Annotated in this window: 106 protein-coding genes (1 of these 106 running past the window's edge); 69 read left to right on the forward strand and 37 right to left on the reverse strand. The window is 68.2% G+C overall.

The genetic code is table 11. From position 1 onward, the window contains the following. Positions 1–263 precede the first annotated feature (263 nt). Entirely contained in the window at positions 264–1,562 is a 1,299-nt protein-coding gene (locus AC1DF3_RS09070) for a toll/interleukin-1 receptor domain-containing protein (protein WP_301816010.1), read from the forward strand. Here the strand turns inward: AC1DF3_RS09070 and AC1DF3_RS09075 are convergent, their stop codons facing one another. The 3 genes from AC1DF3_RS09075 to AC1DF3_RS09085 are packed head-to-tail and all read right to left on the reverse strand — an operon-like array spanning position 1,563 to position 4,375. Further along, a complete protein-coding gene (locus AC1DF3_RS09075) occupies positions 1,563–2,396 on the reverse strand; it encodes an alpha/beta hydrolase (protein ID WP_478139414.1) in 834 nt (277 codons plus the stop codon). A gap of 12 nt (positions 2,397–2,408) precedes the next feature. Beyond that, complete coding sequence (locus tag AC1DF3_RS09080) at positions 2,409–3,200, reverse strand: SDR family NAD(P)-dependent oxidoreductase (protein WP_478139415.1); 792 nt, start codon at positions 3,198–3,200, stop codon at positions 2,409–2,411. Further along, entirely contained in the window at positions 3,197–4,375 is a 1,179-nt protein-coding gene (locus AC1DF3_RS09085) for an ornithine cyclodeaminase (protein WP_478139416.1), read from the reverse strand. Before AC1DF3_RS09085 ends, AC1DF3_RS09080 begins: the two co-directional genes overlap by 4 nt. A gap of 239 nt (positions 4,376–4,614) precedes the next feature. On the opposite strand from AC1DF3_RS09085, the gene AC1DF3_RS09090 reads away from it, so the two are divergent. After that, positions 4,615–5,703 (forward strand): lactonase family protein, encoded by a 1,089-nt coding sequence (locus AC1DF3_RS09090; RefSeq protein WP_478139417.1) that lies wholly within the window; start codon positions 4,615–4,617, stop codon positions 5,701–5,703. A gap of 30 nt (positions 5,704–5,733) precedes the next feature. Here AC1DF3_RS09090 and AC1DF3_RS09095 read toward each other — a convergent pair whose 3' ends face one another. The 3 genes from AC1DF3_RS09095 to AC1DF3_RS09105 are packed head-to-tail and all read right to left on the reverse strand — an operon-like array spanning position 5,734 to position 9,153. Then, positions 5,734–6,339 (reverse strand): DUF4337 domain-containing protein, encoded by a 606-nt coding sequence (locus AC1DF3_RS09095; RefSeq protein WP_478139418.1) that lies wholly within the window; start codon positions 6,337–6,339, stop codon positions 5,734–5,736. 58 nt (positions 6,340–6,397) lie between these two features. Then, positions 6,398–8,167, reverse strand: coding sequence for a SulP family inorganic anion transporter (locus AC1DF3_RS09100; protein ID WP_478139419.1), 1,770 nt, complete (start codon positions 8,165–8,167; stop codon positions 6,398–6,400). Continuing rightward, positions 8,164–9,153, reverse strand: coding sequence for a LysR family transcriptional regulator (locus AC1DF3_RS09105; protein ID WP_286530926.1), 990 nt, complete (start codon positions 9,151–9,153; stop codon positions 8,164–8,166). Before AC1DF3_RS09105 ends, AC1DF3_RS09100 begins: the two co-directional genes overlap by 4 nt. Before the next feature lie 97 nt (positions 9,154–9,250). Here AC1DF3_RS09105 and AC1DF3_RS09110 point away from each other — a divergent pair, with 97 nt between their 5' ends. Further along, positions 9,251–10,504, forward strand: a complete 1,254-nt coding sequence (locus AC1DF3_RS09110; RefSeq protein WP_478139420.1) for an MFS transporter — start codon at positions 9,251–9,253, stop codon at positions 10,502–10,504. Here the strand turns inward: AC1DF3_RS09110 and AC1DF3_RS09115 are convergent. Beyond that, positions 10,458–11,756, reverse strand: a complete 1,299-nt coding sequence (locus AC1DF3_RS09115; protein WP_478139421.1) for a flavin-dependent oxidoreductase — start codon at positions 11,754–11,756, stop codon at positions 10,458–10,460. The genes AC1DF3_RS09110 and AC1DF3_RS09115 overlap by 47 nt on opposite strands. Positions 11,757–11,927: 171 nt before the next feature. Here AC1DF3_RS09115 and AC1DF3_RS09120 point away from each other — a divergent pair, with 171 nt between their 5' ends. Together AC1DF3_RS09120 and ydiK are read left to right on the forward strand one after the other, a co-directional pair. After that, entirely contained in the window at positions 11,928–12,155 is a 228-nt protein-coding gene (locus AC1DF3_RS09120) for a hypothetical protein (protein ID WP_286520507.1), read from the forward strand. 61 nt (positions 12,156–12,216) lie between these two features. Further along, on the forward strand, positions 12,217–13,302 hold the full coding sequence (gene ydiK / locus AC1DF3_RS09125) for an AI-2E family transporter YdiK (RefSeq protein WP_286530930.1): 1,086 nt from the start codon (positions 12,217–12,219) through the stop codon (positions 13,300–13,302). A gap of 3 nt (positions 13,303–13,305) precedes the next feature. Here ydiK and AC1DF3_RS09130 read toward each other — a convergent pair whose 3' ends face one another. Then, positions 13,306–16,077 carry an MGH1-like glycoside hydrolase domain-containing protein gene (locus AC1DF3_RS09130; protein ID WP_478139422.1) on the reverse strand — a complete coding sequence of 924 codons (2,772 nt, stop codon included), beginning with the start codon at positions 16,075–16,077 and terminating at the stop codon, positions 13,306–13,308. A 109-nt stretch (positions 16,078–16,186) separates the two neighbouring features. Here AC1DF3_RS09130 and AC1DF3_RS09135 point away from each other — a divergent pair, with 109 nt between their 5' ends. The 14 genes from AC1DF3_RS09135 (at position 16,187) to AC1DF3_RS09200 (ending at position 29,780) form a co-directional block, all read left to right on the forward strand. After that, positions 16,187–16,333 (forward strand): hypothetical protein, encoded by a 147-nt coding sequence (locus tag AC1DF3_RS09135; protein ID WP_478139423.1) that lies wholly within the window; start codon positions 16,187–16,189, stop codon positions 16,331–16,333. A gap of 8 nt (positions 16,334–16,341) precedes the next feature. Then, complete coding sequence (locus AC1DF3_RS09140; protein WP_478139424.1) at positions 16,342–17,166, forward strand: IclR family transcriptional regulator; 825 nt, start codon at positions 16,342–16,344, stop codon at positions 17,164–17,166. A gap of 166 nt (positions 17,167–17,332) precedes the next feature. Next, a complete protein-coding gene (locus tag AC1DF3_RS09145) occupies positions 17,333–18,391 on the forward strand; it encodes a TRAP transporter substrate-binding protein (RefSeq protein ID WP_478139425.1) in 1,059 nt (352 codons plus the stop codon). Between the two features lie 11 nt (positions 18,392–18,402). Next, positions 18,403–19,050: a TRAP transporter small permease subunit gene (locus AC1DF3_RS09150; RefSeq protein WP_478139426.1), complete on the forward strand. Its 648-nt coding sequence runs from the start codon at positions 18,403–18,405 to the stop codon at positions 19,048–19,050. After that, the gene (locus tag AC1DF3_RS09155; RefSeq protein WP_478139427.1) at positions 19,047–20,339 is read left to right on the forward strand and encodes a TRAP transporter large permease; all 1,293 of its coding nucleotides are present in this window, start codon (positions 19,047–19,049) and stop codon (positions 20,337–20,339) included. The genes AC1DF3_RS09150 and AC1DF3_RS09155 overlap by 4 nt, the downstream gene beginning before the upstream one ends. Before the next feature lie 7 nt (positions 20,340–20,346). After that, the gene (locus tag AC1DF3_RS09160) at positions 20,347–21,723 is read left to right on the forward strand and encodes an amidase (protein WP_478139428.1); all 1,377 of its coding nucleotides are present in this window, start codon (positions 20,347–20,349) and stop codon (positions 21,721–21,723) included. Further along, positions 21,699–22,493 carry a 2-keto-4-pentenoate hydratase gene (locus tag AC1DF3_RS09165; protein WP_478139429.1) on the forward strand — a complete coding sequence of 265 codons (795 nt, stop codon included), beginning with the start codon at positions 21,699–21,701 and terminating at the stop codon, positions 22,491–22,493. The genes AC1DF3_RS09160 and AC1DF3_RS09165 overlap by 25 nt, the downstream gene beginning before the upstream one ends. A gap of 31 nt (positions 22,494–22,524) precedes the next feature. Continuing rightward, positions 22,525–23,295 carry a fumarylacetoacetate hydrolase family protein gene (locus AC1DF3_RS09170; protein WP_478139430.1) on the forward strand — a complete coding sequence of 257 codons (771 nt, stop codon included), beginning with the start codon at positions 22,525–22,527 and terminating at the stop codon, positions 23,293–23,295. A gap of 31 nt (positions 23,296–23,326) precedes the next feature. Beyond that, positions 23,327–24,568, forward strand: a complete 1,242-nt coding sequence (locus tag AC1DF3_RS09175; protein ID WP_478139431.1) for a pyridoxal-phosphate-dependent aminotransferase family protein — start codon at positions 23,327–23,329, stop codon at positions 24,566–24,568. Between the two features lie 202 nt (positions 24,569–24,770). Beyond that, positions 24,771–26,084: an MFS transporter gene (locus AC1DF3_RS09180; protein WP_286531322.1), complete on the forward strand. Its 1,314-nt coding sequence runs from the start codon at positions 24,771–24,773 to the stop codon at positions 26,082–26,084. Between the two features lie 22 nt (positions 26,085–26,106). Next, positions 26,107–26,826, forward strand: a complete 720-nt coding sequence (locus tag AC1DF3_RS09185) for a maleate cis-trans isomerase family protein (protein ID WP_478139432.1) — start codon at positions 26,107–26,109, stop codon at positions 26,824–26,826. Continuing rightward, positions 26,823–28,259, forward strand: coding sequence for a dihydropyrimidinase (gene hydA / locus AC1DF3_RS09190; protein ID WP_478139433.1), 1,437 nt, complete (start codon positions 26,823–26,825; stop codon positions 28,257–28,259). Before AC1DF3_RS09185 ends, hydA begins: the two co-directional genes overlap by 4 nt. Next, on the forward strand, positions 28,256–29,011 hold the full coding sequence (locus AC1DF3_RS09195; RefSeq protein ID WP_478139434.1) for an aspartate/glutamate racemase family protein: 756 nt from the start codon (positions 28,256–28,258) through the stop codon (positions 29,009–29,011). Before hydA ends, AC1DF3_RS09195 begins: the two co-directional genes overlap by 4 nt. Positions 29,012–29,069: 58 nt before the next feature. Beyond that, positions 29,070–29,780 carry a GntR family transcriptional regulator gene (locus AC1DF3_RS09200; protein ID WP_286530944.1) on the forward strand — a complete coding sequence of 237 codons (711 nt, stop codon included), beginning with the start codon at positions 29,070–29,072 and terminating at the stop codon, positions 29,778–29,780. Between the two features lie 18 nt (positions 29,781–29,798). Here the strand turns inward: AC1DF3_RS09200 and AC1DF3_RS09205 are convergent, their stop codons facing one another. Both AC1DF3_RS09205 and AC1DF3_RS09210 read right to left on the reverse strand, forming a co-directional pair. Continuing rightward, positions 29,799–30,620 (reverse strand): MipA/OmpV family protein, encoded by an 822-nt coding sequence (locus AC1DF3_RS09205; protein WP_478139435.1) that lies wholly within the window; start codon positions 30,618–30,620, stop codon positions 29,799–29,801. 127 nt (positions 30,621–30,747) lie between these two features. Then, positions 30,748–31,659 carry a LysR family transcriptional regulator gene (locus tag AC1DF3_RS09210; protein ID WP_478139436.1) on the reverse strand — a complete coding sequence of 304 codons (912 nt, stop codon included), beginning with the start codon at positions 31,657–31,659 and terminating at the stop codon, positions 30,748–30,750. Positions 31,660–31,743: 84 nt separating this feature from the next. On the opposite strand from AC1DF3_RS09210, the gene AC1DF3_RS09215 reads away from it, so the two are divergent. Beyond that, positions 31,744–32,727 (forward strand): tripartite tricarboxylate transporter substrate binding protein, encoded by a 984-nt coding sequence (locus tag AC1DF3_RS09215; RefSeq protein WP_478139437.1) that lies wholly within the window; start codon positions 31,744–31,746, stop codon positions 32,725–32,727. 2 nt (positions 32,728–32,729) lie between these two features. After that, positions 32,730–34,388, forward strand: a complete 1,659-nt coding sequence (locus AC1DF3_RS09220; protein WP_478139438.1) for an FAD-dependent oxidoreductase — start codon at positions 32,730–32,732, stop codon at positions 34,386–34,388. Positions 34,389–34,440: 52 nt separating this feature from the next. On the opposite strand, the gene AC1DF3_RS09225 is transcribed toward AC1DF3_RS09220, so the two are convergent. Then, positions 34,441–35,832 carry an ROK family protein gene (locus AC1DF3_RS09225; protein ID WP_478139439.1) on the reverse strand — a complete coding sequence of 464 codons (1,392 nt, stop codon included), beginning with the start codon at positions 35,830–35,832 and terminating at the stop codon, positions 34,441–34,443. A gap of 73 nt (positions 35,833–35,905) precedes the next feature. Between AC1DF3_RS09225 and AC1DF3_RS09230 the strand changes: the two genes are divergently transcribed. The 11 genes from AC1DF3_RS09230 to AC1DF3_RS09280 all read left to right on the forward strand — a co-directional run bounded on the left by AC1DF3_RS09230 (position 35,906) and on the right by AC1DF3_RS09280 (position 49,570). Then, positions 35,906–37,186, forward strand: a complete 1,281-nt coding sequence (locus tag AC1DF3_RS09230) for an ABC transporter substrate-binding protein (protein WP_301810030.1) — start codon at positions 35,906–35,908, stop codon at positions 37,184–37,186. Positions 37,187–37,250: 64 nt separating this feature from the next. After that, positions 37,251–38,198, forward strand: a complete 948-nt coding sequence (locus AC1DF3_RS09235) for a carbohydrate ABC transporter permease (RefSeq protein WP_478139440.1) — start codon at positions 37,251–37,253, stop codon at positions 38,196–38,198. Between the two features lie 31 nt (positions 38,199–38,229). Beyond that, a complete protein-coding gene (locus AC1DF3_RS09240; protein WP_286520478.1) occupies positions 38,230–39,042 on the forward strand; it encodes a carbohydrate ABC transporter permease in 813 nt (270 codons plus the stop codon). 13 nt (positions 39,043–39,055) lie between these two features. Beyond that, on the forward strand, positions 39,056–40,117 hold the full coding sequence (locus AC1DF3_RS09245) for an ABC transporter ATP-binding protein (protein ID WP_478139441.1): 1,062 nt from the start codon (positions 39,056–39,058) through the stop codon (positions 40,115–40,117). 19 nt (positions 40,118–40,136) lie between these two features. Then, positions 40,137–41,615 (forward strand): glycoside hydrolase family 5 protein, encoded by a 1,479-nt coding sequence (locus tag AC1DF3_RS09250; protein ID WP_478139442.1) that lies wholly within the window; start codon positions 40,137–40,139, stop codon positions 41,613–41,615. After that, positions 41,615–42,712: a Gfo/Idh/MocA family protein gene (locus AC1DF3_RS09255; protein ID WP_286530957.1), complete on the forward strand. Its 1,098-nt coding sequence runs from the start codon at positions 41,615–41,617 to the stop codon at positions 42,710–42,712. The genes AC1DF3_RS09250 and AC1DF3_RS09255 overlap by 1 nt, the downstream gene beginning before the upstream one ends. Before the next feature lie 33 nt (positions 42,713–42,745). Then, complete coding sequence (locus AC1DF3_RS09260) at positions 42,746–43,387, forward strand: ThuA domain-containing protein (RefSeq protein ID WP_478139443.1); 642 nt, start codon at positions 42,746–42,748, stop codon at positions 43,385–43,387. Beyond that, positions 43,384–45,798: a glycoside hydrolase family 3 N-terminal domain-containing protein gene (locus AC1DF3_RS09265; RefSeq protein WP_478139444.1), complete on the forward strand. Its 2,415-nt coding sequence runs from the start codon at positions 43,384–43,386 to the stop codon at positions 45,796–45,798. The genes AC1DF3_RS09260 and AC1DF3_RS09265 overlap by 4 nt, the downstream gene beginning before the upstream one ends. Positions 45,799–45,808: 10 nt before the next feature. Next, positions 45,809–46,993, forward strand: coding sequence for a fumarylacetoacetate hydrolase family protein (locus AC1DF3_RS09270; protein ID WP_478139445.1), 1,185 nt, complete (start codon positions 45,809–45,811; stop codon positions 46,991–46,993). 31 nt (positions 46,994–47,024) lie between these two features. Then, entirely contained in the window at positions 47,025–47,789 is a 765-nt protein-coding gene (xylB, locus tag AC1DF3_RS09275; RefSeq protein ID WP_478139446.1) for a D-xylose 1-dehydrogenase, read from the forward strand. After that, positions 47,774–49,570, forward strand: coding sequence for an IlvD/Edd family dehydratase (locus tag AC1DF3_RS09280; RefSeq protein ID WP_478139447.1), 1,797 nt, complete (start codon positions 47,774–47,776; stop codon positions 49,568–49,570). Before xylB ends, AC1DF3_RS09280 begins: the two co-directional genes overlap by 16 nt. Here AC1DF3_RS09280 and AC1DF3_RS09285 read toward each other — a convergent pair. Continuing rightward, positions 49,564–50,145: a hypothetical protein gene (locus AC1DF3_RS09285; RefSeq protein ID WP_286530962.1), complete on the reverse strand. Its 582-nt coding sequence runs from the start codon at positions 50,143–50,145 to the stop codon at positions 49,564–49,566. The genes AC1DF3_RS09280 and AC1DF3_RS09285 overlap by 7 nt on opposite strands. A 302-nt stretch (positions 50,146–50,447) precedes the next feature. Between AC1DF3_RS09285 and AC1DF3_RS09290 the strand changes: the two genes are divergently transcribed. The 6 genes from AC1DF3_RS09290 to AC1DF3_RS09315 all read left to right on the forward strand — a co-directional run bounded on the left by AC1DF3_RS09290 (position 50,448) and on the right by AC1DF3_RS09315 (position 54,307). Further along, a complete protein-coding gene (locus AC1DF3_RS09290; protein WP_286530963.1) occupies positions 50,448–50,786 on the forward strand; it encodes a hypothetical protein in 339 nt (112 codons plus the stop codon). 63 nt (positions 50,787–50,849) lie between these two features. Beyond that, on the forward strand, positions 50,850–51,164 hold the full coding sequence (locus tag AC1DF3_RS09295; protein ID WP_478139448.1) for an ArsR/SmtB family transcription factor: 315 nt from the start codon (positions 50,850–50,852) through the stop codon (positions 51,162–51,164). Positions 51,165–51,166: 2 nt separating this feature from the next. Beyond that, positions 51,167–51,631, forward strand: coding sequence for an SRPBCC family protein (locus AC1DF3_RS09300; RefSeq protein WP_478139449.1), 465 nt, complete (start codon positions 51,167–51,169; stop codon positions 51,629–51,631). Between the two features lie 14 nt (positions 51,632–51,645). Continuing rightward, positions 51,646–52,062 carry a GFA family protein gene (locus tag AC1DF3_RS09305; RefSeq protein ID WP_286530966.1) on the forward strand — a complete coding sequence of 139 codons (417 nt, stop codon included), beginning with the start codon at positions 51,646–51,648 and terminating at the stop codon, positions 52,060–52,062. 57 nt (positions 52,063–52,119) lie between these two features. Then, the gene (locus AC1DF3_RS09310; RefSeq protein WP_286530967.1) at positions 52,120–52,755 is read left to right on the forward strand and encodes an FABP family protein; all 636 of its coding nucleotides are present in this window, start codon (positions 52,120–52,122) and stop codon (positions 52,753–52,755) included. A gap of 91 nt (positions 52,756–52,846) precedes the next feature. Continuing rightward, positions 52,847–54,307 carry a flavin-containing monooxygenase gene (locus tag AC1DF3_RS09315; protein ID WP_478139450.1) on the forward strand — a complete coding sequence of 487 codons (1,461 nt, stop codon included), beginning with the start codon at positions 52,847–52,849 and terminating at the stop codon, positions 54,305–54,307. A gap of 13 nt (positions 54,308–54,320) precedes the next feature. Here the strand turns inward: AC1DF3_RS09315 and AC1DF3_RS09320 are convergent, their stop codons facing one another. Further along, complete coding sequence (locus AC1DF3_RS09320) at positions 54,321–54,584, reverse strand: hypothetical protein (protein ID WP_478139451.1); 264 nt, start codon at positions 54,582–54,584, stop codon at positions 54,321–54,323. A 149-nt stretch (positions 54,585–54,733) separates the two neighbouring features. Between AC1DF3_RS09320 and AC1DF3_RS09325 the strand changes: the two genes are divergently transcribed. Then, on the forward strand, positions 54,734–56,053 hold the full coding sequence (locus AC1DF3_RS09325) for a lytic murein transglycosylase (protein ID WP_478139452.1): 1,320 nt from the start codon (positions 54,734–54,736) through the stop codon (positions 56,051–56,053). A 7-nt stretch (positions 56,054–56,060) separates the two neighbouring features. Here the strand turns inward: AC1DF3_RS09325 and AC1DF3_RS09330 are convergent, their stop codons facing one another. Further along, positions 56,061–57,530, reverse strand: a complete 1,470-nt coding sequence (locus AC1DF3_RS09330; protein WP_478139453.1) for a trypsin-like peptidase domain-containing protein — start codon at positions 57,528–57,530, stop codon at positions 56,061–56,063. A 470-nt stretch (positions 57,531–58,000) separates the two neighbouring features. Between AC1DF3_RS09330 and AC1DF3_RS09335 the strand changes: the two genes are divergently transcribed. Both AC1DF3_RS09335 and AC1DF3_RS09340 read left to right on the forward strand, forming a co-directional pair. After that, entirely contained in the window at positions 58,001–58,768 is a 768-nt protein-coding gene (locus AC1DF3_RS09335; protein WP_478139454.1) for an IclR family transcriptional regulator, read from the forward strand. A 98-nt stretch (positions 58,769–58,866) separates the two neighbouring features. After that, entirely contained in the window at positions 58,867–59,067 is a 201-nt protein-coding gene (locus tag AC1DF3_RS09340) for a hypothetical protein (RefSeq protein WP_478139455.1), read from the forward strand. 228 nt (positions 59,068–59,295) lie between these two features. Here the strand turns inward: AC1DF3_RS09340 and AC1DF3_RS09345 are convergent, their stop codons facing one another. Further along, positions 59,296–59,940: a hypothetical protein gene (locus AC1DF3_RS09345; protein WP_478139456.1), complete on the reverse strand. Its 645-nt coding sequence runs from the start codon at positions 59,938–59,940 to the stop codon at positions 59,296–59,298. 133 nt (positions 59,941–60,073) lie between these two features. On the opposite strand from AC1DF3_RS09345, the gene AC1DF3_RS09350 reads away from it, so the two are divergent. Both AC1DF3_RS09350 and AC1DF3_RS09355 read left to right on the forward strand, forming a co-directional pair. After that, positions 60,074–60,826 (forward strand): tRNA-uridine aminocarboxypropyltransferase, encoded by a 753-nt coding sequence (locus tag AC1DF3_RS09350; RefSeq protein WP_286530977.1) that lies wholly within the window; start codon positions 60,074–60,076, stop codon positions 60,824–60,826. After that, on the forward strand, positions 60,823–61,302 hold the full coding sequence (locus AC1DF3_RS09355) for an ASCH domain-containing protein (RefSeq protein WP_286530978.1): 480 nt from the start codon (positions 60,823–60,825) through the stop codon (positions 61,300–61,302). The genes AC1DF3_RS09350 and AC1DF3_RS09355 overlap by 4 nt, the downstream gene beginning before the upstream one ends. Here AC1DF3_RS09355 and AC1DF3_RS09360 read toward each other — a convergent pair. Next, positions 61,284–62,951 carry a phosphoethanolamine transferase gene (locus tag AC1DF3_RS09360; protein ID WP_478139457.1) on the reverse strand — a complete coding sequence of 556 codons (1,668 nt, stop codon included), beginning with the start codon at positions 62,949–62,951 and terminating at the stop codon, positions 61,284–61,286. The two genes, AC1DF3_RS09355 and AC1DF3_RS09360, sit on opposite strands and share 19 nt — an antisense overlap. Before the next feature lie 59 nt (positions 62,952–63,010). Here AC1DF3_RS09360 and otnK point away from each other — a divergent pair, with 59 nt between their 5' ends. Both otnK and AC1DF3_RS09370 read left to right on the forward strand, forming a co-directional pair. Beyond that, positions 63,011–64,294 carry a 3-oxo-tetronate kinase gene (gene otnK / locus AC1DF3_RS09365; RefSeq protein WP_286530980.1) on the forward strand — a complete coding sequence of 428 codons (1,284 nt, stop codon included), beginning with the start codon at positions 63,011–63,013 and terminating at the stop codon, positions 64,292–64,294. Beyond that, positions 64,291–64,962 (forward strand): class II aldolase/adducin family protein, encoded by a 672-nt coding sequence (locus AC1DF3_RS09370; RefSeq protein ID WP_478139458.1) that lies wholly within the window; start codon positions 64,291–64,293, stop codon positions 64,960–64,962. Before otnK ends, AC1DF3_RS09370 begins: the two co-directional genes overlap by 4 nt. 17 nt (positions 64,963–64,979) lie before the next feature. Here AC1DF3_RS09370 and AC1DF3_RS09375 read toward each other — a convergent pair whose 3' ends face one another. Beyond that, entirely contained in the window at positions 64,980–66,272 is a 1,293-nt protein-coding gene (locus tag AC1DF3_RS09375; RefSeq protein ID WP_286530982.1) for a DUF3422 family protein, read from the reverse strand. An 88-nt stretch (positions 66,273–66,360) separates the two neighbouring features. Further along, positions 66,361–66,735, reverse strand: a complete 375-nt coding sequence (locus tag AC1DF3_RS09380; RefSeq protein ID WP_478139459.1) for a response regulator transcription factor — start codon at positions 66,733–66,735, stop codon at positions 66,361–66,363. 198 nt (positions 66,736–66,933) lie between these two features. Here AC1DF3_RS09380 and AC1DF3_RS09385 point away from each other — a divergent pair, with 198 nt between their 5' ends. The 5 genes from AC1DF3_RS09385 (at position 66,934) to AC1DF3_RS09405 (ending at position 74,808) form a co-directional block, all read left to right on the forward strand. Continuing rightward, the gene (locus tag AC1DF3_RS09385; RefSeq protein WP_478139460.1) at positions 66,934–67,482 is read left to right on the forward strand and encodes a 2'-5' RNA ligase family protein; all 549 of its coding nucleotides are present in this window, start codon (positions 66,934–66,936) and stop codon (positions 67,480–67,482) included. Positions 67,483–67,622: 140 nt separating this feature from the next. Next, the gene (locus AC1DF3_RS09390; RefSeq protein WP_286530985.1) at positions 67,623–68,363 is read left to right on the forward strand and encodes a sterol desaturase family protein; all 741 of its coding nucleotides are present in this window, start codon (positions 67,623–67,625) and stop codon (positions 68,361–68,363) included. Between the two features lie 71 nt (positions 68,364–68,434). Further along, positions 68,435–69,040, forward strand: coding sequence for a class I SAM-dependent methyltransferase (locus AC1DF3_RS09395; RefSeq protein ID WP_286530986.1), 606 nt, complete (start codon positions 68,435–68,437; stop codon positions 69,038–69,040). A 120-nt stretch (positions 69,041–69,160) separates the two neighbouring features. After that, a complete protein-coding gene (locus AC1DF3_RS09400) occupies positions 69,161–74,419 on the forward strand; it encodes an amino acid adenylation domain-containing protein (protein ID WP_478139461.1) in 5,259 nt (1,752 codons plus the stop codon). A 35-nt stretch (positions 74,420–74,454) separates the two neighbouring features. Beyond that, entirely contained in the window at positions 74,455–74,808 is a 354-nt protein-coding gene (locus tag AC1DF3_RS09405) for a nuclear transport factor 2 family protein (protein ID WP_478139462.1), read from the forward strand. 37 nt (positions 74,809–74,845) lie between these two features. Here AC1DF3_RS09405 and AC1DF3_RS09410 read toward each other — a convergent pair whose 3' ends face one another. Genes AC1DF3_RS09410 through AC1DF3_RS09435 form a run of 6 tightly spaced genes read right to left on the reverse strand, consistent with a single transcriptional unit; the run spans position 74,846 to position 82,472 of the window. After that, positions 74,846–75,760 (reverse strand): 1-acyl-sn-glycerol-3-phosphate acyltransferase, encoded by a 915-nt coding sequence (locus tag AC1DF3_RS09410; RefSeq protein WP_478139463.1) that lies wholly within the window; start codon positions 75,758–75,760, stop codon positions 74,846–74,848. Positions 75,761–75,812: 52 nt separating this feature from the next. Then, complete coding sequence (locus AC1DF3_RS09415; RefSeq protein ID WP_478139464.1) at positions 75,813–77,309, reverse strand: efflux transporter outer membrane subunit; 1,497 nt, start codon at positions 77,307–77,309, stop codon at positions 75,813–75,815. A gap of 19 nt (positions 77,310–77,328) precedes the next feature. After that, the gene (locus AC1DF3_RS09420) at positions 77,329–78,459 is read right to left on the reverse strand and encodes an ABC transporter permease (protein WP_478139465.1); all 1,131 of its coding nucleotides are present in this window, start codon (positions 78,457–78,459) and stop codon (positions 77,329–77,331) included. A gap of 13 nt (positions 78,460–78,472) precedes the next feature. Beyond that, entirely contained in the window at positions 78,473–79,636 is a 1,164-nt protein-coding gene (locus tag AC1DF3_RS09425; protein ID WP_478139466.1) for an ABC transporter permease, read from the reverse strand. Then, entirely contained in the window at positions 79,633–81,447 is a 1,815-nt protein-coding gene (locus tag AC1DF3_RS09430; protein WP_478139467.1) for an ATP-binding cassette domain-containing protein, read from the reverse strand. Before AC1DF3_RS09430 ends, AC1DF3_RS09425 begins: the two co-directional genes overlap by 4 nt. Next, positions 81,447–82,472 carry an HlyD family secretion protein gene (locus AC1DF3_RS09435; protein ID WP_478139468.1) on the reverse strand — a complete coding sequence of 342 codons (1,026 nt, stop codon included), beginning with the start codon at positions 82,470–82,472 and terminating at the stop codon, positions 81,447–81,449. Before AC1DF3_RS09435 ends, AC1DF3_RS09430 begins: the two co-directional genes overlap by 1 nt. 262 nt (positions 82,473–82,734) lie before the next feature. On the opposite strand from AC1DF3_RS09435, the gene AC1DF3_RS09440 reads away from it, so the two are divergent. After that, entirely contained in the window at positions 82,735–83,298 is a 564-nt protein-coding gene (locus AC1DF3_RS09440) for a hypothetical protein (protein ID WP_478139469.1), read from the forward strand. A 118-nt stretch (positions 83,299–83,416) separates the two neighbouring features. Continuing rightward, positions 83,417–84,112: a carboxypeptidase regulatory-like domain-containing protein gene (locus AC1DF3_RS09445; RefSeq protein ID WP_286530996.1), complete on the forward strand. Its 696-nt coding sequence runs from the start codon at positions 83,417–83,419 to the stop codon at positions 84,110–84,112. Between the two features lie 18 nt (positions 84,113–84,130). Here AC1DF3_RS09445 and AC1DF3_RS09450 read toward each other — a convergent pair whose 3' ends face one another. From AC1DF3_RS09450 to AC1DF3_RS09460, 3 genes are read right to left on the reverse strand one after another with little or no spacing between them, the layout of a single operon-like run. Then, positions 84,131–84,577 carry a desulfoferrodoxin family protein gene (locus AC1DF3_RS09450; RefSeq protein ID WP_286530997.1) on the reverse strand — a complete coding sequence of 149 codons (447 nt, stop codon included), beginning with the start codon at positions 84,575–84,577 and terminating at the stop codon, positions 84,131–84,133. Between the two features lie 21 nt (positions 84,578–84,598). Then, positions 84,599–84,973, reverse strand: coding sequence for a response regulator (locus AC1DF3_RS09455; protein ID WP_286520415.1), 375 nt, complete (start codon positions 84,971–84,973; stop codon positions 84,599–84,601). Continuing rightward, positions 84,970–86,541: a sensor histidine kinase gene (locus tag AC1DF3_RS09460; RefSeq protein ID WP_286530998.1), complete on the reverse strand. Its 1,572-nt coding sequence runs from the start codon at positions 86,539–86,541 to the stop codon at positions 84,970–84,972. The genes AC1DF3_RS09455 and AC1DF3_RS09460 overlap by 4 nt, the downstream gene beginning before the upstream one ends. Positions 86,542–86,651: 110 nt before the next feature. Between AC1DF3_RS09460 and AC1DF3_RS09465 the strand changes: the two genes are divergently transcribed. Beyond that, positions 86,652–87,767 (forward strand): adenylate/guanylate cyclase domain-containing protein, encoded by a 1,116-nt coding sequence (locus tag AC1DF3_RS09465; protein ID WP_478139470.1) that lies wholly within the window; start codon positions 86,652–86,654, stop codon positions 87,765–87,767. Here AC1DF3_RS09465 and AC1DF3_RS09470 read toward each other — a convergent pair. Then, complete coding sequence (locus tag AC1DF3_RS09470) at positions 87,764–89,374, reverse strand: phospholipase D-like domain-containing protein (protein ID WP_478139471.1); 1,611 nt, start codon at positions 89,372–89,374, stop codon at positions 87,764–87,766. The genes AC1DF3_RS09465 and AC1DF3_RS09470 overlap by 4 nt on opposite strands. A 119-nt stretch (positions 89,375–89,493) precedes the next feature. Between AC1DF3_RS09470 and AC1DF3_RS09475 the strand changes: the two genes are divergently transcribed. The 4 genes from AC1DF3_RS09475 to arsC all read left to right on the forward strand — a co-directional run bounded on the left by AC1DF3_RS09475 (position 89,494) and on the right by arsC (position 91,589). Continuing rightward, positions 89,494–90,138, forward strand: coding sequence for a Crp/Fnr family transcriptional regulator (locus AC1DF3_RS09475; protein ID WP_286531001.1), 645 nt, complete (start codon positions 89,494–89,496; stop codon positions 90,136–90,138). A gap of 64 nt (positions 90,139–90,202) precedes the next feature. Then, a complete protein-coding gene (locus AC1DF3_RS09480; RefSeq protein WP_478139472.1) occupies positions 90,203–90,703 on the forward strand; it encodes an arsenate-mycothiol transferase ArsC in 501 nt (166 codons plus the stop codon). Between the two features lie 125 nt (positions 90,704–90,828). Then, the gene (locus tag AC1DF3_RS09485) at positions 90,829–91,143 is read left to right on the forward strand and encodes a hypothetical protein (RefSeq protein WP_286531003.1); all 315 of its coding nucleotides are present in this window, start codon (positions 90,829–90,831) and stop codon (positions 91,141–91,143) included. Between the two features lie 86 nt (positions 91,144–91,229). After that, positions 91,230–91,589 carry an arsenate reductase (glutaredoxin) gene (gene arsC, locus AC1DF3_RS09490; RefSeq protein WP_478139473.1) on the forward strand — a complete coding sequence of 120 codons (360 nt, stop codon included), beginning with the start codon at positions 91,230–91,232 and terminating at the stop codon, positions 91,587–91,589. Here arsC and AC1DF3_RS09495 read toward each other — a convergent pair. After that, positions 91,504–92,559 carry a DMT family transporter gene (locus tag AC1DF3_RS09495; RefSeq protein WP_478139474.1) on the reverse strand — a complete coding sequence of 352 codons (1,056 nt, stop codon included), beginning with the start codon at positions 92,557–92,559 and terminating at the stop codon, positions 91,504–91,506. The two genes, arsC and AC1DF3_RS09495, sit on opposite strands and share 86 nt — an antisense overlap. A 224-nt stretch (positions 92,560–92,783) precedes the next feature. On the opposite strand from AC1DF3_RS09495, the gene AC1DF3_RS09500 reads away from it, so the two are divergent. Both AC1DF3_RS09500 and AC1DF3_RS09505 read left to right on the forward strand, forming a co-directional pair. Beyond that, a complete protein-coding gene (locus AC1DF3_RS09500) occupies positions 92,784–93,425 on the forward strand; it encodes a response regulator (protein WP_478139475.1) in 642 nt (213 codons plus the stop codon). A 110-nt stretch (positions 93,426–93,535) separates the two neighbouring features. Next, the gene (locus AC1DF3_RS09505) at positions 93,536–93,865 is read left to right on the forward strand and encodes a hypothetical protein (RefSeq protein ID WP_286531006.1); all 330 of its coding nucleotides are present in this window, start codon (positions 93,536–93,538) and stop codon (positions 93,863–93,865) included. Here the strand turns inward: AC1DF3_RS09505 and AC1DF3_RS09510 are convergent. The 4 genes from AC1DF3_RS09510 to AC1DF3_RS09525 form a co-directional block, all read right to left on the reverse strand. Beyond that, entirely contained in the window at positions 93,835–94,518 is a 684-nt protein-coding gene (locus AC1DF3_RS09510; RefSeq protein WP_286531007.1) for a response regulator, read from the reverse strand. The two genes, AC1DF3_RS09505 and AC1DF3_RS09510, sit on opposite strands and share 31 nt — an antisense overlap. A gap of 70 nt (positions 94,519–94,588) precedes the next feature. Further along, a complete protein-coding gene (locus tag AC1DF3_RS09515) occupies positions 94,589–95,761 on the reverse strand; it encodes an L-rhamnonate dehydratase (RefSeq protein WP_478139476.1) in 1,173 nt (390 codons plus the stop codon). 22 nt (positions 95,762–95,783) lie between these two features. After that, on the reverse strand, positions 95,784–96,830 hold the full coding sequence (locus tag AC1DF3_RS09520) for a 4-hydroxythreonine-4-phosphate dehydrogenase PdxA (protein WP_478139477.1): 1,047 nt from the start codon (positions 96,828–96,830) through the stop codon (positions 95,784–95,786). Between the two features lie 2 nt (positions 96,831–96,832). Beyond that, entirely contained in the window at positions 96,833–97,798 is a 966-nt protein-coding gene (locus tag AC1DF3_RS09525; RefSeq protein WP_478139478.1) for a Bug family tripartite tricarboxylate transporter substrate binding protein, read from the reverse strand. A 108-nt stretch (positions 97,799–97,906) separates the two neighbouring features. Here AC1DF3_RS09525 and AC1DF3_RS09530 point away from each other — a divergent pair, with 108 nt between their 5' ends. Together AC1DF3_RS09530 and AC1DF3_RS09535 are read left to right on the forward strand one after the other, a co-directional pair. Next, positions 97,907–98,872 (forward strand): LysR family transcriptional regulator, encoded by a 966-nt coding sequence (locus AC1DF3_RS09530; protein ID WP_478139479.1) that lies wholly within the window; start codon positions 97,907–97,909, stop codon positions 98,870–98,872. A gap of 87 nt (positions 98,873–98,959) precedes the next feature. Beyond that, positions 98,960–99,982: a class I fructose-bisphosphate aldolase gene (locus AC1DF3_RS09535; protein ID WP_286531011.1), complete on the forward strand. Its 1,023-nt coding sequence runs from the start codon at positions 98,960–98,962 to the stop codon at positions 99,980–99,982. A 30-nt stretch (positions 99,983–100,012) separates the two neighbouring features. Here AC1DF3_RS09535 and AC1DF3_RS09540 read toward each other — a convergent pair whose 3' ends face one another. Beyond that, positions 100,013–100,684, reverse strand: a complete 672-nt coding sequence (locus AC1DF3_RS09540) for an alpha/beta hydrolase family protein (RefSeq protein WP_478139480.1) — start codon at positions 100,682–100,684, stop codon at positions 100,013–100,015. A gap of 156 nt (positions 100,685–100,840) precedes the next feature. Between AC1DF3_RS09540 and AC1DF3_RS09545 the strand changes: the two genes are divergently transcribed. Further along, positions 100,841–101,590: a metallophosphoesterase family protein gene (locus AC1DF3_RS09545; RefSeq protein ID WP_478139481.1), complete on the forward strand. Its 750-nt coding sequence runs from the start codon at positions 100,841–100,843 to the stop codon at positions 101,588–101,590. A 23-nt stretch (positions 101,591–101,613) separates the two neighbouring features. Here the strand turns inward: AC1DF3_RS09545 and AC1DF3_RS09550 are convergent, their stop codons facing one another. From AC1DF3_RS09550 to AC1DF3_RS09560, 3 genes are read right to left on the reverse strand one after another with little or no spacing between them, the layout of a single operon-like run. Further along, a complete protein-coding gene (locus tag AC1DF3_RS09550; RefSeq protein ID WP_286531017.1) occupies positions 101,614–102,096 on the reverse strand; it encodes a cyclic nucleotide-binding domain-containing protein in 483 nt (160 codons plus the stop codon). Between the two features lie 54 nt (positions 102,097–102,150). Beyond that, on the reverse strand, positions 102,151–104,073 hold the full coding sequence (locus AC1DF3_RS09555; protein WP_478139482.1) for an AsmA family protein: 1,923 nt from the start codon (positions 104,071–104,073) through the stop codon (positions 102,151–102,153). Between the two features lie 25 nt (positions 104,074–104,098). Further along, positions 104,099–104,257, reverse strand: coding sequence for a hypothetical protein (locus tag AC1DF3_RS09560; RefSeq protein ID WP_286520391.1), 159 nt, complete (start codon positions 104,255–104,257; stop codon positions 104,099–104,101). Positions 104,258–104,525: 268 nt separating this feature from the next. Between AC1DF3_RS09560 and AC1DF3_RS09565 the strand changes: the two genes are divergently transcribed. The 7 genes from AC1DF3_RS09565 to AC1DF3_RS09595 form a co-directional block, all read left to right on the forward strand. Then, on the forward strand, positions 104,526–104,759 hold the full coding sequence (locus tag AC1DF3_RS09565; RefSeq protein WP_286531019.1) for a hypothetical protein: 234 nt from the start codon (positions 104,526–104,528) through the stop codon (positions 104,757–104,759). A gap of 231 nt (positions 104,760–104,990) precedes the next feature. Next, positions 104,991–105,224: a hypothetical protein gene (locus AC1DF3_RS09570; protein WP_478139483.1), complete on the forward strand. Its 234-nt coding sequence runs from the start codon at positions 104,991–104,993 to the stop codon at positions 105,222–105,224. Positions 105,225–105,243: 19 nt separating this feature from the next. Beyond that, positions 105,244–107,454 (forward strand): phosphocholine-specific phospholipase C, encoded by a 2,211-nt coding sequence (locus AC1DF3_RS09575; RefSeq protein ID WP_478139484.1) that lies wholly within the window; start codon positions 105,244–105,246, stop codon positions 107,452–107,454. Between the two features lie 64 nt (positions 107,455–107,518). Beyond that, positions 107,519–108,295 carry a DeoR/GlpR family DNA-binding transcription regulator gene (locus AC1DF3_RS09580; RefSeq protein WP_478139485.1) on the forward strand — a complete coding sequence of 259 codons (777 nt, stop codon included), beginning with the start codon at positions 107,519–107,521 and terminating at the stop codon, positions 108,293–108,295. A gap of 146 nt (positions 108,296–108,441) precedes the next feature. Further along, positions 108,442–109,566, forward strand: a complete 1,125-nt coding sequence (locus tag AC1DF3_RS09585) for a sugar ABC transporter substrate-binding protein (protein ID WP_286531024.1) — start codon at positions 108,442–108,444, stop codon at positions 109,564–109,566. Between the two features lie 18 nt (positions 109,567–109,584). Beyond that, positions 109,585–111,108: a sugar ABC transporter ATP-binding protein gene (locus AC1DF3_RS09590; protein ID WP_478139486.1), complete on the forward strand. Its 1,524-nt coding sequence runs from the start codon at positions 109,585–109,587 to the stop codon at positions 111,106–111,108. Beyond that, positions 111,108–111,458, forward strand: the 5' end (the start) of a protein-coding gene (locus AC1DF3_RS09595) for an ABC transporter permease (RefSeq protein ID WP_286531027.1). 633 nt of this gene lie beyond the right edge of the window; the window shows 351 of its 984 coding nt (coding positions 1–351); it begins with the start codon at positions 111,108–111,110; the stop codon falls past the right edge of the window. The genes AC1DF3_RS09590 and AC1DF3_RS09595 overlap by 1 nt, the downstream gene beginning before the upstream one ends.

Here is a 111,458-nt window from a genome sequence, read left to right on the forward strand (position 1 = left end):
GGCTTACCAGGAGGGCTCGACCTTTGGGCGTCAATCTCGCATGCTTATGGCTGTTCATCCGTCTCTCCTGAGTTGAGTAGCCGTGTCTTGGTAACCACAGCTTCCCAAATCTGGGACGGATGAACAACCTACTGAAACTTCACAGCTAGCGCCGATGTGAGGACCCGCTCTTCCGGCGTACGCCATACGGGGGACGATAAATAACGCCAGACAGGCTATACCTGCCATCAGTGCAATCGGCATGTGATGGTGCGAGGTGGTCCATGGTCCAGCTGTTCGTCAGCCACATCTCCGAAGAAAAAGACGTCGCGATCCTCCTGAAGGACATGATGGAGGAAGACTTCCTCGGCATGGTCGAGTTCTTCGCGTCCTCGGACGTGGGCACCATCGAACTCGGCGTGCAATGGCTCGAGGCCGTCGAGCGCGCGATCGCGAAGGCGGACGCCGTGATCGTGCTGTGCAGCAAGGCATCGGTCCAGCGGCCCTGGGTCCAGTTCGAGATCGGTGCGGCATGGATGAAAGGCCTGCCGATCATCCCGGTCTGCCATTCGGGCATGAATCCCACCGACCTCGCGACGCCATTGAAGGACTACGAGGGCGCGGACCTCGGCTCCGGCGATGGCCTGCTGGCGCTCTACCAGATGATCGGCCGCCGCTTGAAGCTGCAGCGGACGCCGGTCCCGGGGGCTGCCTGGCTGGCCCGGCTGGCCGAACTCCTGAGCCTGCCGCAGGACGACTGCGTCCAGTTCGAGTACTACATGGACATCGTCCTGCCGGCCCCCGGGCGCCTTGGCGGGCCTTCCCTTCCGGACAACGCCGTGGTCGAGATGGGCGCCGACACCAAGCGGCTCTTCGGCCTCATTTCCCGGGGCAGCCTGACCTGGAAGAGCGTCGTGGAGGCCGTGGCGCCCTCGCTCGACAAGCGATGGCTGACCGAGTTGCAGAAGAGCATCCATCTGGCGAGCAACGACCGCGAGTTCGTGCCGATCCAGGCTGTCTTCCACGCGGGCGGCACCAAGGGGTCGTTCCAGCCGCAGCTGGCCAAGCTCGAAGTGTTCAGGCGGGGCGCGCGTCGCTTTCACGTCCATCTCGTGCCCACCGTCGTCGCGCCCCTGTTCGACGTGCCGGGCGACCTCGGCCTGCTCGTGACCTTGCTGCGCCTCGGTCTTCGCTTCCGCTACGAAGCGATCGAAAACTACTGGAAGATGTCGAGGGGGTTCAAGCCGGACAAGGGAAGGCTCGACGCGCTGCGTTGCGCCATCGAGGTCATCGAGACCGACGCCCGGTCGCGCGGCGCCCAGAACTTCGAGCCGGGGGAGGTCGTCGCGCTGTTCGAACCCGGCGCCGACCAGGACGAGATGAGGGCGATCCAGGCGACCTGGGAAACCGTCCGGGCCACGCTGTTCCAGGAGCCGCCTCCGACCGCAGCCGACATGGACGATGCGATCGAGGCGCTGGCGACGATGAACCTGCGCTTCATGCATCTCGGCACGAAGCGCTTCCATGAAATGGTGAACGTGCTGTGGGCGCGGCCGGCCCGGCCGGTCCGGCTCGCTGCCTAACTAGGCTGCTTCCGGCGCAGGCAGCACGGCGGTCAACGCGAAATCGACCAGATGGAGCCAGGTCGTCTCGAAGCTCATGATGTCGTGGTGGTTGGAGCCGGCGATGGTCTGCACGCTGACGGGCGTCGGCCAGGCCGCGATCAGCTTCTGCGAGCGCTCATGCAGCACGACCTCGTCGCTTTCGGCCAGCAGGACCTGGGTCTTCGCAGCGACCTCCCTGGAGTGCGCCAGGGAGTTGAACTGGTGGCGCAGCAGCAGGGACAGCGGCACCAGTGGATAGCGCCGCTTGGCCACTTCCAGCATCGAGTCGTAGGGCGTGACCAGCTGCAGGCTCGAGAAATCCTGCCGCGCCACGAGTTGGATCGCCACGCCCGTCCCCAGGCTGCGCCCGACCACGTGCAGGCGGGTCTGCGGGAAGGCCTGGCGCAAGTGATCGGCGAACTGGCGCGCGTCTTGAACGGACGCCACCTCGGAGGGGTCGCCCTGCGAATCCGCCACGCCCCGGTAGTTGAGCGCCGCGAACCCGAAGCCCGCCGGCAGCCAGTGCAGCGCCTGCGCCGTGGCGCGGACGTCTTCGCCGCGGCCGGCGAAATAGATGAACAGGTCCTGCATCGCAGGCTCGCCCTCGGGGTGGTAGACATAGCCGCGAACCATCCCGCCCGGCACCGCGTGGGAGTAGGCGGAGAAATCGTCGGACAGGTGGACCACCGGATGCTTGCGGGCGTCGAACAGGATGTGTCCCTGGCGTGTCGCCAGCAGGCCCCAGTAGGCGGCGATGCTCCCCAGGGCGGCGGCCGAGACCGACAGTGCGATGCGGGCGGCTCTGGATGACAAGTGTCGACCTGGCTAGAAGGCGCTCTTGGTGCAGCCGCCGTCGACGCGCAGCGCCGCGCCCGTGGTCCCGGAAGACAGCGGGCTGGCGATGTAGGCCACCAGCGAGGCGATCTCCTGCGGCGTTTCGAAGCGCCGGATGAGGGAGGTGGGCCGCACCTTCTCGAAGAACTCCCGCTCGTAGGCCTCGAAGGACTTGCCGTCGGCCTTGGCCAGCGCCTCGACGAACTCGCCCACGCCGCGCGACCGGGTCGGCCCCGGCAGGACGCTGTTGACGGTGATGCCGGTGCCCGCGACCGCCTCGGCCAATCCGCGCGAGACGGCCAGCTGCGCCGTCTTCGTCATGCCGTAGTGAATCATCTCGGCCGGAATCTGGACCGCGCTCTCGCTGGAGATGAAGATGATGCGGCCCCAGTCCGCGCGCCGCATCGCGGGCAGCACCAGGCGCGCCAGGCGGACGCCGCTCAGCACGTTGACGTCGAAGAAGCGCGTCCAGTCCTCGTCCGGGATCTCCTCGAAGGGCTTGGGCTCGAAGATGCCGAGGTTGTTGACCAGGATCTCGATGCCCGGGTGCCGAGCCACCAGGGCCTCCGCGACCGCGGCCGTGCTCAGGTCGCCGGCGAAGCCGATGGCCTCGCCGCCGTCCGCCGCCTCGATCTGGGCGACCGCCGCATCCACCGAGGTCTGCGAACGCCCGTTGACGATCACCCGGGCGCCCTCGGCCGCCAGTGCCTGCGCGATGGCGTGTCCGATGCCGGCCGTGCTGCCGGAGACCAGGGCCAGCCGGCCCCTGAGTTGGAGATTCATGCCTTGTGCCTTTCAGGAATTCGACGAGCCCCGCCGGCGGGTGCGGCGGCGCCGGCCCTGGGCGCAGAGCGTAGGCGAATCGGAGGCCGGCGTCGAGCGGCCTGCAGGCCCGCCACCGCATCGGCGCCGGCAGCGAGCGGCTTCGATGTCAGCAGGCCGAACAGATCCTTGGGGTCGGCGGCATTCGCCACCAGCTCGATCGCCTCGCCGAAGCCGAGTTCCGCGGCCCGCTCGCCCATGAACGCCAGGGCGGCGAAATCCTCGAGCGCGAAGCCGACCGAGTCGAACACCGTGACCTCCGAGGGGCCGCGCCGGCCGGGTCGGTGCCCGGCCAGCACCTGCCAGAACTCGGTCACGGCGAAGTCGGCCGGCAGCTGCTGGATCTCGCCTTCGATCCGCGACTGCGGCTCGAACTCCACGAACACCGAGCCCATCTCGAGCACGCCGCGGTGCAGCTCGGTCTTGCCGGGGCAGTCGCCGCCGACGGCGTTGATGTGCATGCCGGGCTCGATCATGGCGGGCCTGAGGATGGCCGCGCGGGTCTTGTCGGCGGTGGCCGTGGTCACGATGTCGGCACCGCGCACCGCTTCGGCGGCGCTTGCGCAGACCTCGAGCCGCAGGCCCTGGCCGGCCAGGTTGGCGACCAGCTTGGCGGTGGCGGCGGGGTCGGTGTCGTAGAGGCTCAGCACCTCGATCCCGACCAGGTCGCGGAACGCCAGCGCCTGGAATTCGGCTTGCGCGCCGTTGCCGATCAAGGCCATCCTGCGGCTGCCGGGCCGCGCCAGGCTGCGCGCGGCGAGCGCGGACATCGCCGCGGTCCGGATCGCCGTGCTCAGCGTCAGCTCGGACAGCAGCCGGGGCATGCCGGTGCGGACGTCGGCGAGCACGCCGAAGGCCATCACCGTGGGCAGCCCGTGGCGGTGGTTGCCCGGATGCCCGTTCACGTACTTGAAGGCGAACTGCGACGCGTCGGCGATCGGCATCAACTCGATGACGCCGAGTTCGGAATGGCAGGCGAGCCGCGCGCTCTTGTCGAATTCGTTCCAGCGCAGGAACTCGCGGCGGATGCGCTCGGCGACGCCGGCGATGCACGCCGGCAGGCCCAGGCGCCGGACCAGCCGGATCATCTCCGGGGCGCTGAGGTAGAGGGTGGCGGGATGGGATGGGCGGGTCATGGCGAGAGTCCCTGTGAATGAGCATCAGTGTCCCCGGCCCGGATGCCAACCGATAGCCTCGAGGATGCCGCATTCGCCCTCGCTGGTTGCCGAAGTGGCACTGTGGATTGACGTTTTGCCGGGTGCCGGCGCCTCACGCGGCTGCAAGGCGCGCATGTCATCTGATGACTTGGCGAAATCTTGATAAGTTGTACGACAACAGATAACCTCTGCAAACAAACAATCCAAGGAGACCTTCCATGCCCTCGCGCACCACGCGGCCCCGCGCCATCACCCTGCTGGCGGGCGCCGCCCTGTGGCTGGCGGCCGCTGCCCAGGCCGCCACCTTCGTCTATGTGGCGAACGCCGACAGCCAGGACATCTCGGTGCTCGAACTCGATCGGGCCCAGGGGCTGCTCAAGCCGGTGGACACCGTCGCGGTGGCCGGGACCGTGATGCCGATGGCGGTCAGCCCGGACAAGCGCTTCCTGTATGCGGCCCTGCGTTCTCAACCGTTCAGGGTCGCGAGCTTTGCCATCGACGGTGCCAGTGGCCGGCTGCGCAAGCTGGGCGAGGCGCCCCTGGCCGACAGCATGGCCAACATCGACGTCGACGCCAGCGGCCGCTGGCTGTTCGCCGCGTCCTACCCGGGGCACAAGATCACGGTCAATTCGATCGGCCAGGACGGCGCGGTCGGCGCCGTGCAGCAGCTGATCCCGACGGCGCCCAATGCCCATGCGATCCATGCCGACGCCACCAACCGCTTTGTGCTGGCGACCAGCCTGGGTGGCGACAACCTCTCGGTCTGGCGCCTCGATGCCGAGAAGGGGGTGCTTACATCAAGCGATCCGGCGCTGGTCGCGGCGGGGCCGAAGTCGGGGCCGCGGCATTTTGTCTGGGACCAGGGACAGCGCTTCCTCTACCTGGTGAACGAAGTCGACGCCTCGTTGTACGTCTATGCCTGGGACGGCGCGCGCGGGACGCTGCGCGAGCTGCAGCGGACCACGACCCTGCCGGCCGGCTTCACCGGCAAGCCCTGGGCGGCGGACCTGCACCTGACGCCCGACGGCAAGCTCCTCTATGCGTCCGAGCGCACCAGCAGCACGCTGTCGGCGTTCCGGGTCGACCCCGCCAGCGGCCTGCTGCAGCCGCTCGGCCAGACGCCGACCGAAAAGACGCCGCGCGGGTTCGCCATCGATTCGACCGGCCGCTGGCTGGTGGTCGCCGGGCAGGACTCCCACAGCGTGTCGGTGCACGCGATCGATGCGGCGACCGGCGCGCTGGCCGCCCCGAAGCGCCTTGCCGTCGGCAAGAACCCGAACTGGATCCAGATCGTCGACCTGCCCTGAATCGCAGCGGCGGGCCCGCTGCGCCCGCCCTCAGATGTGAAGCGCAGCCAGGGCCCCGACGATCACACCGACGCCTGCGACCGCCAGCATGCCCCACTCCAGCCACTTCTTGCGCGTCAGCAGTGCCATCGCAGCGAGCGCGATCGACACCTGGAGCGCAGTGGTGGCCTGGGCCCAGCGGTGGTGCTGGTGCATCTGCTGCTCGGACTGCCGGTCCCAGTCGAGGGCGTCTTTCTCGAGCTGCTGGGCGACCAGCAGGATTTCCGCCTTCTCCTGCTCGTAGCGGCCGACCTTGGTCTGCAGCGCCGGCTTGCGCTCGTCCGGCGCCAGGTCGCGCGCGAACTCGGCCAGCGCCTGCTTGGTGCTCTTGGCCTGGTAGAAATTCCACTGGTTCGACGCCTCGGTCTTCTTGATGCCGGCGTTGTTCTTGTAGAGCCCCGCGTTGGCCTGGGTGTGGCCGCCCATGTAGGCGAAGATCGCGCCCACCGTGGCGATGACCGCGGTGCACACCGCGATCTGGCTGGTCATGCTCTTGCCGCCGCCGTGCGCCGGGTCCGGGGCATGCGCGCCTTGCGAGCTCGCGTGTTCCAACTCGTGGTCGTGCGGGCCGTGCACGTGAAAGCCGTTGCCTGACATAGGGTCTCCAGATGGGAAAAGGAAATTGGCGCGCCGCGAGTATGCCGAAGTGGCGGGCTCACTTGGGGCCGGGCCGCTCCGGCGCCTTCGCATCGTCCTCCCAGTCTTCCCACGCCACCGGATGGCTGCGCAGGTAGGTCCGCACCGCCTCGCCGAGCGTCGGGTAGAAAGTCTCGGCGCCCAGTCGCGCGAAGAGGCCGAAGCGCTTGAGCTTGTCCTTGACCGGGTCCTTCATTTCCGCAAAGCAGAGCTCGATGTTCTCGGCCAGCAGGCTGTCGTCGAGTTCCGCCACGATGTCGGCGGCCGTGACGTCGACGCTCGTGACCGGCTCGGCCGCGACCACGACCCAGCGCACCGGTGTCGGCGAGCTCGCCACCGCGTCGAGGACCCGGTCGCGAAACAGCTCGGCGTTGGCGAAGAACAGCGGTGCGTCCCAGCGGAACAGCACCAGGCCCGGGATGCGGGCCGCCTGCGGATAGCGGGTGATGTCGTGGTAGCCCTTGATGCGGTCGACCCGCCCGAGCACCGCCGAATGAGGCCGCCAGCCATCCCAGAGGAATTCGATCACTGCGATGGCCACCGCGATGCCGATGCCGGGAATCGCGCCGAACAGCGCGACACCGGCGAAGCAGACCATCGACAGCCAGAACTCCCACTGCTGGATCCGGTAGATGCGCCGCAGGTCGGTGACCTCGAAGAGGCCGATGGCCGCCGCGATGACCACGGCGGCGAGCGCCGCGCTCGGCAGGTGGTGCAGCAGGTTGGGCGCCCACATCAGCAGCGCCGCGATGGCGAGGGCGCCGACCACGCCGGTGAGCTGCGTGCGCGCCCCGGCGGCCTCGGCCACCGGCGTGCGCGAGGCACTGCTGCTGATCGGCATGCCCTGGAAGAAGCCGGTCGCGAGGTTGGCGATGCCGAGGCCGATCATTTCCTGGTTCGGGGCCGGCGGCATGTGGATCCGGGCCGCATACACGCGCGAGAGCACGCTGGTGTCGGCGAAGGACACCAGCGCCACGGCCAGGCCGCCGAGCAGCACCGGGCCGACGTCGGCCATGCCGATGAGCGGCAGCGCCGGCCGGGGCAGGCCCTGCGGCAGGTCGCCGAGCACCGAGATGCCGGCCCGTGCCGCCAGGTCGAATACCGCCGCCGCCACCGTGGCGGCCACCACCGCCAGCAGCACGGAGGGAAAGCGGGGCTGGCGCTGCAGCAACAGGATGCCCCCGAGCGTGCCCGCGCCGATGGCCAGGGCGGTGCCGTTCCACTGCCCGGACAGCAGGCCCTGCGCAAAGGCCCACAGCTGGCGATGCGGTCCTTCGGCCTCGACCGAGAAGCCGAACAGCTTCGGCAGCTGGCTCACGATCACCGTGAGCGCGATCCCGTTCATGTAGCCGTAGCGGATCGGCTTCGAAAGCAGCTCGGTGACGAAGCCGAGTCTGGCGATGCCGGCACCGATGCAGACCACGCCGGAGACGACCGCCATCGCGCTGGCCAGCGCGACCGCGCGCATCGGGTCGCCTGCGGCGAGCGGCGCCACGACCGCGAGGATCAGGGCCGCGAGGGCCGAATCCGGGCCCAGCACGAGGATCCGGCTGGGTCCGAACAGGGCGTAGGCGAGCAGCGGGACGATGGTCGCGTAGAGCCCGTAGATGCCGCCGATGCCCGAGGCCTCGGCATAGGCGATGCCGACCGGCACCAGCATGGTCGTGAGTACCAGGCCGGCCGTGAGGTCGTGGCGCAGCCAGGCGAACTCGTAGGCGCGCAACGTGCGCCAGCCTGGAAGCCAGCGCAGCGGCGCTGCGGCGTCGGTGGGCTTGGGAACGGGCGTCACGACGGTTCTCCCGGTCGGGCGGCGGTCCGATTGTCGGGCACGGCGCCATGGTTCCACTGGAAACGCATCGCCTCGATGAAGCGCTTGAGCTTCGGCGGCTGCAGCCGCGACTGCGGATACACCAGGTGCACCGGCAGCGTGGCAGCCTGCCATTGCGGCACCAGCTGGACCAGCCGGCCCTCGGCCAGGTCCTCGGCCAGCAGCCAGGTCGACCCCACGCACACGCCCAGGCCCATCACGGCGGCGCTGCGCAAGGCGTAGAGGCTGTCGGTGCTCAGGCGCGGACGCATGGCGACCCGGCAGGCCTCGCCGGTTCCGACGTGCGACAGCTGGATCTCGGTGCGGTAGAAGGTGCGCAGCGCGAGCCATGGCAGCGCCGCGAGTTCACGCGCGTGGATGGGTGCGGGCGCGCCTTGGAGCACCGAGGGGGCGGCCACGACGATGCGTGGCACCTCGGTGAGCTTGATGGCGACGACGCCCAGGTCACTCACTTCGCCGACCTGGATCGCGCAGTCGACGCCCTCGGCGATGAAGTCCGGCCGCCGGTCGTGCAGCAGCCATTCGACGCTGACGCGGGGATGCTTGCGCAGGTAGTCGGCCAGGGGCCCGACCAGCAGCTGCTGGCCGAAGGCGTGCGGTGCCACCACGCGCAGCATGCCCTCGGGCTCGTCGTCGTCGCCGCGCAGGTCCGACTCGAAGGCCTGCCAGCTGTCGATCAGCTCCCGGGCGCGCTCGACGCAGCGCTCGCCGTCTTCGGTCAGCTTCATGGCATGGGTCGAGCGGCGCAGCAGGCGCACGCCCAGCAGGCGCTCCAGCGCCTGCAGCCGGCGGCTGACCGTCGGCTGCGTGGTCCGCATCTGGGCCGCGGCGGCCGACAGGCTGCCCGCCTCGACGATCTGCACGAAGGTCTTCATCAGCTCGATACGGTCGGACGGGGCGGCCGCGGGCGCTGGCAGCGGGGAGGGCGGCACGGCGAAGGCTTGCATACGCGGATCGTATAACTATTGTGCGTCCGCCCCGGCTACCAAAGCGAGCCTGATGCCTTCAAACTTCGATGCATTCAAGAAATCAAGGGTTTTCACCATGTCTTCCATTCAAACAGCGCATGCCACCGGGGCGCCCCGCCCGGTGGCCCCGGCCGAACGGCTGCCCGCGTCGCTGGTGCTGCTGCTGGCCACCGGCGCCGGGCTGGCGGTGGCGTCGATCTACTACAGCCAGCCGATGCTCGGCGTGCTGGGTGCCGACATCGGCGCCTCGACCCGCGCCGTCGGCTTCATGCCGACCTTGACGCAGCTGGGCTATGCGCTGGGCATCCTGCTGCTGGCGCCGCTCGGCGACCGCTTCGATCGCCGCCGCATCATCCTCGCCAAGGCGGCCGTGCTGTGCGCGGCCCTGCTGCTGGCCGGCGCCGCGCCCGGCATCGGCTGGCTGCTGGTCGCCAGCCTCGCGATCGGCCTGTCGGCCTCGATGGCGCAGGACATCGTCCCGGCCGCGGCCACGCTGGCCCCCGAATCGCACCGCGGGAAGGTGGTCGGCATGGTGATGACCGGGCTGCTGCTGGGCATCCTCCTGTCGCGGGTGGTGAGCGGCTTCGTGGCCGAGCATTTCGGCTGGCGCTCGATGTTCGTGTTGGCCGCCGCCAGCATCGCCCTGGTCGGCGTCGCCGCCTGGCGCGGGCTGCCGCGCTTCCGGCCGACCACCCAGCTGGCCTATGGCGCGCTGCTGGGTTCGCTGGCCGCGCTGTGGCGGCGCCACGGCGCCCTGCGCCGCGCGACCCTGGCACAGGGCCTGCTGGCGATCGGCTTCAGTGCCTTCTGGTCGACCCTGGCCGTGATGCTGCATGGCGCGCCCTTCCACCTCGGCAGCGCCGCCGCCGGCGCCTTCGGCCTGGCCGGTGCCGCCGGCGCGCTGGCGGCACCGCTCGCCGGCCGGCTGGCCGACCGCCGCGGGCCCGAACTGGTGACGCGCCTCGGCGCCGGCCTGGTGGTGCTGTCGTTCGCGGCCATGGCGCTGATGCCGCTGCTGTCGACACCGGCGCGGCTCTGGCTGCTGGCGGCCAGCGCGGTCGGCTTCGACCTGGGCGTGCAGGCCGCGCTGATCGCGCACCAGACCATCGTCTACGGCATCGACCCGGCGGCGCGCAGCCGGCTCAACGCGGTGCTGTTCACCGGCATGTTCATCGGCATGGCGATCGGCTCGGCGCTGGCGGCGCTGGTGCTGCCGACCTGGGGCTGGCTGGGCGTGACCGTGCTGGCGACCGTCTCCGCCCTGGCGGCGCTCGGCGTCCGGCTCAGCGGACCCGGGCGCCCGGCGCGATCGTCGGCGGCGCCGCGTTGAGGGTCTCGATCGCAAAGCCGGCGGCCGCCTTGTAGCGGGCCATGAAGGCCTCCCGCTCGGCCGCCGGAATGACCTGGTCGATGTCGTCGAAGACCCCGCCGCAGCGCTCGTCGACCAGGCCCAGGATGCCGAAGGGACCGGCGCCGCGGTTGCGCAGCACCAGGGCCGAGATGTCGGCGCAGAGCTTGTCGTCGTAGGCCTGCAGCGCGGCGGGGGTCACGCCATGGGCCAGCATCGCCGCACCGAGCACCCGCGCATCGACGATCGCCTGGCTGGCGCCGTTGGAGCCCACCGGGTACATCACGTGGGCGGCATCGCCGAGCAGCGCCACGCCGCCGTCGACCCAGCTGGACACCGGGTCGCGGTCGATCATCGGGTACTCGAAGACCTCCGAGGCGCCGCGCAGCATGGCGGGCACGTCGAGCCAGTCGTAGTTCCAACCCTCGAAGTGATGGATGAAATCATCGACCGCAACGCGTCGGTTCCAGTCGCCCTGGGTCCAGCCCTTGGCGTTGTCGACCGTGATCTCGGCGATCCAGTTGATGGTGGCCAGGCCGGTGGCCGGGTCGGGCGGAGAGATCGGGTAGAGCACGACCCGGTGCCGCAGCGAGCCGACGCCGACGAAGGACGCACCGCTGCGGATCGGCGCGCCTTGCGCGGTGCCGCGCCAGAGGATCGCGCCGCCCCACTGGATGGGCGGCTGCGCGGGGTGCATCTGCGCCCGCACCGCCGAGTGCAGGCCGTCGGCGGCCACCAGCAGGCGGCCTTCGACTTCGAGCCGGCGGCCATCGCGGGTGTCGACGAAGGCGGTGACGCCGGCGGCGTCGTTGCGGTATCCGCTGACCTTGTGGCCCAGGCGGATCGCATCGCCGCCGAGCCGTTCGAGCGCCGCCCGGTACAGCAGCATCTGCAGCTGGCCGCGGTGCACCGAGTACTGCGGCCAGCGATAGCCCGCCAGCAGGCCGCGCGGCTCGGCATAGATGTCATTGCCGTTGCGGCCGACCAGGGCCCACTCGCGGGCCTGGATGCCGATGGTGTCGAGCAGCTTGTCGTCGAAGCCGAGGTCGTACAGCTCGCGCACGGCATTGGGCTGCAGGTTGATGCCGACGCCCAGCGGCTGCAGCTCGGGCACGGCCTCGAAGACGATGCAAGGCACGCCGATCTGGTGCAGCGTGAGGGCGAGCGCGATGCCGCCGATGCCGCCGCCGGCGATCAGCACGGGGCGGGTGTCCATGTCCGGTGAATCAGTCATGGCGCGGATTGTCAGGGAGGCCGGGTGCATTGCCTTGTCCGCGCTCGGGTCGGTTGACGATGTCGTGGGCGAATTCCCTCGCGCGGTTGTTGGCCGTCGACTGACCGGCGCCGCGCGTGCCGGCGCCGAAGCCGGTGTAGAGTCGCCCTCCGATCCGACACAGGGGAACTCATGGCAAGAACAAGCGACTGGGCGGCCAAGGTGCTGACGCTCCTCAAGGGCGGCAACACCGACGCTGCGATCGCGCAGATCAGGGTCGCGCCGAGCGTCAAGGACATCCAGGCGCTCCAGGCGGCGCTGGTCCTGGCCCGGCTGACCGGGCGCTGGCGCGACGTCGACGAGACCATCCGCCAGAGCGTCGACGCCTTGTCGGCGCCGCGCCTGCACCGCTCGCCCTGAGCATCGCGTGCCGAGCCGGGGCTCGGCTACGATGGCGCCTTCCGTACAGAGGTGACGCCCCATGACAGACACGCGCCCGGACCTTGCCAAGATCACGTTCAGCGTGTTGACCATCGTCCTGCTGATCGCCTCTTCCCTCTGGATCTTGCGGCCCTTCCTCGGTGCCACCATCTGGGCCGTGATGGTGGTGGTGGCGAGCTGGCCCGCGCTGCTGTGGTTCGAGGCCCGGCTGTGGGGACGCCGCAGCCTGGCGGTGCTGGTGATGGTGCTGATCCTGCTGCTGCTGTTCGTGCTGCCGCTGACGATGGCGATCTCCACCATCGCGGCCAACGCCGACGAAGTCCTCGCCTGGTTCAAGCTCCAGATCAGCAAGGGCCCGCCGCAGCTGCCCGACTGGGTCGGCGGCGTGCCTTTCGTCGGGCCCAGGGTGGTGCTGGCCTGGGACGAGCTGGTGGCTTCGGGCGTGGCGGGCATCGAGGCCAAGGTCACGCCCTATGCCTCGCGCGTCACCGGCTGGCTGTTCTCGCAGGCCGGGGTGGTGGGGGCGCTCAGCTTGCAGTTCCTGCTGACCGTGGTGATCGCGGGCCTGATGTATGCCCAGGGCGAATCGGCGGCCAACGAGGTCCGGCGCTTCGGCCGCCGGCTCGGCGGCGCGCGCGGCGAGGATGCCGTGGTGCTGGCCGGCAAGGCGATCCGGGGCGTGGCCCTCGGCGTCGGCGTGACGGCGATCGTCCAGGCCGTGGTGGGCGGCATCGGCCTGGCGATCGCCGGCGTGCCCTTCGCGGCCCTGCTCACTGCCGTGATGTTCATGCTGTGCATCGTGCAGCTCGGGCCGACGCTGGTGCTGGCGCCGGCGACGATCTGGGTCTTCTGGAACGGCTCGACCGGCTGGGGCGTCTTCCTGCTGGTGTGGACCGTGATCGTCGGCACCATGGACAACTTCCTGCGCCCGTGGCTCATCAAGCGCGGCGCCGACCTGCCGCTGCTGCTGATCTTCGCCGGCGTGATCGGCGGCCTGCTCGGCTTCGGGCTGGTCGGGATCTTCGTCGGTCCGGTGCTGCTGGCGGTTTCCTATACCCTGATCAACGCCTGGCTCGACAGCGCCGACCCCTCGACCGGCGAGGCCGGGCCGGATTCGCACGCCTAGCGGTCAGGGCGCGGTGGTGCCGGCGCTGGTCGCCCCGTGCAGTGCCCGCGCGGCCTGCGCCTCGGCGTCCGGCATGAGCAGCAGGTCCCGGGTCAGCAGCGCGTTGATCTGGATGATGCGCGCGACGCAGCCGGTCCAGCCAGTCTGGTGGCTGGCGCCGATGCCGGCACCGGAATCGCCGTGGAAGTATTCGTAGAACAGCACCAGGTCGCGCCAGTGGGGGTCGTCGCGGAACTTCGGCGCCGGGCCGTGCGCCGGCCGCTGGCCGTCCTGGCCGCGCAGGAAGAGGCGGCACAGGCGCTCGCCCAGTTCCTTCGCCACTTCAAGCAGGGTCATCATCTGCCCCGATCCCGTCGGGCATTCGACCTTGAAGTCGTCGCCGAAGTAGGCGTACAGGCGCAGCAGCGAGGTGTAGAGCAGGAAGTTGATCGGCATCCAGACCGGCCCGCGCCAGTTGGAGTTGCCGCCGAACATGCCGGAATCGGAATCGCCCGGCACATAGGCCACCCGATACGACTGCCCGGCGTGCTCGAAGACGTAGGGGTGTTCGAGGTGGACCCGCGACAGCGCGCGAATGCCGTGCGGTCCGAAGAACTCGTTCTCGTCCAGCATGCGCGCGAGGATGCGGCGCAGCTTGTCCTTGCCGACGATCGCCAGCATGCGTCGCTCGGCGACGCCGGGCTCGTTCGGCAGATGCGCGTGCGCCACGAGTTCCGGGTGCCGCGCCATGAACTGTCGCGCACGATCGCGAAACCGCGGCAGCCTGTTGATGGTGTCCTGCTCGAACACGGCCGCCGCGGCCAGCGGCAGCAGCCCGACGATCGAGCGGACCTTCAGGCGCGTGGCGCTGCCGTCCGGCAGGCGCAGCACGTCGTAGAAGAAGCCGTCTTCCTCGTCCCACATCTCGTCCTGGCGCTCGCCGACCCGGTCCATCGCGCCGGCGATGAACATCGTGTGGTTGAAGAACTTCTCGACGAATTCCTCGTACAGCGGCTCATTCACGGCCAGCTCGACCGCGATCCGGAGCATCTGCTGGCTGAAGAACACCATCCATGCCGTGCCGTCGGCCTGGTCCAGGTAGCCGCCCGTGGGCAGCGGCGCGGAACGGTCGAACACGCCGATGTTGTCGAGCCCGAGGAAGCCGCCCTCGAATACGTTGGCGCCGGTGCGGTCCTTCCGGTTGACCCACCAGGTGAAGTTGATCAGCAGCTTGGAGAACGCGTACTTGAGGAACTCGATGTCGCCGTTGTCGCCGCGGCGCTCCTTGTCGATCAGGAAAAGCTGCATCGTGGCCCAGGCGTGCACCGGGGGATTGACGTCGCCGAAGTTCCACTCGTAGGCGGGCAGCTGGCCGTTCGGATGCAGGTAGTCGTTGCGCAGCATCAGGTCGAGCTGCTGCTTGGCGAAATCCGGGTCGACCATGCCCAGCGGGATCATGTGGAACGCCAGGTCCCAGGCCGCGTACCACGGGTACTCCCACTTGTCGGGCATCGAGATGATGTCGTCGTTGAACATGTGGCCCCACTCGATGTTGCGGACCCGGCGCCGCTCCGAAGGCGGCAGCTGGCCGCCCGCGCCGTGCTCGTCGAGCCAGAGATCGAGGTCGTAGTAGAAGTACTGCTTGGTCCACAGCATGCCGGCCAGCGCCTGGCGCAGGACGCGCGCACGGTCCGGGTCGTCGCGCACCGCGGGCGGCGTCACCGCCGCGTAGAACGCGTCGGCCTCCGCGAGCCGGCTGGCGAAGACGGCGTCGAAGTCGTCGAACGGCGCGGGCGACGCAGCGGGCTCGCGGGTGGTCAGCCGCAGCCGCACGACCTGCGACTGCCCCGGGTCGACGACGACCCTGTGGTGCGCCGCCACCTTGGTGCCCTGGCCCGCGGGATTGACCGCGCCCGCATCGCCCTGCACGACGAAGGCGTGGATGCCGTCCTTCACGAACGGGGAGGCGTTGGTGCCGCCGAACAGGCGCGCGTTGTTGGTCTCGTTCTCGGTGAAGAGCAGCGGTACGTCGGCATCGCAGAAGAGGTGGTAGTCCTGCAGCGATTCGAGGAACAGCGGATCGGTATGGCGTGCCCGCACCGCCGCACCCGCGGTGGTGGCCAGGCGCTCGATGACCGGCTTGGAGCCGCCGCCCGGCTGCGACCAGGTGTTGCGGAACCACAGCGTCGGCAGCAGGTGCAGGGGCGCCGCGTCGGCGCCGCGATTGAAGGCGGTGATCCGCACGAGCAGGTCGTCGGGCGCCGCCTTGGCGTATTCGACGAAGACGTCGAAATAGCGGTCGTCGTCGAACACGCCGGTGTCGAGCAGTTCGTATTCGGGCTGGTCCCTGCCGCGGCCGCGGTTGGTGGCGACGAGGTCGTTGTACGGGTAGGCCGCCTGCGGGTACTTGTACAGGTACTTCATGTACGAGTGGGTCGGCGTCGAATCGAGATAGAAGTAGCACTCCTTGACGTCCTCGCCGTGATTGCCCTCGCTGTTGGCCAGGCCGAAGGCGCGCTCCTTCAGGATCGGGTCGCGGCCGTTCCAGAGCGCCAGGGCGAAACACAGGACCTGGTGGTCGTCGCTGATGCCGGCCAGTCCGTCTTCGCCCCAGCGGTAGGCGCGCGACCGGGCCTGGTCGTGGGTGAAGTAGTTCCAGGCATCGCCGTTGTCGCTGTAGTCCTCGCGCACCGTCCCCCATTGCCGCTCGCTGAGATACGGCCCCCACTTCTTCCAGGCCGCGAGGCCCGCATGGGTGTCGTCGAGCCGGCGCCGTTCTGCTGTTTCGCTGCTCATGGGAGGCCCTCCTTGAGAAGACAGGATCGGGAGGCACCGATCGCGATCCCGAGTGTAGGGTCTCGATGCAGCCCCTGCCAGACCGTCGACCGGATGGCACCCATCTTGCATGCGGGACCCGGTGATCGGGCGCGACGGCTTTGAAAATGATGTCGACATCGGTGTAAACACTCTAATCGACATCCTGCTCTTCAAGGACCATCGACGACCGCAGCGCGTGCCGCACGATCGAGCCGATGGCGCGCAATTTGCATAAGGCACGCCATGACCGCCAGTTCCACGCGCACGCCCGGCAAGACCGCCAAAGTCACCCGCATCGATCGTGACGGCGACAGCACGGTGCAATCGCTCACGCGCGCCATGCAGCTGCTCGAACTCCTTGCCGAGGACGACGAAGGCTACCGGCTGGTCGATATCGCGGCGCGCAGCGGGCTGTCGTCCTCCACGGCGCACCGGCTGCTCACGACGCTGGAGCAACGCCAGTTCGTGCAGTCCGATCGCGAGACCAACCTCTGGTATGTGGGCGTGCGCTGCTTCTCGGTCGGTGCCGCGTTCGGACGTCGGCGCCGGATCGCGCACCTGGCTCTCCCCGTGATGCGCCGGCTGCGCGACAGCACGGGCGAGAGCATCAACCTCGGGATTGCCGATCTCGGCGACATCGTCTTCGTGACGCAGGTGGAAAGCCGCGAAACGATGCGCGCCATCGGCAAGCCCGGCTTTCGTGCACCGCTGCATGGCACCGCCATGGGGCAGTCGATCCTGGCCGCCATGGCGGAGGAAGACGTGCTGCAGTACCTGCGCACCTATGGCCTGCCGAAGCTCACCAACAACACGATCGCCCGCGCATCGCGCCTGCACGAGACGCTCGGCGAGGTGCGCCGCGCGGGCCACGCGATCGATGACGAGCAGAACGCGGTGGGCCTGCGGTGCATTGCCGCCGCCATTCGCGACGAGCATGGCCGGCCCTTCGGCGCGATCTCGCTGGTCGGACCGACCCAGCGCATCAAGAGCGCCGATTTCGCGGAACTCGGCGCCGTGGTGCGCGCCGCAGCGGACGAGATCACGGCGGCCTACGGCGGCCGCTTCTAGCCTCCGCCTTCCATCGGCGCGCAGCGCCAAGTCCTTGATCCGCAAGGAATTTCGCCGGCGTTCCCACGCAGCGGAATAGTCCGCAGCCACAGGCTTCGGCGCGATTCAATGGCGCATCTCTTCTGAAATGCCGCCTTCCCACCCCCTCACCCCTGCAGGAGCCTTCATGCTGTCTCGTCCTCGCCTCCAGTCCTTCGCCGCGGCCGCCGCCATGGCCGTGATGCTCGCGTTGCCCGCAGCGCATGCGCAAGAGAGGATCAAGCTCAAGGCCATCGGCCAGCCGCTGGCCACCGGGCTGATCCAGAAGAACAAGGAGCAGCCCTTCTTCGAGAACTTCGCCGCCAGGACCGGGCTGCCGATCGATGTCGACTACAAGCCGATCGACACGCTGGGCATCAAGGACACCGAACAGCTGCGCGTGATGAAGGCGGGCTTGTTCGACATCGTGTCCCTGCGCGTCTCGCAGAACTCACGCGACGAACCCACCATCCTGGGCCTGGACCTGGTCGGCGCGGCGCCGGACTACGCCACCGGCCGCAAGGTGGCCAAGGCCTACTTCGACACGGCGGACGCGCGGCTGCAGGCGCAGTTCGGCGTCAAGCTGCTGGGCGTCTGGCCCTTCGGCCCGCAGATCCTGTTCTGCAAGAAGCCGGTCGCCAAGCTGGCCGACATCAAGGGCATGAAGGTGCGCGTGTACGACCAGAACCTGGCCAAGTTCATCGAGATGGTGGGCGGCACGCCGGTGCCGGTGTCGTTCGCCGATACGCACCAGTCGCTGTCGCTGGGCGTGGTCGACTGCGCGATCACCGGGCCGAGCTCGGCCAACTCCGCGGGCTGGCCGGAAGTGACGACGCACCAGATGGCGATCGGCTTCCAGATGGCGCTCAATGGCTACGGCATGACCATGAAGTCCTGGAACGCGCTCGCGCCCGACCAGCAGGCCAAGCTGAAGAAGGCCTTCGATGCACTGAGCGACGATGTGTGGAAGTACTCCGAGGAACTCTTCCAGGACGCCCTGAACTGCAATGCCGGCAAGGACCCTTGCACGACCGGCAAGAAGTTCAGCCTCGTCAACGTGCCGGTCACGTCGGCGGACATCGACCTGGTGCGCAGCGCGGTGACCAAGGTGTCGCTGCCGGTGTGGGCCGAGGTCTGCGACAAGTCCAATGCCGCCTGCTCGAAGACCTGGCAGGCGACGGTGGCACCGGTGCTGGGGCTGAAATGAACGGCGGCGCCATGACCACCGACCGGCCGTCCGTTGCCGCGTCCGCCGACCGGGTGGCGCCGGCCGGGCGCGTCGACTTCAAGACCCGCCTGGAAACGGTGCTGGCCACCGTCTTCGGCGTGATCTTCCTCGGCCTGGCCGTCATCGTCACCATCGAGACGCTGTCGCGCAAGCTGTTCAACATCTCGCTGCAGGGCGCCGACGAACTGGGCGGCTACGCCTTGGCGGTGGGCTCGACCATCGCCTTCAGCCTGGCCCTCATCGGACGCAATCACATCCGGGTCGACGTCTTCCACGAGAAGTTCTCGCCGCGGGTGCAGGCGCTGCTGAACTGGATCTCGATGGTCTCGCTGGCCGTGTTCGCGCTGTTCATCGCCTGGGTGGCGTTCAAGGTGATCCAGGACACGACGGCCTACCGCAGCACCGCGCAGACGCCCTGGGCGACGCCGCTGATCATTCCGCAGAGCGTCTGGTATGCCGGCCTGGTGATCTTCGCGCTGGTGGGTTGCGGCCTGGCATGGCGGGCGACGCAGCTGTTCCTGCGCGGCGACATCGCCAGGCTCAACCGAGATTTCAATCCCAAGAGCGCGAAGGAAGAACTGAAGGAGGAGCTGGACGACCTGAAGCTGCGCCAGGCCTCCGAAGGAGCGACACCATGAACATCGCACTGATCGGATTCGCGTTCCTCGCCATGCTCGGCCTCATGCTGGTCGGCATGCCGATCGCCGTCTCGATGGCGGCGGTGGGGATCATCGGCGGCATCGCGGCCTACGGCGTGCCGTTCATGGACTCCATCGCTCCGGTGGTGTGGGGCGTGCAGAACGAGAGCCTGCTGACCTCCGTGCCGCTGTTCGTGCTGCTCGGCGAGTTGCTGCTGCGGTCCGGGATCGCGGACCGCATGTACATCGCGCTGTCGGCCTGGCTCGGCCGCCTGCCGGGCGGGTTGCTGCACACCAACATCGGAAGCTGCGCGCTGTTCGCCGCGACCTCCGGGTCGTCGGTCGCCACCGCGGCCACGGTGGGGACGGTGGCGCTGCCTTCGCTGCAGAAGCGAGGCTATCCGATGCGGGCATCGCTGGGCAGCCTGGCGGCCGGCGGAACCCTGGGCATCCTGATTCCGCCGAGCGTGAACATGATCGTCTACGGGTCGCTCACCAACAACTCGATCGGCAAGCTGTTCATCGCCGGCATCATCCCCGGCCTCCTTCTGACGCTGTGCTTCATGCTCTGGATCGCGGTCTCGAGCCTGGCCAGCGGCAAGGTGATGCGCGAGCCGAAGGTGCCGCTGGCCGACAGGCTGCGCTCGCTGGTGCACCTGATCCCGCCGGCGGTGGTGTTCGGCATCGTGATGGGCAGCCTCTATTTCGGGATCGCCACCGCGGCCGAGAGCGCTGCGCTCGGCGTGATCGCTGCGCTCGGATTCGTCTGGCAGTCGGGCAAGCTGAACCGCGAGCTGCTGCGCAACTGCTTCGTCTCGACGGCCCGCGTGAGCGGCATGATCCTGCTGATCGTCGCAGCGGCCTTCATCCTGAACCTGACGGTGAGCCTGACCGGCGTGGCCGAGGCGATGACCAAGTGGGTGGCGGGCCTGGGCCTGTCGGCCACCGGCCTGATCCTGGCGCTGATCGTGTTCTACCTGATCCTGGGCATGTTCATGGACGTGCTGTCGATGCAGGTCGCGACCATCCCGATCACCTATCCGATCGCCACCGCGATCGGGGTCGATCCGATCTGGTTCGGCATCTTCATCGTGCTGATGTGCGAACTGGGCCTGATCACGCCGCCCGTGGGAATGAACCTGTTCGTCGTCCACGGCATCCGCCCGGACAAGGGCGGCATCGAGGACGCGATCTACGGCGCATTGCCGTATGCCGTGATCATGATCCTGTTCACGCTGCTGCTGATGGCCGTCCCGCAGCTGGTGACCTGGTTGCCGGCGCACATGTGAGCCACCGATGAACAAACCGCTCTGGCAACTCACGGCGATGCAGCTCGCGGCCGGGTTCCGCGACGCATCGTTCACGCCGACCGAGGCACTGCAGGCATGCATGGCGCGCAGCGAAGAGGTCAATCCGCGGCTCAACGCGATGGTCGCGCTCGACCTCGAAGGCGCGACGCACGCGGCCGGGCAAAGCACCGCGCGCTGGCGCGCGGGCCGCGCGCTCGGCGCGCTGGACGGGGTGCCCGTGACCATCAAGGACAACCTGCAGGTGCGCGGCCTGCCGACCCATTGGGGCAGCCGCGCGCTGGCCGGCTTCGTGGCGGAGCGCGACGAGATTCCGGTGGCACGCTTGCGCGACGCCGGCGCAGTGATCTTCGGCAAGACCAACGTGCCCGAGTTCACGATGCAGGGCTATACCGACAACCCGGTGTTCGGCCCCACGGGAAACCCGTGGAACCCGTCGCTCACACCGGGCGGCTCGTCGGGCGGCGCGGTGGCGCTGGTGGCCGCGGGCGGCTGCCCGATCGCGCTGGGCACCGACGGCGGCGGCTCGATCCGCAGGCCGGCATCGCATACCAACCTGGTCGGCTTCAAGCCTTCGCGCGGGCGCGTGCCGCGCGGGGACGGGCTGCCGCCGATCTTCCTCGACTTCGAGGTGGCGGGTCCGATCGCGCGCAGCGTGGCCGATGCGGCCGCGGTCATGCGGGTGATCGGGCGCGGCTCGGTCGAGGAGGGGAGCGCGCCCCGTGCCCGCATCCTCTTCATTCCGCGCTTCGGGCTGCACCCGGTCGATCCGCGGATCGCTGCCCTGACCGAAGCGGCCGCGCGCCAGCTGGCGGCGATGGGGCACGACGTCACGACGACCCGGGACTTCGACATGGCCGAGGCGGTCAACGAGCGCTGGCCGCTGCTCGCGCAGGTGGGCCTGGCGTGGCTCGTTGCGCATCCACGGGAGCTGTCGGAGCGGCCCTTCGATGCGTCGTCGTTCGGCCCGGCGATGCAGGCCAATGCCGAAGCCGGCCGCAGGGCGTCCGCGGCGGACCTGTTCGACCTGCTGTTCGAAGCCGAGCGGCTGCGTTGCGGGCTGTCGCGCCTGTTCGAACGGCACGACTTCCTGCTGACGCCGGCGGCGGCGGCACTGCCATGGCCGGCCAACCAGTCGCACCCGCCGCGCATCGACGGACACGATGTCGGACCGCGAGGCCATGCGGTGTTCGCGGGCTTCGCCAACGCCGTCGGCCTGCCTGCCATCGCGCTGCCCTGCGGCTTCGCCGGCGGGATGCCGGTCGGCATGCAGCTGGTCGCGCCCGAGGGCGCGGACGACGCGCTGCTGGCGCTGGCCCACTCGATCGAGCAAGCCCATCCATGGCAGCGCTTCCCCGACCTGTGACGGCTGCCGCGGCCGCGGTCGGGCAGGTCACGCCGGAGGCGGCCGCGCAGGCCTTGGGTCGAGCGCGACGCGACGGGCGGCGTGTGCCGTCGACCTTGCTGCAGGCGCGCGGCCGCGAGCAGGCCTACGCGATCCAGGACGCGACCCTGGCGGCGATCGGCCCGATCGGCGGCTGGAAGGTCGGCGCGACCGGCCCTGGCCAGGCGCCGGTCTGCGCGCCGCTGCCGGCCGCGGGGCTGGTGCCCGGCGGATCGACGCTCGACGGCGGCGCATGGCACTTGCGCGGCGCCGAAGTCGAGGTCGCATTCCGGCTCGGGTCCGACCTGCCGCTGCGCGCCTGGCCCTACACGCGCGACGAGGTGGCGCTGGCGGTCGAGTCCGTGCTGCCGGTGATCGAGGTGGCCGAGACCCGGCTGGCCGACTGGCTCGATGCCGAGCCCGCGGCGCTCCTGGCCGACCTGCTGAGCCATGGCGGACTGGCCCTGGGCGAGCCGGCGCCGTTCGAGATCGCCTGGTTCGACCTGAAGCGGACCGAGGCCGTGATGCGCTTCGACGAGCAGGTCGTCGCCCACACCCTCGGCGAGCATGCGCACCCCGATGTCGGCGCGCTGCTGGCCTGGCTCGCCAACCATTGCATGGCGCGGGGCGCGGGCCTCCAGGCCGGCCAGATCGTCACCACCGGCTCGTGCACCGGCATGCTGTTCGCCTCCCAAGGGACGGCGGTGCGCGCGGAGGTGCCGGGCCTCGCGCCCCTGAGCATCTTCTTTTGAGCTTTGTTCGAAGCCGTCACAGGAAATCCACATGTCCCCATCGAAGATCGAGGTCGTCGTCCAGGCACTGACCCGTGCCCGCCGCGACAGCACCCTGGCGCTCGCCGCGTCGCTGGCCGACGCGCTGGGCGACGCTGGCGATGCCTATGCGGTGCAGCAGCGGGTGGCCGAAGAACTCGGCTGGTTCGCGACCTCGCCGCCGCGCCACTGGAAGGCCGGCGGCGCGTCTCGCGACGCTGAATTGACCTGCGCGCCACTGCCGCCCGAGGGCGTGTGGCCGAGTCCGGCCCGCGCCGGCGGGCGGCCGTTCCACCTTCGCGGGATCGAGGCCGAAATCGCCCTGCGGCTCGGGCGCGAGGTCGACCAGGCACTGGCATCGACGCTGGATGCGCGCAGCGCGCCGGCCCTGGTCGACGCGATGGCCGTCTCGATAGAAATCGTCGATTCGCGTTGGCGGGAGGCCCTCGATGCGCCGGCGCTTTTCAAGCTGGCCGACCTGCAGTCGCACGGTGCGCTGGTGCTCGGCGACTGGGTCCCGTTCGTCGCCCGCGACTGGGCTGCCCAGCCTTGCACGGTCCGCATCGGCTCGCAAGCGACGGTCGAGCGCCGCGGCACCCACTCGCTCGGCGACCCCGCGTACCTGCTGCCCGCGTGGCTGCGCCACGCCACCCGCAACGGTGGCCGCGTGGCGGCCGGCACGGTGGTCACCACCGGCACCTGGGTCGGCATCCTGGAGGCGGCCGAGGGCGACCTCGTCAGCGCTGAATTCCCGGGCATCGGCCGTGCGTCGGTGCAGTTGTAGAACCCTGAAGAAGTCAAAGGACAGAGACTCCATGATCGCTCTAGACAACCATCCCAGCGGCCGCCATTTCCTGCAGATCCCCGGGCCCAGCCCGGTGCCCGATCGCATCCTGCGCGCCATCAGCCTGCCGACCATCGACCATCGGGGGCCCGAGTTCGCGACCCTCGGCAAGAAGGTGATCGCCGGCCTGCAGCAGGTCTTCCAGACCGAGCATCCGGTGGTGATCTATCCGGCGTCGGGCACCGGCGCCTGGGAGGCGGCGCTGGTCAACGTGGCCAGTCCCGGCGACAGCCTGCTGATGTACGAGACCGGCCACTTCGCCAGCCTGTGGCAGAAGATGGCGCAGCGGCTGGGCCTGGAGCCCGAGTTCCTCGCGCTGCCGGGCATCGACGAGACCGGGCTGCCGCGCAGCTGGCGCCATGGCGTGCAGGCCGACCTGATCGAGGAGCGCCTGCGCAAGGACGGCGCGCACCGCATCAAGGCCGTGTGCGTGGTGCACAACGAGACGTCCACCGGCGTCACTTCCGACATCGCCGCGGTTCGCCGTGCGATCGACGCGGCGGGCCATCCGGCCCTGCTGATGGTCGACACCATCTCCGGTCTCGCGAGTGCCGACTACCGCCATGACGCCTGGGGCGTCGATGTCACCGTCAGCGGCTCGCAGAAGGGGCTGATGCTGCCGCCGGGCATCAGCTTCAATGCGTTGTCGCCCAAGGCCATCGAGGCCGCCAGGACCGCGCGGCTGCCCAAGGCCTTCTGGGCCTGGGACGAGATCGTCGAGATGAACAAGGGCGGCTACTGGCCTTATACGCCTAGCACGAATCTTCTCTACGGACTCAGCGAGGCGCTCGACATGGTGCTCGCGCAGGGCCTGCCCGCGGTGTTCGCGCGCCACCAGCGCTGGGGCGAGGGCGTTCGCACCGCCGTGCGCGCCTGGGGCCTGCCGACGCAATGCGCGGACGAGCGCGTGCATTCGCCGGTGCTGACCGGCGTCATCACGCCGCAGGGCGTCGACGCCGATGCGCTGCGCAGGCTCATCCACGAGCGCTTCGATCTGTCGCTCGGCGCCGGGCTGGGCAAGCTCAAGGGCCGCATGTTCCGCATCGGCCACCTGGGCGACTGCAACGACCTGACCTTGATGGCGGCGCTGACCGGCGTCGAGATGGGGCTCAAGCTGGCCGGCGTTCCGCTGGCCGGCAGCGGCGTGCTGGCGGCCATGGCGTTCTTTGCTGAAACACCGCTCGCCGATGTCGCGAGTCGGCCGATCGAGTAGGTGTTTTCACTAGAGTCGACATTCATTGTCGACAACAATGTTGACATCATTTTCGGCCGGTTCTAAAGTCCGCCCCACAGCCTCGGTGGTGCATGGGCCCGACCCGCCCCGACTCGCGGCTGCAAGCTCGCCAGCTTGCCGGGTGCTTCCCTGCAGGCTGGCATCCGTGCCACGCAAGGAGACAAGACCGATGCCACCCACCATGACGGCCGGCGCCACGGCGACCGCCGCAGCACCCGACACCGCCCTCCAGCCCTCCAAGGTCCGCTGGAAGATCTTCCTGATGATGTTGTTCCTCATCTCGATCAACTACATCGACCGGGCTTCGCTGTCCGTGGCGATGCCGCTGATCGCGAAGGAGTTCGACATCGGGCCGGCCGTGCAGGGCCTGCTGCTCAGTTCCTTCTTCTGGACCTATGCGCTGATGCAGATTCCGGGCGGCATGCTGGCCGACCGCTTCGGTCCGCGCGTCGTCATTGCCGGCGCGACGCTGGGCTGGGGCTTCTTCCAGGCCATCGCCGCTTTCTGCACCGGCTGGGTTCCGCTGCTGCTGACGCGCCTGGGCCTGGGTGCGGCGGAAGCGCCGATCTACCCGGCGGGCGGCAAGCTCAACGGCATCTGGATGACGCAGAACGAGCGCGGCCGCGGCGCGACCCTGCTCGATGGCGGCGCGCCGCTCGGTGCCGCGCTTGGCGCGATCCTGATCTCGGGCCTGATCGCGGTGCTCGGCTCGTGGCGGCTGGCCTTCGTGATCGCCGGTGTCGGCACTGTCGTCGCCGGCCTGTTCGCCTGGAGCTACATCCGCAACCACCCGCGCGAACATCCCGGCGTCAACGAGGCCGAGGCGAAGTACATCGAGGCCAGCCACGCCCAGGACGCCGCCAGCGAGCCGCCAGGCGCCAGTGGCCGCCTGCTCGACTTCCTGCGTTTCCGTTCGGTCTGGGGCATGTTCTTCGGCTGGATGTGCTTCAACGCGCTCTTCTACGGCCTGCTCACCTGGATGCCGAACTACCTCTCCAAGGTCCACGGCTTCGACATCAAGCAGATGGGCGGGGCGGTGTTCATCATGTTCTTCTCGGGCTTCGTCGGCGAGATGTTCGGCGGCTGGCTGGCCGACAAATGGAAGGCGGCCGGCGCCTCGAACACGAAGGTCCTGCGCACGCTGTTCGGCATCTCCTCGGTCATCGCGACCCTCGCGATCTACATGGTCTCGCAGATCACGGACCCGGTGGTGGTCGTCATCCTGCTGTCGGTCACCTTGTTCTTCCTGCGCTGGTGCGGCCTGTTCTGGTGCGTGCCGTCGATCCTCGGGCGCCGGGCGCATGTCGGCTTCCTCGGCGGCACGATGAACCTGGGCGGCAACGTCGCGGGCATCGGCGTGCCGATCGTGGTCGGCCTGATCGTGCAGGCGACCGGCTCGTACTTCATGGCGCTGATGCTGTTCGCCGCGGCCGGCGCAGGTCTCTTCGTCTGCTCCACGCTGCTGATCGACTACAGCAAGAAGTTGCCCGTCTAGTTCACTTTTCGAGATCCGCGAGATGTCCCAGCAAAAACGAATCGGCGTGTTGACGCCTTCTTCCAACACGGCGCTCGAGCCGCTGACCAGCGCGATGGTCGCCGGCGTGCCGGGCGTCTCGGCCCACTTCTCGCGCTTCCGCGTGACCGAGATCTCGATGGGCGACAAGTCGCAGAACCAGTTCGACGAACGCACCATCCTCGACGCCGCGCAGCTGCTGGCCGATGCCAAGGTCGACGTGATCTGCTGGAGCGGCACCTCCGCCAGCTGGCTCGGCTTCGACCGCGACCGTGCGCTGTGCGAGCGCATCACCGAGCTGACCGGCATCCCGGCGACGACGTCGGTGCTGGCGCTCAACGAGCTGCTCGCGGCGCAGGGGGCGCGCACGCTCGGCCTGGTTTCGCCCTACGTCGAGGACGTGCAGCGGCGCATCGTTGCCAACTACGCGGCGCTCGACATCGAATGCGTCGCCGAACGCCACCTGGACCTGACGGTGAACTTCTCGTTCGCCGAGGTCGCGCCCGATACCTTGCGCACGATGATCCGCGAGGTCGCGCAGCGCAAGCCCGACGCCATCACGGTGATGTGCACCAACCTCCACGGCGCGCCCCTGGCCGCCGAGATGGAGCGCGAGCTCGGCATCCCCGTCTACGACTCGGTGGCGACCGTGGTCTGGAAGGCACTGAAGCTCGCCGGCGTCGATCCGCGCGCGGTCAAGAGCTGGGGAGGGCTGTTCGCATGAGCACCAACGCCTTCGACCTGGTCGTGCGCAACGCGCGTGTGGCCACCGCCAGCGACACTTTCGATGCCGACATCGGCATCGTGGGCGGCCGCATCGTGCAACTGGGACTGGGCTTGCCGCCGGGGCGCCGCGAGATCGACGCCGCCGGGGCCTTCGTCACGCCCGGCGGCGTCGATGCCCACTGCCATCTGGACCAGCCCATGGAAGCGCCCGTGCGCATGGCGGACGACTTCGACACCGGCACCCGCGCGGCCGCCTGCGGCGGCACGACCACGGTGATTCCCTTCGCGGCGCAGCAAAAAGGCCAGTCGCTGCGCGCCGCGGTGCGCGACTATCACGAGCGGGCCGAAGGGCGGGCGCACGTCGACCATGCCTTTCACCTGATCGTCAGCGACCCCACCGAGGAGGTGCTGAAGAACGAGCTGCCGCAGCTGATCGCCGAAGGCTACACCTCGTTCAAGATCTACATGACCTACGACGACCTCAAGCTGAACGACGGCCAGATCCTGGACGTGCTGGACGTCGCGCGCAGCCACGATGCGATGGCGATGATCCACGCCGAGAACGCCGACTGCATCGAGTGGCTGACCCGGCGGCTGGAGGCCAGCGGCCGGACCGCGCCGCGCTTCCATGCGCATTCGCGGCCGATGCTGGTCGAACGCGAGGCGACCCATCGCGCGATCGCGCTGTCGGAACTCGTCGACGTGCCGATCATGATCGTCCACGTCTCGGGCAAGGAGGCCGTCGAGCAGATCCGCTGGGCGCGCTCGCATGGCCTGCACGTGTTCGCCGAGACCTGCCCGCAGTACCTCTTCCTCACGGCGGAGGACCTCGGCATCGACGACAGCTACGGTGGCGCGCGCTGCGTCTGCAGCCCGCCGCCGCGCAACAAGGACAACCAGCAGGTCATCTGGAACGGCCTGGCCGACGGCTTGTTCACGATCTTCTCGTCCGACCACGCGCCGTTCCGCTACGACGCGCCCGAAGGCAAGAAGCCGGGCGGCAAGGAGGTCGAGTTCCGCCACATCCCCAACGGCATTCCGGGCATCGAGACGCGCCTGCCGCTCTTGTTCTCGCACGGCGTGCTCGATGGGCGGATCACGATCAACCGCTTCGTCGAGCTCACGTCGACGAATCCCGCCAAGGCCTACGGCCTGCACCCGCGCAAGGGCACCATCGCGATCGGCGCCGATGCCGACCTGGTGGTGTGGGGCGCGACGCCCCGGCAGGTCCGCAACGCCGACCTGCACCATGCCGTGGACTACACGCCCTACGAAGGCATCGACGTGAAGGCCTGGCCCGCCCTCACGCTGGCGCGCGGCGAGGTCGTGTGGGACGGACAGACATTCCATCCGCGCGCCGGCCGCGGAGAGTTCCTGCGCCGCGGCCGGCCCACGCTGCTGCCGAAGGCGCCACAGCGAGGCACGCCATGAAGATCCTGCTGATCAATCCCAACACCTCCCAGAGCGTCTCCGACCTGATCGAGGCCGAGGCCCGCCGCGCCGCCGCGCCGCGCACGCAGGTGAGCGTGCTCACCGCGCCCTTCGGCGTCGCCTACATCGAGACCCGCTTCGAGTCGCTGATCGGCGCCTACGCGGCCGCCACGCTGGCGGCCGAGCATTGCGACCGGCACGATGCGATCGTGGTCGCGGCCTTCGGCGATCCGGGCATCGACGGCCTGCGCGAAGTGCTGGACATCCCGGTGGTCGGCCTCACCGAGGCGGCGCTGATGAGCGCCTGCCTGCTCGGCAAGCGCTTCTCGATCGTGGCGATCTCGCACCGCATCACCGCGTGGTACCGCGAATGCGTCGCCGCCAACGGCCTGAGCGACCGGTTGGCCAGCATCCGGAACCTGGACGACCCGCTGAAGGACATCGGCCGCGTGCAGGAAGACCACACCGCGCGCCTGGAGGCCCTGTGCCTGTCGGCCGTGCAGGACGACGGCGCCGACGTGATCATCATCGCCGGTGCGCCGCTGGCGGGCCTGGCGCGATCCATCCGGGAGCGCATTCCCGTGCCCGTGGTCGATGGCGTGTCGAGCGCCGTGTGCCATGCGCAGACCCTGGTTTCGCTGGGCACGCTGCCGGCGCGGCAGGGCAGCTTCGCGCCGCCGCCGATCAAGCCGAACCACGGCCTGCCGGAGGGCATCGCGCGCCTGCTCGCCCGCGACCGCACGCAGCGATGAGGCCTCGCCGATGCGGCGCGGGCACGCGGTCCGTGCGTCGTCGCTAAGATCGAAAGCCATGCCAAAGAAACTGAGTCCACCCAAGGAAGCCAGCGGCGCCGCCCGCGAGCAGAGCGTCGACGCCATTGCCGAGAAGATCTCCACGGCGATCCTCGAACACCGGCTCGCGCCGGGCACCAAGCTCGGCGAAGACCGCCTGGCCAACATCTTCGGCACCAGCCGCGCCAAGGTGCGCGAGGTGCTGGCCCGCCTGGCGCACGAACAGATCGTCGAGCTGGTGCCGCAGCGCGGCGCGCATGTCGCCAAGCCCACCATCGAGCAGGCGCGCGATGTCTTCGAGGCGCGCCGCCTGATCGAGCCCGGCGTGCTGCGCCGGCTGGTCGGCACCATCGACGACTTCAAGATGCAGCGCCTGCGCCGGCACCTCGAGCTGGAAGCCGACGCGCGCCAGCGCAACGACGCGCGCGCGGTGGTCCGGTTGTCGGGCGAGTTCCATTTGCTGCTGGCCGAGCTCGCCGGCAATTCGGCGCTGGCACGCACGATGCGCGAGCTGTCGACGCTGACCTGCCTGATCATCTCGCTGTACGACGCGCCCACCGCGACCAGCTGCCGCGCCGACGAGCACGAGGAGATCGTGGAAGCGATCAAGCGCAACGATGCGAAGCGGGCCGAAACACTGATGCTTCATCACCTGGATCACATCCAGGAAAGCCTCAAGCTCGATGCGGGCAGCGACGAGGCCGATCTGGAGAGCATTCTCGGCGCGTAGCGCCCACTCGGCCTGCCGTCAAAACCTGTAGGAAGCGAAGACGCCGTAGGTCGTTTGCGTTCTGTCTTCGGTGATCGGGCTGTTTTCGGCGTCGCCTTGCAGCCAGGCGACGGAGACGCTCGCGCCAAGGCCCCACTGGGCGGTCAATTGGTACTGGGCGCCGACCGAGAAGCGCACCGTATTGAGGCCGCCTCCCGCCCGGTACGGCGCCACGCCGGCGATCAGGCTCTGCGGGGCGCTGATGCCGTAGAAGGTCTGGGTGTACTTGCCGTTGGCCCAGGTGACACCGGGCCCGGCCGTCAGGACCAGCCTGTCGTTGACCAGGTACCTGCCTTCGAGGTCGAGGGCGATCCGGGTGCCTTGGTCGTTGCCCCCGATGTCGGAAAGCAGGAAGCCCCGGACCGTCAGCCAGTCGTAGGTATAGGAGGCGAACACGCTGCCGAGTGCGGTCTCGGGGATGTCGCCCCAGCCGCGGAGGATCGGCGCGTCGGACTCCTTGCGCGGCTTGGTGAGTTCGCCGCCCAAGGCGATCCCGAAGCGCCAGGCGTCATCCTGGATGATGTTGAAGCCGACACCGAATGGAAAGCCGGCCCCCGGCGTGCCGCCGATGAAGTAGCGTCCATAGTTGGCGGTGACCAGCGGCACAGCCACCGTCTGCGTGTCGCCGCTGCCAGGATACCTGGGGCGGTTGAAGACGCCGAGCCCGGCCGAAAACCGCCAGCTGTCATCGGCCGCCTGTTCCAGCCGGGCCTGGGCCATCGCGTCGTGCGTCGTGAGCAGGGCGGCGAGCATTGCACCGGCAAGAATGAAGTGAGCGCCGATTTTGCGGCTGAGGAACATGGAGCGTTTCTGGAGCATGACGAAGAAGTGTGGAGGAGCTGGCTTGGCAAAGCGTAGGGGGCAATTCGTTTTTTGTCACGCAGCTCGCGAAACGATTGCGGTCGGGCCCGGGAGGCTCCCGGTCCGTTCAGGTCCCGCCCAACTCGGACCGAATCACGACGGCGAGCGCTTCCGCCGCGGGCGACAACGACCGGCCGCGCTTGGTGACCAGGGAGAGGTCTCGGGAAACCAGGGGCTCGTGGAGGCGCTTCACGACGAGGCCCTTGTGACGTGAGGCGCGGGCGTACGCTGTCGGCATGATCGAGGGCCCGGCGCCTGCCTCGGTCATCCACAAGGCAGTCGAGAAGAACGTGACTTCGTTCGCGACATCGAGCATGACACCCGCGTGCGCCGCCGCGCCATCGATCATCTGACGAATTCCATACCCTGGCCTGACGGTGATGACAGGCACGCCGTCGAGGTTCGACCATCGCAGACGGGTCCGGGCCGCGAGAGGATCGTCCTTGCGGCAGACGAGGGCCAAGGTGTCGCCCATGATTCGCTCGGTGTCGACATCGGCTGCCGCGCGTTCCGGAGCCCCGAGCCCGAGGTCCACGTGCTCGCCCACGATGCGAGAGACGAACTGGTCAGGAGCGCAGTCGTCCACCACGACGCGCATCTCGGGATGCAATTTGCCGAAGCGCCGCACCACGGCCGGAAGCAGGATCTCTCCGAGGGTCGGCGTGATGGCGAGCGACACCCGGCCGCGCCGAAGCTGCCCCAGGTCTCGAAGACCAGCCCCCAGCGAGTCGACATCACGGAGAACCCGTTCGGCCACCGAAATCGCTTCCATCGCCGCCTGTGTCGAGCGGAGCGATCGGGTCGTTCGATCGAACAGTCGCGTGCCCAGGCCCTCCTCGAGCTGGCGGATCAGCACGCTCACGGCGGACTGGGTGAGCGAAAGCTGTTCGGCCGCGGCACTGAGCTTTCCCAGATGGAACACGGCGCGAAAGGCCCGCAGCTGCCGGATGCTCGGGCTGAACTTGCTCGGTTGATTCATACGATTTCATCATATCTGATTCGTTTAATTTCGATTTACTTAAGAATGCCGGCGGTGTGCAATCCGGTCCGAAGGAGACACCTGATGAGAACGAAGATTCGAATGCTTGTGGCGGCGGCATTGGCCGCCGGGATCGCGGTGGCCGCCCTGGCCCAGCCAGCCGCCGAGAAGTACCCGCGGCAACCCATCCGGATGGTGGTGACCTTTCCGCCCGGTGGCAGTTCCGACGCTGTCGTGCGCATGCTGCTGCCGCGCCTGAACGAGTCGCTCGGCCAGCCCGTGATCGTCGACAACCGGCCGGGCGCGGGCGGAAACATCGGGACGAGCGTGATCGCGAAGGCGCCGCCCGATGGCTACACGATGGGCGTCGTGGCGGCCGGGGCGTTGTCCGCCAACAGCAGCCTGTATGCCCAGATGCCCTTCGACGTCCAGAAGGACCTTCGGCCGGTCAGCATGCTGGCTTCCATTCCGTTCGTGTTGGTCGGCAACCCCGCGGTGCCCGCGAAGACGTTGAAGGACCTCATTGCCAGGGCCAAGGCACATCCCGGACAACTCTCGGTCGCGCACGGCGGCAACGGTACCGCGATGCATCTGTCGATCGCGCTCTTCAGCCAGATGGCCGGCGTCAAGCTGGTGGAGGTGCCCTACAAGGGATCGGGCCCGGCCGCCCTCGACGCCATCGGCGGGCAGGTCGATCTGGCGATGGTCGACCTGCCTTCGGCGCTGCAGCAGATCAGGGCCGGCAAGCTCACCGCCTACGCCGTGACCACTCCGAAGCGCCTGTCGCAGCTGCCCGAGGTACCCACGATCTCGGAGGCCGGCGTGCCCGGATACGACTCGACGGGCTGGTTCGGTGTCGTCGCTCCCGCCGCCACGCCGACCGGCGCCGTGGCCCGCATGAACGTTGCGCTCACCGAGGCCCTGTCCGATCCGGTGGTCCAGGCCAACATCCGCAACCTGGGCGTCGAGCCCACGCCGGGCTCGCCAGAGGAACTGGCCTCTTTCATCTCTTCGGAAACCGCGAAGTGGGCGAAGGTGATCAAGCAAAGCAACATCAAGATCGATTGAAGATGAAGAACATCGACACGGACGTACTGATCGTCGGCGCCGGGCCGGTGGGCCTCACCCTGGCCATGGACCTGGTTTCCCGAGGGGTGAAAGTCGCCATCGTGGAGATTCGCGACTACGCGGAGCCGCCCAACGTCAAGTGCAACCACGTCGCCGCACGGACGATGGAGCGCTTTCGCCGACTCGGGGTCGCACACAAGTTGAGAGCCACGGGTTTGCCGGAGGACTATCCCAACGACGTCGTCTTCCGGACCCGCATGACCGGCACCGAGCTCTCCCGCATCCCCATTCCGGGGCGCGGCGAGCGCTATGCATCGACGGACGGGCCGGACACCTGGTGGCCGACGCCCGAGCCCCCGCACCGGATCAACCAGATCTACCTCGAGCCCGTCCTGCTCGAGCACACGGCCGCCTTGGAAGGCGTCACGTTGCTCAATCGAACGCGACTCACCTCCTTCACGCAAGGGCCCGAGGCCATCGAGGCCACGGCGCTCGATCTCGACAGCGAGACCTTCAGGAAGATTCGCTGCCGCTACCTTGTCGGCTGCGACGGCGGCAGTTCGTCGGTTCGCAAGGCGATCGGGGCCAAGCTCGAAGGAACGGCGGTCGTGCAGCGGGTCCAGTCGACCTACATCCGGGCGCCCCGTCTTCGCAGCCTGCTGCCCGGCAAGCCTTCATGGTGCTACTACTCGGTCAATCCGCGCCGTTGCGGAACGGTCTTCGCGATCGATGGCAGCCAGACCTGGCTGGTGCACAACCATCTGAATCCCGATGAACCGGACTTCGAGTCCGTCGATCGCGACTGGTCGATCCGGCAGATCCTGGGGGTCGATGCGGATTTCGAGTACGAGGTCATCAGCAAGGAGGATTGGGTCGGCCGGCGCCTTGTCGCTGATCGGTTCCGAGATCGAAACGTCTTCATCGCCGGAGACGCGTCGCACCTCTGGGTGCCCTACGCAGGGTACGGAATGAACGCGGGGATAGCCGACGCGCTCAACCTCTCGTGGCTCTTGGCCGCCAGACTCCAGGGTTGGGGCGAAGAGTCGATCCTCGACGCCTACGAGGCAGAGCGCCAGCCGATCACCGCGCAGGTCTCGCACTTCGCGATGAACCATGCCGCGAAGATGATCAAGGCGAGAAGCGCGGTGCCGGCGAACATCGAGGAGCAGACCCCCGAGGGTGCGGCCGCACGCGACCGGATCGGCCGGGAGGCCTACGAGCTGAACGTCGAACAGTACTGCTGCGCGGGACTGAACTTCGGCTACTACTACACGGGTTCACCGATCATCGTCGGAGACGGGGAGAGCCCTCCGGAATACAGCATGGGCGGCTTCACGCCTTCGACGGTGCCAGGCTGCCGTGCGCCTCACTTCTGGCTGTCCGACGGCAGATCGCTCTATGACGCATTCGGCGCGGGCTATACGCTCCTGCGCTTCGACGCCAGACTCGACATCGAAGGCTTGCAAGCTGCAGCAGCCTCACGACGGGTTCCGCTCCGGGTCCTGGACCTTGGCGGAGAGAAGGTGCCGGAGGCCTACAAGCACAAGCTGGTACTGTGCCGCGACGACCAGCATGTGGCCTGGCGATCGAACGTCGTGCCTGCAGACCCGATCGCGCTGGTGGACGTGCTGCGCGGAGCGAGGGCTGAATTGAAGCCGTGATTCGCAATTAATTCGGCTGTCAAACAAATCACGACAATCCCGGCCGAGCCCTTCAAGCAGACGCCGGTGTCGCGACGTACTGCGACTGAAGGGCTTGCTGGTGAGGATTGAGAATCGCGTGCAGGACGTACGCTGCGCCACCGACGGCGGTCGCCAGGTCGGAGTACCGCGCTGCCTTCACCACGGGCGGGGTCAGGCCGGCCCGCTGCGCGTACTGGGCCAGTACTTCGGTTGCCGCGTCGAGGAGGGTGTCGCCGCCGAGGGTCACCGTCTCTCCGCCCAGCACGATCACCTGCGGGTTGAAGGTCGTCCAGGCATTCTGGAGCAGCACGCCAAGCACCGCGCCGGCCCGCGCGAAGGCGCTCCGGGTCGCCGGATCGCGAGCGCTCATGCGCGCACGCAGCGCGCGCCGGTCGATGGCGTCGTCCTGGAAGCAGCCGGCCGCGGCGGCGATGGCCTTGAGCCCGATGTAGGCCTCGGCGCAACCGAGGCGCCCGCACGAGCAGGGCTGCCCGTCGATCACGAGGGTCGTATGGCCGATTTCGCCCGCTGAGCCGGTGGCGCCGGTGAACAGCGCGTGGTTGAGGATGATCCCTGCGCCGACACCGACGCCGCAACTGACATAGACCAGGGGATCGTCGACCGGTCGCTCGCAGAACTCGGTCTCGCCGACCGCGGCCAGGTCGGCTTCGTTGTGATAGTAGACGGGGACGTCCGCCAGACCCGCCCGCGCGAGTTCCGCGCCGAATCGACGGCCGATCTCGACATGGCGCCAGCCGATGTTCGGCGCAAATTCCAGCATGCCCGAACGCTTGTCGACCGGACCATGCAGTCCGACGCCGATGCCCAGGAGGCGCGAGCCGCCGCGTGTCATCTTCGCGGAGAGCGCGGTGGCCATCTCGACGAGTTGGTGGCACGCTTCATCCGGATCCTTCGAGCGCAGGGCGGCCTGGCTCGACTCCAGGATCTCTCCGTCGATCGAGGTCGCCACGACCTGGATCACATCGGGCCCGAGGTCGACGCCGAGCAGGACCATGTTCTTGCCGACCAGCCTCAGCGGGGTCGGCCGGCGTCCGACCGTACCGGTCACGAACGCATCCGACTCGACCAGCCACCCTTCGTCGATGAGTTCCTTGATGAGCAGGCTGACCGTCGATCGCGTCAGGCCGCTGCGCTCGGACAGGCCGGCGCGCGAGATGCCGGCGTGTTCGCGCAGCAGCCGAAGCATGGCGATGCGATTGATGTTCTTGACGAGAGCCTGATCTCCCGTGACTGGCGCTGGCGTTTGCATGGGCTCCTTCGGCGCGTTCGATCGCTTTATGGCTGCTGGTCGAACTAATGGTCTCACATTTCGATTTTTCAGATGTGTCATGGCGATCTTCGAGCCGTCGGAGGGGCGAAACACGGTGGAAAGCGTAGCGTCAAGTTCGAAATTTAGCATCATCAGCGTATTCCCTAGTGACCGCATCACCGCTCGGTGGCACATTTGTTTGGCCATCAAACAAATTGGAGACAGTATGAGAAGCATCAAGTTGGTTTCTTCTGCGGCGCTCGCCGCGGGGATGTGGCTGTCCGCTGCCGGCGCCCTCGCTGCCGACACGACCGTCCGTCTGATGCACGTGGATCAGAACCCCGACACCGGCGCCTTCTACAACGACGTCGCCCGCCGGTTCGAATCGACGCACCCCGGCGTCAAGGTCGAGATCCAGTACCTCGAGAACGAGTCGTACAAGAAGAAGCTGACGACGCTGCTGCAATCACCCGATCGGCCGAACATCCTGTACAGCTGGGGTGGCGGAACCATGCGCGACCAGATCAAGGCCGGCGTCCTCGAGGACATCTCCGCGCCGATGGACGCGAAGTGGCGCGAGAGCTTCATGCCGGCTGCGCTGCAGGCCTTTACCGTCAACGGCAAGGTCTACGGCGTGCCGCTGCAGCTGGGCCAGGTCGGGTTCTTCTACAACAAGGAATTGTTCGCAAAGGCCGGCGTCGACGCCGGGTCGATCAAGACCTGGGACGACCTGCTCGGCGCAGTGAAGAAGATCAAGGACTCGGGAACCACGCCGATCATCGTCGGCGGCGGGGACAAGTGGCCGCTGCACTTCTACTGGTCGCACCTGGCGTTGCGCCTCGGTGGCAAGGCTGCCTTCGACGCCGCCATGCAAGGCGAGGGCAAGGGCTTCGCGAGCGACACCTTCGTCCAGGCTGGCACCTTGTTCCAGCAGCTCACCGACCTGAAGCCGTTCCAGCCGGGCTACCTCGGCGCCACCTTTCCCCAGTCGTCGGGCCAGTTCGGCGACGGCAAGGGCGCCATGGTCCTCCAGCTGAACGGGATGCTCGGCTCGATGAAGGCGAACTCCGCGAACAAGCTCGGCCTTCCCGAGGACAAGCTGGGATGGTTCCCCTTCCCGGTCGTCGCGGGCGGCAAGGGCGACCCGACCGACACCCTGGGCGGCATGAACGGCTGGCTGGTCACCAAGGGCTCGCCGAAGGAGGCCGCCGAATTCCTGCGCTTCTTCTCGGAAGCGAAGAACCAGCGCGTTCCGGCTGAACGCGGGTCCTACATCCCCGTGGTCAACGGCACGCTGGACGCCATCGCCAATCCGATCCTTCGCCAGATGGCCGAGAACGTCTCGAAGTCCCACTACCACCAGATCTACTACGACCAGATGCTTGGCCCGTCGGTCGGTGCGGTCGTCAACGACGTGTCGGTCGAGCTCGCCACGGGGAAGATGAAGCCCGCAGATGCCGCCGCCGCCGTGCAGGCAGCCTGGCAGCGCGTCAACAGTACCAACTGAGCGACTCGCACGATCTCGCATCAGACGCCGGCACTAGAAGCGCGCAGACAGGGAAGGGACCATCGTGACGACGATCGAACACAGCGCAGGTGCCGTGGCGCCTGCCCCGACGGGCAAGGCGCGGGCCTGGCGACGCAAGCCATCCAGGCGAGTCGGCGGAACGACGGCAGTGGTGCTGTTCTTTCTTCCGCCGGCGATCCTGCTGTTCACGTTGTTCGTCGCCTTGCCGATGGGCGCGGCCGGCTGGTACAGCTTCTTCAACTGGAACGGCTATGGCGTTCCCACGAATTTCGTCGGCTTCCGGAACTTCGTGGACCTGTTCCAGAACCCTGCATTCCACACGGCCCTCGGCAACAACCTGCTGATCATCGTCGGGTCCCTGGCGGTGCAGCTGCCCTTGGCGCTGGCCATGGCGGTATTGCTCGCCGACCGGGTGATCGGCACGACCACCTTCAGGCTGATCTTCTTCCTGCCCTACATCCTGGCGGAGATCGCGGCCGGCCTGATCTGGCGTTTCGTCTACGACGGCGACTACGGCCTCTTGGCCAAGATCTGGGAGTCGTTCGGAGCGACCGCACCCTACGTGCTGTCCGAACCCGAGCTCGCGATGTACGCCATCCTGATCGTCGTGATCTGGAAGTACTTCGGCTTCCACATGATCCTGTACATCGCCGGATTGCAGCAGATCGATCGCAGCCTTTACGAGGCCGCCCGCATCGACGGCGCATCGCGCTGGCAGATCTTCAGCCGCATCACGGTGCCGTTGCTGGGCTCGACGATCAGGCTGTCGGTGTTCTTCGCGATCCTCGGCTCGATCCAGCTCTTCGATCTCATCATGCCGCTGACCAAGGGCGGTCCGTCCGACAGCACGCAGACCATGGTGACCTTCCTCTACAACTACGGTGTCACGCGCATGGAGATCGGATTCGGCAGTGCCGTCGGCGTTGTCCTGTTCCTCATCTGCGTGGTCTTCGCCTTTGGCTACAAGCGGGTCCTGATGCGCCATGACTAGTCACGATTCATCCGCGCCGAAGTCCGCGTCCATGTCGCCGGTCGTCCGCTACGCGGCGCTGTTCCTCGTCGCCGGGCTGGTGCTGATCCCGCTCGTCGCCACCGTGCTGGGCGGCTTCAAGACCCTCGGCGACCTGCGCGTCAATCCCTTCGGATTTCCGGCCCAATGGGAATGGCGAAACTACTGGGACATCCTGGGCGGCAGCCGCTACTGGCAACTGATGGGGAACTCCGCCGTGATCGCGGTGCTGACGGTCATCCTGACGGTGATGGTCTCGGCGATGGCGGCGTTCGTGTTCGTGCACATCCAGTTCTTCGGCTCGGCCTTCCTCGTCAACTACCTGCTTCTCGGATTGATGTTCCCGGCGGCGACCGCGATTCTGCCGCTCTTCATCCAGATCCGGGACCTGGGCCTGCTCGACAACTACTGGGGCGTCGTCCTGCCGCAGGTCGCCTTCGGCCTGGCGTCGAGCATCCTGCTGTTCCGCAACTACTTCAAGCAACTGCCGGCGGAGCTGTTCGAGGCGGCACTGATCGACGGCTGCGGCTACTTCAGGTTCTTCTGGCACATCGTGCTGCCGCTGTCGAGGCCCATCCTGGCGACGGTGGCGGTGATCGTCTTCGTGCACAGCTGGAATTCGTACCTGCTGCCCCTGGTGGTCTTCAACCGCGAGACGCTCTACACCTGGCCGCTCGGAATCATGGCGTACCAGGGCGAGTTCTCGACCGACTGGAATCTCGTGCTGGCATTCATCACGCTCACGATCCTTCCGGCCGTGATCATGTTCTTTGCGGCGCAAAAACATATCGTCGCCGGCCTGACCTCCGGCTCTGTCAAAGGCTGAGAAGGATCAACCCATGTCTTCGGTGAGTATCAGAAGAGTCCAGAAGGACTATGGCCCGGTGCCCGTCATCCGCGGCGTCGATGTCGAGATCGACGACGGCGAGTTCGTGATCCTCGTCGGCCCTTCCGGCTGCGGCAAGTCGACCTTGCTGCGGATGATCGCCGGGCTCGAGGACATTTCGGGCGGCGAGATCCGCATCGGCGAGCGGCTGGTCAATGACCTCGCGCCGAAGGAGCGCGACATCGCGATGGTGTTCCAGAGCTACGCGCTCTATCCGCACATGACGGTCGAGCAGAACATGGCCTTCTCGCTCAAGATGGGCGGCGCCAAGAAGAGCGAGATCGACCCGAAGGTCGCGCGGGCGGCGAAGATCCTCAGCCTCGAGCCGCTGCTGGGCCGCCTGCCGAAGGAACTCTCGGGCGGCCAGCGCCAGCGCGTCGCGATGGGCCGGGCGATCGTTCGCGACCCCAAGGTGTTTCTCTTCGACGAGCCGCTGTCCAACCTCGACGCCAAGCTCCGGGTGCAGATGCGCACCGAGATCAAGGCGCTGCACCAGCGCCTCGGAACAACCATCGTCTACGTCACCCACGACCAGGTCGAGGCCATGACGATGGCCGACAAGATCGTGGTCCTGCATGACGGCGTCGTCGAGCAGGTGGGTGCCCCACTCGACCTCTACGACCGTCCGGCCAACCTCTTCGTCGCCGGCTTCATTGGCAGCCCCGCGATGAACCTGCTCAAAGGCAAGGTCGAGCGCGAAGGCTTCGTGGTCGATGGCTCGGGTGGCCTCACGCTGCCCTTTGCCAATGCACCGACCGCGACGCCGGGACTGCCGGCGGTCTATGGCGTCCGGCCCGAGCACTTCAAGCTCGACGACGCCGGCTTCCCGATCATGGTGGAGGTGGTCGAGCCGACCGGCTCCGAGACGCAGGTGATGGCGCAGATCGGCGGACAGGCCATCTGCGCGGTGTTCCGCGAGCGCATCACCGCCGGGCCCGGCGAAGTCATCCACATTGCCGCGCAGCGCGAACACGCGCATCTGTTCGATGCGGCGACCGAGCAACGAATCAACTGATGCAACAGGAGCAGAACCAATGGATTTTCTGAGCGTAAAGGCCAACCAGATCGTCGACGCCCGAGGCAAGAGCGTGCGGCTGCGCGGCACCTGTGTCGGCGGCTGGATGAACATGGAGGACTTCATCAACGGGTTCTCCGGCGCGGAGCACACGCTGCGCTTCGAGATGGCCGAGGTCCTGGGCAAGTCGAAGGCCGAATTCTTCTTCGAGCGGTTCCACGATCACTTCTTCAACGAATCCGACATCGAATACCTCAAGAGCCTCGGCACCACGGTGGTCAGGCTGCCGCTGAACTACCGGCACTTCGAGGACGACAGCAAGCCCTTCGTCTACAAGGAAACCGGCTTCCAGCGGCTGACGCAGGTGCTCCGCTGGTGCGAAAAGCACGGCCTCTACGCCATCCTCGACCTGCACGCCGTCCAGGGCTGGCAGAACGTGCATTGGCATTCGGACAATGCCAACAGGCACAGCCTGTTCTGGAACCACGCGCACTACCAGGACCGGTTCATCGCCCTGTGGAAGGAGATTGCCCGGCGCTACAAGGACGAGGCCGTCGTCGCGGGATTCAACCTGATGAACGAGCCCTGCGTGAACAACCAGTTCGGCGACCTGCCGTGGAACATCCACAAGAACTACCGGCCGGACTGGGACTTGATGAACACCGTCTATCGGCGGGCCGTCGACGCGGTGCGGGAGATCGATCCCCGCCACATCATCTTTCTGGAGGGCGATCGCTACTCCTACCTCTTCGATGGCCTGGAAGCCCCTTTCGCGGACAACCTCGTCTACAGCAGCCACAACTACACCATCGCCGGCTTCGGCCCCGGTCAGTATCCCGGGACGATCGATGCGGGACAGCCCCGAAGCGATGGCCCCGAGCACTGGGACCTGGCACGGCAAGAGCTCGAGTTCACGAACCACGAAGGCACCGTGTTCACGAAGAAGCACGGCGCTCCCTTGTGGGTCGGCGAGTTCGGGTCGGTCTACAACGGCGGCGATGCAGAGGTGCCCGACCGCCTGCGCGCGATGGACGACCAGATCGGCATCTTCGAGCGCCATGGCGCGCACTGGACCACCTGGACCTACAAGGACGTCGGCGTGATGGGGCTGGTGACCCTCGACCCCGAGTCGGAGTACCAGCAGCGGGTCGGTGACTTCATCCGGAAGAAAGTTCAGCTGGGCGCCGATGACTGGATGGTGTGGATGCCTCCGACGGCGGTCAAGCAGGAAACCGGAAAGCTGGCGCAGCAGATCTACGACGTCATCGGCGACGACAGCATCACCCAGGTCTACAACCGCAAGTGCTTCAGCTCGGCGGTGCTCTGCTTCTACACCAGCGCCCTGATGCAGCAGACCTACGCCCGCCTGTTCAAGGACTTGTCCGAATCGCAGATCGATCGGGTTCTCTCGTCGTTCTCGCTGAAGCAGTGCAAGGTGAACAACGAGCTCGCCGGCATCGTGAAGAAGTACTCCGCCTTCCCGGTGCAGGAGCACTGATGGACAAGGTCGGAATCGGCTTCATCGGCTGCGGGAACATCAGCGAGGCCTACCTGAAGGCCGCGGCGAAGTTCCCCATCCTCGACATTCGCGGCGTCGCCGACCTGAAGCCGGAGGCGGCGCAGGCGCGTGCCTCGCAGTTCGGGCTCGAGGCCGTTTCGGTCGATGCGCTGCTGCGCGACCCGGCGATCGAGATCATCGTGAACCTGACGATCCCGGCGGCGCACGTCGAGGTCGGGCTGATGGCGATCGCCGCCGGCAAGCACGTGCATTCCGAGAAGCCGTTGGGCCTCACGACAGCCCACGCAAGAACGCTGCTAGAAGCCGCCGACAAGCGTGGTCTTCGCGTCGGCTGTGCGCCCGACACCTTCCTCGGTGGCGCGCACCAGACCTGTCGCAAGCTCGTCGACGAAGGCGCCATCGGCAAGCCGGTGGCGGGCACGGCGACCTTCATGTGTCCGGGTCACGAGCGCTGGCATCCGAATCCTGCCTTCTACTATGCCGAGGGCGGCGGGCCGATGCTCGACATGGGGCCGTACTACATCACGGCGCTGGTCAACCTCATCGGACCCGTCGCACGGGTTTCGGGGTCGACCTCGCGTGTGCGCAGCGAGCGCCTCATCACCAGCGAGCCCCTCAAGGGCACGAAGATCGACGTGGAAGTGGCCACCCATGTCGCCGGCACGATGGAGTTCGCGTCGGGCGCCATCGTGTCGATCGCCACCAGCTTCGACGTTCCGAAGCACCGGCATGTGCCGATCGAGCTCTACGGCACCGAGGCCAGCATGATCGTGCCCGATCCGAACCACTTCGGCGGCACGATCCAGCTCGCGCAGGCCGGGCAGGAGTGGGTCGACCAGCCCATCGGGCATGCCTACGGAGACGGCAACTACCGAAGCATTGGCGTGGCCGACATGGCGCATGCGATCCGCGCCGATCGGCCGCACCGCGCGTCCGGCGAACTGGCCCTTCATGTCCTCGAAGTGATGGAGGCATTCGAGACTTCATCGCGACTCGGGCGCCACGTGAGCATCGAGACCCGGCCGGAGCGGCCGCAGATCTTGCCGACCGCCTTCTCGGCAGGCGGCCTCGGCTGAACCCGTCAACGAATTGAACAGAGAGGCAACTCAATGCGCGAAGCCATGATCGTGTGGGGCGGCTGGATGGGGCACGAGCCCGACCAGGCGGCGAAGATCGTCTCGGACATGTTGACCGAGCAAGGCTTCAAGGTCCGTGTCGAAACCTCGACAAAGGCGTTCGCGGACCCGGCCATCGCGGATCTGAGCCTGATCGTCCCGATCATCACGATGTCGAAGATCGAGAAGGACGAACTGGCCAACCTGACCAGTGCAGTGCGCGAAGGCGTCGGCCTTGCAGGCTTCCATGGCGGGATGTGCGATGCCTTTCGCGACGCTGTCGACTACCAGTTCATGACGGGCGGCCAGTGGGTCGCCCATCCCGGCAACGTCATCGACTTCCGCGTCAACATCGCCAGGCCGGACGATCCCGTGACGGCCGGCATCGGCGACTTCGACTATCGCTCGGAGCAGTACTACATGCACGTCGACCCTTCGAACGAAGTGCTTGCGACGACGACGTTCACTGGCGAACACGCGCCGTGGATCGATGGCGTGGTGATGCCGGTGGCATGGAAGCGCCGGCACGGAAAGGGGCGGGTGTTCTACAGCGCGCTCGGCCATGTCGCCAGCGAGTTCCAGGTACCCCAGATGCGCACGATCCTCGAGCGCGGAATGCTCTGGGCGGCGCGATGACCTCTTCCACGCCCCTCTACAAGGACCCGGCGCAGCCGCTGGCGGCGCGTGTGGACGACCTGCTCGGACGCATGACGCTCGAGGAAAAGATCGCCCAGATGCACGCCTTCTGGCTGATCCTGTCCGAGAGCGGCGACCACCGGGTGCGCCCCGGAGAAGCTTTCGTCGTCGCCAGCGACGCCGATTCGGTGCTGCGGCGCCTGGCCAACGGCATCGGACAGATCACCCGGCCCTTGGGCACGCGCAGCGTCGAGGCAGGCAGCGGATTGCGCGCGCTCAACAAGTTGCAGCGCTATCTGCGCAACGAGACGCGGCTGGGCATTCCCGCGATTTCGCATGAAGAGTGCCTCGCCGGCATGATGACCCGCGACGGCACGCTGTTCCCGTCTCCGCTCGCCCTCGGCGCGACCTGGAATCCCGTGCTCGTCGAGCAAGTGGCAGAGAGGATCGGCTTTGAATGCCGCGAGCTGGGGTGCCAGCAAGGACTGGCGCCCGTCCTCGACGTTTCGCGCGATGTACGTTGGGGGCGCACCGAGGAAACCTTCGGCGAGGACCCGTATCTCGTCGGCGTCATGGCGACGCGCTACGTTCGCGGCGTCCAGGGCCCCCGGCGGGATGTGCTCGCGACGCTGAAGCACTACGCGGGTCATTCGTTCAGCGAGGGCGCACGCAACCATGCGCCGGTGCATGTCGGCTGGCGCGAGCTGAACGACACCTTCCTGCTTCCCTTCGAGATGGCCGTGAAGCAGGCCAACGCCGGCTCGGTGATGCCGGCCTACCACGACATCGACGGCGAGCCGGCGCATTGCTCGCACCACCTGCTGACCGAGGTGCTGCGCGAGCAATGGGGCTTCGACGGCCTGGTGGTGGCCGACTACGTGGGCGTCAGCCTGCTCTACCAGCACCACGCGGTGGCCGCGGATGCGACCGAAGCCGCGGCCCTGGCCTTCAATGCGGGGCTGGATGTCGAGCTGCCCGCGGACGATTGCGCGCAGCACCTCGCCGCGGCGATCGAGCGCGGCCTGATCACGTTGGCGACCGTCGATCGCATCGTCTCCCGGGTCCTCACGGAGAAGTTCCGGCTGGGACTGTTCGAGAAGACCTTCGAGGACGCCGCAGCGGCGCCCGCGCTGCGCACGCCCGAAGTCGTTGCGACGGCCCTCGAAGCCGCCCGCCAGGCGATCGTGGTGCTGGACAACCGGGGTGGCGTGCTGCCGCTCGATCCGGCCGCCGCTCCCCGCGTCGCCGTCATCGGCCCCACTGCCGACGATCCATTGGCCATGCTCAGCGGCTACAGCTATCCCGCGCATGTCGTGCTGCACAACCAGGTCGAAGACACCGGTCACATCGTGACGCCGCTGCAGGGCCTGCAGGCGATCTACGGTGCGGGCAATGTGCGCTACGCAAAGGGCTGTTCGATCATCGAGGTCCGCCAGAAGGGGACGCCGGTGTTCCCGGGCGACGTGCGCGCAGAAGGCATCAAGCCCACCTCGCCGGTTTCGCTTCGCACCGATCAGATCCCCGAAGCGGTCGATGCCGCCCGCGATGCCGACGTCGCCTTCGTCTGCGTCGGCGACCTCGCGGGCCTTTTCCAGACGGGCACGATCGGGGAGGGCTCCGATGCCGATTCGCTCGACCTGCCCGGCGTGCAGCAGCAGTTGCTCCAAGCCGTCGTCGATACCGGCACGCCGACCGTTGTCGTGCTGACCAGCGGGCGCCCCTACAACCTCGGCGGTTTGGAAGATCGCGTCGCAGCCTTCGTGATGGCCTTTGCCGGCGGCCAGCAGGGCGGCACCGCGATCGCCGAGGTCCTGTCGGGCCGCGCCGAGGCCACCGGCAGGCTGACCGTCTCGGTGCCGCACAACGTCGGCGCCATGCCCTACTACTACAACCACAAGTTCAAGAGCGGAGGCACGCCGATTGCCCTGCACTTCGGCAGCCGGTATCCCTTCGGCCATGGCCTGAGCTATACGCGCTTCGAGTACCGCAACCTGGACGTGCCCCTTTCGGCGGTCTCCATCGAAGACGGAGAGATCGTTCTGAGCTTCGACGTCGCCAACACCGGATCCCGAAAGGGCGTGGAGATCCCGCAGCTGTACGTGCGCGATCGCCTGGCCAGCGTCGTGCGGCCCGTGCGCGAATTGAAGGCCTTCGGCCGGGTGGAACTGGGCGCGGGCGACGTGGCCCGGGTGACCTTCCGCGTCCCGGTGGACATGCTGGCCTTCACCGGCATGGCCGGTGCGCGAATCATCGAGCCGGGCGCGTTCGAGCTGGGGATCGGCGCATCGAGCGCCGACATCCGGCTGCGTGCGGAGATCGATGTAGGCGGCAGCACGCGCACGCTCGAACGGAACTGGCGCATGGAAAGCAGCTGCGAGATCCATCCGCTCTCCCTGGCAACCCCCCTCTAGTCCCCTCCCAATGCAACCGAACCTCCATTCATCCTTTCTTCCCACCGACGCTTCCGGCGCCTTGCTCGTTGGCCGGGTCTGGCGTGCAGGCCCAATCAATGGACCTTGCGTCGTGGTGGTTCGAGCGGGCCAGGTGGTGGACATCACTGCCTCGGCGCCCACCGTGTCCGACCTTCTCGAGCGGGATGACCTCCTGGAATTCATCCGCAACTGCCCAGGGGAGCCCCTGGGCGAGGCCGCCGGGTGGCTCGACAAGACCATGACGGCGTCGGGAAAGCCTGGCGCCGAGAAGCTCCTGGCACCGTGCGACCTGCAAGCCATCAAGGCATGCGGCGTCACCTTCGCCGTCAGCCTGCTGGAGCGCGTCATCGAGGAGCAGGCCGGCGGCGACGCCACCAAGGCCGTGCAGATCCGGCACGAGCTTCAACGCACCATCGGGTCGGACTTGTCGGCCATTCGCCCCGGTTCGCCCGAGGCGGAAACGCTCAAGCACGAACTCATCCGTCAGGGCACGTGGTCCCAGTACATGGAAGTCGGGATCGGTCCCGATGCCGAAGTGTTCTCCAAGGCGCAGCCCATGTCCGCGGTCGGGTTCGGCGATGACGTCGGGTTGCATCCGAGTTCGTCATGGAACAACCCCGAGCCCGAGATCGTGCTGGCGGTCAACAGCCGCGCGCAGATCGTCGGCGCCACGCTGGGCAACGACGTGAATCTCCGCGACGTCGAAGGCCGCAGTGCCCTGCTGCTGGGCAAGGCCAAGGACAACAACGGCTCCTGCGCGATCGGACCGTTCCTGCGCCTGTTCGACGACGAGTTCACGCTGGACACCATCCGCGCAGCCACCGTGGGCCTGGTCATCGAAGGGCAGGACGATGGCTTCCGGCTCGAAGGAACCAGCCGCATGGCCGAGATCAGCCGCGACCCCGCCGACCTGGTGCGCCAGACCTGCGGCGCGCACCACCAGTATCCGGACGGCTTCTTCCTGTTCCTCGGCACCATGTTCTCTCCCATCCAGGACCGGGGTGACGAAGGCAAGGGGTTCACGCACCGCCTCGGCGACCGCGTGACGATCTCGACGCCTTCGCTGGGCGCCCTGGTCAATCGAGTGCAGCGCTCCGACGCCATCGCGCCCTGGACCTTCGGCGTCCGGGCGCTCTACCGGAACCTGTCCTCCCGCGGCATCGCCGCTTCCTGAGGCACGACCCGATCAACAAAAGGACCCATCCATGTCTGCCATCTATCCGAGCCTCGCCGGCAAGCGAGTCGTCATCACCGGCGGGGGCTCCGGCATCGGCGCGGCCATGGTCGAGGCATTCGCTCGACAAGGTGCCCAGGTGTTCTTTCTCGACATTGCCGACGCCGATGGCCGTGCACTTCAAGCGAAGCTGGCAGATGCGGCGCAGCCGCCTGTCTTTCACCGCTGCGATCTGACCGAGTTGGACGGGGTCCGGGCGACCTTCGCGGCGATCGAGGCATCGGGCGGGCCCATCGACGTCCTCGTCAACAACGCGGCAAACGACGACCGGCATGAGATCGGTGCGGTGACGACGGACTACTGGGACCAGCGGATCGCGGTCAACCTGAGGCATCAGTTCTTCTGCGCACAAGCTGTTTCGGGCGGCATGCGCGCGGCCGGGGGCGGCGTGATCCTGAATCTCGGGTCCATCTCCTGGCATCTTGCGCTGCCCAGCTTGTCGATCTACATGACCGCCAAGGCCGGCATCGAGGGCCTGACGAAAGGGTTGGCACGCGACCTGGGCGGATTCAACATCCGCGTCAACTGCATCGTTCCGGGCGCGGTGCGGACGCCCCGCCAGATGAAGCTCTGGCAATCGCCTGAAAGCGAGGCGCAGGTCGTGGCGGCGCAGTGCCTGCAGCAACGGATCGATCCGGCGCATGTCGCGGCGATGGCGCTTTTTCTGGCATCGGACGATGCCGCGCGATGCTCCGGTCGCGAGTACTACGTCGACGCAGGATGGCACGGCGCATGACCGAAGGCACCCGCACCGCTCGCCGGTTCCGATCGCAGGACTGGTTCGCCAACCCCGATCACATCGACATGACGGCGCTCTATCTCGAACGCTTCATGAACTACGGCATCACGCCGGCGGAACTGCGCTCCGGCAGACCCATCATCGGGATCGCGCAATCCGGAAGCGACCTGAATCCGTGCAATCGCGTTCATCTCGAATTGGCCAGGCGCGTGCGCGATGGCATCCGCGACGCCGGGGGCATCCCGATGGAATTCCCGGTCCACCCGACCTTCGAGAACTGCCGGCGGCCGACGGCGGCCATCGACCGCAACCTGGCCTACATGGCGCTGGTCGAGATCCTGCACGGCTACCCGATCGACGCCGTCGTGCTGACCACGGGCTGCGACAAGTCGACGCCGTCCCAGGTCATGGCCGCGGCGACCGTGGACATTCCCACCATCGTGCTGTCGGGCGGCCCGATGCTGGACGGCTGGTTCGAAGGTGAACTCGTGGGCTCCGGGGCGGCGATCTGGAAGAGCCGGAAGCTGCTGGCGGCCGGCCAGATCGACGAAGCGAAGTTCATGGACATCGCCACGGCGTCGGCGCCTTCGGTGGGGCACTGCAACACCATGGGAACCGCGTCGACCATGAATGCGCTGGCGGAGGCGCTGGGGCTGTCATTGACCGGCTGTGCCGCGATTCCGGCGCCCTACCGCGAACGAGGGCAGATCGCCTACGAGACCGGTCGCCGCATCGTCGAACTGGCCTTCGAGGACAGGCGGCCCTCTTCGATCCTCACGCGGGATGCGTTTCTCGACGCGATCGTCGTCAACGCCGCGATCGGCGGGTCCACCAATGCGCAACCGCACCTCATGGCCATGGCGCGCCATGCCGGCGTGGACCTGCGTCCGAGCGACTGGACCGAGTTCGGCTTCGACGTGCCGCTGCTGCTGAACATGCAGCCGGCGGGCAAGTACCTGGGCGAGGCCTTTCATCGCGCGGGCGGCGTGCCGGCCGTGATGTGGGAGCTGCAGCAGGCGGGCATGCTGCGCAGCGCGCGCCCCACTGTCACCGGCATGACGATGCAACAGAATCTCGAAGGCCGGCAAAGCGTGAACCGGGAGGTGATCCGCGAGTTCGCACATCCTCTCAAGAGCCAGGCCGGTTTTCTCGTTCTCAGCGGCAATCTGTTCGACTTCGCGATCATGAAGACGAGCGTGATCTCCGCGGAATTCAGAGCGCGCTACCTGAGCCATCCGGGCGCCGAGGGGCGGTTCGAATGCCGGGCCATCGTCTTCGAGGACTCGGACGACTATCACGCACGAATCAACGACCCGGCGCTCGCCGTCGACGAGAACTGCATCCTCGTGATACGCGGCGCGGGGCCTGTGGGCTGGCCCGGCTCGGCCGAGGTCGTGAACATGCAGCCGCCGGATGCGCTGCTCAAGCGTGGCATCACGAGCCTTCCCACGTTGGGAGACGGGCGGCAGTCGGGGACGTCGGACAGTCCGTCGATTCTCAACGCGTCACCCGAGAGTGCCATCGGCGGCGGGCTGGCGTACCTGCGCACGGGTGACGTCGTCCGCATCGACCTCTCCGCCGGTCAATGCAACATGCTGGTGTCCGACGAGGAGATCGCGCGCCGCAAGGACGAAGGGACGCCGTCGATCCGGCCGAGCCAGACGCCCTGGCAGGAGATCTATCGCGCGACGGTCGGACAACTCGAGTCGGGCGCCTGCATGGAGTTGGCGATCAAGTACCGCGGCGTGGCCGACACCCCGCCTCGCCACAATCATTGAGGCGGCTTGGGGCTGTCGTCGGTGGCGCCCGCGTTCTTCGCGGCTTCGCCTTCGAAGCGGCCGATGATGTCGGTCACGAAGTGCTCCGAGAACCCGGCGACGAAGGACCAGAAGACGAGCTTGGCGTATTCCGTGAAATCCGCGCCGTGGTGGCACAGGAGAATCCGGAAGTGCGGCGCGTCGCAGCCTTCGCGGGTCGACGGGTCGGCCGCGAAATGCGGGAACAGCGGGCTCGAGACCAGTCCGGACAGGAAGATCACGTAGAGCAGCATCGCGAGCACGCCGCCGATCAGCGGCGGCAGGCAGATCTGGACCCACGAATTCGCGAGCACCCGCAGGTCCTCCACCGTCAACTCCTTCAGCCTGCGTTGAAGGCCGATGAAGCCGCCGATCGTGCCCGAGAGGATGACGGCCGCCGAGGTGGCCCAGTTGGTACTGATCAGGACGACCACCGCGACGACCACGATGGCCGCCAGCGCCATCACCGCAAAGAAGAGGCGTCGCGATACGGCGACGATCAGCGCACCTGTCTCGGAGAGGAGGGTGGCCGTCGGGGTGGGTACTTCGGCAGGCATGGCGTCTCTCTCCTTGCGTTGCGACCGCGGAACCAATATAGCGCGAGGGAGGCGCCGCCGGAGTCTGGCAATTTTTACGTAGACAGCCGTTGGTGCGCTGCCTAGACTTCCTTTCGATCTCTGCCAATGAACACTCTCATCATGTCCCCGCATCTGTCGATTCCCAGTCTTCGCACCTTCGTTGCCTTCGAGCAGCGCGGTCGAATCAAGCGGGGCGGATAGCCCTCTTTCAGTTCGACAGGCGCCCCCCTCAAAGGCAACGAGTTCAGCTCGTTGCCTTTTTTCATTTCCGGACCTGGATCATGTTCAAACTCGATTCCTTGAAATGGTGGTTGGACCCCGTCTTCGCAGCAGTGCTATGCGGCACCTGCCTGGCCGGCTGCGACCTCGCGCCCAGCGTCTTGTTCGTGGCCGATGGAAGCCCGGTTCGCCTGCTGCAATTGACCGACGCCCACGACGGTTGCCCGGCACCGCGCCGGGTCTGCTTCCTGTCCACCTGGGACGGCGAGACGACCCGTGGCTGCTGGGTGCGGGAGGCGGGCAGCGTCCGGGTCTCCCTGCCTCATGAAGAGCAGAGCGTGCCGGTGGCCAACTTCCGGCCGACCGCGTACGCCGAGTTCCGCCGCGTGTCGTTGGACTAGGCGCCAGGGCTTGACATGCAGGTATTTACCTGCATATCATCGCCCCACGCACTCACACGACGAATGGACGCTGACAAGGTTTTCAAGGCACTGGGCGACCCGACTCGCAGAAAGCTGCTCGACCTGCTCTACGAGAAGAACGGCCAGACGCTGGGCGAGCTCTGCGAGCACCTGGACATGGCGCGGCAATCCGCCGCGCAGCACATCGGGCTGCTCGAGGAAGCCAATCTGGTCAGTACCGTGCGGCGTGGCCGGGAGAAGCTGCATTTCATCAACCCGGTGCCGCTGCACGAGGTCTACGAGCGGTGGGTGCGCAAATTCGAACGCCGGCGGCTCGGCCTGCTGCACGACCTGAAGAAGGAACTCGAAGGAGATTGACCATGAGCAAAGAAAAGACCAGCTTCGTCTATGTGACCTACATCCGTTCGACGCCCGAAAAGGTGTTCGAGGCCATCACCCGGCCGGAGATCGCGCGGCGCTACTGGGGCCACGAGAACGTGTCCGACTGGAAGCCCGGTTCGACCTGGGAGCACGTGCGCGCCAACGAGCAGCGCACAGTCAACGTGCTGGGCAAGGTGGTCGAGATCGCGCCGCCGACGCGGCTGGTCATCACCTGGGCGAGCCCCGCGCAAGCCGACGACCCGGCCAGCTACAGCCGGGTGCGCTTCGACGTCGAGGCATACCAGGACATGGTGCGGCTGACCGTCACCCACGACGAACTCGAAGCCGGCAGCGGGATGGCCAAGGGCATCCAGCAGGGCTGGCCGATCGTTCTTTCCAGCCTCAAGTCCCTGTTGGAGACGGGGCAGGGCATCGATGTCTTCGCCAAGCCGCTGGCGGCCTGAACAAGGAGTCGACCATGACCCAGCCCTACACCGGCGGCTGCGCGTGCGGCGCGATCCGCTACGCCACCGCGCACGCGCCGATCTTCCAGAACCACTGCCAATGCCGCGACTGCCAGCGGCGCAGCGGCACCGGGCACGGCTCCTACCTGACCTTTCCCGCGCGGGCCGAGATGTCGATCACCGGCGAGGCGACGCTGTGGGAGGTCGCGGGCGACAGCGGCAACATGAAGCTCCACGCCTTCTGCCCGGTCTGCGGCACGCCGGTCTATTTGCGCTTCGCCGCCATGCCGGACCTGATTGCGGTCCCCGCGGCCAGCCTGGACGAACCGGCCCGCTTCGCGCCGCAGGTGCTCACCTACGGCGTGCGCGGGCTGGCCTGGGATGCCATCGACCCTGCGCTCCAGGCTTTCGAGCGGATGCCTCCAGGCTAGGCGGACGACGGTGCTGCCTTGCTACATTTGGCGGGCTTCACTCTTCCAACTGCCCCCATGTCCGAATTCCCCTCCGATATCTACACCGAGCCTTCCGACCTCGACGGCCACACGCTTGCCAACCTCGGGCCCCTGCGCCGGATGGCGGGGCTGTGGCGCGGCGAGAAGGGCGTCGACGTCAAGCCCAAGGCCCAGGGCCCGAAGACCCAGGTCTATGTCGAGCACTACGAACTGCAGCCGATCGACCCCCAGACCAACGGCCCGCAGGTGCTCTACGGACTGCGCTACCACACCTACATCCACAAGCCCGGCCTGACCAAGATGTACCACGACCAGGTCGGCTACTGGCTGTGGGAGCCCGCCACCAGCACCGTGATGCTCACCTTGGCGATTCCGCGCGGGCAGATCGCCATGGCCAGCGGCAAGGTGGCCGCCGACGCGGACCGCTTCGAACTCGTGGCCACGCACGGCAGCCTGGTGAACGGCATCGTGTCGAATCCGTTCATCGAGCATGCATTCACCACGCTCGAGTGGCGCATCGAGGTCGCCTTCCATGCCGACGGCACCTGGTCGTACGACCAGGACACCGTGATGCAGATCCAGGGGCTGTCCGAACCCTTCCACCACACGGACCGCAACACGCTCACGAAGACCGGCGAGCCCTCGCCGAATCCCCTGGCCGTGCAGGCATGAAGAGAGCGGTGGGCGACCCCGGGTAAGCGAGGCTGCCCCGGCCCGGGTGTCGACGCACAATCATCGGCCAAGTCACAAGGAGGCCCTTGTCATGACCGACGAGTTCGTCGACGTGCTGGTGGTCGGCGCCGGCATCTCGGGCATCGGCGCCGGCTGCCACCTCCAGAAGCTCTGCCCGGAGCGCAGCTTCGCCATCGTCGAGGCCCGCCCTTCGCTGGGCGGCACCTGGGACCTGTTCCGCTACCCCGGCGTGCGTTCGGATTCCGACATGCACACGCTCGGCTATTCGTTCCGGCCCTGGACCGACCCCAAGGCCATCGCCGATGGGCCGACGATCCTGAACTACCTGCGCGAGACGGCGCGCGAACACGGGCTCGAGCCGAAGATCCGCTTCGGCCAGCAGGTCGTGCGCGCCGACTGGTCTTCGCCGGATGCGCAGTGGACGGTCGAGCTCCGGCCCGCAGACGGTGGCGGCAGCGCGCGCATCCGTTGCGGCTTCCTGTTCATGTGCAGCGGCTACTACGACTACGCGGCCGGCCACCAGCCCGACTTCCCGGGACGCGAGCGCTTCGGCGGGCGGCTGGTCCATCCGCAGCACTGGCCCGCCGACCTCGACTACGCGGGCAAGAAGATCGTCGTCATCGGCAGCGGCGCCACCGCCGTGACGCTGGTGCCGGCGCTGGCCGACAAGGCGGCGCACGTGACGATGCTGCAGCGCTCGCCGACCTGGATGGTGGCCCGTCCGTCGGTCGATCCGGTCGGCATGCGGTTGCGGCGGCGCCTGCCGCTGCGGCTGGCGCTGCAGCTCACGCGCTGGAAAAACGTGCTGCTGGGCATGTACGTGTTCCGGCTCAGCCGGCGCAACCCGCAGCGCATGCGCCAGCTGCTGCTGGGCGGCGTCCGCCATGCACTCGGTCCGGAGGCCGACATCGCGACCCATTTCACGCCGCGCTACAACCCCTGGGAACAGCGCCTGTGCCTGGTGCCGGACGGCGATTTCTTCCGGGCCATCAACGCCGGTCGCGCCTCGGTCGTGACCGACCACATCGCGTCGTTGACCGAGACCGGGATCGCGCTGCGCTCGGGCGCCACCCTCGACGCCGACATCATCGTCAGCGCCACCGGCCTCCAGCTCGCCATGCTCGGCCACGCGGCGCTGTACGTCGACGGCGAGCGGGTGGAGCCTTCGCGCACGGTCAACTACAAGGGCCTGATGTACAGCGGCGTGCCGAATATGGCCAATACCTTCGGCTACACCAATGCCTCATGGACGCTCAAGGCCGACCTGACCGCGCAGTATGTGTGCCGGCTGCTCAACCACATGCGCAAGACCGGCGCGCGCATCTGCCGGCCCCCGGCCGACCCGGACACGGCGCTGCTGCCGTGGGTGGATTTCTCATCGGGCTACTTCGAGCGGGCCGCCGGCCAGCTGCCCAAGCAAGGCTCGGCCAAGCCCTGGAAGCTCAACCAGAACTACCTGAGCGACCTGGTCGCCATGCGCTTCGGCGCGGTCGACGACGGGGTGCTGCAGTTCACGTACGGGGCGCGCTGAGCGCAACCACGCTTCAGGCGCTCGAGCGCTCGGCCGCGCGGCGCAACTGGTCGAGCCGCGCCGCTTCCTCGGCGTCGCGCAGGCTCTTCGCCGCCCTGGCCGCCGCGTACTGCACGTACAGCACCTCGATGGCTTCGGTCCAGCGCTGCAGGCTCGCCTTGTCTTCGGCTTCGGCGTCGTGGTCTTTCGGATGCGTGTCCGGATGCCGCTCGGGGAACGCGGGAACGGTCACGCCTGCCTTGCGAAGGATGGCTTCTTTTTGGTCGATGGTCAGCATGTCTGTCTCCAGCAAACATTGTTCCAACCCCCGCGCGTCATAACTGGCGATGACGGCTATTTCACGGGGTCGTTCTGGTTCTCAGATGGGGGCGCGCGGGCGAGTCCGCAAGGCCGCGACGGACGCCGGCGCAGGTGAAAATGGCCCGGATGCATCGACACCCTCTCCCCCTGCCGCGCCTTCGAGGCCTTGCCGCCATGGCGCTGGCCGCTGCCGTCCTGGCGGGTTGCGCCTCCGCGCCGCCGACCGCCGCGCCAGCGCCCGCCCGGCCGGCCCCGGCGGCCCGTCCCCCTGCGCCTGCGCCCGCGGCCCAGCCCTCGGGCGCCGGGGCGGACGAGCTGTCGCTCCAGCAGGGCTTCGCGCGCTGGGTCGCGGATTTCCGCAGCAGCGCGCGCGCTGCCGGCATCGGCGATGCGACCTTGCAGGCCGCCTTCGGCGACGTGCAGTACCTGCCGCGCGTCGTCGAGCTGGACCGCGCCCAGCCCGAGTTCACGCGCACGGTCTGGGACTACCTCGACAACACCGTGACGGCCCAGCGCGTCGCGCTCGGCAAGGACAAGCTGATGCAGGTCCGCGTCGAAGCCGACGCGGCGGCGGCGCGCTACGGCGTCCCGTCCGCAGTGGTCGTCGCGATCTGGGGCATGGAGAGCAATTTCGGCGGCAACTACGGCAGCACGCCGACCATCGATGCGCTGGCGACCCTGGGCTTCGAGGGCCGCCGCGAGGACTGGGCGCGTCGCGAACTGCTGGCGGCGCTGAAGATCCTCGAGCGCGGCGACATCGACCGCGAGCACATGATCGGCTCCTGGGCCGGCGCCATGGGGCAGACGCAATTCCTGCCGTCGAACTTCCTCGCCTACGCGGTCGACGCCGACGGCGACGGCCGGCGCGACATCTGGGGCAGCATGGCCGACGTCACGGCCTCGACCGCCAATTTCCTGGCCCGTTCGGGCTGGCAGTCAGGCCAGCCGTGGGGCGTCGAAGTCCAGCTGCCGCCCGGCTTCGATTTCGGCCGCGCCGACAGCAGCGTTCGCCAGTCCAGCGCCCAGTGGGCAGCCGAGGGCGTGCGCAGCATGGACGGCAAGCCGCTGCCGGCGTTCGCCGACGGCATGGTCCTGCTGCCCGCGGGTGCGCGCGGGCCGGCCTTCCTGGTGGGGCCGAATTTCCGCGCCATCCTGCGCTACAACAACTCGACCAGCTACGCGCTGGCGGTCGGCCTGCTGTCGCAGCGCCTGACCGACGGGCCGGGCGTGCAGGCGCCCTGGCCGCGCGACCTGGCGGCGCTGTCGCGCAGCCAGTTGCTCGAACTCCAGACCGCGCTGAACCAGCGCGGCTTCGCCAGCGGCACGCCCGACGGCATGATGGGGCCGGCCACCCGCGAAGGCATTCGCCAGTACCAGCGCAGCATCGGCCAGCCCGCCGACGGCTACCCCAGCGCGGCCTTGCTGGAGCCCCTCCGGGCGCCATAGCGGGGCCTCATGGCGCATTGAGCACCGGCACGTAGGCCAGCCGGCGGTCGCGCAGCACCAGAAGCGCGACCATCCGGCCCGGCGTGGTGGCGGCCAGCTTGATCCTGAAGTCCTCGACCCGGTCGAGCCGGGTGTCGTTGACGGCGACGATGATGTCGCCCGCGCGGATGCCCTCGCTGCGCGCGAGCCCGGTGGCCTCGCGCACCATCAGGCCACCGTCGCTGCCCAGCTGGAGCCGCTGTGCCGCCGACAACTCGCCCAGGCTCAGGCCGAGGCCATCATTCCAGTCGGGCTGGGTTCCGGCCGGCACGGTGAACCGCGGTCCGGCATCCTCGGACAGCGCCACCGAGTACGTCCGTTTCGCGCCGTGCCGCCAGAGTTCGAACCGGACGCGGCGGCCCGGCGGGGCGTCGGAGATCTGTTGCAGCAGGTCGGTGAAGTGCGAGATCGTGCGGCCATCGATGGTGGTGAGGACATCGCCGCGAACCAGCCCGGCGGCACGGGCGGGCCCCTCGGCATCCACCTGCACCACCAGCGCGCCGATCGACTCCTTCAGTCCGAAGGACTGGGCCAGCGCTGGTGTCATCTCCTGCAACTCGGCGCCCAGGTGCGCGCGCCGCACCCGACCGGTCTCCTTCAGCTGCGTCGCGATCTTCATCGCCAGGTTGATCGGCACGGCGAACGAGAGGCCCATGTAGCCGCCGCTGCCGCTGTAGATCATCGAGTTGATCCCGACCACTTCGCCGCGGCCATTGAACAGCGGGCTGCCCGAGCTGCCCGGGTTGATCGCGACGTCGGTCTGGATGAAGGGCACTTCCCCGGCGCCGCCGATGTAGCGGTCGACCGCGCTCACCACGCCCGCCGTGACGCTGCCATGGAATCCGAACGGCGCCCCGATGGCCGCGACCCAGTCGCCCGGCGCCAGCCGCGACGAGTCGCCGATGGCCGCGGTCGCGAGACCCTTGGCATCGATCTTCAGCAGGCCCACGTCGGTGCGCCTGTCGGTGCCGACCACCCGCGCCTGGAAGCGGCGGCCATCGTCCAGCCGGACCTGCGCCTCGTCGATGGCGGCCAGGACGTGCGCGCTGGTCAGGATCAGGCCGTCGCTGGTGAGGATCACGCCCGAGGCGAGGTCGCGAATCTGGCTGATGCGCACGTTGGCCGGCAGCGGCCGGGCCAGCCGGTCGGCGAAATCGTTCTCGGGCGCGAACTCCAGTTCGGCCCCCTCGGGTCGTGCTTCGCGGCCGATCCGCAGGGTGCTCACGTCGACCACGCTGGCGCTGCGGCTGGCGACCAGCGAGGAGAAGGCGGGCGCGGCCGGTGCGGCGATGTCGGGGGCCGGCGCCGGGGCCGGGGCCGATGGCGGTGCAGCCGGGCGCTCTGGCGCCGACGCACAGGCGCCGAACAAGCAGATGACGCCGACCGCGACGGCGGCACGCAGCCGCCAGCCGACCGGTCGCGCCAGAACCTTGCGCATCGCTGCCTCCGCATCGTCGAAGAAACCAAATGTAGGCGCATCGCGCCGACACGGCTTTGCGCCGGATTAAGGCCCTGTCGGCAACGTCAGTCGATGGCCGGTGGCCGGTGGCTTTCCGGCACCCTCCGAGCACGTCCTGCAAGGAACTAGGGTTTACCCTATAATCGACCCAACGCACTCATCTTGGAGTCCCGAATGTTGAACGTATTGATCTGCCTGGTGGCCGTCGCTGCCGTCGTTGTTTCCGGTTATTTGACCTCGAAGAAGCTCGACGAAATCTGCTGACCCGAAGATCCCTGGTTGTCTCCTCCATCGTCCCTTCGATGGATTGGCCCCCTCGCAGCAATGCGCGGGGGCTTTTTTACGTCTCGTCTCTTCGGAACTGCGCCCGGACCACCGCGTCGTGCGTGTCACACTCGGGTGCACGGCCTCCCCTCGGGGAGCCTGTCTTGATTGCCTGGTGATTTCCTATGCCTGACCCGACCCCTGCCTCACGAGCCCTCGACAGCGCCGAATCAAGCGGCGTCGCGGTCCTGGACAGGGCCTTCTCGCTGCTCGCCGCCTTTGGCCCGACGGACGCGCGACTGACATTGACGGAACTGTCCAGACGCACGGGCCTGTACAAGAGCACGGTGCTGCGACTGCTGGCCGCGCTCGAGCACGGGGGCTTCATCCGGAAACTGTCCGACGGGCAGTACGCCATCGGGCCCCAGCCGCTGCGCCTGGCCTCGATCTACCAAGGCTCGTTTCAGGTCGGCCACGTCATCGAGCCCATCCTCGAACGGCTGAGCGCCGCCACCGGGGAGACCGCTTCCTTCTACGTGAGGCACGGCGACAAGCGCATTGCGCTGTTCCGCGTCGAACCGTCCAGGGCCGTTCGCGCATCGGTGCAGGTGGGTCAGGAATACGCCATCGCGCAAGGTGCGTCGGGCAAGGTCCTGCTCGCGTTCTCGTCGCCGGCAATGCCCGAGCACGAGGCCATTCGAGAACAGTTCTGGGCGGTCTCCCACGGAGAGCGCGACCCGGAGACCGCTTCGGCTGCGGCGCCGGTCTTCGGTGCGACCGGAGAGCTGCAGGGTGCCCTGGCCCTCTCGGGGCCAAGGGAGCGGCTGGCCCGGCCCGATGCCCTGCACGCGGCCTGTCGCCAACTGGTCGAGGCCGCCCGCGAGGCGACCAAGGCACTGGGCGGAAGCACCGCCCGCCATGCGCTGACGCTTGAACGCCTGGGTCAGTCGTGAACTATTTCACGACCGAGATTAGTACTTAGAGACTACATGTGGCGATTTGTAAGTACCTTGGTACTACTATTTAGCCATCGCACAGGCCAATGAAAAACATGAACACCTATCCCACCGCAAGCCAGGCCAACGGCATCGCCCGCACCCTGAGCAAGCACCTGTCGTGCACCATCGTCGTCTACCGCACGCCGCAGGCGAAGTTCGTGACCGCGCGCACCAGTGATCAGGTGGCCGGCAACATCGAAGGCATCTATCGCAACGGCTACTRCACGCCGACGCTCCTCAGCAGCGTGCACTGAAAGAACTCGACTCCCTCGGCTCCACGCAGCCGAAAGGATTTATGCCTCCTTCGGGAGGCTTTTTTTTGCCTTCGCTGGCTCATGATCGGACCCACGCGGGCTCGAGGCGAAGGAGGCGCTACATGACGGCCAAGGTGCACTGCTTCCTGAAAATGCTCCAGACGGCCTTCAGCGACCCGCCGTACTGGGATGCGCCTTTCCAGAAGAGCAGGGCATCGGCATAGGAAGCTACCGCCGGGCCAGGGCGGCCAATCTCTTTCTGGCACTTTGCAGCAGACCCTCGCGTTCCTCTGCCGGCTTTGCCTTGGTGTCCCCTTGGCCGATGATTTCGATCGCAGAGACGCCAGCCAGCCGTGCCCCGAGGTTGTCCCCCGGCGTGAGGGCCGCGTACCTGGCGCTCGAGATCACGTGCACGTTGAGATGCCGGCCGATGGACACGGAGAGCTTCCGGCACGCGATGGACATTTCCGACTCATCCGGCACCAGTCGGCCGTGAACCACGACCAGCTGCACTGTCGCGTCCTCGTCCTCCCCCAGCACGAAGGCGCGCAGAACTGAATCCTTGAATTTCGAACGCAGCATCGCGCGGATGGGTTCGGCGGCCGCGAAGGACTTGAGAGCAATGGACCGCAGTTCGTTGTAGAAGACGAACGACGTGTTCGCCTCGACCGTCTCGGGTTCGTCGGTTTCCGACTTGCGCCTGGTCAGGATGCCGCACTTGAGCAGGTGCTCCTGGGTCCGCTCGACTTCGTCCGCATTCAACTTGGCCTTCCTGGCGAGTTCCGCAACGGAAAACCCGTTCGTCGGTGCTGCGAAAACGACCTTCAACAACTTCTGGACTTCTGGCGCGAGGAGGAAATCTGCGGCACTCATTCTGGCTGGGGCAACTGCGACTGCATCATGACGACGACCGTTCCCCGAGCGCGGAGAGGTCGACATCGGTTTTAACATGAAGCGCGCAACGATCGGCCTGCGGCCGAGGGGTCGCTTGCCCGAGAATCTCCGCATGCCACACGCCGTCTCCCACCTGCGCGCCGCGCGTCTCGCGCGCAGCGCCAAGCCATTTCTCGCCCGTGGTGGTTTCAAGCGCGAGCGCTGCGCGGACTGCCGGCTGGTACCCAGCCACTGCATGTGTGCGCTGCGCCCTTCACTGACGACACGCGCTGGGGTGTGCCTGCTCATGGCCGATATAGAGCCGCTCAAGCCGAGCAACACGGGCTGGCTGGTCGCCGATGTGGTGCCCGATACCTTCGCCTTCGGCTGGAAGCGCACCGAAACCGACCCCGCCCTCCTGGCCCTGCTGCGCGACCCGCAATGGCATCCGTACGTGGTGTTTCCCGGCCGATATGCAGCGCCCGAGCGGGTCGTGCGCACCGTTCAACCCCCCGACAGCCTTCGGGATGATGCCCAGAAGAAGCGACCGCTTTTCATTCTCCTGGACGGGACCTGGTCCGAGGCTCGCAAGATGTTCCGAAGAAGCCCCTACCTGGACCGCCTGCCGGTCTTGAGCCTGGAGCCCGACCAGACATCGCAGTACAAGCTGCGCAACTCGGGCCGCAACGACCATTTCTGCACCAGCGAAGTGGCCGCCCTGTGCATGAGCCTGGCGGGCGAACGCGTTGCCGAGCAAGCGCTGGAAGCCTACCTGGCGGTTTTCACCCAGCACTATCTGCATGCGAAAAACCAGCAGCCCATCGCGATGGATGGCGCTGCCCACCAGCGGTTGCGCGAGGTGTCGCTCCCGCCAGGACGAGCATGACTATTCCTTCAAACATCGCAGCCTTCTGGGACGCTTTCTCCGCCGAAGTCGGACAAGGAGATTGCTCCGAGCGATTCTTCGAGGCGTTCCACTTCGATGACAACGAGGCCTCCGCCGACGAACTTGCCGAGCTCGTGCTTGCGGGCGTCAAACGGGCCACAGCCGGGCTTCTCTGGTCATTCGAGAGCGCTTGCGCTGGGGCACCGCCCAAGCCGGGCGCCCTGAGTGTCGTCACTTGCTGGGATGGACGGCCTGTCTGTGTCATCGAGACCCTGGAGGTCGAGGTGGTGCCGTTCGAGAAAGTCTCCGCCGAATTCGCGGCACTCGAGGGCGAAGGTGATGGCTCCCTGGCGTACTGGCGCCGAGTGCACTGGGCCTACTTCGGCCGAGAATGCGCGCGTCTGGGTCGGGAACCAAGCCTGACCATGCCGGTTGCGTGCGAGCGCTTCAAGGTCATCTACCGAGCCAATGCCTGAACCGGGCTCGTTCGACGCAGTTGGTCGCCATCCAACTTCTCACCGAGACGTCGCATCACCCACCGGGTTCTATCGGCAGCGGGTGACATCGCTCCGAGATCGATGGCCACTCGCCGCTCGTCGACATAGCTGATGGCCGCTGAACCGAGCAGGGTGGGGACAAGGTCGGCATGCATCACCTTGGCGCCATGGTTGGCGCGGAGCCGTTCCCAACGCGCGGCGTTGCTGCCGCGCCATTCATCGCTCGCCCACACCACGGCCGGGACTGTCGTGTCCCAGCGCGTCGGATCTTTCAGCGCGTGCTGAAAAAGCCTCCGTCCGTCGTCCAGCAGGTTCTCGCCGTGGTCAGCCGTGTACATCACGAAGGACGAGCCTTTCGCCTGCGCTGCCTCCGAGATCACCGCATCGACGAATCGGAGGGATTCGGCGACGGCGTTGTCGTAGGCGCGGATGAAGTCCGGCAGCGTTGAATCTTCCGGGAGCTCAGAAAGCTTCGAGCAGTCGGCCTGGAAAGCGGCTGTTGCGGGGTCATAGCGATCGCAGTACGAGAAGTGTGCGCCGTAGGCATGCAACACGATCAATTTCTTGGGCGCGTCCTGCGCGAGCACCTCTTTGAGTGACGGCAAAAGGCTTTCTCGATCGGTCCTCTTTATCGCCAGGAACATGTCCGAGTTGGCGTCAGGCCAGGCAATGCCTCGTTCCTGGAGGGCGAGCCAATAGGTGCGAAACCCGGCTTCCTCGAAAGCCTTCATGAAGCTTGCGTCCTTGCTGACCCGGAATGCACCGCCAGGCATCTCGCGCGAGACGAGCAGAGGGACCGACGTGTGCGTGCTGCTGGACCCGGACATCACATCGCAAAAGATGATCGCGTCTTCATGGCTGATGCCGACCTGCCCCTGGCCGCCGCATGCGCCGAGGCGGTCGGCACGCACCGTTTCCCCGATGATGAGGATGTAGGTCTCGTTCGGCGGGTGAAGTCCCGGCAACCGCGCGGCGCCCCAGCTCGCGGACGCCGACCGAGGGTTCGCGGCCGCATAGGGCGACGCCGTCGAGATGAAGTCGTCACGGCCGATCGCAGAAGCCGCGGCCACCGAAATCACGTTCAGCGGCCACGCGCGCAGCACCGTCTCGTGAAAGACGGCGCCGCATGTGGCTGCGGCGACAGTGAGTGTCGCAAGGGCGGCCGAAGGCATCCTCCAACGCGCCGGCGCGGTCGACCGACTGCGAAACGACACCCAGATCGGCGTCGCGAGCAGGGCCGCGGCCAGGGCTATCCACTGGACATGAGGCTGAATGACCGGCCACGCTTCATGGGGGTCCGGCCGAATCAAGGCGGCCTCGAAAAGGTTGACGTCGCGCAGCAGATCGGCGCCCACGGCGAGAACGCCGAACAGCGCCGGGACATAGGTGAGCAGCAGGAATGCGCGAAGGCCCAGGATCGCCCGAAGCAAGCCGAAGAACACGGCGGTTGCGGCAAGGAGGGAAGCAGCCCCAAGATCCCGGACGTGCGTGGACGAAAAAATCGCCAGGGCCGGGATCAGCAGGATGGCGCCCCAGACGCAGTCGATCAGACCGACGATGCCGTGCCGTCCGCTTGCCATTGGCGCGGATGCTACGCGCGCGCCCTGTGGATCGTTGTGCTGCTCCATGACTTTCCACGCAGATGAGGGCATTCTCCGCGGCGCCGGGCTGTCAGTAAACTAGCCGGATGACCGCCCAGGCCCCCTCCATCGTGCTCGGCTGCATCGCCGACGACTTCACTGGCGCTACCGACCTCGCCAACAACCTGGTGCGCGCTGGCATGCGCGTGGTCCAGACCATCGGCGTGCCGCAGGCGCCGCTCGCGGCCGACGTCGACGCCGTGGTGGTGGCGCTGAAGTCGCGCACCATCCCGCCGGCGGAAGCTGTGGCGCAATCGCTGGACGCGCTGCGTTGGCTGCAGGCGCAGGGCGCGCGGCAGATCTACTTCAAGTACTGCTCCACCTTCGACAGCACGCCCGCCGGCAACATCGGGCCGGTCACCGAGGCGCTGATGGATGCGCTTCAATGCGACTTCACGATCGCCACGCCGGCCTTCCCGGACAACAAGCGCACCGTCTTCAAGGGCTATCTGTTCGTGGGCGACGTGCTGCTCGACGAGAGCGGCATGCAGAACCACCCGCTGACGCCGATGACCGATGCCAACCTGGTGCGGGTGCTGCAGGCCCAGACCCGGCGCAAGGTCGGCCTGATCGATCACGTGGCGGTCGCGCAGGGTGCCGAGGCTGTCGGTGCGCGCATCGCGCAGCTGCGCAGCGAGGGTGTCGCCATCGCGATCGTCGACGCGGTCTCCAACGACGACCTGCTGCGCCTCGGCCCCGCCCTGGCCGCGATGCCGCTGGTGACCGCGGGCTCGGGCGTGGCGATCGGCTTGCCGGCCAACTTCGGCATCGCGCCGTCGTCGACCGCCAGTGCGCTGCCGGCGGCCGGCGGCCTGCGGGCCGTGGTGTCCGGCAGCTGTTCGCTGGCGACCAACCGGCAGGTGGCCGACTTCGTCGCCGCCGGGCGGCCGGCGCTGGCGCTCGATCCGCTGCAGCTCGCGGCCGGCGGCGACGCGGTCGGCCAGGCGCTCGCCTGGGCCGGGCCGCTGCTGCCGGAGGGGCCGGTCCTGATCTATTCCACCGCCGAGCCCTCGGCCGTGAAGTCGGTCCAGGGTCGCCTGGGTGTCGAGGAGGCCGGCGCCATGGTCGAACGCGCGCTCGCCGCGATCGCGCGTGGCCTGGTCGAGCGCGGCGTGCGGCAGCTGGTGGTCGCGGGCGGCGAGACCTCCGGCGCCTGCGTGCAGGCGCTCGGCATCGCACAGCTCCAGATCGGCGGCCAGATCGACCCCGGCGTGCCCTGGTGCCACGCGGCGAGCGCGGCGGCCGGGGGGGCGGGCCTGCACATCGCGCTGAAGTCGGGCAACTTCGGCAGCGACGATTTCTTTTCCAAGGCCTTCGGCGCGCTGCGATGAACGAACACCGCGCCCGCGACGAAATCTGCCGCGTCGGCCGCAGCCTGTTCGAGCGCGGCTACGTCCACGCCACGGCCGGCAACATCAGCGTGCGGCTCGACGATGGCTTCCTGATCACGCCGACCGATGCCTGCCTCGGCTTCCTCGATCCGGCCAGGTTGGCGCGGCTTGACGGCAGCCTGCGCCAGACCCACGGCGACCGGGCCAGCAAGACCATGGCGCTGCACGCCCGCATCTATGGCGCCGCCAGCGCCTTCGATGCCGGCACGCGCTGCGTGATCCATACCCACAGCACCCATTGCGTGGCGCTCACGCTGCGCGAGACCGGTGGCGAGCTGCTGCCGGCACTGACGCCCTATTTCGTGATGAAGGTCGGCCGCGTGCCGGTGATCCGCTACCACCGCCCCGGCGCGCCCGAGGCTGCGGCACAAGTGGCCGAGGCGATCGAGCGCTACGGCGCCGCGGGCACGCCGATCCGTGCCGTGATGCTCGAGCGGCTCGGCCCCAACGTCTGGCAAGACACGCCGGCCGCGGCGATGGCGGTGCTCGAGGAACTCGAGGAAACGGCGCGGCTCTGGGCGCTTGCGCGCGCGGGGGGCGATCCGCCGAAACCGCTCGGCGAGCCCGAGATCAACGAACTGCGGCGCAGTTTCGGTGCCCGCTGGTAGCTGGCCGCGACGCGTCGCTAGTGGACGAACATCTTCCGATGAAGGCGCCGCAACGACCACCAGATGCTCAGCGCGACGACGGGAATCGCCAGTGCGGCCGTTGTTTCAGGTGACAGCGGCCATCCGATCTTCTGGGCGCCCTTGGCCAGGTAGCTGACCAGGCCGACGATGTAATAGGTGATGGCGGCCACCGAGAGTCCTTCGACGGTGGCCTGCAACTTCAGTTGAAGGTCCTGCCGGCGGTTCAGGGCTTCGAGCAGGGCCTGGCTGCTTTGCTGCTGCTCGATCTCTACCCGGGTGCGCAACAGATTGCTCATCCTGGAGACCCGCTGGGACAGCGAGTCCTGCCGCCGGACCGCCCATTCGCAGGTCTTGCGCGCCGGCGTCAGGCGCCGCTCCATGAACTCGGCGATGCTCTGGAGTCCGTCCAGCCTGGCTTCGGCAATCTGCACGATGCGCTGGTCCAGCAATTCGAAATAGGCGCTGCTGGCGGAAAGTCTCGAATGCGTGGCCGCATGCTGGCTCTCGACCTCGCCGGCCAGCCGCGTGAGCCGGTCCAGCAGGGCCGGTTCGGCGTCACGCTCGGCGCTGCGGATGGCTTGCGCGAGCGCCGCCAGCTCGCCCTCCGCGCTGCCCAGCGCCTCGCCCGCTTGCCGCGCCGCCGGCAAGCCGAGCAGGGCTGCCATCCGGTAGGTCTCGATCTCGAGGATCCGCTGCACCAGCCGTCCGAGCCGGCGCGGCTGGAGCGCGTCGGCGAAGAGCAGGATGCGGGACGAGCCGTCCGCGTGGATGGCGAAGTCCGTGAACACCTGCGCCTGCTCGCCCGCCACGCTGGAACCCACCAGCGTCTGCTCGTTGAGCAAGTCCGCGACGCGGGCGTCGCCAGTGCTTCCACGTCCCGGGAATACCCACAGATCGAGGCTGCAGAGGCACTGCCCGGGAAGCCCGTGGAGCCAGTCCTGCGGCACGGCACCGATCGCACTGGCCGGCTGGCGAGGATGCTGCGCTTCGGCGGGTCCGGGCACCGTGAAGGTCCAGGTGACGAACTCGGTGTGCAGCTCCCAGCGCAGCCGGACCGATCCGAACTCGACCCGCAGGTGCGTGGTGGCGACGTCAGGGGGCGCCAGATGATGGTCGCGCAGAAGGCTCGCAAGATGGGCGCGGCTCTGCGCCCGCTGCTGCGCATCCGCCAGCATCACGATATGCGCGATGCCCAGGGCGCCGGTCAGCGCTTCCGGCGGCCGGGCATGGACTTCGTTGTGCAGCTCCACGCGTTGAGGATGCTGAATGACGCGGCTGTTGGATGGCATGGGCGACGAGCTCGAGACCTGGCGATGCGCAGAGCTGCGAGCTTAATGCCTGTGCGTCATGCCGAGGCGCGCCGCTCTGCCCTCACGATCAGGAGGAGGTCCGGCGGAGTGCCTTGTAGACGGCATCCAGCAACTTGTTCTCGGGATAGGGCTTCTGCAGAAAATCCACGGCGCCATCTCTGATGGCCTGGACCGCCGTCGGGATGTCGACGCTGCCGCTGATGAACACGATCGGTATGTCAATGCCCAGCTGGCGCAGCCGCTGCTGCAGCGCGCGACCGTCCATTTGGCGCATGTGCAGGTCGAGGATCAGGCAACCCTGCCAAGTGGGTTCGAAGGCGGCCAGGAATTCGACCGCTGAACCGAAGGCCGCGACCGCGAGTCCGGCCGCGCTGACGAGTTCGCGAACGGAGTCGCGACAAGCCGCATCGTCGTCGATGACAAACACTGTGGGCTGGCTCACCTCTTCCCCCTCGAAGGCCGTGCTGGGCGCCCGCTTGCTCAGACCGGGCGCATTCTTGTTGCTCGAAGCGTTGTCAAGTTAGCCGAAATCCGAATGCGGCGACATTGGTCCTTGGTGCATCGCAGCCCGAGCCTGACGTGTCTCCTCCACAGTGTTGATGAGGTTCCGGCGCACCGCCGGTGAATATCATCGGGTCCCATGGCAATATCCGCTTTTGCTGTCAAAGTGCCGTCGGCCGAGCCGCTCGTCGGCGACCTGCGGCAGCGCTTCGACGCGACGACGAAGCTGGGGGTGCCTGCGCACATCACTGTGCTTGTGCCGTTCATGGACCCTCGCCACATCACGCCTGCCGTGCTGGACCGAGCGCAACGCGCGTTGAATCGGGTCGCCGCTTTCTCTTTTTCACTGGGCAGGGTGGCGCGCTTCCCCGCGACCGCGTATCTCGCGCCGGACCCTCCCGAGCCGTTCGTCGCGATGACCAGGGCCCTCGTGGACACGTTCCCGGACTTTCAGCCTTACGAAGGGGAGCACGAAGGAACGGTTCCGCACCTGACGGTTGCCCATGGGGACCCCTCCGAGGCCGCTGCGGTCGCTGCAGAGTTGCAGGGGCGTCTGGATGCATCTGGCGCCGTCAAGGCGGATTGCGCCTCGGTCGTGCTGATTGAAAACTCGACGGGCCACTGGAAAGACTTGCATGTCTTCCGCCTCTCGCCGTCGACGCAGACCGTGAAAGATTCCTCAAAATGACCCGTCGCGCCTGGCCCCGGCGTTCTCGGCCAGCGCCGCAGACAGGCATGCTACGGCTTCAGCACTTCCTCATCGTTCACCATTGAGCTTCCTTTTGTCGTTGCCGGCGTGACTCAATTCAACATCAGTGGCGTCAATTCATGATTACCTTCAGGCAGCTCGTTTTCCTCTGCCTGCTGTTCTTGTTTCAGGTCGCGGTATTCGGTTGGATCGAGTGGCGCTGGGGTGCACGGCGGATCGAATGGCGCAAGGTCCTGCTCGCGGACTTGGTTGCGGTCCTCTTCTTTGCCCTCGTCGTGCGGCAGGCAGCAGGCTACCTCAATGGCTGGACTGGCATCCGCGGCCCTTGGCCCGCAGCAATAGGCTCCTGGCCGCTCCCGGTGCGCCTGGTGCTGTACCTGTTGGTCGCTGATTTCGGCGCCTACTGGACCCACAGGCTGGTGCACCTCAAGCCTCTCTGGCGGGTGCACCGCTGGCACCATTCGCCGACCCACATGTACTGGCTGGCCGGCAGCAGAACCTCGATCCTCCAGCAAGCGATATTCAATCTTCCCTACATTTTTGCCAGTCCGATTCTCGGCGTGTCCCCATTCTGGCTGGCCAATGCGCTGTTCTTCTTCTATGCGACGACCAACGGCTGGATGCACCTGAACGTGAACTGGCGCCTGCGCGGCCTCGACTGGATACTGGTCACGCCGCAAAGCCATCACATCCACCACAGCGACGACCCGTCGCACTACGGAAGCAACTTCGGCGTTCTGCTTTCGATATGGGACAGGATGTTCCGAACATTCACCAGCCCGAAAGACCTGTCTCCCGACACGCTGAGGTTCGGCATCGGCGAGAAGGTCCCCGTCGCGAGGCTTGCCATCGGTCTCTAGGAAGCGTTGCCGACCGGGCACGCCCTCCCGAAGCTCGAAAGCGCGACAGCGCGTACAGGTAGGATGCACGCATGGAATCCGCTGACGCCGCCACCTTCGATGAGTCCTATTACGCGCGCTACTATTTCGACAAGAAGACCAAGGTAGCCGACCCGCAGCACGTCGAACGCCTGGGTGCCTTCGTGAGCGCCTACCTGAAGTACCTGCGCGTCCCTGTCCGACGCGTGCTGGACGTCGGTTGCGGCGTCGGGCTGTGGCGGGACATCGTGGCCCGTCACTTTCCTCAAGCGAGCTATCAAGGCGTCGAGATCAGCGAATACCTGTGCGCCCGCTACGGCTGGGAACGCGGGTCGGTCGTGGACTACCAGGCTCAGGCGCCATTCGACTTCGTCATCTGCCAGGGCGTTCTGGCCTATCTGAGTCCTGTCGACCTCAAGCGTGCCCTGCGCAATCTCGGGACATTGAGCCAGGGCGCGCTCTACGTGGAGGCGGTGACGCTGGAGGACTACGAAAATGACATCGTCGACGAAGACCTCACGGATCCGCTCCTCTTTCGGCACCGCGCGGAGCTGTATCGGCAGGGGCTGTCGAGGAAGTTCAGGGGCTTGGGCGGTGGCCTGTGGCTCAGCCGACGGGCCGATGTGCCGCTCTTTTCGCTGGAATGTGCGGGGGAATGAGCGTTCATTGGACAGCGGCCTACATGGGAAGCCGGCGCGCGCCGTCTTGAAGCCCCGTTGCGAGGACCGCCCAATGATCCGAACTCCGCCCGGCGGCACGCCGCTGGCCCCCCGTCGACCATGAACCATGACGCAGGCCTCGTGCTCCCGAACTCCCTGACCGCCGTTTTCGAGTCGCGCTGTACCGCGCACTCAGACCGTCTCGCCTACGTCTTCCTGAAGGATGACCTGTCCCCCGCTGAACATTTGAGCTATGGGGACCTGTCGATCGACTGCCACCGCCTGGCCGCCCGCCTGGGTGCGCTCGCCCGACCGGGCGAGCGCGTGCTGCTGGCCCTGCCGCCGGGTCTCGATTTCGTGCGTGCGTTCTGGGCCTGCGTGCTTTGTGGCTGCGTCGCGGTGCCGGTTCCGGCACCCGACCCGGTGCGGCTGCTGCGTTCGGCGCCGAGACTGCGCGGCATCCTCGAGGACACCGGCGCCGCGCTGGTATGGACCGCCGCCGACCTTCTCGACAGCGCGCGCCAGGTGCTCGAGCCGTCCCTGTTCGCTGCGGCGCGATGGATCTCGTCGGTCGAACTCGAGACGTCCGATCCCGGCATGCCTGGCCAGTTGCCGTTCGTCGATGCCGACGCATTGGCCTACCTCCAGTACACCTCGGGATCGACGCTTGCACCACGTGGCGTGCGCATCAGCCATGGGCAGGCGCTGGCCAACGTGCTGGCGCTCCACGTGGCGGGCCAACTCGACACCCATTCCCGCACGCTGACCTGGCTGCCGCACTTCCACGACTATGGGCTGGTCTGCGGGCTGCTGGTGCCCTTCCATGCCGGCGCCACCAGCTGGCTGATGTCGCCGCTGACCTTCCTGCGCCGACCGCTCAGGTGGCTCGAAGCCGTCGATGCCCTGCGCATCACGCACACCGGGGCGCCGATGTCGGCGTACGTGGCCTGCCTGCGGGCGCTCGCCGGTGCGCCGCTGGCCAGTGATCTTTCGTCGCTGGTGTCGCTCAGCTGCGGCGCCGAGCCGCTGCGTGCCGATGCGATCGAGCGGGTTCTCGACGTGTTCGGTGCCGCCGGCCTGCGTCCCGAAGCCTTCATGCCCGCCTACGGCATGGCCGAGACGGTGCTGGGCGTCACCTTGTCGACGACCCACCGACCGCCGCGCATGTTGGTGCTCGATGCCCATGCGCTCCAGCAGGACCGCGTCCTGCCGGCGCGGTGCGACGGCGCAGGGGCCGTCCGCAGCGTGGGTTGCGGCCTGCCGCTCATGCATACCACGCTGCGCATCGTCGACCCGGCGACCGGTGTCGTGGCAGCGCCCGACGCGGTGGGCGAGATCTGGGTGCAGTCGCCCAGCGTCGGCCAGGGCTATTGGCGCCAGCCGGAGCTGACCGAAGCCGGCTTCGGCGCGCGCCTGGCCGGTGTCGACGGGCCCTTCCTGCGCACCGGCGACCTCGGCTTCATGGCCGACGGCGAACTCTTCGTCACGGGCCGGCTGAAAGACCTGGTGATCGTCCACGGCGGCAACCACTACCCGCAAGACATCGAGTGGACGGCCGAGCATGCGCACCCGGCGCTGCGGCCCGGCTACGGTGCCGCCTTCTCGGTCGAGACGCACGATGGCGAGGCGCTGGTGCTGGCGCTCGAGACCGAGCGCCGCACCGGCGACGATGCCGCGCAGGCCGCAGCGGCCGCAGTGCGCCGTGCCATCGGCGAGGCGCACGGCCTGCCGGTCGAGGCGGTGGTGCTGGTGCGCTCCGGCTCGCTGCAGCGCAGCTCCAGCGGCAAGATCCAGCGGCGCGCCATCCGGCAGCGCTACCTTGACGGAACGCTCGACGTCCAGGCCGTCTTTGCACGGGAAGCGACGCCGCCAGGCGCCGACGACGCGGCCGACGAGGGCCGCGCGACGACGATGCACTCGATGCCGCGCGCCGCCGCCGAACAGGAGGTCTGGGAGATCTGGCGCGAGGTGCTCGACACCACCGCCTTCGGCGTGCATGAGAATTTCTTCGAGCTGGGTGGCACGTCGCTGCTGATGGCGCAGGTGGCCTCGCGCGTAAGCCAGCAGCTCGGGGTCGAGCTGCCGCTCGCGGCGTTGTTCGACCACACCAGCGTGGCGGCGCTCGCCGACCATGTCACACGCCTGCAGGCCGAGCATGGCGGCGTCGCGCCGGTGGTGCCTGTGGCCATTGCGCGCATGCCGCGTGGCGCGCCGCTGCCGGTGTCGCTGTCGCAGCGGCGCATGTGGGTCATCCAGCAGTTCGATCCGGCTTCCACGGCCTACAACGTCGCGGTCTCGCTGCGAATCCGCGGTGCGCTCGATGTGGCGCTGCTGCAGCGCGCGTTCGACTTCATGGTCGAGCGCCACGAAAGCCTGCGCACGCGCCTCGTGCTCGACGGTGTCGAGCCGATGCAGCTCATCGAACCGACGGCGCATGCACCGATCGAACGGATCGACCTGGCTGCATGCCCCGACCGGCTGGCACGCGCCCGCGCGCTGCTCGCCGAGCGGCTGGACAGGCCTTTCGAACTCGACCGCGCGCCGCTTCACCATGCCACGGTACTGCGACTGGGCGCGAGCGACCACGTGCTTCTTTGGGTGATGCACCATGCCATCGCCGACAACTGGTCCTTCGCCGTGCTGATGCGCGAGGCGCTTGGCGCCTATGCGGCGTGGAAGGAAGGCCGAGCGCATGCGCTGGATCCGGTCCCGATCGAGTACGCCGACTACGCCGCGTGGCAGCGCAGCCCCGCGTCTGTGGCGCAGCGCGTGCCGCAGATGGACTACTGGCGCGAGCGGCTCGCGCACCTGGCGCCGCTCGACCTGCCGACCGATTTCGTGCGGCCGCTGCGCCCCAGCTTCCACGGCGCACGGGTTTCCGCCATGGTGCCGGTCGGCTTGCGCACCGCCATCCGCAGGTACGGCGCCCGCGCTTCGGCCACGCCCTTCGTCGTGCTGCTCGCGGCCTTCAAGCTGATGCTCGCGCGCCAGGCGCGCAGCACCGATATCGCCGTCGGCACGCCGGTCGCCAACCGCCACCGCTTCGCTGCCGAGCACCTGGTCGGCACGCTGGTCAATACGCTGGTGATGCGCACCGACCTCGGTGGCGACCCGAGCTTCGACACGCTCGTGCAGCGCGTGCGCGCCACCGCCATCGAAGCCTATGCGCACCAGGAAGCGCCCTTCGACGAGCTGGTCGAGTCGCTCGGACACGATCGCACCGTGCACGCCGAAGGACTGGTGCGCGTGCTCTTCAACGTGCTGAACGCGCCGCTCGGCCGGCTCGACCATGCCGGCCTGGAGGTGGAGGAATTCCCCTTCGACCGCGCCACAGCGCAGTTCGACCTGTCGGTGCACATCGACACCGAGTTCACGCACCGCGTGCACTTCGAGTACTCGACCGACCTCTACGCGCATGCCACCGTCGAACGCATGCTCGAGAACTACCTCGCGCTGGTCGAGCGGCTGCTCGCCACGCCGTCGCTGCCGCTGTCGCAGATCCCGATCGTCTCGCCGGCCCAGCAGGCCATGCTGCGCAACGGCTGGGACGCCACGGAGCATCCGTTGCCCCCGGCCCAGGTGGTGCATCTGTACCTGAGTGGGGCCCGAGCGGTCGCCGACGACGCGGTGGCGGTGGTCGACGCGCGGGGCGCCATGCTCTCGTTCGGCGAACTCGAAGCCCGCGGCAATGCCCTCGCGCGCTCGCTGCGTGCTCGCGGCATCGGCCGGGGCCACCGTGTGGGCCTGGGTGTCGCCCGCGACGCCGGCCTGCTGGTGGCGCTGCTGGGCGTGCTCAAGTCGGGCGCGGCCTACGTGCCGCTCGACCCGGGGTTTCCGGAGGAGCGCCTGCGTTTCATGGCCGCAGACGCCGGCCTGTCGGCACTCGTCACGCGCGGCGTGCCGGCAGAGTGGCTCGCCTCCGCCGGCGTGCCGGTGATGGCGCTCGACATCGACTGCAGCCTGGCGCCGGAGCAGGGCGAGGCGCTGGCGCCCGATGCGTCGCAGGATGCCGGTCCGCTGGACCCGGCCTACCTGATCTACACCTCGGGCTCGACCGGCCAGCCCAAGGGCGTGGCTGTGCCGCACCGTGCGGTCGTGAACTTCCTGGCGAGCATGGCCCGGGAGCCGGGACTCGACGCCGGCGATCGCCTCGTCGCGGTCACGACGCTGTCCTTCGACATCGCGGTCCTCGAGTTGCTGCTGCCGCTGGCGGCCGGCGCGCGCGTCGTGCTGGCCGACGCGGCGCAGGTGCAAGACCCGCATTCGCTGCGGGCCCTGATCGCGCGCGAGCGCGCGACCGTCATGCAGGCCACGCCGACGCTCTGGCGCATGCTGCTCGGTGCCGGCTGGCGTCGCCCCGAAGGGGTACCGCACTTCAAGGCGCTGGTCGGTGGCGAGGCGCTGCCGGCCGCGCTGGCCGAGCAGTTGCTCGACAGCGGGGTCCAACTCTGGAACATGTACGGGCCGACGGAGACCACCGTGTGGTCCAGCGTGTGGCGCGTGACGGCGCCGCGCGACGGCATTTCCATCGGCCGGCCCATCGACAACACCGACATCCAGGTGCGCGACGCCGGCGGCCAGCTCTGCCCGATCGGCGTACCCGGCGAGCTTTGCATCGGCGGCGCGGGCGTGTCGCTCGGCTACCACCGTCGCGATGAACTCACTGCCGACCGCTTCCCGCCCGACCTCGACAGCCAGGAGCCGGGCGCGCGCTACTACCGCACCGGCGACCTGGGTCGCTGGCGCCATGACGGCTGGCTGGAGCACCTTGGACGGCTCGACCGGCAGGTGAAGCTGCGCGGCCTGCGCATCGAGCTGGGCGAGATCGAGGCCGCACTGCACGACCATTCGGCGGTGGCCGAAGCGGTTGTCGCAACCCATTCGCAGAGCGAGGACGACGTGCGCCTGGTGGCCTACATAGTCCCGCGCGGCGAGGCACCCGACCCGACCGTGCTGCGCGACCATCTGCGCACCCACCTGCCCGAGTACATGCTGCCGCAGCACTTCGTGACGCTCGACGGCCTGCCGCTGCTGCCCAACGGCAAGATCGACCGGAATGCCTTGCCGCCGCCTCGGGTCGACCCGAGGCCGGCCAACCACGCCGAGCGTGCGGCCCCGAGCACGCCTGTCGAGTGCGCCATCGCCGAGGTCTGGTGCGAACTGCTCGGGGTCGACAGCGTCGACCTGCGCGACAACTTCTTCGACCTGGGAGGCCATTCGCTGCTGGCGATGCGCGCGGTGATGGCCATCCGCGAGCGCCATGGCTGGCGGATCCAGCCGCCGCGCTTCGTCTACGAGACGCTGGGGCAGCTGGCCCGCGAGGAGAACCTCGACGCTGGCGAGGCCGCCCGGCGCGGCTTCGAACAGACGGCGAAGTAGCGCAGACCTTGGGCCATGGGCGCTACAGTGCGCCCATGACTGACGCGACCACTCTCCCTTCCGACCTTCGAGCCGCCATGCGCGAACGCGACGAAGCCTTCTATGCCGTGGATGCGGCGCAGTGGGGCAAGTACACCGCGAACGACTTCACGACTGTCCAGCAGAACGGCCAGTTCATGTCTCGGTCCGAACGGATCGGCAACCTTCAATCGCAGAAGCAGCGGCCCTATGTACCGCGCGAGCGCGAGCAACACGTACAGCAGGGCGACCTTGTGGCCACTCGCTTTTTCAGCGGTGGGCTGTGGGTCGTGGAGGTCTGGAAGCGCATCGACGGTGCATGGGCCACCGTCATGACGCAAGCCACCACGGCGACCGCCAACATGCCCTGACCCTGCGTCGGCGGCTCAGGCGGCTTGCCGGCCTGTCTCAGGCGCTGCGAACGTCGGGGTCTGCCCGACTGTAGCCTGTGCGATCGTCGGGCACCTCCGCGTCGATGAGCTGGCGCATCCGCGCCGTGATGGCCGCGGCGAGCGCCTGCGCCTCGTCCGCTCCGGCGCTCGCCGGATGGCCGAAGCTGACCCTGGCGACCAGGCCCCGGTAGCGCGGCAGCGCCACCTGCAGTGCCGCAGCGAGCTTTTCCTTGTCGCGTGCCGTGCGGCGCAGCCGCGTGAGCGGATGCCGCTGGGCGGCCGGCGAGATGACATGGCTCACCAGCGCGGGCACGAACCGCGTGGCCGGTGCCAGCCGGGCGAACAGGGCATAGCTGCCGGACCAGTTCCGCAACGACGCCGTGGCCCGCTGCGCACCGAAGGTGGCGGGGTCGGGCTCGATCTCTCCGGCAGGGAAGGTCAGCAGGGCGCCGCCTTCGTGCAAATGCCGGGCGGCGGCCCGAATGACGGCCATCCGCCCGCCATCTTCATCATCCGGCAGGAAGATCAGCTGCCGCGCGACGTTCGGCAGGGCGCGAAGAAATGGCCGATCCGCCGCGATCACCCGCAGGTCGGGACGGCACGCGAGACTGGTGAAGAGGGCGACCGTGTCGGTCATGCCCGGATGGTTCGCCAGGATGACCACCGGGCCTTGCGTCGGGACATGTTCCAGCCCCGAGGTGACGAGGCCGGCGGTCATCCGGTCCATCAGCCAGGTGCTGCCCTGCGCGAGGCCATGCTCGCCGACCCGGGTGTCGAACTCGTGCGCCGTCCGGGCGAAGCGGCGGGCCGCGGGCCGCAACAGGTGGCGCAACGGCGTGCCGCGCAGGCGCGGCACGCCGATCGCATCCAGCAGGTCGAGGATGTTGAGTTCGGTCAGGGTCTCGACCCATGGCGACGAGGCGGCGGTCATCTGACTACATCGTACGCACATGCCGGACCGACCGGCGGCTGCGCCGGGCGGGTCAGGACTTCGTCGCCAGTTCGCCGGCGCCGCCGAGCGCCTTCGACACCGCCACCAGCCCCAGCGCCAGCCGGCTCGTGCTCTCGGTGTACTCGCGCTGTGCCTGCAGCCAGGTGCGCTGGGCGTCGAGCTGCACCAGGAAGTCGGTCAGGCCGTGGTCGTAGCGCACCCGGGCCAGCTGGAGCGCGTCGCGGCTGCTGCGTTCGCGCTCGGCGAGCTGCACGTTGCGCAGCCGCTCGGCCGTGTAGGCGCTCAGGGCATCGTCGATCTCGTGCCAGGCCTTCAACACGGTCTGCTGATAGCTCACTGCCGCTTCCTGCTGCTGCAGCTCGCGCAGGGTCACGGTGGCGCGGCGGCGGCCGCCGTCGAAGATCGGCACCTGCAGGCTGGGACCGATGGACCATTGCCGGCTGCCCCAGTCGGCGAAGCTGTCGCCATCGACCGACTGGAAGCCGAAGCCCGCGCCGATGGTGATGCGCGGGTACAGGTCGGCCACCGCCACGCCGATGTTGGCGGTGGCGGCGTGCAGCTGCGCCTGGGCGACCTGGATGTCGGGCCGGCGCAGTGCCATCTCCGAAGGCAGGCCCAGCGAAAGGTCGGGCAGGGCGGCGGCAGCGGCCGCATCGGACGGGGCCGCGAGCTGCGACTGCAGCGCACCGGGCCGGTCGCCGAGCAGCAGCGTGATCTGGTTGACGGCCAGCGCTTCCTGGGCCAGCAGCTGCGGCAGGCGCGCCCGCAGATCGGCCGCCTGCGCGCTCTGGCGCGTCACGTCGAGGTCGGTCGTCAGGCCGCCGTCGGCGCGGGCCTTGACCAGGTCCAGGGTCTCCTCGGAGGCGGCGATGTCGTCGCGGGCGATCTTGATCTGGTGCTGCGCCGCACGCAGCTCGAAGTAGCGGCGCGCGACCTCGGCCTGCACGCTGAGCTGCACCTGGGCGAGCAGGGCCTGCGAGGCGCTGACGTTGGCGTCCGCGGATTCGACCGCGCGCCGAATGCGGCCCCAGAGGTCGAGCTCCCACGAGGCATCGAAGCCGGCCTGGTAGAAGTAGTGCGGCTCGCTCAGCACCTGGATCAGTTGTTCCTGGTTGGGCGGATTGATGGCGTCGAGCAGCCGCCGGGTCTCGCCGTTCTCGCTCTGGCGCAGCCGTGTGACGCCGGCGCCGGCGTTGATCTGCGGGGCCTTCTGCGATTCGACGACGCTGCGCTGTGCGCGGCTCTGCAGGAAGCGCAGCGCGGCGGTCTGCAGGTCGGCGTTGGCGGCCAGCGCGCGCGCCTCCAGCGCATCGAGCACCGGGTCGCCGAACATCGTCCAGCCGGCGGGCGGCGGCGTGTCCGTGCGCGCCTGCGGCGGGATCAGCGCCGGCGAGCCGCCGTGCCAGGCGGCAAAGCTCGGCGGCGCCGCGGGCGTCTCGGGCTTGAAGTCGGGGCCGACCGCACAACCGGCCAGCGCCAGCGCCGCCAGCCAGGCCGCGCAGTACGGGGAGCGAAGAGAGCGCGTCATGTCAATGTCCTTGAAAGCTTCAGACCAGGCGATGGCGGAACAGCCAGGCGGCCAGCGGCAGGGTGATCGCCGCGATGATGAAAAGCGGGACGAGGTTGTGCCAGACCGTGAGCAGCCCGACGCCCTCGAGATACACCCGCTGCACGAGATCGATGGCGAAACGCAGCGGGTTGGCCAGCGTCGCGATCTGCAGCGCGCGCGGCATGTTGCTCACCGGGGTGGTCAGGCCCGACAGCAGCATCATCGGCATGATCAGCACGAAGGTGTAGAGCATCGCCTGCTGCATGTTGGCCGACACGGCCGAGATCGACAGCCCGATGCCCACGCTGGCGACCGTGAAGAAGACCAGGCCGGTGTAGAGCGTGAGCAGCGACCCGGCCATCGGCACCCTGAACCACAGCAGCGTCACCAGCAGCACCAGCGTGGACTGCACCAGCCCGATGAACACCGGCGGCACTGCCTTGCCGATCATGATCTCGGTCGGCGAGAGCGGCGTGACGAGCAGCTGGTCGAAGGTGCCCTGTTCGCGTTCGCGCGCCACCGACAGCGCGGTCAGCAGCAAGGTCTGGATCATGCTGAGCGCGGCGATCATGCCCGGCATGAAGTTCCAGCGCGTCTCCAGGTTGGGGTTGAACCAGGCGCGCGATTCGATCCGCACCGGCGCCTGCGCGCCGCCATGCCGCTGGCGCCACTCGACGTTGAAGGCCTCCACGACGGAGCCGACGAAGCCCGCCGCCGAGCCGGCGGTGTTGGAGTTGCGCGCGTCGAGGATGAGCTGGATGGGCGCCTGCTCGCCGGCGTCGAGCTGCTGCTCGAACCGCGGCCCGATCTGGATGACGACCAGCGCCTCCTGGGCGTTGACGATGGGCGCGATCTGGACCGGCGAATCGAGCGTGGCGGCACGCCGGAACACGCCCGTCCCGTCGAGCTTGGCGATCAGGGCGGTCGATGCGCCGCTGCGGCTCTGGTCGAGCAGCGCGTAGTCGACATGCGTCAGGTCGTAGGTGGCGGCGTAGCCGAAGAGCAGGCTCTGCATGAGTGCCGGCACGACCAGGATCACGCGGCTGGAGGGGTCCTTGAGGATGACCAGCAGTTCCTTGCGGCAAAGGTGCGCCACACGCCGCAGGAATTCGATCAATGAGCCGTTCATGGTCGTTTGTCCTTCAGTCCAGCTTCTTGCGCGTGACGAAGCGCGCGACACCGAGCAGCACCACCGCATAGGCGAGCAGGATGGCGCAGTTGCGCAGGATCAGCGGCCACACGTTGCCCGCGAGGAAGAGCGTGCGGATCAGCTCCATGAAGTAGGTCGCCGGCAGCACCTGCCCGACGATGCGGACGGCCGTCGGCACGTTGCGCAGGTCGAACAGGAAGCCCGACAGCATCAGCGACGGCAGGAAGCTCGAGATCAGCGCCACCTGGCTGGCGAGGAACTGGTTGCGCGTGACGGAGGAGATCACGAGGCCCACGGCGACGGCGACGATCAGGTAGAGCATCGCGCTGACGACGATGACGGCGAGCGAGCCGTACATCGGCACCTCGAACAGGAAGCGTGCCGCCAGCAGGCACAGCAGCAGGCCGGCCATGCCGATGCCGAAGTACGGGATGATCTTCGCCAGCAGGATCTCCACCGGCCGCACGGGCGTGACGAACAGCGCCTCCAGCGTGCCGCGTTCCCATTCGCGCGCCATCACCAGTGCGGTGAGGAAGGCGCCGACCAGCGTCATGATGAGCACGATGAGCCCCGGCACCAGGTACCACGTGCTGTCGTTGGCCGCGTTGAACCACATGCGTTGCTCGATCGTGACCCTGCCGATGCCGGACGGCGTCCCGCCGCCGGCGCGGTCCGCCGCGCGCAGGGCATCTTGCGCCAGCGCGCTGCTCGCATAGCGCAGCACGATGGTGGCCTTGGCCGCATCGGCGCCATGCACGATCAGCTGGATGCGCGCGTCGCCCGCCGCGAGCCGGCGCGAGAAGTCGCCCGGCACGCGCACGATGCCGTCGACCTTGCGCTGGTGCATGAGCGCCTCGGCCTCGCGCATCGATGTCAGCATGACCGGCGAGATGTAGGGCGTGAGCTGCAGGCCCGATACCGCCTGCACCGCGGTGGGAGAGGTGTCTTCGAGCACCACCGCGATCGGCGCGTTCTTGACGTCGAGCGAGAGCCCGTAGCCGAAGATCAGGATCAGCAGGATGGGCAGCAGGATGCCGATCGCCAGGCTGCTGGGGTCGCGCATCAATTGGCGGGATTCCTTGCGCGTGAGCGCGATCAGCCGGGGCCAGAAGCGGCTGCGCGGCGCGTCGGGCTGCGGCTGGGCAGGTACGGTCATGCGCTGGCTCCTCGCAGGGGCGCGGCCGGTGCCCGGTCGCGCGCCGCCGGCGTGGATCTCTGGCCGGCTTCGCGCGCATGCCTGACGATGTCGATGAAGGCGTCTTCCATGCTGAGCCGGCTGTCGGCCGCGCTGCCGGCCTGCACGCGCACCTCCCGCGGCGTGCCGATGGCGAGCAGCTTGCCGGCGTCCTGGATCACGATGCGGTCGCAGTACTCGGCCTCTTCCATGAAGTGGGTGGTGATGATCACGGTCACGCCGCCGGCGGCCAGCGCCGTGATGCGCCGCCAGAACTCGCGCCGTGCCAGCGGATCGGTGCCGCTGGTGGGCTCGTCCAGAAACAGGATCTCGGGTTCGTGCAGCAGTCCGGTCGCCATCGCCAGGCGCTGCTTGAAGCCGCCGGGCAGCTGGCCGCTGGTGGCGCTCTCCTGGCCCACCAGGTCGAACTGGCGCAGCACGGTCCGGATGCGATCCTGCAGACGGTCGCCGCGCAGGCCGTAGGCGCCGCCGAAGAATTGCAGGTTCTCGGCCACCGTGAGATTGCCGTAGAGCGCGAACTTCTGCGAGACGTAGCCGATGCGCGCCCGTGCCTGGGCGCGCGCGGTGCGCAGGTTGACGCCGGCCACCTGCAGGAAGCCGCTGCTGGCCGGCAGCAGGCCGCAGAGCATCCGGAAGGTGGTGGTCTTGCCGGCGCCGTTGGGGCCGAGCAGGCCGAATATCTCGCCGCGGCGAACGTCGAAGCTGGTGCTCGCCACGGCGGTGAAGTCGCCGAACTTGCGCACCAGGTCTTTCACCTGGATGACGACTTCGGCCGTGTCGGCGGCGACGGGCTGCGTTGCGGGCTGCGGGTGCTCGCCGGGGGCGGCCTGCTGCGCGCGCAGCAGCGCCATGAAGCCGTCCTCGAGGCGCGCCGCCACCGGCTGGGCCGGTGCGCCGGCCAGCAGCGCGTCGACCGCTCCGGCCGGCGCATCGGGCCGCCGGATGAAGCGCACTTCGCCGCCTTGCGGCACGGCGTCGATGATCGATGCGGGCGCGTCGAGCAGGCGGGCCTGCAGCGTTCGCGGCGCGGTGCCCGTGGGCGGCGTGGCGACGAAACAGAGATCACTCGCGTTGTCGCGGATCTCGCCGGGCGAGCCTTGCGCGATGAGCTTGCCGCCATGCAGCACGAAGACCTGGGCACAGCGCTCGGCCTCGTCGAGGTAGGCGGTGCTGACGATCACCGACAGATGTTCTTCGTCGACCAGCTGCTGCACGATCTGCCAGAGCTCGCGCCGCGACAACGGGTCGACGCCCACCGTCGGCTCGTCGAGCAGCAGCAGCGCCGGCGAGCGCACCAGCGTGCAGGCCAGCCCCAGCTTCTGCTTCATGCCGCCGGAGAGCTTGCCGGCGGGGCGCGCGGTGAAGCGCCCGAGATCGGTCATCTCCATCAGGCGGGCGTAGCGCGCTTGCCGCGCGGCCCGCTCGACGCCGTGCAGGTCGGCGTAGAGGTCGAGGTTCTCCTGCACGCTGAGGTCTTCGTAGAGGCCGAAACGCTGCGGCATGTAGCTGATGCGGTCCTGCACCGCCTGCGGATCCTTCGCGACGTCGATGCCGAGCACCTGCAGCGCGCCTTCGTCGGCCCGCATCAGGCCGGCGGCCAGGCGCAGCAGCGTGGTCTTGCCGGCGCCGTCCGGGCCGACCAGCGCGGTGAGGGTTCCGGCCGGCACTTCGAGCGACACGTCGTCGAGCGCGCGCACCGGGGCCGCCACGCCCTTGATCTGGAAGCGCTTGTGCAGGCCTCGGCCCGCGAGCGCCGGCCCGGTGCCGGCCATCAGGGCCTGCTCCCCGCGTTCGTCGAGCCCGCGTCCAGCGCGAGCCGCACCGTCACGGGCATGCCGAGGCGCAGCCGGTCGCCCGGGTCGTCGGCCAGCACCCGGATCTCATAGACCAGGCTGCTGCGCAACGCTTCGGTCTGCACGGTCTTGGGCGTGAACTCGGCCACCGACGAGATGTAGCCGACCTTGCCGCCCAGCGGCTCGCCGGGGTGGCTGTCGGTCGCCAGCGTGGCGGCCATGCCGGGCCTGATCCGGCCCAGGTCGGCCTCGGTGACATACGCCCGGACCCACTTGGGATCGGTGATCGCGAGCGTGAACACAGGGCGCTGCGGCGACGCCATGTCACCGGGCTCCATGAGGCGCGCGCGCACCACCGCATCGATCGGCGCGACCAGCCGCGCTTCCTGCAACTGGTGCCGCAGCACCGCCAGGCCGGCGGTGGCCACATCGAGCTGCGCCTGGGCCTGCGCGATGTCTTCCTTGCGCGGGCCGGTGACCACCAGCTGCTGCGCCTTGCGTGCGTTCTCCAGCTGCGCGTCGGCGACCTTTCGGCGCGCCTGCGCGGCGTCCAGGTCCTGCTGGCTGACGGCGCGGCCGGCGGTGGTCTGGCGGATGCCCTGCATCCGCTCGAGCTGCTGGCGGGCCAGCTCGGCGTCGGCCTGTGCGGCGGCAACCTGGGCGCGCGACTGCGCCACCTCTTCGGGACGGCTGCCGGCCTTGAGCCGCTGCAGCACCTGCGCCTGGCTGGCGATCTGGGCCTCGGCCTGGGCCGCCTGCAGCTGCAGGGTGCGGGTGTCGAGCTCGCCCAGCACCTGCCCGGCCGTCACGCGGTCGCCTTCCTGGACCGAGAGCCTGGCGATGCGCTCGCTGCCATTGAAGGCCAGAGAGACCTGGCGCAGATCGACATTGCCGTAGAGCACGAGCTGGTGCGGATCGGCTGGCTGGCGGTTGAAGTACCAGATGGCGAACGCGCCCGCAGCGAGGAGGGCGACGGCACCGGCAACGAGGGGTTTCTTGTTCATGGGCGGCTCTCGGATGAGTGGCCTGATGATATCAAATTCAAATTCAAATTCAAACTTATTTTGAAGGGTGCGGACTGCTTGCCGCCCGCCGGGCCGGCACAGGTGGATTGCTGCCAAATTGCGTGAACTATGTCAATGTGGAGAGCGTTAACTTCCCGCACCGGCCGGATCGGCGCACCGACTTCTCTTAAAGTCCAGCCAAAGGCAACGACGTTCGGAACAAGCCCGGGGAATCAGCCCCGCGCGCCCCGCGAAGCCCTTCATGACGTTCAAGAAACTCCGGATCACCGGGCCCGGGGCTGTCCCCTACCAGCTCGGTCAGCCCATGCATGTGTACGACGCCAACGTTCTGCTGGGAACGCTGGATCCCGTGCCCGTGGCCAATGGCGGAACGCAAATCCACATCGAGCATTTCCAGCCGACCCGGGTCGTGCGGGACGAACAGCGGCATGTCGGGCGGCTGGTGTTCCTCGAGATCTGTGCCTTCGTCTCCGAGCACTTCCATCAGGTTCAGGCGATCAGCTTCGCGTTCACCCGCGACGTCAGCATCCTCGGCGGCGGCGTCCAGCAGGCCGCCGCCCGCATCGAGACCATGGACCGCATCGGCGCCATCAACGTCCGGATCCGGCCCAAGCCCGATGCGCTGCCGGGCCAGTTCGTCGTCACCGGCGTCTGGGCCTACAGCGAGTCCAGCATGGCGGCGCTGCGCGTCGTGCTCGAAGAGCAGCGCGCGCTCTATCGCGATCGCCCGATGGCCATCGGCGTGGCGGACAAGCCGGGTGTGCGGGCGGCGCTGCGGCGCCTGATCTCGCGGCGCAGCGGGTAGGGCGAACAGGCCCTCGGCGTCCTACGCCGAATGACGTCGCCGTCGCCCCACTTCGGCGTATTGACGCCCCGGCCAGCCCGGCAATACTCGGTGCCAGGCGACCCAAGGGGGATTTCCGTTGAATCCAGCCCGCATCCTCACGCTTCTGGCGCTGCTGCCCCTGGGCTGCGGCCTGGCCGGACACGCCCTCGCCGGCGAGCTGCGCGGGCGGGTGGTGTTCGCGGGCCCGGCACCGGCGCCGGTCAAGGTGCCGGTCACGATCGACCAGTACCTGTGCGGCAACGAGAAACCCGCCGACGACCTGCAGTTGTCCGCCGCCAAGGAGATCCGCAACGCGGTGGTCTGGATCGAGACGCCACCGCCCGGCGCGCCGCTGCCGCCTCGCACCGAGAAGGTGGAACTCGACCAGAAGGGCTGCACCTTCGTGCCGCGGGTCGTGGTCGTGCCGGTCGGCGGCACGGTGGATTTCCTCAACAGCGACCGGCTGCTTCACAACATCCACGCGACGCCGAAGCGCAACGTGTCGTTCAACCGCACGCAGCCGATGGGGCGGACGATCCCGGTCACCTTCGCCGAGCCCGAGATCGTGCGCATCAACTGCGACCTGCATGCCTGGATGGTGGCCTGGGTGGTGGTGGCGGCGCACCCCTACTATGCGGTCACGGGCGCCGACGGGCGCTTCGCCTTCGACAAGCTGCCGCCGGGCCCGTACAAGCTGCAGATCTGGCACGAGCGCCTCGGCATGGTGCCGGCCAGCGTGACGGTCGGCGACCAGCAGCCGGCGCAGGTCACGGTCGAGATGAAGCCGCGCTGAGCGGCCCGGCACAGGTTCTCAGGGCAGCACGCTGATCTTCTTCGACGCCTCCCAGGCCGCGGAATGGGTGGGCTCGGCCACCGCGCGCAGCGAGCCGCCCTCGTCGAGTGCCACCGTGAAGGTCACGGTCGGTGCCGAATACACCGGGTGCAGGTAGGCGCGCGCGATTTCCACCGAGTCCTTGTAGAGCGCGATGTAGCGCACGAAGTGCTCCTGCAGCGAGGGGTGCTGCGAGCCGACGCCGACGTTCACCGTCACGTTGAACCAGGCACCGCGCCGGACGCTGTCGGGCGCGGTGATCTTCGGCGTGTGCTTGGGGTCGACGGCGGTGTGGATCTGCCGGAACTCCGGCGTGAACTGCTGCGCCTGGTCTTCTTCGGCCCGTGCGGGCGCATAGGCGGCGAGCAGCCCCAGCAGCAGCAGCATGTGGCCGCCGCCGGCGGCCGTGCGGATGGTCTTCGTCATGCGACCTCCCTGGCGTTGGCCTCAGAGACCCGGCAGGAACTGCTTCACCATGGCGAGCAGCGCGCTCGGGCTGTAGGGTTTGGCGAGATAGCTCGCGGCGCCCGCCTGCATCGCTTTCTCGCGGTCGCCGCTCAGGGCGTACGAGGTGATGACGATGATCGGGATGTGGCGCGTCGGCGCCTCGGTAGTCAGGAGTCGGGTGGCGTCGAGTCCCGACATCTTCGGCAGTTGCACGTCCATCAGGATCAGGTCGGGCAGCTCCTGCCGCGCCAGGGCGACGCCGGTCTCGCCGTCGCCCGCCTCGATCAGGCGGCAGGGCGATCGGCTGAGCAGCTGCCGCACGATCTTGCGGTTGTACTCGTTGTCCTCGACGTAGAGGATCTTGCGCTCGCTCATGAACCGCCTTCCCCCGCGCGCAGCGGCACGGAAAACATGAACCGGGAGCCCTTGCCCAGTTCGCTCTCGACCCAGATGCGGCCGCCCAGGCGCTCGACGAACTTCTTCGAGATGCTGAGGCCCAGCCCGGTGCCGCCGAACTCCCGCGTGATGGTGGTGTCGACCTGGCGGAACTCGGTGAAGATGTTGTCGAGCTCGTGGGCCGCGATGCCGATGCCGGTGTCGGCGACGCAATAGACCAGCTGGTCGCCGACCTGCTCGACGGCGATGTCGACGCTGCCCTGGCGCGTGAACTTCAGCGCGTTGCCCGCCAGGTTAGTCAGGCACTGGGTGAGACGGCCGCTGTCGCCGCGCGCCACCGGCAGGTCGTCCGGCACATGGGCCGTGAACGCCAGGCCCTTCTCGGCCGCGATCGAGCGCAGCGAGCTGCGCACCGTGTTCACCACGTCGCCGACCGAGTAGTCCTCGAGCGCGACTTCCATCCGGCCGGCCTCGATCTTCGACAGGTCGAGCACGTCGTTGATGAGCCGCAGCAGGTTGCGTCCGTTGACCTGGATGTCGGTCAGCGGTTCCTTCAGCACCTCCGGCACCTCTCCATAGATGCCGTCGATCATCATCTCGCTGAAGCCGAGGATCGCGTTCATGGGGGTGCGCAGCTCGTGGCTCATGTTGGCCAGGAACTCGCTCTTGGCCTGGCTGGCGCGCGACAGCTGCTCGTTGAGGTCCACGAGCTTGGCGGCGGCCTGCCGCTGGGAGTCGTCGAGACGATGCAGTTGCTGGCTCATGTGGTTCATCCGGTCGGCGAGCGTTCCGAATTCGTCACGGTTGGGGACCGAGATTTTGCGCCCGAAGTTGCCCGCCGCGACATCGTCCAGATAGCCATGGGCCGCGCGCACCGGCAGGATGAACGACCAGGAGATCACGAAGCCGCAGAGCCAGGCCAGCAGCACGGCGCTGACCGCGAACACGCAGGTCAGCACCAGCGCGCGGCGGTTGGCGGCGTCGACACTGTCGCGCAGGCGCGCCATCCGGTTCTGCTCCGCGTCCACCAGCTGGCCCATGCGCTGCGCGATCTCGGCGTCGAGGCGCTCCTCGCGCTGCAGCAGCTCGCCCGTGATGTCCGCCAGCTTGCCGTCGCGGATCGCGTTGGCGATGTCGGCCACCACGCCCATGGCGTCGTCCTGCGAAGCGCGGATCTGGTCGATCAGCCCCTTCTGGCCCGCGGTCGCGGCGGTGTCGAGCTTGGCCAGGGTCTCGTTGAAGCGATTGTTCTCGCGCAGTATCCGCTCGATCGAGGCCTCGTCCTTCGACAGCAGCGCCAGCGCCGTGAAGTGCATCTGCCGGCCCAGCGCGTACTGGCTCTGCTGCGACCAGCTGACCCGCTCGTGGGCCTGGTCGAGCAGGCGGCTCTGGGCGGTGGTGTTCAGGTGCAGCAGCAGGCTGGCGACCGCCATCGCGATGAACAGCAGCGTGATGATCAGGAAGGCGACCAGCAGCTTGGTGTGGACCGAGGCCCGGACGTGCGCGACCCGCAGCACCAGCCAGGCAAATGGTGACCGCTTGAGCACGCGCGTAACAAGCTGTTCAAGTTTGATGGCCAGGCCTCCGCTGCGCAGGCCGCATCGCCTTGTGGATCGGGTGCGAAGCCGCTACAGTTTTTGCTCAGGGAGAACCGACGGTGAGAACCCCCCCACGCATCCTCATCGTCGACGACAACGCGACCAACGTCAAGATTCTGCAGGCACGCCTCGGCAGCGAGGGCTACGAGGTGGTCTCGGCCGCCGACGGCGAAGAGGGCCTCGCCGCCGCCCGGACCCTGGCACCCGACCTGATCCTGCTCGACCTGATGATGCCCAAGATCGATGGCATCGAGGTCTGCAAGCGGCTGCGTGCCGATCCCGCATTTCCGTTCACGCCGATCATCATCGTCACCGCCATGGCCGACCTGAAGGACGTGGTGGCGGGGCTCGAGGCCGGCGGCGACGAATACCTCACCAAGCCGGTGGACCACGCCGCCCTCGCGGCGCGGGTGCGCTCGATGCTGCGCATCAAGGCCCTGCACGACGAAGTCGAGGCTCTGGTGGCGCAGATGAAGGGCTGGAACGCCACGCTCGAGCAGCGGGTGGCGACCCAGGTCGCCGAGCTCGAACGGGTGGGCCGGCTGCGGCGTTTCTTTTCGCCGCAGCTGGCCGAGGCGATCGTCAGCGGCGGCGCCGAGGACCCGCTGCAGAGCCATCGGCGCGAGATCACGGTGGTGTTCCTCGACCTGCGCGGCTTCACCGCCTTCGCCGAGATCGCGGAGCCGGAGGAGGTCATGGGCGTGCTGCGCCAGTACCACGGCGCGGCCGGCGAACTGATCCTCGCCCACGAGGGCACGCTCGAGCACTTCACGGGCGACGGCATGATGATCTTCTTCAACGACCCGGTTCCGGTTGCCGACGCAGCCGAGCGCGCGGTCCGGATGTCGCTGGCGATCCGCGAGCGCATCGGATCGCTGGCCGACGCGTGGCTGCGGCGCGGTTATTCGCTCGGCCTGGGCATCGGCATCGCCCAGGGCTTCGCGACACTGGGCGCGATCGGCTTCGAAGGGCGTTGGGACTACGGCGCGATCGGCACCGTGACCAACCTCGCCGCGCGGCTGTGCGGCGAAGCGGCGAGCCACCAGATCCTGATCTCTCGCAAGGTCCATGCGCAGCTCGAGCCGATGCTCGAGGTCGACCCGGTGCCGGCGCTGAACCTGAAGGGCTTCCAGCGTCCGGTCGACGCCTTCAGCGTGCGCGGCATCAAGTGCTAGAGAAACTCCTCGTCGACCAGCTTCGAGAGCAGCGACAGGCGCAGGCGGTTGCCCCATGTCAGGCTCGGCTCGGCCTGGTGCACGATCTCCTGCGCGCCGCCTTGCGACACCCATTGCAGCCGATTCCCGGCGCCCAGGCTGCGCACCTGGTAACTCTGGGCCTGACGGTCGCGCTGCAACAGGCTCGCGACCTGGCCGGCCAGCTCGGCGCTGTCGACGACCAGGCCCATCTCGGTGTTGGAATGGGCCGAGCGGCGGTCCATGTTCATGGAGCCGATCGAGAGCCATCGCCCATCGACCACGGCGAGCTTGGCGTGCAGGCGGCCCAGCGAGCCCCGGGGGCCGTCGGCAGCCTCGTGCGCATCGCCGTCGTCGGGCATCAGTTCGTAGAGCGCGACGCCCATGTCGAGCAGCGCGGTGCGATAGCGGGCATAGCCGAAATGCGCCAGCGGCTCGTCGGTGGTCGCCAGCGAGTTGGTGATGAGCGAGACCCTGACCTGCTCGCCGGTGGCGCGTTGCAGCACGTCCAGGGTGCGGCGGCCGGGCACGAAGTAGGGCGACGCGATCAGGACGTCGGAGTGCGCCGCCTGCAACAGCGCGAGCTGGCCTTCCATGACCGGGCCGTCGGCCTGTGCGGCGGTGTCCTCGTCGATCTTTCGGGGGGAGTCGGCCAGCACGCGCACGGCGGCCGGGTGCAGCGCGACGTGGCCGGCGGCCAGCTGGTCGCCGACGCTGCTCTGGTCCAGCGGGTCGCGCGCCGTGACCGGCCGCCCGGTCGCGCCGGCCGCGCGCACGTGGTCGTCGAAATCGCGGCGGGCGGCCTCCTGCGTGGCGGTCGGCGACGCCAGCGCTTCGATCGGATAGGCGTGCCGGCTGTTCCAGTAGGCATCGAACACCGCCGCCAGCTCGCGCACCACCGGGCCCGCCGACAGAACGTCCATGTCGATGAAGTTGACCGGCCCGCTGCGGCCGAAGTAGTCGTCGCCGATGTTGCGCCCGCCGCTGATCGCGAAGCTGCTGTCGGCGATGAACAGCTTGTTGTGCATGCGCCGATTGATGCGCGAGAACTCGTGGGCGGAGAACAGCACTCGCCCGCCGACGCTGCCTTCGCGCACCGGCAACGGATTGAACAGGCGCAGCTCGACGTTCGGCCGCGCCGCGAAGCCCGCCAGCAGGGCGTCCTGGCCGGCCGCCTGCAGGTCGTCGACCAGCACCCGGACCCGCACGCCGCGGCCCGCGGCCTCGCACAGCGCGGCCAGGAATTCGCGCCCGGAGGCGTCGTCGGCAATCTGGTAGTACTGGACATCGATCGACCGCTCGGCGGCGTGGGCCAGCGCCATGCGGGCCTCGAAGGCCTGGTCTCCGACCGGCAGCAGGCGCAGGCCGGAGCGCCGGTCGGCGTCGGCCGGCACGGCCTCGGCGGCCAGCGCCGCCAGCCGGGTGTGGTCGACATCGGAGCGCGCCATCGACACCGGGCGCTCGACCTCGGCGGGCAGACTGGCGCAGGCCGTCAGCACCGCGCACCACCCCAGCAGAGACAGCACCAGGGCGGCGACGCCCATGGCACGCACCCGGCGCAGCGAAAGATGCTTGATCGAGGCGGTCATGGAGGCTTAATCTAGGGAAGGGCGCCCGTTCCGGCGAGTGCGCAGTGCGCCGCGCCGGTGTGACAAAAGTCACACCCAGGCGGGGCCCCGGCCGGAAGCCATGGCCATGGAGGTGGGTGATGGGTTCACTGGACCAGGACGCCGGCGAACGGCTGCCGGAGCCCCTGCTCGACGCCATCGCGCCGTACGGCGTCGTCCGTTCCTTTCCGGCCCAGGCGATCCTGATCAACGAAGGCGACGCCACCGATTCGCTCTACATCGTGCTGAGCGGGCGGGTGAAGGTCTATGCCAGCTCGGAGGATGGCCGCGAGCTGGTGCTGAGCGAATACGGGCCCGGCGGCTACTTCGGCGAGCTGTCGCTGGACGGCGAGCGTCGCTCGGCCTCCATCAAGGCGATCGAGGCCTGCACCTGCCGGGTCGTCCAGGGCGCCGAGCTGCGCCGGTTCCTCGAGAGCCACGCCGACTTCGCGATGCACCTCAACCGCAAGCTGATCCGCATGGTGCGGCGCCTGACCGAGCAGTTGAGCAGCATCGCGCTGCAGGACGTCTACGGTCGCGTGGTGCGGCTCCTGAACGAGCTGTCGGAGCCGGTCGGCGAGGAGCGCGTGCTGCGCCACAAGCTGACCCAGCAGGACATCGCCGACCGCATCGGCTGCTCGCGCGAGATGGTCAACCGGGTGATGAAGGAACTGACGGCCGGCGGCTATGTCGCGCAGCGCGACGGCCGGATCGCGATCCTGCGCAAGCTGCCGGTGGCGTGGTGAGGGGGCGCGCGAGCAGGTCCATGCAAGGCGGCATGGTCCCGCATCTGGTTGTATTCTCTGTCACATGCAGAAACGGATAGGGGTGGTTTTCGTCTCGCGAAGAAACACGCTGAGAAGCATCCTGGCCGAGGGCTGCCTCCGTCACCTGGACCGGGAGCGACGCTTCGCGGCCTATTCCTGCGGCCAGCCCGGGCAGGTCGGCCGCACGGTCCATCCGGCCGCTGCCACTGCGCTCGCCATTGCCGCGATCGCCGTCCCGCCGACGCCGCCGCGCAGCTGGGACGATCTGGTCCGCCTGAGCTCGCTCAGGGCGGATTTCGTGATCTCGCTGGACCCCGCGGTGGAAGAGCTGGAGCCGCGCTGGCCTGGCCAGCCCGCCATGGCCGAATGGGCCTACCCCGATCTCGCCGCGACCGGCGCGGAGGCCGGGGACATGTCCCATTCGGCGACCTTGATGCTCTTGTCGCTCCGGCGTCGCCTCGAACTGCTGGTCAGCCTGCCGATGGCGGGCACCGACAAGTCGGCCCTGAACGCCGATGTCAGGGACCTGGCGCACTTGCGCTGACGCCCAACCCGCGGAGTCTACCGATGGCAACCGCTTTTCCGCCATCGCCCGGGTGGCCTACCTCTCCCGTGGGATACGTCCTGCAAGCGCGAGGTAATCGATAGGAGTACAAAGCGGCGAGCCCCATGGCTTCGATGAAGGAGGATCCGATGTTTGGTTTCTTTCAGGCCGGTCGAAACGGTCATCTGCGGCGTGTGATGACCTTGCTCGAAGAAGCGCACATGGCGCGTATCGAGCACCAGGCCGCGGCCGAGCATCATGGGGCGCTGGCGCGCATGTACGCCGAGCGTGCGAAACGGCTCGAGCGCGAAGTCTATGGCACGGGTTCGGCGTCCGCTTCGGCAGAAGGCGGGGCCGCCCACAAGTCGGCCGACGACAAGCAGGTCGTCTACGCGCTTGACGCCAGCCGCCGCCTGGACGGTCAGTCGAAGTCTTCGTAAGGACTGCGGCCGCCGACCGAATGCGGCCGGCGACACAATGGCGTCTTTGGTGTTCCGTTCCGGAACGCCACGGACCCGCCATCGACATGAGCCAGATCACCATCTATCACAATCCCGCCTGCGGCACGTCGAGAAACGTGCTGGCGCTGATCCGCGACGCGGGCCAGGAGCCTACCGTCGTCGAATACCTGAAGCACCCGCCCGACCGGGCGACGCTCAGGCAACTCGTCGCCGCCACGGGCGGCTCCGCGCGCGCGCTGCTGCGCCAGAAGGGCACGCCCTACGAGGAACTCGGCCTGGGCGATGCGAAATGGTCGGACGAAGACTTGATCGGCTTCATGCTGGCGCATCCGATCCTGATCAATCGGCCGATCGTGGTGACGCCGCTGGGCACGCGCCTGTGCCGCCCCGCCGAAGCAGTGCGCGAGATCCTGCCGCGCGCGTAGGCGGCTGCCGATGGGCGCTGGACCCGCTCGGCGGGGCCGGCCCGGCCTGGGTCACCCGCCAGATGCCGAAGCACACCAGCACCAGGGCGAGGCCGTTGCGCCACTCCAGGATGCTCTCGCCGAGAAAGACCGCCGACAGCAGCGCGCCGAACACCGGCACCATGAAGTTGAAGGCGGTGACGAGGCTCACCCGGTTGTACTTGAGCAGCAGGCTCCAGATCGAGATCGCGAGCGACGACAGCAGCGCCAGGTACGCCAGCAGGGCCGATGACGCCAGCGTGAAGCCCGTCAACCCGCCGCCCATCGCATAGCCGGCCGCCAGCAGCGCCGCACCGCCGATCGCCAACTGCCAGCCGGTCATGACGATTGGATCGATGCCCTGCGAGATGCGCTTGCCATAGATGCTGGCGGCCGCCAGCACAAAGGCCGCGATCACCACGAAGCCCTCGCCGAGCAGCGTGAAATCGAGGTCGAGCAGGCCGCCGAGACCGTGGCCCAGGTTGACGACCATCACGCCCGCGAAGCCCACCGCGCAGCCCATGGCCTTGCCGTAGCTGAGGCGGTCGTTGCGATACAGGAAGTGCGCCATCAGCACGCTGAAGAAGGTGCCCGTGGCGTTCATGATCGAACCCTTCACTCCGGTGGTGTGGGCCAGGCCGATATAGAAGAAGACGTATTGCAGCGTGGTCTGGGCCAGCCCCAGCAACGCGATCTGCCCCCACGCCCGCGCACCGAGTCCGCGGACCGGCTTGCCGCTGAGCGCGGCATAGGCCACCAGGGACAGGCCGGCGATCGCGAACCGCCAGCCAGCGAACACCAGCTTGGATGCGATGTCGGACGGGGCGATGCCGAACAGCGCGTAGCCGTTCTTGATCGCGGGGAATGAACTGCCCCACAGCAGGCAGCAGAACAAGGCGAGCAGGAAGACGACCTTGCGGTCGGCGAGGAACGGGTGGCTGGGGGACGGCAAGGCGGGGCTCCGGAGGCGGCATGACGAGGCGTCGATCTGCCCCAAAGCGGTGCATTCTATTCGTACGGCAACGGTTCTGCTTCGGGCCCCGGAGTCGACTCGCGTGAATGCAATCGGAGAATTGGGGTCCTATATTGATCCGAGTACTATTGCTTTATCACCTGGTGTCAGTCATTGAACCAGAATTGTTGGCTCGGATCAGGCCTTGGCTTGGGAAATGAATCATGACAATCCGTTTGATCATTGCTGATGACCATCCTCTTATCCGAATCGGCCTGAGGATGCTTCTGAAAGATAAATCGGAAATTTCTTTAATTGCGGAAGCCAATTCTTCAATTGCATTGTTGAATGCGCTGCACCATCAATCGGCCGATCTCCTGATCACCGATTTTTCGATGCCCGATGGCGAGACGCCCGATGGCCTTGGCTTGATCCAGCGACTGCGCCGCGACCATCGGGACTTGCCGATCATCGTGCTCACGATGATCTCCAACGCGGGCGTGCATGCCAGCATCCTGCGCAGCGGCGTTCGAGGCCTTGTCGACAAGTCGTCCGATATCGGCGAAGTCGTTTTTGCCATCGATGCCGTCACTGGGGGACGGGACTATGTCAGTCCGTCGTTCCGAAAGGGCCTGTTCGAAATGACGAACCCATTCCGCGACGGCATGGCGGCCCGCCTGTCGCCGCGCGAGACCGAGGTGCTGCGACTGTTTGCCTCCGGGCTGAGTGTGTCGTCGATTTCCAAGCGGCTGTCGCGCAGCGTCAAGACGGTGAGCAGCCAGAAATCGGTCGCGATGATGAAATTGGGCCTGAAGAGCGATTACGAAATTTTCTTCTACGCGCGCGAGCACGGCATGGAGGGTTGACTGGATTTTTAAGAATAATCCGATGGGTTTCTACGGCTTCAGCTTTTAGATTTCATCTCGTGCGTATGGGGCAGTCAACCTCTGCCAACGCGTGAGAAAAAAGATTTAAAGTGAACTCCGAACATTTCGATGTCGAATACCTGGAGGCCGTCAAGGCTCCCGCCCCGGACGCCTGCGGGGACGAGAACCTGTTGTACAACTATCCCGGACCGGGCTTTCTTCGCCTGCGCTGGGCCGAGTGGTGCGGCCTGGCGCGCGACTGCAAGGGGAACTGGCTCGAGTTGCCCGACGCATCGGCGCAACGGGCGGCGCACAAGGTCAGGGTCGCGATCGTCAAGGGCGGCTCCATGGCGCCGGTTTTCGTCGTCGATGCGCTGCGCGTGGACCCGCCCGCCCTGACGGGACCGGTTCACGAGGTCAGGCCGTGCTCGCTGGCGTAGACGAAGATTTCGAGGTCGTTCTTGAGGCCGAGCTTGATCATCGCGTCGTTCTTCTGCCGGCTCACGGTCTTGACGCTGCGCGACAGGCGCGCCGCGATCTCCGACACCGTGAGCCCGGACGCAAACAGGCGCAGCACTTCGACTTCGCGCGGTGAAAGCCGCGCGGATTCGCCGGCGTCGCGGTCGAACCGGCTTTGCCGCAGGCCCTCCCTGAAGGTCTCGCTGACGTAGCTGCGGCCTTGTGCGACCGCCTGGATGGCCAGAGCGATCTCGGCCATGCCCGCGCCTTTGTCGATCAGGCCGCGCGCACCGGCTTCGAGGATCGTGCCATGCACGCCGACATTGGCGAGCATGGTCAGCACGATGATGGGCAAGGCCGGGTGGTCGCGGCGCACCCTCTGGATCAGCCCGAGGCCATCCGCCGCCTGTCCGCCGGGCATCGAGAAATCAGTGATCAGCAGATCCGCGGGAGTTTCGCGCAAGACCGACAGGAGACGGTCCGCCGAGTCGGCCTCGGCCACCACGGCGAGGCCCGGGTCGTTGCCGAGCAGTAGTCGGACGCCCGCCCGGATCAACGGATGGTCGTCGGCGAGGATCACGCGCAGGGTCATGGCGGCATGGGCGTCGTCCAGAGGCTGTGACGATACCGTCAATGCGCGGATCGTTGAAGTTTTTTCTGGTCCTTCTCAGCGAACCGTCCTAGAAATGGTTCGGATTGTCGGACTACTCGATGATCCGGAACTGGTCGAGGTAGTCGGTCTTCAGGGTCAGGCCGAGGCCGGGCTTGTCGTCGTCGAGTTGCAGGAAGCCGTTGTCGGCCACCGGTTCGCCGTCGAAGATGTAGTAGAACAACTCGTTGCCGACTTCGACATCGTGCATGGGGAAGTACTCGCTCATCGGCGATGCCAGCGTGCTCATCGTCAGGTGGTAGTTGTGCATCTGGCCGGCATGCGGGATGACGGGCACCGACCACGCCTCGCACAGTGCGTTGATCTTGTGCGCCGCCGTGATGCCGCCGACGCGGTTGGTGTCGTACTGCACCACGCTCACCGCCTTGCGCTCCAGCAGCTGCTTGAATCCGTAGAGGCTGAACTCGTGCTCGCCGCCCGAGATCGGGATCGCCGTGAGCGCATTCAGTTCGGCGTAGCCGTCGATGTCGTCGGCGATCACCGGCTCCTCGACCCAGCGCGGCTGGAACTTCTCGAGCTTGGGAATCATGCGTTTCGCGTACTCGACATTCCAGCCCATGTAGCACTCGAGCATCAGGTCGTTCTCATAGCCGATGACTTCGCGGATGGCCTCGACCGCCTTCAGGTTCTCGGCCACGCCCCGGGTGCCGTGGGCCGGCCCGAAGCCGAAGCGCGACTTGAACATGGTGAAGCCCTGGTCCATGAACTTCTGCGCCTCGCGCTGCATCTCGTCGAGGTCGGTGCGGTAGAGCTTGGAGTAGTAGCACGGGATCTTTTCCTTCGTGCGGCCGCCCAGCAGCTTGAACACCGGCTTGCCGACCGACTTGCCGAGGATGTCCCAGATCGCCAGGTCGACCGCCGAGATCGCCGCCATGGTCACTCCCTTGCGGCCCCAGGCATGGGTGGCGCGGTACATGCGCTGCCACAGGTACTCGTAGTCCCATGGGTCTTGCCCGACCACCAGCGGCGCCAGGTACTGGTCGATGATGGCCTTGGCAATGGCGGGGGCCAGCGCCACGTTGCCGAGGCCGACGATGCCGTCGTCGGTCTCGATCTCGACCACGGTCCACGCATGGAAGCGGAAGGTGCTCATGGTCTCGGCCGGCGAATAGAGCAGGTCCATCGCGTTGGAGCAGAAGTTGCCTTGCGGCGGCACGGTCTTGCCTTGCCACTGGAAGACGCGGGCGCGGACGGATTTGATCTTCATGGTGTCTCCGGGTTGAAAGGGATCAGGCGGTCTCGCGGTTGGCGAGCCGGTGCGCGCTTCCCATGCGGCTCGCGATGCGAAATGCCTGCCAGGTGGCTTCGACGCTGGCCTTGCCCTGGCCGGCGATGTCGTAGGCGGTGCCGTGGGCCGGCGTGGTGATCGGGATCGGCAGCCCGCCCTGCACCGTCACGCCGCGGCTGAAGCCGAGCAGCTTGATCGCGATCTGGCCCTGGTCGTGGTACATGGTCACGATCGCCTGGTAGTCGCCGGCCTGCGCCTTCAGGAAGATGGTGTCGGCGGGGAAGGGACCGTCGAACGGGGCCTCGCTGGGCCAGTCGCGCGCCTGCAATGCCTTGACCGCGGGCGCGATGATGTCGAGTTCTTCGCGGCCGCAGACGCCGCCGTCGCCGCCGTGGGGATTGAAGGCTGCGATCGCGACCCGCGGCCGCTCGATGCCGCTGGCCCGCAGCGCGCGGTAGATGAGCTCGGCCGCCTGCTCGATGCGTTCGGCCGTGATGTACTGCGCGACGTCCTTCATCGGCACGTGCGAGGAGATCCGCGAGGTCCAGAGGTCGCCCAGGGTATTGAACTCGCAGAAGTAGCCGGTGACGCCGAGGTAGGCGGCGAAGTGGTGCAGCTCGTCCTCGTGCTGCATGCCGCCGATCCTCATCGCCTGCTTGTTGAGCGGCGCGAAGCAGATCGCGTCGACCTCGCCGGCCAAGGTCGCGTCCATGCAGCGGTCGAGCACCTGGAGCACCGAGCGGCCGCCCGCCGCCTCGGCGCGGCCGCGGTGAACCTGCGACGGGTCGATGCTGTCGATCGCGAGGAAGGCCGGGCGCCCGGTGTCGCTGCGTTCGCGCACGGCGGCGAAGGAAGGCACGGCGTCGGTCTCGACCGGCAGGCCGGCGATGCGCTGGCCGTCCTCCCACAGCCAGCGGTCGCCGACCAGCACGATGTTGGCGAGCGCGGTGGCCTCGGGCCGGGCGAGCAGGCGGGCGATCAGCTCGGCGCCGATGCCGGCGGGGTCGCCGAGGGTGAGTGCGACGACGGGAAGGGGTGAGGGTTGCATGGTCAATCCAGCCGGATGCTGTTCTTCTTGACGATGTCGCCGAAGCGCTTGTATTCGGCCGCGTGGAAGGCCGCGAACTGGGCCTGGGTCATGGGCGTGACCTCGGCGCCGATGGCGTCGAGGCGGGCCTGGGTCTCGGGCATCGCGAGCACCTGATTGACCGCGTCGTGGACCTTGTCCTGCACCGCCTTCGGCGTCGAGGCCGGCATGTAGATGCCGTACCAGGCGCTCATCTCCACGCCGGGCACCCCGGCCTCGGCCAGCGTCGGGACGTTCGGCAGCTGCGGATTGCGCCTGGCCGCGGTGACCGCCAGCGGCCGGATCTTGTTGTTGCGGATCTGCCCGATCACCGATGGCAGGGTGTCGAAGCTCAGCTGCACCTGGCCGCCGATGAGGTCGATCAGGGCCGGTCCGCTGCCTTTGTAGGGCACATGCGTGATGTCGATCCGGGTTGCGTCCTTGAACATCTCGGCCGCGATGTGCTGCGTGCTGCCGGCGCCGCTGGTCGCGAAGTTGAGCTTGCCCGGCTCCTTCCTGGCGAGCTGCACCAGCGCCGACACCGAGTCGACCGGCAGTGTGTTGCTGACGACCAGCACGTTGGGCACCGCACCGACGAAGGCCACCGGGACCAGGTCGCGGTTGTTGTCGTAGCCGAGCTTGATGAGGTGCGGCGCGATCGCATGGGCGGTGACGACCCCCATCACCATGGTGTGGCCGTCGGTGGCCTTGGCGGTGGCGTCGGCGGCCAGGGTGTTGGAAACGCCCGGCCGGTTCTCGACCACCATCGGCTGCTTCAGCAGCGGGCCCAGGCGGTCGGCCACGGCGCGCGCCATGGCGTCGGTGCCGCCGCCGGGCGCCGAGCCGACCAGGATGCGCAGCGGGCGGGTCGGCCAGTCCTGGGCCTGGGCCAGGCCGGCCGTGCAGGCGAGTGCGAGCGCAGCCGTCACCGCGGCGATTTGTCGCTTCATGTGCTTGTCTCCAGTGGATGTGTCGAACCGAAGCCTGGATGTTAGGAACGCGATTGATTCCCGTAAACTGAAAGCTCGTCATCAAGCAATAACCAGGGGTGATCAATCGTGGGTTCGATCGATCGGCAGCAGAGCACGCCGCAGCTGCTCAACCGTCTGCGCATGCGGCAGATCGCCCTGATCCTCGCGATCGACGAGAAGCGCACCTTGCGGGCCGCCGCCCTGCAGCTCGGCATGACGCAGCCGGCCGCCACCAAGATGCTGCATGAACTCGAAGACGCCCTGGGCCAGCCCTTGTTCGAGCGCGTCGGCCGCGGCCTGCAGCTGAACGATGCCGGGGCCCGCGTGACCGGCTACTTCCGCGGCATTCGCGGCAGCATGGAGGCGCTGAACCGCGAGCTGGGCGAACTGCGCCTGGGCAGCGCCGGCAAGTTCTCGGTCGGCAGCATCATGGCGGCCTCGCCGGGGCGGCTGTCCGAGGCGCTGCTCGGGCTCAAGGCGCTGTTTCCGCTGCTGGCCATCGAGATCGCGGTCGACACCAGCGACCGGCTGCTGGCCCAGTTGCGCGAAGGCGTGCTCGAGGTCGTGATCGGCCGTCGGGTCGGCCCGCCGCAGTTCGAGTACAGCTTCACGCCGATCGAGGACGAGGGCCTTGCGGTGGTGGTCGGCAACGATCACCCGCTGGCGCGCCGGCGGCGGGTCGAGTTCGAGGCGCTGCTGGCCTATTCGTGGGTCCTGCAGCCCACCGGCAGTCCGATGCGCGATGTCATCGAGCACGAGTTCCGCGACCATGATGCGGCGCTGCCGCCGGGCCTGGTCGAGACCGGGTCCATCCTGACCGCCATCAACCTGATCCGGCGCTCCAAGCTGGTGGCGGTGATCCCCGAAGCGGTCGCGCAGCGCGATGCGGCGCACGGCGTGCTGCGCATCCTGCCCTACCGCATCCGCCAGAAGCTTCCCGCCTACGGGAGTCTGGTGCGCAAGGACTGGCCCCTGAGCCGGCCTGCCGAGCAGTTCCTGGAACTGCTTCATCGGTCGCCTGGAACGCGAGCACCTGCCGATTCGAGAGCCTGAACAGATCGGATGCTCATTGCCGCCAACGGGGCTTGCGCCGCCGTGGCTCGAAGCAGCAGACTTCGGTGTTCCAGCAAAGGATTCACCATGACGCAGTCCCATGATCTCCAAGTCACCGTGGAGGCCCTCGTTCAACAGGGGAAGGGCATCCTGGCCGCCGACGAGAGCGGTCCCACCATCGCCAAACGGTTCACGGCGATCGGCGTCGAATCGACGCCCGAGAACCGCCGGGCTTACCGCAGCCTGCTCCTGGCTGCACCCGGGCTGGGCGAGTTCGTCAGCGGCGTCATCTTGTACGAGGAGACGCTGGGGCAGTGCGCCGACGACGGCGAGCCGTTGCCGGCGCTGGCCGCGCGCCAGGGCATCGTGCCGGGCATCAAGGTCGATACCGGCAAGGGCCCGCTGGCGCTCGCACCGGGCGACGAGATCACCCACGGCCTGGACGGGCTCGCCGCGCGCCTCGAAGCCAGCGTGAAGCTGGGCGCGCGCTTCGCGAAGTGGCGCGCCGTCTACAACGTCTCCGACAGCTTGCCGAGCCGGGCGGCTGTCGAAGCCAACGCAGAGTCGCTCGCACGCTACGCAGCGATCTGCCAGACCCAGGGCGTGGTGCCGATCGTCGAGCCGGAGGTGCTGATCGACGGCGACCACAGCCAGGCGCGCTGTGCAGCGGTCACGCAGGAGGTTCTGCTCGCGGTGTTTGGCGCCTTGCACCGCCATCGCGTGGTGCTCGAGCACATGCTGCTCAAACCCAGCATGGTGGTGCCGGGCAAGGCCCATGCGCAGCGGGCGGGACCGGGGGATGTGGCCGAGGAGACGCTGCGCGTGCTGCGGCGCACGGTGCCCGCGGCCGTGCCGGGCATCGTCTTCCTGTCGGGAGGACAGTCGCCGGCCGAAGCGACAGCCAACCTCGATGCGCTCAATCGACAGGGGCCGCAACCGTGGCGATTGAGCTTCTCCTATGGGCGGGCGCTTCAGGATCCGGTGCTGCAGGCGTGGCGAGGGCAACCCGCCCAGGTTCACGCCGCACAGGAAGCGTTGCTCAAGCGAGCCCGATTGAACGCACTGGCAAGCCAGGGACGCTACGGCGCCGAAATGGAAGACGGGTCCTGAGGCGCGAGGCCGTCGTCCGGCCCTCGCGGCTCAGCGCAGCATCCAGGCGGCCGCGCCGTCGAGGACTTCGGCCATCACTTCGGCGTCGCTGCGGCCCGAGCGGACCAGCACGTGAAAGGAATGATCGGCCTCGGCGATGCGCAACAGCGTCGCGGTGGGACCGAGCTCGGCCACCAGCTTCTCGATCCGGTCGAACTCCGCCAGCTTGTCGCGCGTGCCCTGGACGAACAGCATCGGCACCCGGACATCGAACAGATGACGCGCGCGCTCGTTCGACGGTGCGCCGGCCGGATGCAGCGGAAAGCCCAGGAACACCAGGCCGGCGACGCCCGGCAGCGGCGCCAGCGACTGCGCCTGCGAGGTCATGCGGCCGCCGAAGGACTTGCCGCCGGCGAACAGCGGCAGCGAGGGAAACCGGCCCGCGGCATGCGCCACGGCGGCGCGCACCGCGGCCTGGGCGATCGCCGGCGGATCGGTGCGCTTCGAGCCGCGCTCCATGTAGGGGAACTGGTAGCGCAGCGTCGCGATGCCGCGCTGTACAAGGCCGTCGGCGACCTCGGCCATGAAGGCATGCGCCATGCCGGCGCCGGCCCCGTGGGCGAGCACGTAGCAGGCGCGCGGCGCCGGCGGTGACTGCAGCAGGGCGGAGACAGTCTGCCCGTCATCGAGGGTGAGGGTGGCGGGCTGGGCGTCGGTCGTCATGGGTGGGTCTCCGGAAGTCTGCGCCGGCTCGAGTTTTGCACGAGGACGTCAATACGCAATATGGCGGTGCGCGGCTCGGCCGTTTGCATCGGCTTGCGCGCCTGGCCGGGCCGGCCCGGACGCGACAATGCGAGCTCCGTCGCTGCAGTCCCCGTCGTGCGCATTCTCCTTGTCTCCGACCTCCACTACGCGTTGCCCCAGCTCGACTGGGTGGTGCGCTCGGCCCCTTCCTACGATCTCGTGGTGCTCGCCGGCGATCACCTCGACGTCAGCTCGCCGGTGTCGCTCGATGCCCAGTCGGTCGTGCTGCTGCGCTACTTTTCGCTGATGCGTCCGGCCACCTCGCTGGTGGTGGCTTCGGGCAACCACGACCTGACGGGACCGGACCAGCACGGCGAACGGGCGGCGCTGTGGCTGGCGGAGTGTCGCCGCGCCGGTGTCTCGACCGACGGCGAATCGCTGGCCATCGGCGACACCCTGATCACCATCTGTCCCTGGTGGGATGGCCCGGCCGGGCGCGCGGCGCTCGAACTGCAGCTGGCCGCGGATGCCGCGAGACGCCCCGCGCGCTGGGTCTGGATCTACCACTGGCCGCCGCTGGGCTCGCCGACCTGCTGGACCGGCAAGCGTGAATATGGCGACGCCGACCTGGCGGCCTGGATCGCGAAGTACCAGCCCGAGCTGGTGTTCTGCGGCCATGTGCACGAGCCGCCGTTCAAGCCGGCGGGCGCCTGGGCCGACCGCATCGGTGCCACCTGGGTGTTCAATGCCGGCAAGCAGATCGGCCCGGTGCCGGCCCACATCGTGATCGACCTGGCGGCCGGTACGGCTTCGTGGCACTCGATGATGGGCGAGGAAGCGCTGGCGCTGGAGGCCGAAAGCGCTCCCTTGCGTTCGGTGTTCTGAGCCTCGAACGGCGTCGCCGGGCGTCAGTAGTCGGGGTTGGGTTCGCGCGCCGAGCCGGGTCGCGCCGGCGGCCCCTGGCGGTGCGCCAGGTGGCCGAGCACCTCGGAGACCATGGCCAGGCCCGGCGAGTCGCCGTACTGGTGCTTGAGGTCGACCAGGTAGGTGGTGACGAGATTGAGGCGCTCGGCCAGGCCGGCGGCGATCACCCGGGTGATCGCCGGGTCGCTCATCAGGAATGCCAGGCCGTCGGCCGCGAAGCGAACGATGCTGGGGGCGCTCGCCACGACCGTGGCGCTGTAGGGCGAATCGAGCAGCAGGGAGATCTCGCCGATCGCCGCCCCGGGACGGCTGACCGAATTGATCGCGATGCCATCCTTGCTGACCATCAACGTGCCCGAGACCAGGATCCAGAGGCCGTCGCCCGCGTCGCCTTCGCGCACCACCGTGTCGCCGGCCGCGAGCCTGATTTCAGGCAGACCCGCCGAGCGCTGTAGGAGTTCGTCCATGCGCCGATGTTAGGCCAACGGCCGCTGGGCGACGAGCCCCGGGGCGCCGTCGTCCTACCGGGCGGGTGCGGCATTTGTCCAGGGCAGCAACCGGTGCCGTGGCTGCGGCGCCTTGGTCGCCGGGCTGCCGGCCGCGGCGGCCGTTTTTTTGCCCTCGGCCTGGCTGCAGCTCGAGGGCGCGCCGCTCAAGGGGCGCAGCATCGGCGCCAGCAGCGTGAGCCCCCCGGTCGCCGCCGCCGCGCCGACGTTGGCCGCCTGGCGCACGGCGCCCCGCGGGTTGATGCTGAGGACGGGCGCGTCGAGCGGGCCCTGCAGCACCAGCAAGTCGACCAGGCTGCCCGGATTCAGGTCGAGGCCGCGCTTGACCTGCGGATGGAACGCCAGCGAGAGGGTGCGCCGGGCCAGATTGATCTCGCCGCTGGCCGAGATGGCCATCTGCCGCGTCTCCACCGCGATCGAGCGGTCGATGGCCGCCACCCCGTTGCGCAGCGGAAGCCGGACCACGGCGCACTCGATGACCAGGTTGTCGCGCGACTGGCCGGTCGGGATCAGGGCGTCGATCAGGCGGGCCAGGATGTCGCGGCCCGTCGAGGCGGTCCGGCCCACCAGCCCGACATCGCGCGCGGTCAGCAGCGCTTCGCCGGTCGACGTTTCGGCCAGCGCCCAGGCCGTGCGGCCGCTCATCGCCAGCTTGGCGTCGAGGTTGGCGCGCCCGCCCTTGAAGAGCCGGGCGCCGGCGCGCCCGGCCTCCAGCGATTCGATCGCCATCGACCTGGCGCTCAGCTGCAGGTCGATCCGCGGCGCCGCACCTGGCGGCAGCCCGATCCGGAGCTGGCCGCGGGCCTGGCCGCCCGCAATTGCGAAGCTGAACGGCTCGACCTGCAGGCGCCCGGGTTCGAAGGCGACCCGGGCCTGGATCGCCGACAGTGGCGGCAGCCCTGCGACCGTCCACGTCGGCGCCGCGAGCTCGGCCTCGAGCCGGACGGGCGAGCTTGCTGCGGCCTTCAGACTGGCGCTGCCGCTCAGGCGCTGGCCGGCCAGCGACAGCTGCATCGCGTCGGCGCGCCATTGCCCCGGCGTGTGCGTGAGCGTGGTCTTCCACTCGAGGGGGAGCGGGACGGCGGCCGCCGCGGCGCCCAAGGGCGCCAGCGCCTTGGCGGCGCTGACCTGGAGCGACAGCTTCGCGTCCAGCGCCCCGGCGTGCTTGCCGGTCCCCATGCTGCCCTGCAGCGACGCCGAGATGCCCTCGCCCGTGGCTTGCAGGTCGAGTGGCCACTCGGGAGCACCGGCCAGCAGGGCATCCAGCGGGCCGGTGTGGCCTTCGATGGCCCAGCGCTGGGCGCCCAGCGCCAGGCCCGCGGTCAGCTGGCTGCGCCCGTCGCCCGCCGACTCGGCGACCAGCGATTCGATGTGCAGTTCTTGCGCCGCGCCTTCGCGCCCCTGGCGATAGCTGATGCGGGCATCGGTCGCGGCCAGCCGGTCCAGGGAGATCGGCGGCACCGCCTTGCCAGCGCCAGCGCCACCGCCGGCACCGCCGGCCGGTGCGGCCAGGCGCCAGTTGTACTGGCCGCTGCCATCGGATTCGAACCGCAGTTCGCCGCCCTCGATGTCGACGCTGCGGATGCGCACGATGCCCGACAGCAGGTCGCGCAGATCGATCTCGAAGCCGATGTGGCGGGCCCGCAGCATGTCGGGCTCCGTGCCCCATTCGGCATTGGCAAGTGCCACCTGGGTGGCATCGATCGTGAGCCGGGGCAGCAGGTGGAGCGTGAGTTCGCCGTCGATGCGAAAGGCGCGTCCGGTCGCGGCCGTCACACTTTCCGCGAGCATCGCCGCCAGCCGCTCTGGCGGATAGGCCCGCCGCAGGGCGACCCAGGCGGCGGCCAGCAGCAGACCGAGCACGCACAGCGCGATCAGCACCCGGCGCGCGATGCGCCGTGCCCGGCCTGGGCTGTCGGGGGTGGGGCTGTTCTCCATCCGCGCATTCTGCGGCCTGCCCGGGTCACTTGAAGGGCTGGTCGCGGATCGTCTCGGCCGACTTCCGCAACTGGGCCTCGATCTCCTGAGCGATGTCGTCGCGGCGCCGCTTGCGGAGATAGACCGCCACCGCACCGACGAGCACCGCCGACAGTGCGACAAACCCGTAGACGCCCACTTCCATCGCCCGTTCTCCCGATTCCCGGCTGGATTGCCCAACGAAAGGCCCTCCGCCGACTTTCGTCCGTGCGGAGGGCCTCCGCGGTCCCGGAGTGCCCATGGGGTGTTGCCGAGACCGTGGAGCGACTATGCGACCGGCACGGCGCCCCCGGGTTCAGCGGCGAACTGAAGAGAAGGCCGGACGTTTCCTACTTCGCCGGCGCCGGCGCCGGCTCGCCGCGCCGCGATGGATGCCGGCATACTCGTGCGCTCAACGAGGAAGAGACAAGAACGTGGCCCCAGCTGAACTCACCTTTGTCTACAAGGGCTACCGGGTGCTGGCCTTCACAAGCCCGTCGCCGTATCGGCGTTATTGGGCCTGGGTGTCCTTCGACCTCTTCCCCGGAATTCCCGGCGCCCATCCGCGGCATCTCGTGCCCGGCGAGTTTTCCGATCGGCAAGCCGCCCTCATCGCCGCCGACGGCTACGCCAAGAGCAAGATCGATCGCGGCGAGGTGTGGGGCTGAACGGCCCCCGCGCCGCTCCCTGAATCTCTTCGACCGACGTCGCGTCCGCAGCGACGCGGGACACCCTGCGCCTGTCAAAGCACTGACATGTGCCGCGGCCATCATTGTGGCATCCAGAGTGTTTGTGGAAATTAGTGCAAATGCAAAAGTTGCCTCATCGGCAACGAGACGCACCCGGCGCGCTCTGGAGCTTCGCCCACCCGACATCCGCTCACGAAAGAAAGAGATTCCATGCATGCGCGTTTCGCTTCCTCCTGTTCCGAACTCCGGCCTGGTTGGCGCGCGGTTCTGCTCGGCCTCGCGACCGTCTTCGCGCTGAGTGCCTGCGGCGGCGGCGGCGGCAGCAACGGTGCGATCCCTCCGGTCGCCGGCGGCACCGCGACCTCGCCCGGCACCTCCGGCACGCCCGCCGCGCCCGTGACGCCGGACACATCCGCCAAACCCGAAATGCGCTGCGCGCCCTGATCCCCGACCGGAACCCCTCATGACTTCACGACGCAACTTCCTGCGCGGCGCCGCCACCACCGGCATCGCCGCCGCCACGCTCGCCTCCTTTCCGCCGGCCATCCGCCGCGCCCTCGCCATTCCGGCCAACAATGCGACCGGAACGATCATGGACGTCGAGCACGTCGTGATCCTGATGCAGGAGAACCGCTCGTTCGACCACTACTTCGGCACCCTCGCCGGCGTGCGTGGCTTCGGCGACCGGTTCACGATCCCGCTGCCCAACGGCCGCACAGTGTGGGAGCAGGAATACCTGGCCGGCCAGATCGTCACGCCCTACTACCTCGACAGCTCCAAGGGCAACGCGCTGCGCGTCAAGGGCACGCCGCACGACTGGAACGACGGCCAGAACGCCTGGGACGGCGGCCGCCTGAGCAAATGGCCGACCTACAAGAAGACATCGACCGCGCCCTTCACGCAGTCGATGGGCTACTACCGGGAGGCCGAGCTGACGTTCCAGTTCGCGCTGGCCAATGCCTTCACGGTGTGCGATGCCTACCACTGCGCGATGCACACCGGCACCAACTCCAACCGCAGCTTCCACTGGACCGGCACCAACGGACCGACCGGCGCCAACGTGGCGATGGTCACCAACGAATGGGACGATATCGGCCCCTCGACCCAGGGCTATGGCTGGACCACCTACCCCGAGCGCCTCGAGAAGGCCGGTGTCAGCTGGATCGTCTACCAGAACATGCCGTCGAACTACACCGACAACCCGCTGTGCGGCTTCAAGCAGTACCGCCTTGCCAACGAGGCCTCGGGCAAGCCCGTGAGCCACGACGGCAGCGTGGTGTCGCCGGCCTATGACCCGGCCTCCGACAATGTCGGCAACCCGCTCTACAAGGGCATCGCCAACACGATGCCGGACGGCGGCTTCCTCGCCACCTTCAAGCAGGACATCCTGAACCGCAAGCTGCCGCAGGTCAGCTGGGTGGTCGGGCCCTCGACCTACTCGGAGCATCCGAGCCCGTCGAGCCCGGTGCAGGGCGCCTGGTACATCCAGGAGGTGCTGGACGCGCTCACCGCCGTGCCCGAGGTCTGGAGCAAGACCGTGCTGATCGTCAACTTCGACGAGAACGACGGCTTCTTCGACCACGTGCCTTCGCCCTCGGCGCCATCGAAGGACGCGGGCGGCGTTGCCGCCGGCAAGACCACGCTGGTCGACGCCGAGATGGGCGTCGAGTACTTCACCCATCCGGCGCCCCCCGGCACGGTCGACCAGGACACGCCGGACGGCCGCGTGTACGGCCCCGGCATGCGCGTGCCGATGTATGTCATCTCGCCCTGGAGCCGCGGCGGCTGGGTCAACTCGCAGGCTTTCGACCACACGTCGGTGCTGCGCTTCCTCGAGGCCCGCTTCGGCGTCAAGGAGACCAACATCAGTGCGTTCCGGCGCGCGGTGTGCGGCGACCTCACGAGCGTCTTCAATTTCGCGACCCCGAACACCGAGGTGCTGCCGACGCTGGCCGGGCGCACGACCAAGGCCGCCGCCGACACGCTGCGTGCGTCGCAGGATGCGCTGACCCAGGTGGCGCTGCCCGGCACCGCGACCTTGCCGAAGCAGGCCACCGGAACCCGGCCCTCGCGCGCGCTGCCCTACGAGCTGCACACCAGTGCGCGCTGCGACGCCGCGAGCGGCAAGGTGCAGCTGCTGTTCGCCAACACCGGCAAGCAGGCCGCCGTGTTCCACGTCTACGACAAGCTGCACCTGGACCGCTTGCCGCGCCGCTACATGGTCGAGGCGGGCAAGACGCTGGACGACACCTGGGCCGCGATGACCGACGACGCCGGGCTGTACGACCTGTGGGTGCTGGGCCCGAACGGCTTCCATCGCCACTTCAAGGGCGACCTCAATGCGCTGCGTGCCAACGGCGTGGCCCAACCCGAAGTGCGGGTGTGCTACGACATCACGAACGGCAACGTCTACCTGACCATGATGAACACGGGCACGAAGGCGGCCGGCTTCACGGTCAAGGCCAAGGCCTATCGCGGCGATGGCCCGTGGGCGGCCTCGGTCGCCGGCAACAGCACGGTCGACCAGCACTGGGATCTGGCCGCCAGCGGCCAGTGGTATGACTTCGCCGTGACCTGCGACACCGACCCGCGCTACTACCGGCGCTTCGCCGGCCGGGTCGAGACCGGCAAGCACACGGTCAGCGATCCGGCGATGGGCATGGCGGACCTCTGACCGGGGCGGCGCCGCGGCGTGCAATCATGGCGCTCGTTGCCGCGGCGCCCAGACCCTCCTTCCCATGCTCCAAGAAGAACGTTTCCTCCGCATCCGCAGCCTGCTGGCCACCTTCTCCCGCCTGAGCGTCGACCGCGTCGTGCAGGACCTGTCCGTCTCGCGCGAAACCGTGCGGCGCGACCTGCTCGAGCTCGAAGGGCTGGGCGAGCTGCGCCGGGTGCATGGCGGCGCCGTCGCCACGCCGCCCGAGCCCGAGCCGCCGCTGGCGCTGCGGTTGATCGCACGCCAGAAGGAAAAGCGCGCCATCGCCCGGGCCGCTGTCGCACTGCTGCGGCCCGGCCAGACCTTGTTCCTCGATGCCGGCAGCACCACGTCGATCCTGGCCGAAGAGATCGCGACGCTCAGCGGCATGACCGTGATCACCAACTCACTGGCCATCGCACTCAAGCTGGCCGGTGCCGACGAAGGCCGGGCCGCGCGCAACGAGGTGCGCCTGCTGGGCGGCGCCATCGACGTGAAGACGCAGGCCACGCATGGCGAAGGCACGCTGGAGGACATCCGGCGCTTTCGTGCCGACGTGGCGCTGCTGTCGCCGGCGGGCCTGCATCCGAAGCACGGCGCGATGAGCTTCGAGCACCACGAAGCCGCCGTCGCGCGCGCCATGTCGGAACAGGCGCAGCAGGTGGTGATCCTGGCCGACCACAGCAAGATCGGCCAGGCCAGCCGCGTGACCTACGTCCGCAGCGCCGACATCGACATCGCCGTCACGGACACCAGGGCGCGCGAGGTGGGCGCGCTCGCCGCGCTGCGCAAGGCGTGTCCGCGCGTGATCGTCGCCTGAGGCAAGGGTATTCACCAAGCGGGCCGAAAGACCACATATTCGTATGATGTCCGGGCCCCTTGCGCGCCGGACGACGTGCCGGGGGCGCACGGCATTGTTCGTCCGTTGGCCGGTCGCCCCGACCGAGTCCTCCGAAGGAGACAGCAATGATCATTCGCACACGCTTCGCCGCGGCGGTCGCCGCATGCCTCGCCACCGGTGCCGTCATGGCGGCCGGACCGGCAGTGGTCAGCGGACCCGGCGAGAACCCGGCCTGCTTCAAGCCCTGGGACGCCAGCACCAAGTACTTCCAGTGGCCCGCCAAGAAGGGCCCATACCGCATCGCGCTGGCCAACGGCTTCGTCGGCAACACCTGGCGCATCCAGATGATCAAGATGGCCAAGGCCTACGCGGCGACGCCGGAAATGAAACCGCAGATCAAGGAATTCAAGATCGTCTCGACCGGCACCGACGTCGCCGCCCAGATCGCGGCCATGGACAACTTCATCAACTCGGGCTACGACGCCATCGTGACGATCGCGGTGAACCCGACGGCCTTCGCGCCGGTGATCAAGCGCGCCAATGCCGCCGGCATCGTCGTCGTGCCTTTCGACAACGTGCTCGACAGCACCGAGGTGATGATGGTCAACGAGGACCAGACCGCGATGGGCGCGCAGTCGGGCGAATGGCTGGTGAAGAACATCCCGTCGAAGAGCGGCCGGCTGCTCGAGGTGCGCGGTGTTCCGGGCAACTCGGTCGACCGCGACCGCCACCTGGGCTTCCGCAAGGTGGTCGAGGCGCCGGGCAACAAGTTCGAGGTCGTCGAAGTGGTCGGCAACTGGGACGACGGCACGGCCCAGAAGGCGGTGGCCGATGCTGTGGCGGTGCACAAGAACTTCGACGGCATGTACACCCAGGGCGGATCGACCGGCTCGGTGCGGGCCCTGATCGATGCCAAGCACAAGATGATTCCGGTGGCCGGCGAGGCCGAGAACGGCTTCCGCAAGCTGTGCGTCGAGCGCGCCAAGGACGGCCTGCTGTGCACCTCCATGGGCCAGTCGCCGGGGCTGGTCGCGATCTCGATGAAGGCGGCCGTCGCGGCGCTGCAAGGCAAGGTGATGCCGCAGCTGATCTCGGTGCCGATCCCGACCGCCACCCACCCCGACTTCAAGGCCGGCGAGAACTACTTCCCCGACCTGACGGACAACTTCTTCACCACCAACGACTTTCCGCCTTGCGGCGTGACGCTGAAGGCGACCGACATCATGTCGAAGGACGAGAAGAACAACTGACGCGACGGACGTTTCGGTTTGGACCCGGTCCTCGAGCTGGTCGACGTCTCCAAGCGCTATGGCGGCGTGCGGGCGCTCGACCGCGCGCAGTTCGCCTGCGCGCCCGGGCGCATCCATGCGCTGCTGGGCGAGAACGGCGCGGGCAAGTCGACCCTGATCAAGATCATGGCCGGGGTGGTGCAACCCGACGAGGGCCGCATCGTCCTCGAGGGGAGCGATCGCCGCTTCGTGCATCCGCAGCACGCCGTGGCGGCGGGCATCGCCTGCATCTTCCAGGAGCTGTCGTTGATGCCGCACCTGAGCGTGGCCGACAACATCTGCATCACCAACCCGCCGACCCGCCTCGGCCTCATCGACCGCCGGGCCCAGCGCCGCGTGGCCGAGGCGGCGCTGGCCCGCGCCGGGGCCGAGGACATCCATCCGCTGGCGCCGGTCGACAGCCTCTCGCTGTCGCGCCGCCAGATGGTCGAGATCGCCAAGGCCCTGTCGCGGCAGCCGAAGATCCTGATCCTCGACGAAGCCACCTCGGCCCTCACTGCGGCCGACGTGCAGCGGGTCTACGGCCTGCTCAAGCGGCTGCGCGACGAGGGCCTGGCGATCGTCTACATCTCGCACCGCATGAACGAGATCGCCGAACTGGCGGACGAATGCTCGGTGTTCCGCAACGGCCGGCACGTGGCGACCTTCGAGGCCGGCAGCCAGAGCGATGCGCAGACGGTCGAGATGATGATCGGCCGCGACATCGCGCATGCCTTCCCGCCCAAGCCGCCGCCGCGCGCTGCCGCCGAGACGGCGCCGCCGGCCCTGGACGTGCGCGGCCTGTCGTGGGGCGGCCGGCTGCACGACATCCGGCTGGCTGTGCGCGCGGGCGAGATCGTCGGGCTCGGCGGGCTCGACGGCCAGGGCCAGCGCGAGTTCTTCCTGGCGCTGTTCGGCGTCTTGCGCGGGGTGACCGGAGAGGTGCGCCAGGGCGGCGATCCGGTCTCGGCCGGCAGCCCGCGCCAGGCCAAGCGCCGCGGGATCGGCATCGCCCTGGTGCCGGAGGACCGCAAGACCGACGGCCTGATGCTGCCGATGTCGGTGCGCGACAACCTGAGCTTCGCGGCGCTCGATCGCCTGAGCCGGGCCGGTGTCGTCATCGCGTCGGCGGAGGTCGAGGCCACCGCCGCGATGGTCCGCAGGCTGTCGATCAAGGCGCCCGAACTCGGCGACCCGGTGGCGACGCTGTCGGGCGGCAACCAGCAGAAGGTCGTGATCGCGAAATGGCTGATGAACGCGCCGCGCATCGTGCTGCTCAGCGACCCCACGCGCGGCATCGACGTCGGCACCAAGCAGGAGATCTATGTGCTGCTGCGGCGCCTGGCCGAGGAGGGCGCCGCCGTGCTGCTGTATTCGACCGACTATGCCGAGCTGATCGGCTGCTGCGACCGTGTCGCCGTGTTCTTCGACGGCCGCATCGTGCGCTGGCTGGCCGGCGCCGAGCTGACCGAGCACGCGCTGGTGGCCAGCGCGCTCAATCTCACGGCGGAGACCTTGCACTGATGCGCGAGGACTGGCGCTTCCGGTTGCGCGAGCAGCGCGCCTGCTGGACCGCCGCCGCCCTGTTCGTGCTGATCTTCGCGCTCTACATCGCCAAGCACCAGACCGGCTGGACCGTGCCGGTGCTCACCACCGCCGCCAACAAGGGCGTGCTGCTGGCGATCGTCGCGATGGCGCAGACCTTGCCGGTGCTGACCTCGGGCATCGACCTGTCGGTCGGCATGGTGTTCGTGCTGGCGAACTGCCTCGCCTCGCACCTGGTGGTCGGCACGCCCCTGCAGGCGGCGGCCGGCGTGCTCGTCGTGCTGGCCACGGGCGCGCTGTGCGGCTGGATCAACGGCGCGATCATCGTC

The sequence above is a fragment of the Variovorax sp. 10N432 genome, from assembly GCF_056394465.1.

Bases quoted from the DNA above. Each gene is read 5' to 3' on its own strand.
- AC1DF3_RS09070 (WP_301816010.1), top strand. From the start codon at position 264: ATGGTCCAGCTGTTCGTCAGCCACATCTCCGAAGAAAAAGACGTCGCG.
- AC1DF3_RS09080 (WP_478139415.1), bottom strand. From the start codon at position 3,200: ATGAATCTCCAACTCAGGGGCCGGCTGGCCCTGGTCTCCGGCAGCACG.
- AC1DF3_RS09085 (WP_478139416.1), bottom strand. From the start codon at position 4,375: ATGACCCGCCCATCCCATCCCGCCACCCTCTACCTCAGCGCCCCGGAG.
- AC1DF3_RS09090 (WP_478139417.1), top strand. From the start codon at position 4,615: ATGCCCTCGCGCACCACGCGGCCCCGCGCCATCACCCTGCTGGCGGGC.
- AC1DF3_RS09095 (WP_478139418.1), bottom strand. From the start codon at position 6,339: ATGTCAGGCAACGGCTTTCACGTGCACGGCCCGCACGACCACGAGTTG.
- AC1DF3_RS09105 (WP_286530926.1), bottom strand. From the start codon at position 9,153: ATGCAAGCCTTCGCCGTGCCGCCCTCCCCGCTGCCAGCGCCCGCGGCC.
- AC1DF3_RS09110 (WP_478139420.1), top strand. From the start codon at position 9,251: ATGTCTTCCATTCAAACAGCGCATGCCACCGGGGCGCCCCGCCCGGTG.
- AC1DF3_RS09115 (WP_478139421.1), bottom strand. From the start codon at position 11,756: ATGACTGATTCACCGGACATGGACACCCGCCCCGTGCTGATCGCCGGC.
- AC1DF3_RS09120 (WP_286520507.1), top strand. From the start codon at position 11,928: ATGGCAAGAACAAGCGACTGGGCGGCCAAGGTGCTGACGCTCCTCAAG.
- ydiK (WP_286530930.1), top strand. From the start codon at position 12,217: ATGACAGACACGCGCCCGGACCTTGCCAAGATCACGTTCAGCGTGTTG.
- AC1DF3_RS09130 (WP_478139422.1), bottom strand. From the start codon at position 16,077: ATGAGCAGCGAAACAGCAGAACGGCGCCGGCTCGACGACACCCATGCG.
- AC1DF3_RS09135 (WP_478139423.1), top strand. From the start codon at position 16,187: ATGCGGGACCCGGTGATCGGGCGCGACGGCTTTGAAAATGATGTCGAC.
- AC1DF3_RS09140 (WP_478139424.1), top strand. From the start codon at position 16,342: ATGACCGCCAGTTCCACGCGCACGCCCGGCAAGACCGCCAAAGTCACC.
- AC1DF3_RS09145 (WP_478139425.1), top strand. From the start codon at position 17,333: ATGCTGTCTCGTCCTCGCCTCCAGTCCTTCGCCGCGGCCGCCGCCATG.
- AC1DF3_RS09150 (WP_478139426.1), top strand. From the start codon at position 18,403: ATGACCACCGACCGGCCGTCCGTTGCCGCGTCCGCCGACCGGGTGGCG.
- AC1DF3_RS09155 (WP_478139427.1), top strand. From the start codon at position 19,047: ATGAACATCGCACTGATCGGATTCGCGTTCCTCGCCATGCTCGGCCTC.
- AC1DF3_RS09160 (WP_478139428.1), top strand. From the start codon at position 20,347: ATGAACAAACCGCTCTGGCAACTCACGGCGATGCAGCTCGCGGCCGGG.
- AC1DF3_RS09165 (WP_478139429.1), top strand. From the start codon at position 21,699: ATGGCAGCGCTTCCCCGACCTGTGACGGCTGCCGCGGCCGCGGTCGGG.
- AC1DF3_RS09170 (WP_478139430.1), top strand. From the start codon at position 22,525: ATGTCCCCATCGAAGATCGAGGTCGTCGTCCAGGCACTGACCCGTGCC.
- AC1DF3_RS09175 (WP_478139431.1), top strand. From the start codon at position 23,327: ATGATCGCTCTAGACAACCATCCCAGCGGCCGCCATTTCCTGCAGATC.
- AC1DF3_RS09180 (WP_286531322.1), top strand. From the start codon at position 24,771: ATGACGGCCGGCGCCACGGCGACCGCCGCAGCACCCGACACCGCCCTC.
- AC1DF3_RS09185 (WP_478139432.1), top strand. From the start codon at position 26,107: ATGTCCCAGCAAAAACGAATCGGCGTGTTGACGCCTTCTTCCAACACG.
- hydA (WP_478139433.1), top strand. From the start codon at position 26,823: ATGAGCACCAACGCCTTCGACCTGGTCGTGCGCAACGCGCGTGTGGCC.
- AC1DF3_RS09195 (WP_478139434.1), top strand. From the start codon at position 28,256: ATGAAGATCCTGCTGATCAATCCCAACACCTCCCAGAGCGTCTCCGAC.
- AC1DF3_RS09200 (WP_286530944.1), top strand. From the start codon at position 29,070: ATGCCAAAGAAACTGAGTCCACCCAAGGAAGCCAGCGGCGCCGCCCGC.
- AC1DF3_RS09205 (WP_478139435.1), bottom strand. From the start codon at position 30,620: ATGTTCCTCAGCCGCAAAATCGGCGCTCACTTCATTCTTGCCGGTGCA.
- AC1DF3_RS09210 (WP_478139436.1), bottom strand. From the start codon at position 31,659: ATGAATCAACCGAGCAAGTTCAGCCCGAGCATCCGGCAGCTGCGGGCC.
- AC1DF3_RS09215 (WP_478139437.1), top strand. From the start codon at position 31,744: ATGAGAACGAAGATTCGAATGCTTGTGGCGGCGGCATTGGCCGCCGGG.
- AC1DF3_RS09220 (WP_478139438.1), top strand. From the start codon at position 32,730: ATGAAGAACATCGACACGGACGTACTGATCGTCGGCGCCGGGCCGGTG.
- AC1DF3_RS09225 (WP_478139439.1), bottom strand. From the start codon at position 35,832: ATGATGCTAAATTTCGAACTTGACGCTACGCTTTCCACCGTGTTTCGC.
- AC1DF3_RS09230 (WP_301810030.1), top strand. From the start codon at position 35,906: ATGAGAAGCATCAAGTTGGTTTCTTCTGCGGCGCTCGCCGCGGGGATG.
- AC1DF3_RS09240 (WP_286520478.1), top strand. From the start codon at position 38,230: ATGTCGCCGGTCGTCCGCTACGCGGCGCTGTTCCTCGTCGCCGGGCTG.
- AC1DF3_RS09245 (WP_478139441.1), top strand. From the start codon at position 39,056: ATGTCTTCGGTGAGTATCAGAAGAGTCCAGAAGGACTATGGCCCGGTG.
- AC1DF3_RS09250 (WP_478139442.1), top strand. From the start codon at position 40,137: ATGGATTTTCTGAGCGTAAAGGCCAACCAGATCGTCGACGCCCGAGGC.
- AC1DF3_RS09255 (WP_286530957.1), top strand. From the start codon at position 41,615: ATGGACAAGGTCGGAATCGGCTTCATCGGCTGCGGGAACATCAGCGAG.
- AC1DF3_RS09260 (WP_478139443.1), top strand. From the start codon at position 42,746: ATGCGCGAAGCCATGATCGTGTGGGGCGGCTGGATGGGGCACGAGCCC.
- AC1DF3_RS09265 (WP_478139444.1), top strand. From the start codon at position 43,384: ATGACCTCTTCCACGCCCCTCTACAAGGACCCGGCGCAGCCGCTGGCG.
- AC1DF3_RS09270 (WP_478139445.1), top strand. From the start codon at position 45,809: ATGCAACCGAACCTCCATTCATCCTTTCTTCCCACCGACGCTTCCGGC.
- xylB (WP_478139446.1), top strand. From the start codon at position 47,025: ATGTCTGCCATCTATCCGAGCCTCGCCGGCAAGCGAGTCGTCATCACC.
- AC1DF3_RS09280 (WP_478139447.1), top strand. From the start codon at position 47,774: ATGGCACGGCGCATGACCGAAGGCACCCGCACCGCTCGCCGGTTCCGA.
- AC1DF3_RS09285 (WP_286530962.1), bottom strand. From the start codon at position 50,145: ATGCCTGCCGAAGTACCCACCCCGACGGCCACCCTCCTCTCCGAGACA.
- AC1DF3_RS09290 (WP_286530963.1), top strand. From the start codon at position 50,448: ATGTTCAAACTCGATTCCTTGAAATGGTGGTTGGACCCCGTCTTCGCA.
- AC1DF3_RS09295 (WP_478139448.1), top strand. From the start codon at position 50,850: ATGGACGCTGACAAGGTTTTCAAGGCACTGGGCGACCCGACTCGCAGA.
- AC1DF3_RS09300 (WP_478139449.1), top strand. From the start codon at position 51,167: ATGAGCAAAGAAAAGACCAGCTTCGTCTATGTGACCTACATCCGTTCG.
- AC1DF3_RS09305 (WP_286530966.1), top strand. From the start codon at position 51,646: ATGACCCAGCCCTACACCGGCGGCTGCGCGTGCGGCGCGATCCGCTAC.
- AC1DF3_RS09310 (WP_286530967.1), top strand. From the start codon at position 52,120: ATGTCCGAATTCCCCTCCGATATCTACACCGAGCCTTCCGACCTCGAC.
- AC1DF3_RS09315 (WP_478139450.1), top strand. From the start codon at position 52,847: ATGACCGACGAGTTCGTCGACGTGCTGGTGGTCGGCGCCGGCATCTCG.
- AC1DF3_RS09320 (WP_478139451.1), bottom strand. From the start codon at position 54,584: ATGCTGACCATCGACCAAAAAGAAGCCATCCTTCGCAAGGCAGGCGTG.
- AC1DF3_RS09325 (WP_478139452.1), top strand. From the start codon at position 54,734: ATGCATCGACACCCTCTCCCCCTGCCGCGCCTTCGAGGCCTTGCCGCC.
- AC1DF3_RS09330 (WP_478139453.1), bottom strand. From the start codon at position 57,530: ATGCGCAAGGTTCTGGCGCGACCGGTCGGCTGGCGGCTGCGTGCCGCC.
- AC1DF3_RS09335 (WP_478139454.1), top strand. From the start codon at position 58,001: ATGCCTGACCCGACCCCTGCCTCACGAGCCCTCGACAGCGCCGAATCA.
- AC1DF3_RS09345 (WP_478139456.1), bottom strand. From the start codon at position 59,940: ATGAGTGCCGCAGATTTCCTCCTCGCGCCAGAAGTCCAGAAGTTGTTG.
- AC1DF3_RS09350 (WP_286530977.1), top strand. From the start codon at position 60,074: ATGCCACACGCCGTCTCCCACCTGCGCGCCGCGCGTCTCGCGCGCAGC.
- AC1DF3_RS09355 (WP_286530978.1), top strand. From the start codon at position 60,823: ATGACTATTCCTTCAAACATCGCAGCCTTCTGGGACGCTTTCTCCGCC.
- AC1DF3_RS09360 (WP_478139457.1), bottom strand. From the start codon at position 62,951: ATGGAGCAGCACAACGATCCACAGGGCGCGCGCGTAGCATCCGCGCCA.
- otnK (WP_286530980.1), top strand. From the start codon at position 63,011: ATGACCGCCCAGGCCCCCTCCATCGTGCTCGGCTGCATCGCCGACGAC.
- AC1DF3_RS09370 (WP_478139458.1), top strand. From the start codon at position 64,291: ATGAACGAACACCGCGCCCGCGACGAAATCTGCCGCGTCGGCCGCAGC.
- AC1DF3_RS09375 (WP_286530982.1), bottom strand. From the start codon at position 66,272: ATGCCATCCAACAGCCGCGTCATTCAGCATCCTCAACGCGTGGAGCTG.
- AC1DF3_RS09385 (WP_478139460.1), top strand. From the start codon at position 66,934: ATGGCAATATCCGCTTTTGCTGTCAAAGTGCCGTCGGCCGAGCCGCTC.
- AC1DF3_RS09390 (WP_286530985.1), top strand. From the start codon at position 67,623: ATGATTACCTTCAGGCAGCTCGTTTTCCTCTGCCTGCTGTTCTTGTTT.
- AC1DF3_RS09395 (WP_286530986.1), top strand. From the start codon at position 68,435: ATGGAATCCGCTGACGCCGCCACCTTCGATGAGTCCTATTACGCGCGC.
- AC1DF3_RS09400 (WP_478139461.1), top strand. From the start codon at position 69,161: ATGAACCATGACGCAGGCCTCGTGCTCCCGAACTCCCTGACCGCCGTT.
- AC1DF3_RS09405 (WP_478139462.1), top strand. From the start codon at position 74,455: ATGACTGACGCGACCACTCTCCCTTCCGACCTTCGAGCCGCCATGCGC.
- AC1DF3_RS09410 (WP_478139463.1), bottom strand. From the start codon at position 75,760: ATGACCGCCGCCTCGTCGCCATGGGTCGAGACCCTGACCGAACTCAAC.
- AC1DF3_RS09415 (WP_478139464.1), bottom strand. From the start codon at position 77,309: ATGACGCGCTCTCTTCGCTCCCCGTACTGCGCGGCCTGGCTGGCGGCG.
- AC1DF3_RS09420 (WP_478139465.1), bottom strand. From the start codon at position 78,459: ATGAACGGCTCATTGATCGAATTCCTGCGGCGTGTGGCGCACCTTTGC.
- AC1DF3_RS09425 (WP_478139466.1), bottom strand. From the start codon at position 79,636: ATGACCGTACCTGCCCAGCCGCAGCCCGACGCGCCGCGCAGCCGCTTC.
- AC1DF3_RS09430 (WP_478139467.1), bottom strand. From the start codon at position 81,447: ATGGCCGGCACCGGGCCGGCGCTCGCGGGCCGAGGCCTGCACAAGCGC.
- AC1DF3_RS09435 (WP_478139468.1), bottom strand. From the start codon at position 82,472: ATGAACAAGAAACCCCTCGTTGCCGGTGCCGTCGCCCTCCTCGCTGCG.
- AC1DF3_RS09440 (WP_478139469.1), top strand. From the start codon at position 82,735: ATGACGTTCAAGAAACTCCGGATCACCGGGCCCGGGGCTGTCCCCTAC.
- AC1DF3_RS09450 (WP_286530997.1), bottom strand. From the start codon at position 84,577: ATGACGAAGACCATCCGCACGGCCGCCGGCGGCGGCCACATGCTGCTG.
- AC1DF3_RS09455 (WP_286520415.1), bottom strand. From the start codon at position 84,973: ATGAGCGAGCGCAAGATCCTCTACGTCGAGGACAACGAGTACAACCGC.
- AC1DF3_RS09470 (WP_478139471.1), bottom strand. From the start codon at position 89,374: ATGACCGCCTCGATCAAGCATCTTTCGCTGCGCCGGGTGCGTGCCATG.
- AC1DF3_RS09475 (WP_286531001.1), top strand. From the start codon at position 89,494: ATGGGTTCACTGGACCAGGACGCCGGCGAACGGCTGCCGGAGCCCCTG.
- AC1DF3_RS09480 (WP_478139472.1), top strand. From the start codon at position 90,203: ATGCAGAAACGGATAGGGGTGGTTTTCGTCTCGCGAAGAAACACGCTG.
- AC1DF3_RS09485 (WP_286531003.1), top strand. From the start codon at position 90,829: ATGGCTTCGATGAAGGAGGATCCGATGTTTGGTTTCTTTCAGGCCGGT.
- arsC (WP_478139473.1), top strand. From the start codon at position 91,230: ATGAGCCAGATCACCATCTATCACAATCCCGCCTGCGGCACGTCGAGA.
- AC1DF3_RS09500 (WP_478139475.1), top strand. From the start codon at position 92,784: ATGACAATCCGTTTGATCATTGCTGATGACCATCCTCTTATCCGAATC.
- AC1DF3_RS09515 (WP_478139476.1), bottom strand. From the start codon at position 95,761: ATGAAGATCAAATCCGTCCGCGCCCGCGTCTTCCAGTGGCAAGGCAAG.
- AC1DF3_RS09520 (WP_478139477.1), bottom strand. From the start codon at position 96,830: ATGCAACCCTCACCCCTTCCCGTCGTCGCACTCACCCTCGGCGACCCC.
- AC1DF3_RS09525 (WP_478139478.1), bottom strand. From the start codon at position 97,798: ATGAAGCGACAAATCGCCGCGGTGACGGCTGCGCTCGCACTCGCCTGC.
- AC1DF3_RS09535 (WP_286531011.1), top strand. From the start codon at position 98,960: ATGACGCAGTCCCATGATCTCCAAGTCACCGTGGAGGCCCTCGTTCAA.
- AC1DF3_RS09540 (WP_478139480.1), bottom strand. From the start codon at position 100,684: ATGACGACCGACGCCCAGCCCGCCACCCTCACCCTCGATGACGGGCAG.
- AC1DF3_RS09550 (WP_286531017.1), bottom strand. From the start codon at position 102,096: ATGGACGAACTCCTACAGCGCTCGGCGGGTCTGCCTGAAATCAGGCTC.
- AC1DF3_RS09555 (WP_478139482.1), bottom strand. From the start codon at position 104,073: ATGGAGAACAGCCCCACCCCCGACAGCCCAGGCCGGGCACGGCGCATC.
- AC1DF3_RS09560 (WP_286520391.1), bottom strand. From the start codon at position 104,257: ATGGAAGTGGGCGTCTACGGGTTTGTCGCACTGTCGGCGGTGCTCGTC.
- AC1DF3_RS09570 (WP_478139483.1), top strand. From the start codon at position 104,991: ATGCATGCGCGTTTCGCTTCCTCCTGTTCCGAACTCCGGCCTGGTTGG.
- AC1DF3_RS09575 (WP_478139484.1), top strand. From the start codon at position 105,244: ATGACTTCACGACGCAACTTCCTGCGCGGCGCCGCCACCACCGGCATC.
- AC1DF3_RS09580 (WP_478139485.1), top strand. From the start codon at position 107,519: ATGCTCCAAGAAGAACGTTTCCTCCGCATCCGCAGCCTGCTGGCCACC.
- AC1DF3_RS09585 (WP_286531024.1), top strand. From the start codon at position 108,442: ATGATCATTCGCACACGCTTCGCCGCGGCGGTCGCCGCATGCCTCGCC.